This window comes from Corynebacterium sp. NML98-0116 (assembly GCF_001767255.1).
Classification (GTDB): Bacteria; Actinomycetota; Actinomycetes; order Mycobacteriales; family Mycobacteriaceae; genus Corynebacterium; species Corynebacterium pseudogenitalium.
The window spans coordinates 2,008,240-2,123,582 of the sequence record NZ_CP017639.1; the positions used below are offsets into that span (position 1 = coordinate 2,008,240).

Here is a 115,343-nt window from a genome sequence, read left to right on the forward strand (position 1 = left end):
TGGGCACCTCAATAGGCACGACGGCCGCGCTGGTGCCGCTCACCCTGTACATCGCCCCGTTCATCGCAAGGCTCATCGAGCAGTCCCTGCTCGAGGTCAACCCCGGTATCACCGAGGCCGCCGAATCGATGGGCGCGAACATGTGGCAGACCATCCGCCACTTCCTCCTGCCGGAGGCGAAATCCTCCATCATTCTCGCGGTCACGACGGCAACCGTCGGCCTCATCTCCGCGACGGCGATGGCCGGAACGATCGGTGGCGGCGGCGTGGGCGATCTTGCGATTGCCTACGGCTACCAGCAGTTCGACTCCGTGGCAATGCTCACCACCGTGATCATCCTGATTATCGTGGTGCAGGCCATCCAGTCATTGGGTAACACACTCGCCCGCCGAGCACGCGCGTAGCGCCCCAAACCGCTCAAAGCGTGTGATACAGCTCGCGCAGGAGGGCGCACACGCGGGCGTCGATATCGTCGCGTACGAGGCGCATCCGCTCCATGCCTTCGATGCCACGGGTGGACGGCTCGTCGGTGTGCCAGCGTTCCAGGGTGCCGGCGGCGTCGGCTGGCATGCCGAGCTGGGCGGCGTCGCCAATTATTACTACTCGGTCGACTGTGCGCAGCAGTTCTGGGTCGATGGGTTTTGGTGTGCCGCGCGACATGTCGGCACCGAGTTCTGCAATTGCGGCGACGGATTCTTGGTTCAGCGCGGTGCCCGGTTTCGTGCCAGCGGAGAAGACGCTGACCTGGTCGCCTGCGTAGTGTCGCGCAAGCGCCGCCGCCATTTGTGATTTACCGCCGTTGCTGACGCAGACGAACAAGACACTGGGGTTCATGAACGGCTCCTTGCAGCTGGCAGGGTGGGATCGCCTGGGAAGAGTCTCTGCCCGATGCCGCGCATGAGGTAGACAAGTCCGACGAGGACGGGGATTTCGATGAGCGGACCGATCGTACCTGCCAGCGCTTGAGCCGAGGTGGCGCCAAACGTGCCGATCGCCACCGCGATGGCCAACTCGAAGTTGTTGCCCGCGGCGGTAAAGGACACGGAGGCGGATTGGGCGTAGCCCATCCCCGACGCCTTCGACACCACCAGGGCGATCAGGAACATGCCCACGAAGTACCCCAGCAGTGGCAGGGCGACTCGAGCAACGGTCCACGGTTGGGATGTAATCTGATCGCCTTGCAGGGAGAACAGCAGCACGATCGTGTACAGCAACCCCACGAGCGCAAGCGGGGAAACCGCTGGCAGGAAAGTCTCTTCGTACCACGCACGACCCTTCACTCGCTCACCGATGATGCGGGAGAGCACTCCGGCAAGTAGCGGGATACCGAGAAACACCAGTACGGCGGTGACGATGGAGAAGAAGGAGAACTCCACAGAGGTGGTCTCCAGGCCCAGCCAGCTCGGCAGGATCTGCAGGTAGAACCATCCGAGCACGCCGAACATGAGCACCTGGAATACTGAGTTGATGGCGACCAGGACGGCCGTGGCTTCCCGGTCGGCGCAGGACAGGTCGGACCACACCAGCACCATGGCGATGCAGCGCGCCAGTCCGACGATGATGAGGCCTGTGCGTAGCTCTGGCTGGTCCGGCAGAAACAGCCAGGCCAGGGCGAACATGAACGCGGGGCCGACGATCCAGTTCAAGATGATGGAGACGGTCATGAGCCGTTTGTCGGTGGCGATCTCGCGGGTCTTGTCGTAGCGGACTTTGGCCAGCGGCGGGTACATCATCACCAAAAGGCCCAGCGCGATCGGCAGCGAAATACCGCCGACTTCAAAACGCTCAAGCGTGCTGCGGAGTCCTGGAACGGCGCGGCCCAGCAGCAGACCGAATGCCATCGCCAAGATGATCCACACTGGTAGGAATCTGTCGAGGAACGACATTCGAACGGGGGTCGGCTCTGGGTTGGTCATCTAATCAAAGTGCTGGCAGATCCCGCCCGGCTGCGCCTCCTCTCCCGCCTCGCCGCAGAAGGGTGCGAGCCGATGAGCGTGACCGCGCTTACCGAGTATTCCGGGCTCAGCCAACCGACGGTCTCCCACCACCTCAAGAAGCTTGCCGAAGCCGGACTACTCAAAAAGTCCCGAACAGGCCGAACCGTCACGCACGAAATCTGCCCGGCTCCCTTCGCGGAACTGCGCACCGTCCTGCAGATGGACTAGGCGCCAGTTTCACGGGCGCGTAGCCACTACACTCATTCGACATGCTTGACGTTCTGACTGGTTTCGCCATCATCTTCACCGTGATCGCGGCGGGCTGGTGGCTTGCCCAGAAGAAGGTGATCGGCCCGGGCGAGCAGCGGCTGCAGCTCAACCGCATCGCGTTCCATGTGGCAACACCGTCGTTGATTTTTTCATCGGTGGCGGTTTCGGACACGGATGCGTTCTTCTCCCCGGTGATCCTGGTGATCGCAATCGCGACAGTGACCACGATGCTGATCTATTGGGCGATCAGTGCGGTGTGGTTCAAGCAGGATGCTGCGGAGACCATGGCGGGGGCGGCGTCGTCGAGTTATTACAACTCGGTCAATATCGGGTTGCCCATTGCCACGTACGTGCTGGGGGATCCGACGTACGTGATTCCGGCGCTGGTGTTGCAGATGGCGGTGCTCTCCCCCATCGTGATCGCTGGCCTGGACCGTGGGGCGTCGGGGGTGCTGAAGTCAGTGATTGCGGGGTTGAAGGCGCCGGTGGTGGTTGCGGCGTTTGCGGGGTTTGCGGTGTCGGCGTCGTCGTGGACGGTGCCGGAGCCGGTGCTCGCCCCGCTGCAGATTCTGGGTGGCGCGTCCATCCCGATGATCCTCATGAGCTTCGGCGCCTCGCTCACCGGGGAGAAGGTGCTGCAGAGCCAGCGCTTAGCGACGACCACCGCTACCATCCTCAAGCTGATCGGCATGCCGACCGTAGCGTGGGTAGTGGCGTCGCTTCTGGGCCTGACCGGCTCCGATATGTACGCGGCACTCATTCTGTGTGCGCTGCCGACGGCGCAGAACGTGTACAACTACGCGGCGACGTACCGCTCGGGTGAGGTGATCTGCCGGGACACCGTCTTCCTCACCACGTTCCTTTCGTTACCTGCGATGTTATTGATCGCGGGGGTGTTCTAGCCTTGACAAACATGGTGCGGTGGATCACACTCGTACAATGGCTAAGACACGGACTACATTTTTTGCCGCAGCACTGATGGCTGCGGCGCTGCTTGTTGGGTGCTCCTCAACAGGCGGCGCACCCCGCTCCGAGAACACTGAAGGGACCGCTGGTGGCGTCGATACGCCGAGGTACGTGGTGGCCATGGTCACGCACGGTGCGCCGGGCGACACCTACTGGGACCTCGTGCGCAAGGGCGCGGAGGACGCGGCGAAGAAGGACAACATCGAGCTGCGCTACTCCTCCGACCCGCAGGCGCCGAACCAGGCGAACCTGGTGCGCTCGGCGGTGGACGCTGGCGTCGACGGCATCGCCGTGACCATGCCGAACGCCGAGGCAATCGGCCCCGCAGCGCGCAACGCTGTCGACCGTGGTATCCCCGTCGTCGGCCTGAACGCCGGTATGGGCAAGTACCAGGACTACGGGATGACGGGCTTCTTCGGCCAGGACGAGTCGGTGGCGGGCAACGCCGCCGGCGAGCGCCTCAAGGCGGAAGGCAAGTCGAACGTCCTGTGCGTCATCCACGAGCAGGGCAACTCCTCCCAGGAAGCGCGTTGCGACGGTGTGCGCAAGGGCCTCGACGGCAACGTCGAACTGCTCTACGTCAACGGCCAGGATCTGACGTCCGTACAGTCCACCATCACCTCGAAACTGTCACAGGACAAGAGCTTCGACACCGTCTTCGCACTCCAGGCGCCGGTGGCGATGCGCGCGACGGAGTCCGTGAAGCAGTCCGGGTCCAAGGCGCAGGTCGCCACGTTTGACACCAACGCCGAGCTTGTCGACGCCATCGCCGACGGCCGCGTCGCCTTCGCCGTCGACCAGCAGCCGTACCTGCAGGGCTACCTGGCCGTCGACTCACTGTGGATCGCGAAGCGCAACGGCGGCACCCTAGGCGGCGGCCGCCCCGTCTACACCGGCCCGAGCTTCGTCGATAAGGACAACGTGGACAAGGTCGCCGAAGCTGCGAAGGCGGGCATGCGATGAGCGCGGTGGTGAGCGAAGGGGCGTCGACAAGCGATGACCGGCTACGAACACACACTGGGTTGGCCAAGCTGATCCGGCGCCCCGAGTTCGCCTCGATGCTGGGCTTCATCGCGATCTTTGCGTTCTTCCTGACCGTCGCCCCCGCGTTCCGTTCCTTTGAGGCGCTCGCGACCACCCTGTACGCGTCCTCAACGCTGGGCATCGTGGCGCTCGCGGTGGGGCTGCTGATGATCGGTGGCGAGTTCGACCTTTCCTCGGGCGTCGCCGTGACCACGGCCGCGCTGGCCGCGACGATGCTGAACTACAACCTGCACCTCAACTCGTGGGTTGGCGCGTTCATGGCGCTCGGGATCTCGCTGGCGATCGGCGCGCTGAACGGCTACCTGGTGACCCGCACCGGCATCGACAGCTTCCTGATTACCTTGGCCGCGTTCCTGATGCTGCAGGGTCTCAACCTGGCGGTGACCAAGCTGGTGACCGGCCAGGTGGCAACCCCGATCATCTCCGACATGGAGGGCTTCCCGTCGGCGCACGTGGTGTTCGCTGGCACGTTTGACGTCGGCAATGTGACGCTGAACGTGACGGTGCTGTGGTGGCTGCTGCTCGTCGCGATTGCCTCGTTTGTGCTGTTCCGCACGAAGTTCGGCAACTGGATCACGGCGGTCGGCGGGGACCAGAACGCCGCGCGCGCCGTCGGTGTGCCGGTGCGCCGGGTGAAGATCCTGCTGTTCATGGGCGTGGGCTTCGCGGCCTGGGTCGTGGGCATGCACACCCTGTTCGCCTTCGACTCCATCCAGGCAGGCCAGGGCGTGGGCAACGAGTTCCTCTACATCATCGCCGCCGTCATCGGCGGCTGCGCCATGACAGGCGGCCGCGGCACCGCGGTGGGCACCGCGATCGGCGCGCTGATTTTCGGCCTGACGAACCAGGGCATCGTCTACGCCGGCTGGAACCCTGACTGGTTCAAGTTCTTCCTCGGCGCAACGCTGCTGGTCGCCGTGTTTACGAATATGTCCTTCGCTAAGTACACCAAGGGGCGCTAAGTGGCTGTCATTGAACTGAAGAACATCACCAAGTCCTACGGCAGCTTCGACGCGCTGCGCGGGGTGAACCTCTCCGTCAACGAGGGCGAGGTCACGTGCGTACTCGGCGACAACGGCGCCGGCAAGTCCACGTTGATCAAGATCCTCGCTGGCCTGCACCAACCGACCTCGGGCGAAGTGCTTATCGACGGCCAGCCAACCACCTTCACCTCTCCCCGAGACTCGATCGATACCGGCATCGCGACGGTGCACCAGACGCTGGCGATCGTGGATGAGCTCAGCGTGTGGCGTAACTTCTTCCTCGGCCAGGAGCTCACCGGCCGCTTCGGCGTCCTCCGCGACGCCGAGATGAAGCAGATCTGCGCCAAGCAGCTCCTCGAGATGGGCATCGACATCCCCGACGTCGAAGTCGACGCTGGGAATCTCTCTGGTGGCCAGCGCCAGGTCGTGGCCATCGCGCGCGCGGTCTACTTCGGCGCCCGCGTCCTGATCCTGGACGAGCCGACCGCGGCGCTCGGCGTGAAGCAGTCCGGCGTGGTGCTGCGCTTTGTCGCCGCCGCCCGCGACCGCGGCATCGCCGTCGTCCTGGTCACCCACAACCCGCACCACGCGTTCCTGGTCGGTGACCACTTCACCATCCTGAAGCTGGGCCGCCAGGAACTCGACGAGCCCCGGGAGAACGTGACCCTGGAGGAGCTGACCCACCAGATGGCTGGTGGCGGGGAGCTCGAGGCGCTCAGCCACGAGCTGGGAAGGTAGCGGCGCGTTTCAGGTATACCTGAAACTCTCGCCTATTTTGGAGATAGTTTCAGGTATACTCGAAACCCATGAGAGCCCTGCACCCTCGACAGCAGTACCTGGACAACCTGCTGGCAGTCACCGATAGCGACTTCGTTCGCATCATCACCGGCGTGCGCCGCTGCGGGAAATCGACCCTCCTCGAGCTGTACCGCCGCCACCTGCGCGAGCACGGCACCCCAGACGACGCCATCATGGTGATCAACTTCGAGGACCAGGCCAACGCCACCCTGCGGGACCCGGCTGCCTTCCACGACGCCGTCACGCAACGGCTCGCACAAGGGCTGCGCTACCTGCACGTCGATGAGGTACAGGAGCTCAAGGACTGGGCGCGCGTGATCAACTCACTGCGACTCAACGAACAGCTAGAAATCTGCGTGACCGGCTCCAACGCTTCCTTGTTTGTTGGCGAGTCGCTGACCTATCTAGCGGGGCGCTACATCGAGATCCCGATGCTGCCGCTCTCCCTGGCGGAGTTCATAGAGTTCCGCTACCCGGCGGACGCGCGCCCTGGCCTTGACCACGCGTTTCAGGAGTGGGTCACCATCGGCGGCTTCCCCGCCACGGTGCAACTCTCGGACCCGGTCGTGATTCGCCAGGCGAACTCCTCACTCTTCGATTCCATCTTCACCCGCGACATTTCCCTGCGAGGCCAGATCCGCGACACCGACGTTTTCCTGCGCGTGGCCCGCTTCCTCTTCGACAACGCCGGAAACCCGGTGTCCACGCACCGCATCGTGGGCCACCTCAAGCACGAGGGGCTCAAGGCGTCGAGTGAAACGGTGGACCGCTACCTCGGACTGATGGCGGACGCGCACCTTATCTATCAGTGCCGGGATTACGACACGAAGGGCAAGCGGTGGCTGAGTACAAACGGCAAGTTCTACTTCGTCGACCCGGGCCTGCGCACCGCGCTGCTGGGCTCTCGCCCTTTCAACTTCGGCCACGACTTGGAAAACATGGTTTACCTTGAGCTTCGCCGCCGTGGGTACCAGGTTGCCACCGGTAAGGTTCCCGGTGGGGAGATTGATTTCATCGCCAACGACGGCCAGCGCACTCTCTACATTCAGGTGGCGCTCACCGTCGCGGAGCCTGCAACGCTCGCGCGCGAGCTCGCGCCGTTCGACGCCCTTCCCGCCGGGTCCCGCTGCATCCTCTTGACGACGGACCGCTTCGCCCCCGACACCGGCAACGTCACATGGCACGACGCCATCGAGGTCCTCGCGGGCGGGGCGCTAGACTAACGCTTCGTGACGAAGCTCCTGGAACTCCTCCCCGTTGACCCCGCCGACCCGCTGGCGATCCTGCCTGCCCTCGAAGAGGCGTTGACCGGCCAGCACGCCCTGCTGCCGGTGCCGACGAACGACCCGGCGCGCGCCAACCTGCTGCGCAACACGCAGGGCGTGGGCGAACCGATCGCAGACGACGTCGCCCTGGTGGTGGCGACTTCCGGGTCCACGGGCACCCCGAAGGGGGCGCTGCTGACCCCGACGAACCTGATTGCCAGCGCGGACGCCACCCACCAGGCGCTCGGCGGGCCGGGCCAGTGGCTGCTGGCGATGCCCGCCGCGTTCATCGCGGGCATCCAGGTGTTGGTGCGCAGCATGGTCGCCGGCGTGGAGCCGGCCTTTGTGGACCTGACCCGCGGGTTCCACGTGGATGAGTTCGCGGCCCGCACCGCGGAGATCGCGGCGACTGGGGACCGCTGCTACACAGCGCTGACCCCGCTGCAGCTGGACAAGGCGATGTCCACGCTCACCGGCATCGACGCGCTGCGCAGCTTCGACGCGGTGCTCGTCGGCGGGGCGGCCACGAATCCGGCGCTGCTGGACTCGGCGACCAAGCTGCGCATCAACGTGGTCACCACCTACGGTTCCTCGGAAACCTCCGGCGGCTGCGTCTACGACGGGGTGCCCATCGCCGGCGCCAACGTTCGCATCCGCGACGGCCGCATCTGGCTCGGCGGCCCCATGGTCGCGCAGGGCTACCGCAACCAGCCGGAGCACCCCGACTTCGCCGAGCCAGGGTGGTTCCGCACCTCAGACGCAGGCCAGCTTGTCGACGGCCACCTCACGGTCGAAGGGCGCGTCGATAATGTGATTGATTCGGGTGGGCTGAAGCTGCAGCCGGAGGTGCTGGAGCGCTTCCTGCTGGGTGTGCCAGGTGTGACGGATGCGTGCGTGGTGGGCGTGCCCGACGAGCGTTTCGGGCAGCGCATTTGCGCCGCGTATGCGGGTGAGGCGCAGGTGCCGGACGTGATGGACGCCCTGCAGGACCTGCCGCGGTGGCAGGTGCCGAAGGAGCTCAAGCGCGTCGCGGCGCTGCCGTTGCTGGGGCCGGGCAAGGTGGACCGGGCCGCGGTGCGCGACCTGTTCTAGCCTGCGTTGACGACTGCGCTGATGTCCTCTGCGCTGTAGCTTGCGGCGAGCTGGGCGTCGTTGCCACCGCGCAGGTTCTTCCGCACCAGCGCCACCGACTGCGAGCCCGGCACCAGCGGAAACTCCTTCGGTTTGTCAAAGACTTGGCGCACAAAGTGCCCCGAGCGCACCGCGCACATGTTGAGCCAGACGTCGTCGGCGCTGGGGGCGGCGCGCAGGAAGGCGTCGCCCTGGGCGGCCACGTAGTCCACCATCGCGGGCGGGTACGCCACCCCGGATACGCCGGTGGCGAAGTGTCGCGGGCTCGGCGCGGTGGTGCGCACGCTGTGCCACTGCGTATACGGCGCGAACCCCTCACCCACCAGCGCGATCTCGTGGGCACGATACGCCGTCACTGCCAGCGGATCCACCACCAGCTTCTCGATGAACCACCTCGGGTACAACACGTCATCATCCACCGTGATCACGCTCGTCCCCGTACCCGCGAGCTGCCGGAACGTACCGTAGTACTTGGTGTGCGGGCCGTATTGGCCGTCGGAGCAACGCACCTGCAGGCCGCACTCCGCGAGCTCCCGCAGCGGCTCGGGCCAGGGCGCGTGGTAGTCGACGGCGTCGAGCCACAGGATGGTGGGCACGCGGCGGGTCCCCACCAGCAGCGATGCGAGGGTGTGGTGGACCGTCGATAAGCGGGTGCCGTGCGAGGTCAGGCTGACCACGGTATGCCCCGCGGCGGGAAACTCCAGACGCCCGGAGCGCACCGCCAACCGCAACGAGGGCAAACGCGCCACCGCGCCTATCGACGCCACCGCCTGCCGCGCCGCATAATCGACCCACATGGCGCACCACTTTAGCCGACAGGCCCGACACGGGGCATGATGGAAACCATGAACGCACAACCCAACCTGCACGCGTGGTGGGAAGCCTCCCGCCCCCACACCTGGCCAAACGCCTTCGCACCCGTCATCGCCGGCACCGGCGTCGCGGCCTTTACCGCGCACGCCAACCTCGGCCGGGCACTGTTGGCACTGCTCGTGGCGTGGGCCCTCATCATCGGCGTGAACTTCGCCAACGACTACTCCGACGGCATCCGCGGCACCGACGACGACCGCTCCGGCCCCACACGCATCACCGCAAGCGGACTCGCCGAACCCAAAGACGTAAAACTCGCCGCCTTCATCGCGTTCGGCGTTGCAGGGCTATTCGGTATCATCCTGTCCGTGCTGGCCGGGGCGTGGTGGCTGATCCTGATCGGCGCCGTCTGCATCGCCGCCGCCTGGTTCTACACCGGCGGCAACAACCCTTACGGCTACATCGGACTCGGCGAGGTCAGCGTCTTCATCTTCTTCGGCCTCGTCGCAGTGATGGGCACCGAGTTCGTCCAGACCGGCTTCCTGTCCTGGGAGGGCCTGCTCGTCGCCGTGGCGATCGGCGCAATCTCCGCATCCGTGAACCTAGTCAACAACATCCGCGACATCCCCACCGACGCCGCCTCCGGCAAGCAGACCATCGCGGTTCGCCTCGGCGACAGCCGCGCCCGCACCCTGTTCACGGTCCTGACCTGCGTCCCGTTCGTAGTCAGCGTACTGCTGGCTCTGGTGTACGCGCCTGCCCTGGTCGGCCTGGTGGCGCTGCCACTGGCGATCGCCGCCATCATGAAGGTTCGCAGCGGTGCGACCGGTGCAGCCCTCATCCCGGTGCTCGGGCTCAACGGCAAGGCCATGCTGGCCTGGGCCGTGCTCACGACGGTTGCGCTGGCGTTCGGCGGGATGGTCGTCCCCTACGCGTAGGGCTGGTTCTTTGTGGTTTTGCGGGGTCTACGCACCAGATTCCTTTGCGCACCCTGCGTGACCTGGGCTTTTCCAAACCGCCGCGCGAGAATCCTGGAATTTGGTGCTCTCTCCACAGAGTGAGTGCCAAAGGACGCAACCCCTTTTTCACGACCTGGGCTTTTACCGGGGTCGACCGGCAGAATTGCGTCGATTGTCACTCGCCGCTCGCCCAGGACACCAAATTCCCTCACGCGGCCTGCACGACCTGGTCTTTTCCAAGTCGCGCGAGCAACGCAAATCAAGGAATTTGGTGCTTACGCCAATCTATGCACCAAATCCCTGTCTCTCCCCTTGATGCCGGTCATAGTTGTGCTTCACAAGATCCCCCAGTCTTTCATCGTGTTTCAAAGAATACGCTACAGTGAGGTGCGAAAAGGCCCATCAGCATTTCCTGAGGGGTCAAAGAGTGAGGGAGCGTTCCGTAGTTTTCACTACAGGGGTGCTCCCTCTTTAATTGCTTCCACACCAGCAACGTGAGACCGGGGCTTAAGGGACATTTTGTGTGTAAATACGGCTTCGCCGTCGTCAACCAGGTAGCTTTGTGGGCAACATGACCGGTTCCGCTGCCCGCCTCGGTGGGAGTCCAGGGCCGGTCTTCGGTTTTCGGTGAACAGGCGTACTGCCTCCACAGGTTGCGCAGGCGTTGCCGTTCTAAGGACCTAATCTCTCGCCCGGGTGGCATCAGTGGGGCATAATGTTGCGCATGTCGACATTCACCGATGCCATTGAAGAACTCCGCAAGCTGCCGTCGAAATCGGAGCAAGGGTTGGCGTTTGAAAAGTTGATGGTCAACTATTTCAAGACGGACCCGACACTATCGAGTGAGTACTCAGAGGTATACCGCTGGGTGGATTGGCCGTTCAACGGTGGCAAGGCGGATACGGGGATTGATCTCGTCGCGAGGCGGGTGGATGACGGCGAGTGGACGGCTATTCAGTGCAAGTTTTACCTGCCCACGACGCATATTCAGAAGGGCCAACTGGATTCGTTCTTTGAGGCGTCGGGCCGTTCGTTCGAAACTGATCGCGGGGTGGAGCAGTTTGCGAACCGTCTGATTATTTCGACGACGGACCGTTGGTCGTCGAATGCGGAGGCGATGCTGGAGAACCAGTTGATCGCTACGAACCGGATCGGCACGTCGGCGATTGCGGAGTCGCCGATTAACTGGGATATCGCCTACCCAGGCAGTGAGATGTCGGTGAACCTCACCTTGCGGGAGACGTTTGAGCCACGTCCACATCAGGCGACGGCGATTGAAAAGTCGCTGGAGGGGTTCAAGGCTCACGATCGCGGCAAGCTGATTATGGCCTGTGGTACGGGGAAAACGTTTACGGCGCTGCGCTTGGCTGAGCGTGTTGCAAAGGAACAATATGGCAAGGCGCGGGTGCTGTTTTTGGTGCCATCGATTAGTTTGTTGTCGCAGTCGTTGAAGGAGTGGACTGCGCAGGCACGGATGGATCTTCGCAGTTACGCTGTGTGTTCCGATAGCAAGGTGGCGCGCAAGGCGGAAGATATCGCCTCGTATGACCTTGAGGTGCCGGTGTCGACGAATGGCGAGGATATTGCGGAGCGCTTGTCGAAGCGGAAGCGCGCGGCGGGGTTGAGCGTCGTGTTTTCGACGTACCAGTCGCTGCCCGCGATCCACGATGCGCAAGAAGCTGGCCTCGAGGAGTTCGACCTTGTCATTTGCGACGAGGCCCACCGCACCACAGGGGCGACGCTCGCTGGAGAGGATCCGTCGAACTTCTCCCGCATCCATGACAATGACTACATCAAGGCGAAGAAGCGCCTGTACATGACAGCCACTCCCCGCCTTTTCGACGAAACCGTGAAAGGCAAAGCCATCGAGCATTCGGCGGAGCTCTACTCCATGGATGACGAGGCTGTCTATGGCCCTGAGTTTCACCGTTTGGGGTTCGGAGAGGCCGTCGACAAGGGGTTGTTGACGGACTACAAGGTGCTCATCATGACTGTGGATGAGTCACTGGGCGCTGATGCGATGGGCAAGTTCAACGCTGCTGGCGGCAAGGACATCAACTTAACGACGGGCTCCGCCATGATCGGCGTCTGGAATGCGTTGGCGAAGCGCTCGGGGTCGTTGCAGGGCAAGAAGGGCGGCTTTGATGAGGGTGCGGAGCCGATGCGCCGCACGGTAGCGTTTGCGAAAGATATTAAGACGTCGAAAGCGATTACGGAGGCGTTCCCACTGCTGGTGAAGTCGCATCGCGAGCTGCTGCAGGAAAAAGCGGTGCTCAATGACGTTCAGACGCTGAACATGGATCTTGATGTGCAGGCGCAACATGTTGATGGCGCGATGAATGCCCTGGAGCGCAACACGAAACTGACGTGGCTTGAATCCGACATGCCGACGAATGAGACCCGTGTGCTCACAAACGCCAGGTGCCTTTCCGAAGGTGTCGACGTCCCCGCCCTCGACTCGGTGGTGTTTTTCAACCCGCGTAATTCGATGGTGGACGTGGTGCAGTCCGTGGGCCGCGTGATGCGGAAGTCCGAGGGGAAGGACTATGGGTACATCATCTTGCCGGTGGCGGTAGCGCCGGACGCGTCGCCGTCAGAGGCACTGAACGACAACCAGCGTTTCAAGGTCGTATGGCAGATCCTCAACGCGCTGCGCGCGCACGACGACCGCTTCAACGCGAAGGTGAACTCAATTGCGCTCAACGAGAACCTGCAGGATGATTTGCCGATTTCCATCCAGCCAGTCGTTGATCCTGCGCAGGAGGCGAAGAAGAAACTTGCGGAGACCGAGCGGACCGAGGCCCACGAATCCGATCAGGTGACAGCCCAGCAGATCGCGTTGTTCTCGCTTGAGCAGTGGCAGGAAGCGATCTACACCAAGCTGGTAGACAAGGTGGGAACCCGCACGTACTGGGAGGATTGGGCCGACGATGTCGCCGACATTTCCAAGGCGCAGGTCACCCGTATCCGGGCGTTGCTTGACCAGGCGGATGCGAAACTACGCGGTGAGTTCGACACCTTCGTGGAGGGCCTACGCGGTAACCTGAACGACTCGATTTCTGAGGACGAGGCAATCAGCATGCTCTCGCAGCACCTGATTACCGCCCCGGTGTTCGACGCGCTGTTTAGCGAGCATGACTTCGCCGCTCATAACCCTGTCTCCCAGGTCATGCAGCGCATGGTCGACGCGCTCGACGATAGTGACCTGGATGCTGAGACTGATTCGCTGGAGAAGTTCTACGCCTCGGTGCGTGTGCGTGCTTCTGAGGTCACGAGCGCGTCCGGGAAGCAGCAGGTGATTAAGGAGCTTTACGAGCGTTTCTTTCAAAAGGCGTTCAAGCGTGACGCCGACAAGCTGGGCATTGTGTATACCCCGGTGGAGATCGTGGACTTTATCCTGCGTGCCGCCGACGATGTGTCGAAGCAGCATTTCGGCCGGGGCTTGACGGACGAGAGCGTGCATATCCTGGATCCGTTTACGGGCACGGGCACGTTTATGGTTCGACTGTTGCAGTCCGGGTTGATCGACCCGAAGGACCTGGCGCGCAAGTACGCCAACGAGTTGCACGCCACCGAGATCATGCTGCTGGCTTACTACGTCGCGGCCGCCAACATCGAAACGACGTTCAACGCGTTGCAGGCCGAGGCAGCCAAACGCTCGGAAAGCGCACCCCCCCCCCCCCCTCCGTTTCCTTCGAGGGCATCGCGCTTGCAGATACGTTCCAGATCCACGAGGAAGGAGACATCCTCGACCTCACGGTATTCAGGAACAACAACGAACGCATTGTTCGCCAGAAGGAAGCCCCGATCAATGTCATCGTGGGCAACCCGCCGTACTCGGTGGGCCAGGCAAGCGCGAACGATAACAACGCGAACCTGAAGTACCCAACACTCGACGCACGTATCGCAGAGACATACGCGGCGAAGTCAACGGCGACGAATAAGAACTCCCTGTACGATTCGTACCTGCGCGCGTTCCGGTGGGCGACGGACCGGATCGGGGACCAGGGTGTTGTGGCGTTCATCGCGAACGGTGGCTGGCTAGATGGCAACACCAGTGACGGTGTCCGCTTATCGATGGCCGAGGATTTCACGGACCTCTATGTTTTCAACCTGCGTGGTAACTCCCGGATGGCTGGTGAACAAGCCAAGCGTGAGGGAGGCAATGTGTTTGATATCCGGGTCGGCGTCGCGGTGCTCATCGGTGTGAAGGATCCTTCCAAGACAGGCTTCCATCTTCATTACGCGCAGACTCCTGACTATCAGAAGCGTGAAGAGAAGCTGGCGTTTGCCGAGAATGCTTCCGTTGACCGGATTGAGTGGCGTTCAATCACCCCGAATCAGCATGGTGACTGGCTGAATCAGCGCAGTGACGAGTTCGCGACGTGGCCCGTGATCGGCGAGAAGAAAAGCAGCGGAACTACGTTCTTTAGTAATTACTCTTCAGGTCTGAAGACCGGTCGAGACTCCTGGACGTATTCTTCCTCCACCTTTGATTTAGCGGAAAATATCGGCACTCATGTTGCGAACTACAACCAAGCACAGGCTGTGTTGCGGGCCGAGGGGTTTGAAGAAAATAAGCGGGGTGTTGATGCGTTGTTTGCACAGCACCCGGAGCTCATCGACAGTACGCAAGGATCATGGAACCGTAGTCTGAAACAGGAGCTCGCCCGCGGAACCCAAATCGCGGTTGATACTGACCGTGTGTACACCTCGTTGTACCGCCCGTTTTTCAAACAGCGTAATTACTTTGCGAAAGAGCTTAACGACATGGTGTACCAGTTGCCGTCGATGTTCCCGACGCAGCACCACCACAACATTGGGTTCATGCTTACGAGCCCAGCCTCCCATTATCCTTTTGCTTTGATCGCTACTGAATTTGTTCCGAATCTGCATGCCTTGGATACTGGCCAGTTCTTCCCGCGTTTCACTTGGGAGCCCGTGGATGCTGAAGATGGTGGGTTGTTCGGCGAAGGGGCGTCGATAAGCGAGGGTGAGTCCTCGATGTATGGGCAGGTCGGTGAGGTCGTTGCGGGGTATGTGCGCAAGGACAACATCACTGACACGATCAAGGCGGTCTACCGTGACGCGCTGGGTGCGGATGTCACTGGTGACGATATCTTCCACTTTGTTTATGGCAAACTGCACGACCCGAACTATCGGGAGTCGTACGCGGCGGATTTGAAGAAGATGCTGCCGCACATTGAGACACCAGGAACGCGGGAAGAGTTCGACAAGTTCGCGCGCGCTGGCAAGGAACTGATGGACCTGCACGTTGGGTACGAGGGTGTGGAGCCGTACCCACTGGATATCGCGGTCAAGGGCGACGAGTCCGACCCGGATACCTGGCGTGTGCTGAAGATGAAGTGGGCGCGCAAGAAGGACCCTGAGACCGGCAAGAACGTCAACGACGTGACCAAGATGTTTTACAACAAGCGGGTCACCATCGCGAGTATCCCGGCTGAGGCCGACGAATACATGCTGGGGTCGCGCTCTGCGCTGGCGTGGTTGATTGATCGCTACCAGGTGAAGAAGGACAAGGCGTCCGGGATTGTCAACGACCCGAATGATTGGTCCGATGAGGTTGGTAACCCGCGCTACATCGTGGACCTGATTGCTAAGGTCACGCGGGTTGCGGTGGAAACTGTACGGATCGTGGAGGGGCTGCGAGAATAACGCCGTTTGGTTCCTTGCCAGTTGAGGTTCGGGAGCGCGACCCCATCGCGGAGATCGACAAGCGTGCCAGCCATTGCACAAGCGGGCTCGCTCATGCTAGTATTCGTGCCAATCGTTCAGCCCGCCTCCGAGCCAAGCTCAGAGTGTGGGCTGGATTTCTTATTGCAATCGGGGGACGTACTTTGTCAAGCTGCAAGATCAAACCAGCTACAACAGTTTCGGAACAAATCGCACTACTTAAACAGCGCGGTATGCAAGTCAACGACATGATCGCCGAACAATGGCTACCAATAGTCGGGTACTACCGGTTGAGTGGTTATTGGTATCCAGCCCGCATAGTCAACGCAACCTCCACTGCCCGGACCGATCGCTTCCAACCAGGTGTAACGTTCGATGACGTCATTCGCCTCTATGAAGCTGACCGTAAGCTGCGAACCTTGGTTTATGACGGAATGGAACGAATTGAGATTGCGATGCGCGCACTCATAACAGACCTGCTCTCCTTAACGCCTACGAATAACCCGCAGGTCTACCTCCAATCAGAGAGATTTCGTCAGAATTTCAACCATACCGAGTGGTTGTGGACGATTTACGGAAGACTCAACCGAGCATCAAACCGCAGCGCGTCGATTAAGCATTATAAAAACAACTACGGTGGGCAATTTCCTCTGTGGATTATTGCCGAGTCTATGGACTTCAGCGACGTCTCCAAACTATATTCGGGGCTCCCATCTGCGGATCAGTTCAAGATTGCGGAACGCCTCGGGATCTCAATCGACTTAGGAGCACTCAATCGAAACCAAAAGGAAAAAGTGTTTCGAAAGCACCCATGGGCTAACTGGCTCGAACAACTCACAATTATCCGAAACACATGCGCGCATCATGGCAGGCTCTGGAATCAGTCATTTCTGCCGGCATCGACGGTGGCCATGCGAACAAACCACAAGTTCTCCCTGCTTCCAGAAGAACAAAGTGAACGAATTTTCGGTGCGCTCGTCGTCATGTCATCGATAATTCGGGTTGTATCCCCCGGAACGACTTGGCCTAACAAGGTCTTGAAACTAATCAACACAGATTTCCTCAGCAATCCTTTGGTTGAAGGTGCAAGCATCGGCATGCCGCCGTCTCAGGAAACCTTGGTCCTTTGACATCGGATCCTGCAGACATTTGTCTCTCCACCAGAATGACGTAGGAAACCCTCGGGGCGTCGAAAAGCGTGCGAACCGTTGCACACAATAGCGATAGACATTTAAGATAAGGCTAACCTAAGTTAACTAATGAGGGGAGTCTCATCTTGAACGTATCCACACGGCGCCGCGCCGCAACGGGCGCTGCACTATTCGCCCTGCTCAGCCCCAACGTTGCGGTCGCGCACGCCTTCCCAACTATCGACGCCGCCACCGCACCCGGCTGCACCGGCGAACTCGATACGCGGCACCCGAACCTCGGCGTGCAGTTCGACGTCACCGGCCCCGACACCATCGACCCGACCAAGGACATCACGTTCAAGCTGAAGGGGTCGGGGATCAACCCGGCGTCGACGCCTGGGGCGTCCAACGGCGTCTACGTCGTGCTCACGCCGACGCGGGTGTGGCGCCTCAACCGCTGCTCTACCATGACCGGCGACGGCGACGCACTTGTCGCACGCTGGATCCCCGCCGCCGTGATGGAAGAAAACGGCGGAAAGCTGGACCTCGACCTGCTCGTCGAGGCAAACACGCTACAACCGGGGCAAACATACACGGTCGGGATCATGGCGGCGCACGCCCTGGCACTCAGCGAACGCTACTTCGACCGCGGCGTCACGTTCAAGGTGCCGTCGGTAACAACCGACCACGTAGCGACGCCATCCAACGTCCGCGGCGAGATCGACCAGAAGCGCAACGTCACCGTCGCGTGGGACTACCCCGAGTCCGTCCCCGGCACCGCGTGGCGCGCCCAGATCGAGTGCGTCGAACACTGCACCAGTGCCAAAACACTCCGCAGCCTCGACCTTTCCGACCCCAACGCCCGCACCGCCAAGTTCGACGACGCCGACCCCGGCGTCTACCAAGCCTCCGTCAACGCCAGCCGATGGGTCAACGGCAAATTCGTCACCACAGACTTCGGGACGTCGACGCGCTTTGTCGTAGGGGACGTCGATAAACCAATCAGCCAGCGACTGTACGCGGCGGGCATCGCGCACGAGTACGGCGAATACGTGGCGCCCGGCACCGATGTCACCCTGACGAGCCCCCTGAACACGAAGGCGAAATGGTCGGTGACCGGCGTGAAAGACTACGAAGTCGACCCCGCGACGCAGGCGATACGCTTCACTATGCCGACCAACCCCGTGCAGGTCGAAGTTGCAGAGGCCAAGGAGGCGCCGACGACCACCCCGACCACCCCGACTTCGACGACCACTGCGCCTGCAGCGCCTACCGTACCTGCTGAGCCTGCAGAGCCCACTACCCCTGCTGCCCCTACCAAGTTCCCAGCTTGGGGCGCGGTGCTGATCGCGGGCGGGGCAGCCCTGCTCGCCGTCGTCGCAGGCCTAGCTACCCAGTCCCCCGTGATCGCGGCGCTGCTCAAGCGCCTGCAGCGTTAGGCGTTAGATCTTCGGCAGGATGCTCGCCGCGAGCGTATGCAACGCGGCGAACCCACCCAACAGCGTGGCGATGCCCCCCAGCACAATCGCCACAATCGACTCCGGGGCCATGCCCTGCTGCTGCGCCGACGGCATCTCGACCGGCGGCAGCACCGTCCCATCCGTTAGCGTCACAACGAGCTTGCCGTCCTTATCCGTCTTCACCGACGCGATACCGCGACCGTCCTTGCCGTTGTTGCCATTTGTGCCTGGGGCGCCTTCCTTGCCTGGGGCGCCGTCTTTTCCTGCGGCGCCGTCGCGGCCATCCTTGCCGTCCCTACCAGCGGGAGCATCGCGGCCGTCACGACCATCGTGACCGTCCTTACCATCAGCGCCGTTGCGGCCATCCTTGCCGTCCTTCCCCACCACTTTGCCGAGGTCCTTGGTCGCGCCGTTGGTGAAGGTCAGGATCAGGTGGCCGTCACGATTAATCGAGGCGTCGCGGATGCCGCCTTCTGGCTGCTGCCCTGGCGCTGGTGCCGGTTCCGGCTTGGCAGGCTCCTCGGGCTTCTCGCCGAGCTCCAGCGTCACAGCAAACGGCGCCGGCTTCTTCTGGTCCTCCCACCTGCTCCCCGAGTTGTAGAACCACGACCGCACCGAGTCCGTCACGTTGTTCACCAGCTCAGTCGGCCACGCATCCGGGTAGGAAATGTCCTCATCCCGCTTATAGACGACCCCTTCGTACTCCGGCGTCGCCCCCACCGTCACCGTCTTTCCCTCGACGGCAACGTTGGCACCCTTGAACGTCGCGACGGTGACCCGCTTCGCTTCCTTATTATTCACTGCCTGGTTCGGGTCCGCCGAGCTCACGACCGCCGTAATCTTACCGGCGCCCTCCACATCGACCTCGAGCGCGAAGTCCTTGAAAGAGATCGTTTGCGCCCCGTTAATCGTGTAGGTCACCTGACCAGTCCACTGCACCGACAGCGCCTTGGTGTCCTCGTTCACCCAGCCGGTCGCCTTGGTCAGTTTCAGGCTCCCATTGTTCGGCTCGGACTCGTCAACCGGAACGACGGAGACTCCCTCCCCTTCCACGGCGGCGTCCCACAGCAGGGCGCGTTTGCTCAGTTCCCACTCCAGGGTTTGGGATTGGGCGTCAGCAAGCGGTGTTGTCCCAGCTGGCTGAGCTGCTGCGACGGGCGCGACGGCCGTGGTGCCAGCCTCCTGGGCTTGGGCCGGGACGGCCAGCGGTGCGACGGCGAGACTTGCCGCGAGCGCAACCGCGGGCAGCGCTGGCAGCACAGCGTGGATCCGACGTTGGGACTTCTTCATAAGGTTCACCCTCCTCGTAGAATTATTAGGCTTGCCTTACCTTAGTGCAAGATATGGTTTGGAGTAAAGGTTTCCGGGCGGGTTTTGGGGCGTTTCTGGGGCGTTCGTTCCCGTCGCTTCCGTTCCTGTCGACCTCTTCCGGTCGACCAACGCAGGTCACAGCATTTTGGGCCTTTTTGGTGCGATTTTGCCGATTTTGCGCTGACCAGGGTTGGTCGACGCGAGCAGGTCGACGGTAAGAGGTCGACCGGAGCAAGCAGCACGCCCACCATCGGTGGCCGGTTCGTGAACGAACCTGTCGTGGTGGGGGGTTAAGCGACAAAATGTGTGCTTTTTTGGATATGGATTCCAGGTCCTGCCTGGGCCTACGGCGGGACAGTGCTCGTTGAATCGGGATTCCCTGCCGTAGACCGGAAGGTCCACCACTTCAGGCGTTGGATGTGCTATGACAGCAGACTGTTAAACCAGCTGCATGCCAACTCAACACAGAAAGAGAAAACACAACAGGCCCCTATGCACGGCATGCGAGCACACCGCCACAAAAATGGGCACCACATCCAGCGGAAAACAGCGATGGCGCTGCACAGACTGCGGGCACACCTTCACCAACCCCAACACAGCCAAGACCAGCGCATATCGGTTTGCCATCTTCATTGACTGGATCACCAACCAGCATCCGCTCGACGCTGTCGCTGCTGCGCACAACGTCTCCAGACGCACACTCATCCGCTGGTTCACCTACTTTTGGTTCATCATCGTCCCGTGCAAACCGGACCCGTACCGCGTCTACGACCAGCTCTTTATTGACGGCACCTACTTCCACAAAAAATGCCTGCTTGTCGCTGCAACCAGCGAGCACGTCGTCGCCTGGCACTGGTGCACACGAGAAACCGCCTACGACTACGCCAAACTCTTCGACATGATCGCCGAACCCCTCGTCGTGACCACAGACGGCTCCGGTGGCGCTCACAAAGCCATCAAACAATGCTGGCCAAACGCCTCCATTCAACGCTGCCTCGTCCACGTACGCCGCGACACCATCAAAGACACCACACGCCAACCCACAATCACCGCACACAAAGCACTCCTTCGCCTCGGCAACCAGCTGACCCACATCACCACCCGTGACCAGGCAATCACCTGGGTACTTCGCCTCAACCGCTTCCAGGACCTCTACGGTGACTGGCTCAAACAACGCACCTACCGCAACCAAGTCGCCCCAGAAGAGATCCCAAAACGTATCCGCGACAACCAGCAATGGTGGTACACCCATCCCAGAGCCCGCAGAGCCTACCGCCGATTCGAGCGTCTCTACCAACAAGGCCACCTCTTCGTCTGGCTCAACCCACCACACCGCACCACGACCACGCTGAAGACCACCACAAACAGCCTGGAAGGCGGCATAAACGCACAACTAAAACACCTCGCCCGAGCCCACCGCGGCACATTTGACGAACACCAGCGAATCATCATGGACTGGTGGCTCTACCTACACACCCAACACCACGATGACCCGCTGGCGCTAGCAATCGAGCAAGACTTCGGCCACGCAGGCTACGCACACGCCCGCCAGGCACACATGCGTGAACGCGACCAAGCCAACTCACCCGACGGCCGACCGAAAGTCTACGACACCGGCATCGACACCGACTTCAACCCCTCCTGGGCCATCCGACACGGCTGGGCAGGACGCTCATAACCCCAGCACAACACCCCACAACCCACCCATCCCAGCCCCTGAAAAAGCACACATTTTGTCACTTAAGTCGACACGCCGAGAAAAGCACACATTTTGTCGCTTAACCCGTGGTGGGCTACCACCCGACAAGCGTTTCAGAATAATAAACCCCCGGGAACCATAGACATTTAACTATGGTCCGGATCCGGGGGACTACATTGGCTAGCCTATAGCAATGACGTTTCCTACACAACTGCCTTCGACAAATGCTGCCTTGCTTTGGGGTTCCCTCCCACCCGCCCGTTTAGCCAGTTTTCTTAGCGAATCGCCGAACGGCAACATAGACGAAGCCCTCGAGCTCTATATATGGAACATCAAGCTATCTACTGCATTTCTAGCGGATATTGCCATTTTGGAAGTTGCACTACGGGAATCGATCAATAAAGCGGCAGCTGCAAAATGGGGCAGCCACTGGTACCTCGAAATTCCACTGGATGAACGGTCAGAGCAGAATCTTGCGGTGGCTTGGTCGCAACTTTCCAGGAGGGTACGTGAGCGTCCAAACGATGGTGACGTTCCCGGGCATCTTTTCGCTAACTGTACCTTTGGTTTTTGGACGAATCTCTTTGACAAAGGAGGACATACAGGCAAGTCCCCCAGACGGGTCCGCGTCAATTACGAGCACAACTGGGAAGCCGCCCTACGTCATGCTTTCCCTGAAGGAAGAAACGTAGCAAGACAGCAACATGCTGGTTTCACCAGAGATTGGGTGCACGGGATTTGCAAGCGAGTCAATAGCATTCGAAACCGTGTAGCCCACCATGAACCGCTCATCAGAGGTTTCCCGATGCCTGGACAGCCTCACCGTATGACCTGCACGGAGGCACACGAGGAGACCCTGAAGCTTGCCAGGATGCTTGACCCGAAGTTGGCCGCCTGGCTAGCAGAAAACAGCGATGTTCCCAGGCTAATCGCTGCACGCCCCTGCACCACGTAATAGCACCGCGAACCCCCGTTCGAACATCGCCCGTGCAATGTCGGGGCTGCATGCTTCAATGAAGTCAACAAGTGATAGTTGATGCGAAAGGTGCAGGTCATGGCTATTTCTATGCCGCAGGACTTCGAGCATGAGCTCGCGTCGATGCTCAACGGCGAGAGCGTTGTGATCGACGGCGCGCCCGGCACCGGCAAGTCGGCGTTGCTGCGCACGTTCATGGAGGTGAACGACGCACTACCCGATAGCCAGCGCAAACGGGTGCTGCCCGTCGCGCTGCTGGGACGCGCGGCGAGCGGCATCAGCGGGCTGACGATCGACTCTGCATTCAATTTCGATCCCTTCATGACGCTCGGCGACGTCCTGCCGGGCGGTTCCTGGGACATCGACAGTGCAAAGCTGCTGCTCAGCTTGATTGAGACATTAATTATCGACGACGCCCACAACGTCAACACAGAGCTCCTGTTGATGATGAGCGTCGCCCTGCAGCGCGTGCGAAAGAACAACGAACCGTTTGGGGGCGTGCAACTCATCGCTGCGGGAGAATTGGCTGGGCCCGACTCACCGCTGGAGATGATGCTGGAGGAGGCAAGGCAGGATCCCGAGCGTTACGTGTTCCTCTCCTTTGACGGTGTCAGTTTTAATGTGAGCTACCACGTGGTTCGCGTTCACGCGGTGGTTGTGGAGCGTGGCCAGGTCGTTGCGGACTTTGGCACGTGGCTCAACCCGATGTCTGACTTGGGGCAGTTCGGCCTCGACAACGAGGTTCCTCCAGGTGGGCTTGCTCTCGCACCAAGGCTCGAGGACTTTTGGCCGCTGCTGCTACGGCAGGCTGCGGGTGGCATTGTCGTCGGTGATCGGCTCGAGAGGGCCCAGGACGCCGGCCGCTACCAGGCACGAGGCCTCGACATGGAGCTCGGGGACGGTATCGACGCCGAGTCACTCGACATCATTGTTGAGGGCAGTGACGTCGTCGAGCGGGCACATTCAATGGCGCTCGACTTCCTCTCGGGGGGCGTCGAGATCCCCTACGTGCGACCGGTACCCGACGCATCCGATACACAAGAAGGCGCGCTCTTCCAGCCGTTTTGGGCACCCGCTGCCCCGCTCAAGCTCGATCAGACCCGCGCGACCGACTCCGATAACGCCTGGGCAGCCTTCTCTGGCTCCGGCGTGGAAGTCGGCGACCAGCGCATGCTCCAACAGACTGCCCTGCGGCTTTCTTCCTGGGGGATGTCTCGCGGTGTTTGGACGAAGCGGGCCGAAGAGGAGGTGCGCAAACGCGCCATCATGACAGGGCTGACGCAGGTGTCCCTTCCGGAAGGTGAAGAGCAAAACATCGACATTGCTGCGCTGCTCTCCCCAGGCATAAGGGCGGTGTTTACGGGCTGCCGCGAAGCCATCAGCTTCTACGACGGCGAAGCCCAGCTCATCTCCGCCTGCGAGTCGTGCGGGCTCATCTTCGAAGACAGCGTCTCTGCAACCACGTGTGATGTCCTCGTAGCGTGGGACCCGGCATCCATGTCGCGCAAGGCAAGAACCGCCAGGGAGCTGGGCATCCCGATCGTCTCGTTCGCCGATTTTGAGGACTGGCATAGGTACTACACGGGTTCGCCCTACGAGACCTTCCTCGCGGACATCCTCGAGGAAGGCCACCAGGTGGCGTTCCTCGGATCGATCGTTATCAACGGGATCCACATCACCGACGGTGCACGCATGGCGCTCCTGTGCGACGAGCTCGGCCTCGTGTACAGCCCGGAAATCCCCATCTCACTTTGCGACGCCCTCATCACCGACGACCTGACCGCCAGCCAGTACGGCATACCACTCATCCCAGTGGATGCATTCGGCGCGTGGGTGAACAGAGAATTCGCATCCAAGGGTCAGTTCTTCACCGAAGACTTCTTCATTCCCGCCGACATCACCGCGCTGTATGGCCCGGACGAGCTGCTGACCAAGATCGACGAGAGCAAGGCTTGACTCTGACGTAACGTCAGACTGCACAATGGCTGCCATGACCAACAACGAAGCGCTGTACACAGTCGGCGAAGTAGCCAACGCATTCGGGATCACGGTGCGCACCCTGCACCACTGGGAGCAGGCCGGCCTCGTCGAACCTGTGTATCGCAGCTGGTCAAACTACAGGCTGTACACGCCAGATGACCTGGAGCGCATCCAGCACATCCTGGTCTACCGGACCACCGGTATGAAACTGTCTGAAATCAAAGAAGTACTCTCCCACCCCACCTCGAACCGGGAACACCTGCGCAGGCAACACGAACGCCTGCTTGAGGAGCGTTCGCGGATCGATGGGATGGTGGTGGCCGTCGAAAAGTTATTGGAGCAAGCAATGAACAATCACAAGCCAACCCTCGAAGAAATCGGCGAGATCCTCGGCGACCCTAACTACGCCGAACATCAAGCCGAAGCGCAAGAGGCCTACGGCGACACGCCCGGCTGGGCGCAGTACCAGGGTCGCACCGGCAACTGGGGTGCGAGCGACTGGGAGGACAGCAAGCAGCGTTTCGACGCCATCGATACCAAACTCGCCGACGCTGTTCGCCGCGACGTGCCCACCGACAGCGCGGAGGCAGCCGAACTCGTCGAGGAACACCGGAAGGTGATCGGGCAGTTTTTCGACGTCACCCCGGAGATGCAGTTTCAGATCTCGCGCGGCTACATCGCCGATGAACGCTTCAAGCGCTACTACGAAGAACGCCAACCTGGCCTGGCACAGTGGCTCGCCGATGCCATCGCGCACGCCACCGGCCACGGCGACGAGAGCAAGGACTAGCCGGGCCTAGCGCAGCAGACGCTTGCCCAACCGCAGCGCGAGCGCCATCGTGTCCGCGACCTGCTTGCCGCCGCCAGTGCCGACCCCGCCGAGCGGCAAATAGCGCTGCGCCGCCACGGTGCGCGCCTCGGTGTACTTCAGCAGGCCTTCGTCGCCATGGCGCCGCCCCACACCTGATTGTTTCCACCCGCCCATCGGCGCGTCCATCGATGCCCACGCGGCCGCGTAACCCTCGTTGATGTTCACGGTTCCCGCATGCACATGCTCCGCGACCACGCGCGCCTCGTCCTCCGCGCCCCAAATCGAGGCATTGAGCCCGTAGTCGGTGTCATTCATCTTCTCGACGCCCACCTCCGGCCCATCCACCACCTCCACGTAGACGACCGGCCCGAACACTTCCTCACGGTACAGATCGGAGTCCTCCGGGACGTCCACGAGGATGGTCGGTGCGTAGAACGTGTCGCCGAGCTGGGGTAACGCTTCCCCACCCGTCAGGACGGTGGCGCCTTTGGTCACGGCGTCGTGGACGTAGGCGTCGATGCGTGAGAGGTGCTCCGCAGAAATCAACGAGCCGACATCATCACCCCACCCATGCCCGATGCGCAGGCGTTTCGTCAGCGCCACAAAGCGCGCAAGGAACACTTCTGCCACGGCGCGGTCCACGTAGATCCGCTCCACGGAAATGCACAGCTGACCGGTATTGCTGAAGCACGCGTCAACGGCGCCGCGCGCCGCCGTCTCGGGGTCCGCGCTGGCTAAAACCAGCAGTGGATTCTTCCCGCCCAGCTCAGCGGAGAACCCAATCAGACGCTCCCCGGCCTGCGCGGCAAGCTTCCTGCCGGTGGCGGTAGACCCTGTGAACATGAGGAAATCGCATCGCTTCACGATCTCCTGCCCCACCGTCCGCCCGCTTCCCTCCACAACCTGGAACAGATCGGCTGGCAACCCAGCCTGCACCAACAGCTGGTGGGCGCGCTGCGCGGTGCGCGGGGTTTGCGTATCCGGCTTCAGTACCACGGCGTTGCCCGCAATCAGTGCCGCCACCGCATCCGACACCGCCAACGAGAGCGGGTAGTTCCAAGGTGCAATCACTCCCACCACGCCTTTCGGTGCCCGGTGCACCTCGGTCCGTGTCACCACCGGCATAGCGCCCCGCACTCGGGCTGGCGTCAGCAGCGCCTTCGCACGGTACGCGTAGTGGCGGGCGGTAATCGCAACGTCCATGACCTCGTCGAACGCGTTGTGTTTCGCCTTACCTGTCTCCTGCTGGATCAGGTCCACCAATTCGTCGCGGTGCGCCAACACCAGGTCGTGGTAGCGGAGAAAGATGCGGCTGCGCTGGCGAAGAGGTGTCGTCGCCCAGGTGCGCTGTGCCGCGCGTGCAGTGTCGAAAGCGTGCTGTACTGACATGCAGCCCAGGTTAGCGTCGCCGCGCCGCCATGCGGCTGAACTTTTCCACCCGGCGCGAATCCCCATAGATCTGCACCTGCTCGCCAGCCTCCAAAGCCATGTGTCCAAGCACCGGCTGCCAGCGGTCCTCCCGGCGCACGGCAATCACCTTCACGCCGTGGCTCTGCCACAACGCCTGCTCGTCGAGCGGGCCCGCCACGTGCGTCGGCACCACCGTGTGCACAATCGCCGTGCCCGAGGACAACTCCACATAGTCGAGGTTCGCGCCACGCACCAAGTGCGCCACACGCCGCCCCATCGCCTCCTCCGGGTGCACCGCATGCGGCACACCGATCTGGTCCAGGATGCGCCCGTGCGCATTACCGGAGGACTTCGCCCACAAATTCTCGACGCCCACATCCACCAACAGCGAACACGTCAAAATCGACGCCTCCACGTGCGCCCCGCCAATCGCCACGACGACGCCGTCGAACTCCGAAATGCCCAGCTCATCAATCGTGGCCACGTCCGTGCAGTCAGCCTGCACCACCTTCGACAGCAGCCCGTTGTTGCGCTTCACGGCAGCCTCTTCCAGATCGACGCCGACGACGGTGGCGTCGTCAAACATGAGCTCCCGGCCCACCGCCGAGCCAAACCTCCCGAGCCCAAGCACCGCGTACGTGGGCGTTGCAAACTTAACCAATGATCGGCCTTTCATAAGGAAGCAAAATTTTCGACGCCGGCTCCGCAAACGCGAACGCCGTCGCCACAGTAATCGGACCCAACCTGCCAACAATCATCATAAAAATAATGACCAACAACGAAGGCGCATCCAGGTGCGGCGTAATGCCCGTGGACAACCCCACCGTGCCAAACGCCGACAGCACCTCAAACAACACCTCCGACAGGTGAAACGGCGTCAGCGCCAACAACGCGAACGTCGCCACCACCACCAGCGCGCCACTGAGCATCACCACCGTGATCGCCTGGTGCACCACCTCCACCGGGACACCTTTGCCCAGCATGACCGGCTGCGTGCGACCCCGCACCACCGCCGACACCGCCGACACCAACACCAACACCGTCGTGATCTTCACGCCACCCGCCGTGCCAGCCGGGCCCGCCCCCACAAACATGAACAGGTCCATCGCAAACAGCGTCGGCTCGTGCATCCCGCCAATATCGACAGAGTTGAACCCGCTCGTGCGGGTCTGCACCGCCTGAAACAGCCCCGCCAACACCGCATCCGACGCCGGCAACCCACCCAGCGTGCGCGGGTTGTTCCACTCCATGACGAGGATGGTGGCCGTCGAAAAGCAAAGAAGGAAGAGCGTACCGGCAACCACCATGCGCGTATTCAACGTCCAGCGGTGCAGGCGCAACACGTCCCGCCGAAACTGAAACAGCACCGGAAACCCCAAACCACCAATAATGATCGCCGCCATGATGGGCGCGCAGACCCACCAGTCCCCCACAAAGCCGGTCATGTTGTCCGAATAGAGGGCGAACCCCGCGTTGTTAAACGCCGACACCGCATGAAACACCCCATGCCCCAACGCGCGCGGCAATGGGTAGCCCAACGCCACGAACCGCGCCGTCAACGCCAGCGCGACCAACGCCTCCACCACGATGCTCACCAGCAAGACCCGCCTCAACAGCGGCGCGATCCCGCCCACCGCCGTACGACGCTCCACCGCCGAAATCACATTCGCACTCAAATTCGCTTTGCGGACCACCGCCTGACCCAGAATCGTCGCGAAGCTCATCACCCCGAACCCGCCAACCTGGATCAACACGGCAATGACCACCTTGCCGAACGTAGTCCAATACGTCGCCGTATCCACAATGGCTAGGCCGGTTACACACAGCGCGGACGTCGCCGTAAACAACGCCGGCAACAGCGGCAACCCACCCGGATTCACAGTGGAAGCCGGAAGCATCAGCAACACGGTGCCCACGAACAGGGCTACCAGGAAGCCGAACAAGATCACCGCCGCGCTATTGAGCTGGCGGTGCCGAATGTCAGCAGGCACCAGCGGAACATTACGCCAGCGGGGTGCGGGTGGCAAGGGTTTTGAACTTTTCGAGTGTAAAGTGTGAGGGGTATTCCCCTCTTGCCTGAAGTCACCCGTTCAGCGGACTGGCTGCGGAGGGGTTTTCTTGTCGCTGAGTAGCTATGGAGTGGGCGCCAGTGCCAAATCTGACATCGTTTGTTGTCTAGCACATTTTCTGCCAGCAACTTTGAAGCGATAGACCTTATTCGATTGCGTCTTTTGGCACTCGAACCGACCTGCCTGACACCAAATTCCCTCACACAGAACAGGCGACCTGGGCTTTGCGAACCCACGACGCCAAATGCAGGAATGTGGTGCACACCGTCCCACGAGAGAACTAACGCTCGGCCAGCTCGGCCTCGATCCACGCCTTGCGGGCCTGACGCTGCTCCTTCCAATGCGCAAGCGCCTGGACGGCCTCAATGCGTTGCTTCTTGAACACCAGCATGGACAGCGGGAACGCCACGATGAGGGCTAAAAGGGCCGACATGATCAGCGGCACGGGCGCCCCAACCGCGACGGCCAGCAGCTGGATCACCACGGTGAGGACGATGAAGAGGAGGAGCCGGTACAGCCCGTAGATGGCGGCGGCTTTGTTGGCGCGACGCTTCGCGCTTGGGTCAACCTCGGGAGCTTCCTGTGGTGCTTCACTCATGGAGATTTAGCCTAACGCAAAGGTGGACCAGTATGTTAGAGGGCATGGGAAGGCTTCTACTCATCGCTCTGATCATTCTGGCTGTGTACTTGATGTGGCGCGCGTTCGGCCCGGGGTCGAATGCACGGTATGGATGGTACGGGGTGCAGCAGCAGGAACAACCGCCGGCTATTAAGGGGCCGGATGATGATGAGGAGTTCCTGTGGGAGATCGAGAAGAATAGGTTTAAAGAACGCCGGGCCCGCGAGGAGGCGGAGCGCCGGCGTCGTGAAGAGGAGGAGCGTCGGAGGAAGCGTGGCGAAGACTAGCTGCGCGTTGCTTCCTCGGCGAGGACCTCGGGCAGCTTCTCTGCCCAGGCTAGGGAGTCGCGGACGCCCTGCTCGATGGTGAGCTCTGGGGACCAGCCGAGTACCTCGCGCGCCTTGTCGATGCGCGGTGCGCAACCGGCGACGTCGCCCTCACGCGGCGGCGCGGTGGTGACCTCCATGTCGGAGCCGCTGGCGGCCTTGAACGCCTCGGCGAGCTCGAAGACGGTGGTGCCGGTGCCGGTGCCTAGGTTGATGACCTCGTATGGGGCGAGGTCGGCCTTGAGGGCGGCGACGTGGGCGCGGGCCAGGTCCCAAACGTGGACGTAGTCGCGCAGGCCGGAGCCGTCGCGGGTTGGCCAGTCGACGCCGGTGACCGTGAACGCCTCACCCCTCTGGTGGGCGGTGATCATCTTGCCCAGCGCGTGGGACGGCAGCGGGTTCTGCAGGCCGGTGCGCAGCTGTGGGTCGGCGCCGATCGGGTTGAAGTAGCGCAGGGCCACAGCCTGGATCTGGCCGGCGGCAGCGGCGTCAGCCATGACGCGCTCCAGCATCCACTTCGACGCGGCGTACGGGCTGGTTGGCGCCACAACGGAGGACTCGTTGACGGTGAAGTCCTCGTCCGCCTGGTACATTGCGGCGGTCGAGCTGAGCATGACGCGCTTGACGCCGCGGTCGCGAAGGACCTGCAGCATCTTGGTTGCGCGGCCGACGTTGACGTCGTAGTACTCGAGCGGCTGCGCGACGGACTCCGGCACGATGATCTTGGCCGCGCAGTGGATGACGGCTTCGATGTCGGGGTGGTCGTCGAAAATTTTGTTGAGCAGCTCGGTGTCGGCGATGTCGCCCTCGTAGTGGTCGAAGCGCTCTGCGAAGACGCGCAGGCCAGTGGAGTAGTCATCCAAGATGACCGGGGTGATGCCTGCGTCGGAGCAGCACGATGCAATTGTGGAGCCGATGTAGCCGGCCCCTCCTGTAATCAGTGTTTTCATTAGTTCAATCCTGCGTACGAGTGAAGTCCAGCAATGACAGTATTTACATAGGTCATGTTAAAGATGGTCATGGCCAAGGCAAAAACGTTGATCCACGCGGCCTTCGAGTTCTTCCAGCCGGCGGTGGCGCGCGCGTGGAGGTAGGCGGCGTACAGAATCCACGTGATCATGGACACGGTTTCCTTCGCGTCCCAGCCCCACGGGCGACCCCAGGCGACCTCAGCCCAGATCGCGCCAAACACAATGCCGATTCCGAACAGCGGCAGCGTAATAATCGCCGTCTTGTAGGTGATCTGGTCGAGCGTCTTCGCGCTCGGCAGTGGCTTCGCAATCGCGCCGAAAAACCCATGCTCCTCGCCGCGCGGCTGCCACATGCGCAGCAAGTACAGCAGCGCAAAGATGCCCGACACAATACCTATCGACGCCCCCACCGACACCGACGAAACGTGCACCGGCAGCCAGTAGGACTGCAGCGCCGGCACCACCGGCGCCACGTGCATGTGGAACACCGTGGAGTTCAAGAACATCGCGATCGCCATCGGGGCGAGCAGCCACGGCCAGATGGTGTGCCAGTTCTTGCGCTGCACCACGATCGCGGCTGCGACCATCACGACGGCCGTCATGGCCAGGATGTACTCGTACAGGTTGCCGAGCGGGAAGCGCTTCGCCGCCAGCCCGCGCGTAATGAAGGACGCCACGTGCAGCACGATGCCGAACCAGATCAGCGCCTGCGTCATGTTCGCCCACTTGCGGGCGCCGGCGACGCGGCGGTCGTATTCTGCCTGGTCGAAGGAGTCGGAGGGGACGTCGATAAGCTCGGAGCCGCCCCCGGCCCCCACGGCGACTTTTTGATCCATGCGGGCGCGCTCGCGGCGCATGTCGAGCACGCCGAACATGCGCCCGTAGTAGATACAGGACATGATCAGCGCAGCCAGGTACAGGATGAACGCGGTGCGGAACGTGAGGTCTGAGAGGTCCGCCATCGTGGAATCGACAAGCATGGGGAACAATCTACCGCGTCATCGCAGGTTAGCCAAGGTCATCAACCTCGAAGGAGGGGTTCTCCTCCTCCGAAACGCCCAGGATTTCCTCCACGATTTCATCGAACTCGGCGCCCCACCCGGCGCGGTCCGTGCGCGCCAGGCCGGCGAGCTCCACGTGGGTGCCGGTGGCCGTCGGGGTCAGGCGGATCCACAGGCGGCGGCGCTTGATGGTCAGCGAGCCAGCCAGCGCGGCCAGCATGAGCACCGAGGTTGCCAGCATCCAGCCCTGGGTCGGGTCGTGGGAGATTTGGTAGTTGGCGTATTCGGCGGCGCCGTCGAAGCGCACGCGGATGCCACCCTCAAGGGTGGTTTCCTCCCCCGGCACCAGGTTGACGCGCTCCACCTTCTGCAGGCGCCCCTCGGCGATCAGGTTCTGGTCCAGCACGAAGATGTTCTGCGGGCGGCCGGTGTCCAGGCCGGCGTCTCCGACGTAGATGTCTACGGCCATCGCTGGGTCCTGCATCGCAGGGAAGCCGGACTGCAGCATGTCGCCGTTCACGCCGGTCCACTGGGCGGTCGGTGCGAAGTTGCCCTCGATGGCGATCTGGTGCTCGCGGCGATCGGTGAGGTCCGGGTACATGCCGGCCGGCGGGTCGAAACGCATTACGCCGGCGGACAGGAAGTTCTGCACGTCCGTGGGCCTAAACTGCACCATCTGGGTGCGCGACTCCCCATTCGGCCAGGTGATGGTTACCTGCGGGGCGAAGCCGTGCCCCTGCAGGTAGACGCGGTTGCCGTCCACGCGCAGCGGGTGGTTGACCTGCAGCGTGAAGTCCTGCCATTGCTCGCGCGGGGCGGCCACGTCCGGGGTGTAGGCCACGTCCGACCAGAACCCGTTCGCTTGGCCAGTGTTGAGGTACTCGGCGCGGAAGTTCTTCGACTCGATGCAGAACGGGTGCAGGCCGGTGCCGTCGAAAAGCGGGCCGGCGCGGAAGACGTCGAAGTTCGCAGGCGACGTATTACAGAACTGGCGCGGCTGCTCCACCGGCACCGCGTACTGCGACTCGGACTCGGTCACCATGATGACCTGGCCCTCGTAGAAGACCATGCGGCCCGCCGCGAACGCCACGATCATGCCCACCAGCCCGATGTGGAACAGCAGGTTCATCAGCTCGCGGGAGTAGCCGCGCTCCGCCGAAATGGAGAACACTCCGGCGCGGTCCTCCTCCGGCTGGTAGGAAGCCACGTGCCACCTGCGCAGCACTGCGCGCGCCTTCGCCTCCAACTCGTCCTTCGGCGTATCGACGTCCCCCTCCGCATGCAGCGGCATCCTGGACAGGTACTTCGGCGCCCTGGTCGGCGTGGCCCGGTACGCGCGCCAGTGGTCAATCGAGCGCGGGATGATGCACCCGACCAGCGAGACCATCAGCAGCGTGACGATAGCGACGAACCAGGTGGAATCGAAGACGTCGAACAGCTGGAGCTTGTCGTAGATGGGCCCCATGGTTGGGTTGGCGCGCAGGTAGTCGTCCACCAGCGTCGCGGAGACCGTGCGCTGTGGCAACAGCGCGCCCGGGATGGAGGCGAGCGAAAGTAAGAACAGGAGCAGCAGCGCGGTGCGCATACTGGTCAGCCAGTGCCACGACCTGCGTAGCCACGTGAGTGCAGTGCTCATTTAAATCACCGTTGCTCCATATCCGACGACGAGCTGGCGCGTCCAGCCGATAAACACGTTCCAGGCCCCTGTCAGCAGCAGCAGGCCGACGATGACCATCGCTACCCCGCCGATCACCTGGATGGTACGCGAGTGTTTCCGCAGCACCTCGATACTACGCACCGCCTTCGCCGAGCCGAGCGCCACCAGCAGGAACGGCAGCCCCAACCCGAGGCAGTACGCGATGACCAGCAGCACGCCGCGCGCCGCCGTCATGCCCGCCGTGCCCACAGAGACGGAGACGATGGCGCCGAGCGTCGGCCCCAAGCACGGGGTCCACCCGAGCGCGAACACCCCGCCGAGCAGCGGCGCGCCCAGCAGCGTGGTCCACTTCTTCGGCCGCAGCCGCGTGTCGTTTTGCAGCGCGGGCACCCAACCGGCGAACACCAGGCCCATCACAATCGTGACCACCCCACCCGCACGCATGAGGGTCTCCGCGTTGAGCGCCACCGCGCTCACCGCACCGAAGACAGTCACGGTGGCCAGCAGGAACACCACGGTGAACCCGAGGATGAACAGGCCCGCCGCGCCGGCGACGGCCCAGCGGCGCCGCGTCACCGACACCCCGCGCTCATCCACGTTAAGCTCGCCGCCCACGATGCCCGTCAGGTACGACATGTAGCCCGGCACCAGCGGCACCACGCACGGCGAGGCGAAGGACGCCAACCCGGCCAGCGCAGCCGCCAGCATTCCCAGCAGCAGCGGCCCCTGGGAGACCAGCTCCGATAACGCCTCCCCCACTTAGGCCTCCGCCTCCTGGTGCAGCGTATTCGCCAGGTCAATGATCTCCTGGGCGTTGACCTCCCGCAGGAACACCGCCGCCGGGCGGTGCTGGGTGTCCAGCACGATCGTCGTCGGGATCACGGAGCTGGGCACGCCGCCCAAGAACGCGGCGGTCTTAAACGGCGGGTCGTAGATGGATGGGTAGGTCACCCCGTTGTCCTTCATGAAGTCGCGCGCAATGTCCGCGTTGTGGTCACGCACGTTAATGCCCAGCACGGTGCCGAAGCCCTCGATGGACTCCTGCACCTCCTGGAGGTCGTCGACCTCCGCACGGCACGGCGCGCACCACTGGCCCCACGCGTTGAGCACCACGACCTCGCCGTCGAAGTCGCTGAGCGAAATCTCGCTGCCCGGCTCCATCAGGGACTCGCCGGAAAAGTCCGGCAGCGGCTTACGCTCCTCCTGCGGGTAGAACAGCTCCACCTGCCCGCCCGGCGAGTGGAACGCGAAGGACCCGCCGTTGTCGCTGGCGCTCGAGCACCCGCTCAGCAGCACGGCTGCGGCAACGAATGGGACAAGGCTGCGGCGCACGGTCATAGGGTCCTTCCAGGTTAGATCGCGGATGCGGGGGTTGAGTATGACCAGTCAACAACAACGTCATCATCGAACACAAGTGACGTCACACTGGCCAGCTCGCAGCGACGGCTCGCGTGCGCGAAGGGCTTGCCCTGCACGTAGCGCTGCACCGTCACGATCGGCAGCTGGTGGCTCACCAGCACGGCCTCGTGGCCCTCGGCGCGCTGGCGGGCGTCCTCAATCGCGACGTCCATGCGGGCGAAGATGTCCTCGTAGGACTCGCCCCAGCTCGGCTCCCAGGGCTTGAGCATGTGGCGCCACCGGATCGGGTTCCACAGCTGGGAGCGCCACCCCTTGGTGCGCAGCCCCTCAAAGGTGTTGCCGGCCTCCAGGATCTCCTCCCGGGTATCAATCTCCAGGCCAGTGACCTCCGCAATCGGCTGCGCGGTCTCCTGCGCGCGCAGCAGCGGGCTGGCCGCCAGGTAGGTAACATCGCGGCCCTCGAAAAACTTCGAGGTCGCAGCGGCCATCGAGTAGCCGCGGGAGCTCAAGTGGTAGCCCGGCAGGCGCCCGTAGAGGATCTTCTTCGGGTTGAACACTTCACCGTGGCGCACCAGGTGGACAACAGTTCGCGTCATTTACTGGCCCTCCGGGGTCGCGGCGGCCGCGGCCTTCGCAGCCGGGACGAGCGCGGCCTCGATGGTGGCGAAGTCGTCGTCAGTCAGCGCCGTGGAGACGAACCAGGTCTCGAACGGGCTCGGGGACGCGTGCACGCCGTGGTCCAGCAGCGCGTGGAAGAACGGCGCGTAGCGGAACGTCTCCGCCGCCTTCATGTCGTCGAAGTTGTGGCCCTCGCTCTCCGCGAAGCGCACCGACAGCATCGTCGACGCGCGCTGGATGTGGTGCGCCACGCCCTCACGCGTCAGCGCCGAGCTGACCAAATCTTCCAGCCTGTCCGCGTTGCGGTGCAGCGCCGGGTAAATATCCTCGCTGGCCAGGCGCAACGACGCCATGCCAGCCGCCATCGCCACCGGGTTTCCGGACAGGGTGCCCGCCTGGTACACCGGCCCGTTCGGCGCCAGCTTCTCCATCACTTCTCGACGCCCACCAAAGGCCGCCGCCGGCAACCCACCCGAGATGACCTTGCCGAAGGTCGTCAGATCACCCGCAACACCGTCAACCCCGTACCAGCCGGAGTAGGAGGTGCGGAAGCCCGTCATCACCTCGTCCAGGATGAGCAGCGCACCGTTGGCGTGGCAGACCTCCTTCAGCTTCGCGTTGAAGTTGTCCTGCGGCGCCACCGTGCCCATATTGCCGGCGGCCGCCTCCGCGATCACGGCGGCAATCTGGCCCTCGTTTTCCGCGAACGCGCGCTTCACAGCCTCAATGTCGTTGTACGGCACCACGATCGTGTCCGCCGCCTGCGCGCCGGTGACCCCCGGGGAATCCGGCAACGAGAACGTCGCGATCCCAGAGCCTGCCGACGCCAACAGGGCGTCCACATGGCCGTGGTAGCAGCCATCAAACTTAATAATCTTCGGGCGCTGCGTATACCCGCGCGCCAGGCGCACCGCCGACATCGTCGCCTCAGTACCCGAGTTGACCATGCGCACCTCCTCCACGGACGTACGCTGCGTAATCATCTCCGCGATCTCCACCTCGGCCTCCGTCGGCGCGCCGAAGCTCAACCCGTTCACCAACGCCTTCTCGACGGCCTCCAGGATCGCCGGGTGCGCATTCCCGTGGATCATCGGACCCCACGAATCCACCAGGTCGACGTAGGAGTTGCCGTCGACATCTACAAGCGTGCTGCCGAACGCCTTCTCAATAAAGCGCGTCTGCCCACCCACCGAGCCAAACGCGCGCACCGGCGAGTTCACCCCGCCCGGCGTGACCCGCTGAGCGCGCGCAAACAACTCAGCAGAACGAGCAGTATTTTCTGAAGTCAGGTTCGTCTTCGTCATAGTTGCCTATCCTAGGCGATATGAAGATTGCATTTTTAGGCCTCGGCCGTATGGGTACCGAATTAGCACTCAAGCTTGTCAGTGACCACGACCTTGTGGTCTGGAACCGCACCGCAGCGAAAACCGCCCCGCTCGTCGAGCGCGGCGCCACCGCCGCCGACACCCCTGCAGACGCCGTGAAAGGCTCCGACCTCGTAATCACCTCCCTGTTCGGCCCCGACACCGTCCGCGACATCGTCATCGAACCCGGCCTCATCCCCGACGGCGTCACCTGGGCCGACGCCACCACCATCTCCCCCGCCGACGCCGACTCCTTCGCCGCCGCCGTCCCCACCCTCGTCCACACCCCCGTAGTCGGCTCGCTCATCCCGGCGCGCGCCGGCAAGCTCGGCGTCTACGTCGGCGGCGCCACCGAGCAGCGCCGCAAGGAAGTCGCTGACGTCGTCGCGCCGTGGGCCGCCGCGAACCCGGAGCGCCTCAAGGTCGTCGACACTGCCGCCCAGGCCGCGACAGGCAAGCTCATCGCCAACCTCGCGTTGGCCGTCACCATGCAGGGGTTCAAGGAGGCACTGCATATCGGCAACGCCCAAGGACTTGACGACGCCACCATCGTCGACATGCTCGGCTCCACTGGCCTCGAGTTCATCGTGAACATGAAGTCCCCATTCCTGCTCGGGGAGCGCGACACCAACCCCGGCGACTTCTCCACCGACGCCATCGAGAAGGACGCGCGTTTGATGCTCGCCACCGCCGAAGCTGCCGGCAAGGAGCTGCCGGCCGTGGCAGCCGCGGTTGCCTCCCTGCAGGAGCAGCAGAAGAAGGGCCACGGGGACGAGGACTTCTCCTCAGTGGTGGTGTACCGCTAATTTTCTGGGGAGCGAGTGCCAAAGGACGCAATTCTTGTTCGGGGAGGACGAAAAAGCCCAGGTCGTGAAAAGGGGGTTGCGTCCTTTGGCACTGGCACGGTTGAGAGGGCACCAAATTCCTGGATTTTCGCGCGGCGATTTGGAAAAGCCCAGGTCGAGCAAACTGCGTGAGGGAATTTGGTGCGCGCACCCGCCTACGCTTTCTTCGCCTGCCTCCTAAACGCGCCGAACATGATCACCACGATCAGGCCGATGGCGATCCAGTTGGCCACCTTCGCGTACTGCTCCAGCACGTACACCACGGGCTCCCCGATCCACCATCCGAGGGCGAAGTACCCAAGTGACCACAGGGTTTTCGAGATGAAGTCCAGCACCATGAACTTCCACAGCGGCATGCCGGTCATGCCCATCAGGACGAAGACGACGAAGGCGATGGGAAGTGGGATCGGTACGTAGGCGAGGAAGATTCCCAGCCAGCCGAGTTTGAGGGCCCACTTTTCCACGCGTTCGATGTTGCGGGCGCTGCGCTTGGAGTTCTGCGCCTGCACGTCAAGGATTCCGCGCCCCCACAGTTTGCCGGCCCACCAATAGATCCAGTCGAACTTGATGGCCATCAGCGTGCCGATGAGCAGGTAGCCCAGCCAGTGCTGCACCTCGCCGACGGCGGCGAGCGCGCCCGTCGACGCCGCTCCAATCCGGGAACCGGTAATGGCCAGCATGATGGGCGGGTGCAGCCCAAGCAGCCAGGCGCGAAGTGGGATCATCGCAAGGCCGAAGAGGCCTACGAAGCCGAACCAGCCAAGGCACCAGTAGTCGGCCTTGGTTGGTTTGCTGTTCCAGGGCATGCCTGGTTGTTCCCACCATTCTGGTTCGGGTGTGGTCTGCTCCTCACTTTGCATAAGCAGAGAGTGTACCTAGCTAGAACATATTTAAGATTCCCGGGTTGGTGGCCACCACGATTCCGATGAGTGCCAGCAGCCCGAGTACCACACCGGCGATGATGCCGCCGGTGGAGGAGCCTTCCTTGTCGGCGCCGGTCAGTGCGTCGCAGTTGGCTTTGACGGGTTGGTATTCGGCTTCGGCGCGTTCGGTGGCTGCGCGGGCCTCGGCTGCGGCTGCCTTGGCGGTCGCAGCGGCAGCAGCCGCATCCTCCTGCGTCTGCTTCGCAGCCTTCAGCGCTTCCTCGGCGGCGGCCTGTCGGGCAGGCTGCGCCTCCTTGGCGGCGGAAAGCTCCTGCTCACGCTTTGCCACGAGCTCCTCCGCGGCCTGCAGCGCGCGTGCGGCTTCCAGGGTCCGCTCCGCCTTGTCGACGTCCTCTTCGCGCTCCTCGAGCGTTTGACGCTTGGTGGCGTCGCCAAACTCGATGGCGTGCTTGAGGCCGTCGTAGTAGGTGTTGAAGCGCTCGGTGTACTCGTCGACGGTGAACAGTGGAGTGCCCTGCTTCATCCAATGGGTGGCGAAGGTCTGCGCGTGGGCAATACGCCACGGGTACCCCTGGTACCGGAAGGCTTTGGTGTTCACAGCGAAGCCGGTGGCGCGCATGTCCGGGTTGACGATCGCCATGTAGTGGCCAGCGCCCGCCTCGAATGGTTTCTCGCCCTTCTCGAGTGCCTCGAAGTACGCGACGCGCTCCTCGTGGAACCAGCCCTTGAACGGGTTGTCGTAGTTCCAGGACAGGTTGTCCCAGCCGTTCTTCGAGTGCCCGCGCGGCAGCTGGTGCGACCAGTTCACGTTTACCTGGGCCTGCGCCATCAGGAAGTCGGAGACGGGCAGGGCGGGCTGGCCGTCGCTTTCGCGGAGCTCGTTGGCCTCGGGCAGCCAGCCAATGGCTGCCTTCATGTTGTCCAGGTGGGTGGCGTCGTCGGCCTCACCGATGTGGGTGTCGTCCGCGATGCGGTAGCCCGTCTGCCCAGCCACCGGGTCTTCTTCTTTGAAGCGGAAGTCGGTGTTCAGTTCGGCGACGGCGTCGGTTGCGCCCATGGCTTCGAAGAAGCCGAGGGAGCCGCGGTCGAACTGCTGTTGCGCCTCGGCCTTGCTGGCTTCGAGGGCGGCGGCTGCTTCGGCGGCCCGCGCCTTCGCGTCCTCGAGCGCCTGCTGTGCAGATTCCGCCGTCACGCCGGCGGGCACTGCGGACTGTTTCGCGGTGCGGTCGGTGGTGGCGTCGTCAAGAAGGCGTTGGGCGGCGGCGACCATGCCCTTTGCTGCCTTGAGTTCTTCCTGGGCGGCGGCGACGTCGCGCTGCGCCGCATCGAGCGTCTGCTGTGTGGCGCGCTCGCGGTCCTGCGCATCGCGCTGCTTCGCGGTGGCGTCCTTGACCGCGTCGACAAGCGCCACGCAGCGAGCCTCCGTGAGCTGGGCGGTGTCCTCCGCCATGGCCTGCGGGGCCACCAACATGGCCGCTGAGCAGGTGGTAACGAGCATGAGTCCGAGCTGCTTCTTCATACCGGCAGATTAGCAGGAAACTTTCGTAATTTTCCCAAATAAAAGCCAGAATTGTTCTAAGGTTTTGCCCATGAAAACAGCACTGACCCGCACGCAGCGCCTCGATAGGCTGCCGGTTACCCCGAAACACAAGAAGCTCCTCGTCGGATCGGGGGTGGGGTGGGCGCTCGACGCGATGGACGTCGGGCTGGTTTCCTTCGTCATCGCGGCGCTGGCCATGCACTGGGATCTGGAGAAAACCACCACGAGCTGGATCGCGTCCGTGGGGTTCATCGGGATGGCGGTCGGCGCCTCCCTCGGCGGGCTGCTCGCGGACAAGCTGGGGCGCCGCCAGGTCTTCGCCCTCACTCTGCTGGTCTACGGCGTGGCAACGGGCGCCTCGGCGCTTGCCGGGTCGGTTGCTGTCCTGCTCGTGTTCCGTTTCCTCACCGGCCTTGGCCTCGGCGCGGAGTTGCCCGTCGCGTCCACGCTGGTCAGCGAGTTCGCGCCGCTGAAGGTGCGCGGGCGGATGGTGGTCTGGCTCGAGGCGTTTTGGGCGGCGGGCTGGATTCTGGCGGCGGTCATCGGCACGTTCGTCGTCGCCGAGGGCGAAAACGGCTGGCGTTGGGGGCTTGCGCTCGGCGCCGTGCCTGCGCTCTACGCGCTGTATGTGCGCATGCAGCTGCCGGAATCGGTCCGCTTCCTGGAGTCGCGCGGCCGCGCCGAGGAAGCAGAGGCAGTGGTCCGCAGCTTCGAGGAGCAAGTCCCACCCGAACTACTTATCGACGCCCCCATCGCCACCACCGCCGATCCCGATGCAAGTGCTGGCAAAGGCACCCACATCTGGGGCCCCGAACTGCGCGCCCGCACCGCCGCCTTCTGGACCGTCTGGTTCTGCGTTTCCCTCGCCTACTACGGCGCGTTCACCTGGATCCCTTCCCTGCTTGTGGACCAAGGCTTCAGCCTCGTGCGCTCCTTCAGCTTCACGCTGATCATCACGCTGGCCCAGCTGCCCGGGTACGCCCTGGCCGGCTGGCTCATTGAGGTCTGGGGGCGCCGCACCACCCTCGCCGTCTTCCTGGCCGGGTCGGCGGTGTCGGCTGGGCTCTACGGGTTCGCCACCGCGCCCTGGCAGATCATCGCCGCAGGCTGCCTGCTCTCCCTGTTCAACCTGGGCGCGTGGGGTGCCCTCTACGCCATCGGTCCTGAGCTCTACCCCACCCAGATCCGCGCGACCGGCACGGGCGCCGCTGCGGCCTTCGGGCGCGTCGGTTCGATCCTGGCGCCGCTGATCGTCCCGCCAGTCCTGGCCTTCGGCGGCCACGCCAGCGTATTCGTGGTCTTCGCGGTGGCGTTCACCGTGGCAGCCGTGGCAGCGTTCGTCCTGCCGGAGCAGAAGGGCAAAACCCTCCTTTAACTGGACACGCGCACCAAATTCCTTTCCCCACCAAGGGGCGCGACCTGGGGAAACGCGACGTCGCCGTCCCAAAACCAAGGAATATGGTGCGTGTCCCGCTGCACCAGTGACAAAAGACGCACCCCTTTTTGGCTAGCCCTTTTGTGACCTGCGGTTATGCCGATCCTACTTTTTCGAGTTGCGTCCTTTGTCACTCGCCTCTTTTCCCAAGCACCACATTCCCTCACGCGAGGGGCGCGACCTGGGGAAACGCAAAACCCACCCGCCGAAATACTGGAATTTGGTGCGCGTTTCCGCCTAGAGTCCGCTTAAAGCAGGTCTTTCGCCGCCTGACGCGCGTTGCCGATCACGGCCGGGACCCCAACCCCGGCAACCCAGGCGCCTGTCACACCAACGCCGTCGATACCGGCGAGGGCGTCCTGGACCTTGGCCACGGTGGCCAGGTGGGTGGCGTCGTAACGCGGAAGGCCACCGAGCCAGCGCTGGACGAAGATCTCCTCGACGCCGGCGGCGCGGCCGTCGAAGCCGGTGATGGTCTGCAGGTCGTCGAGGGCCCAGTCCACGAGGTCATCCTCGTTGGCGGTCAGGGCGACGTTGTCGCCGTAGCGGCCGAAGCTGGCGCGTACAAGGGCGCCGCCGCGCTCGGCGAGGTGCGGCCACTTACGCGACGAAAGCGTGAACGCCTTGGCGTGCACGTCCTTCGCATCGGTGCTGACCAGCACGCCGGAGTTCTCCGGCAGGCCCTCGTCGGTGGCGAAGCGCAGGCCCACCACGGCGGAGTTCGCCAACTCGACGGAGCGAAGCGCCTCGGAGGCCTCAGGGGCGATGTCGCGAAGCAGCAGCGCGGTCGTCGGCGCCGGGGTGGCCAACAGCACGCGGTCGTAGACGGTGTCTTCGCCACCCTTGAGGCGGAACCCCTCGCCCTCACGGCTGATGGACGGTATGAAGGCATCGACGTAGATGTTCGCGCCGGACTGCTCGGCGAGCGCCTCGTAGAGCTCCTGGTAGCCCTCGCGGAAGGTAGCGAAAATGGGCGCAGGCTTCGAGGGCTTCGAGGCCTCAGAAGACCCAGCCGCGGCGACGGCCTTCTTCCGGGCGGCCTCCAGGTTGGCGACCGCGGTGGACAGGTGCACCGGGCCGTCGGCGGCCAAGCGGTCGAACTCGGCGGCGAGCTGCGGCACGGTAGCGCGAACGCCCAGGTCATCGGCGGTGCAGGAGTACACCCCGCCAAGCAGGGAGGAAACGATGTTGTCCACGACGTCGTCGCCGTAGCGCTCGCGGACCAGGGCGCCGACGCTCATGTCGCCGCCGATGGTCCACTCGAAGCCCTCGCGCTCCGCCTCGGTGTCGATGCGCCGCGCGGTTTCCTCGCTGACCAGGTGCGCGACCGGTTCGGAGGTAGATGGGATCCCCATCATGCCGCCTGCCGGCATAGCGCGGGTTTCGCCGTCGACGTACAGCAGGGAGCGCATCCCCGATGGGGAGACCAGCGAGTCTTGCAGGCCCAGCTCTTCGACGAGCTGCTTTGCTTCCGGGCGGCGCGCAATGAAGGCTTCTGCTCCCATATCGGTGGGGCCGCCGTCGAACGCAACGGTGTACAGCTTGCCGCCGATGCGGTCGTTGCCTTCGTAGACGTCGACGGTGTGGCCGGAGTTGCGCAGCTCAAACGCTGCGGTCAGCCCGGCAAGCCCTGCACCGACAATGGCGATATTCAATGGGGATCTCCTTAATTTATTGAATTTATGCTTCGTGGATCATTGCGACGGCGTCGGTGATGGCGCCTGCATCGGTGGTCGGCAAGACGCCGTGCCCGAGGTTGAAGATGTGGCCGGTGGCGGTGCCGGCGTCGATAGCTCGGGCGGCCTCCGCCTTGATGCGGCGCACTTCTTCCTGCACCACGGCGGGGCCGGCGAAGAGCATGGCCGGGTCGAGGTTGCCCTGCAGCACGCGCGGGGACGCAAAGCGCGTGGCGGCGACGTCGAGCGGCACGCGCCAGTCGACGCCCATCACCTCGGAACCGGCCTCGGACATCGCGCCGAGCAGCTCACCCGTGGCCACACCGAAGTGGATGCGCGGGATCACGCCCTCGACCTCCTTCAGGATCTCGGCGGAGTACGGCAGGACGTGCTCGCGGTAGTCGGCCTCTGTGAGGAAGCCCTCCCAGGAGTCGAAGAGCTGCATGGCGTCGATGCCGGCGTCGACCTGCGTGCGCAGGAACGCGCTGATGGTCGGCACGAGGCGGCGCATCAGGGCGTGCCACGTGTCCGGGTCGCCGTGCATCATGGCCTTCGTCTTCTCGTGGTTCTTGCTCGGCCCGCCCTCGATGAGGTAGCTGGCCAGCGTAAACGGTGCGCCGACAAAGCCGATCAGGGCCTGGGTGTCGGTGAGCTCGTCGAGAATCATCTCGATGCCCTTGGCCACTTCCTCAACGTTGTGGTCCAGCACCGGCAAATTATCGACGTCCTCTTTCGTCGTAATCGCCTTCTCCATCACTGGGCCGCGGCCCGGCACGATCTCCACGCCGATACCCGCCGCTTTCAGCGGCACGACGATATCGGAAAAGAGAATCGCCGCATCCATGTCGTGGCGGCGCACCGGCTGCATCGTGATCTCGGCGAGGAGCTCCGGCATGAAGCAGGAGTCCAGCATGGAGATGCCTTCACGGACTTTGCGGTATTCCGGCAGCGAGCGCCCGGCCTGGCGCATAAACCACACCGGGGTGCGTGAGGGCGTGCGGCCGTTGGCGGCCTCAATGAGCGGGGCAGAAGAAAGGTCGCGTCTGGTCATAGTCTCCCACCCTACCGCCGTTGCGGTTTAGGTGGGAAAATGATTTGCCCGCGAGGAGTGCGCCTCAATCACGAGCGAGCTGCCGAGCATGAGCAGCGTGGCCCCCACCGGGGGCAGCACGCCGATCGCGGCAAGCACGATCGCGGTGGAGTTGTACGCCCAGGCGAAGATCATGTTGTAGTCGATGATGTGGCACACGCGGCGCGCGTGCGCGATGAGCTGCGGGACGGCGGAGACGTCGTCGCGGATCAGCACGGCGTTGCAGGCGCGGGCGATGGTGGAGGACTGGGCGTCGATAATGTCGTCGGTGGCGTAGAGCAGGCCGACGTCCGCCACCTTGATAGTGGGAAGCGCGGTGGCGTCGCCGATCATGGCAACCGTGGCGCCCTTCGTGTGGATGGCGCGAACCGCCCCCGGCTTGTCCGGCGCGGTAATGCCGGCGAGCACGTTGGACATACCCAAAAAGTCGGCAAAGCGGCGGGCAACCGGGTAGGTATCGCGGGTGAGCATCACCGTCTCTACGCCCATCTGTTCCAGGCGGTTGATGGCCTCGTGGGCGTCGTCCTTCGCGGGGTCGTAGAGGGTGATCACGCCGCGGTCCTTGCCGCGCCAACGCACCACTACAGGGGTGCCTCCGGCGGTCGCGGCCATCGCGAGGCGGCCGTGCAGCTGGGACAAGTTCGTGGGGCGCCACAGGCAGGCGTCGAAGGACTCGGTGCGGTCCTCGTCCTCGTCGCCGTAGGTCAAGGTGAGGCGGCCGCGGAACTCGCCGCCGGGCGTGATTTCCTCGTTGCTCATCTCGATCCACGACGGCACATCGGCGCTCTTCGTGCGCCCATCGCGCGCCTCACGCGCCGCCTTCACCATCGCGCGTGCCGACGGGTGGTTGGACTCCACCGACAGCGCACCCGCCACGCGCATCACCATCTCCGGGCTTTCGCCGCGCTCCGCGGTGACGGTCTCCACCGTCATCTGCGGCTTGACTAGGGTGCCCACGCGGTTGAACACAGCCGTGTCCGTCGACTCCAGCGCGCGGAAGGTTTCGCCGTCGCGGATCAGGATGCCGTTTCGCACCGCCGACTCGATGCCGAGGCGGATCGCCAGCGACGGCGAAATCGCCAGCGCCACCGGCGCCACCACCACCAGGATGGCCAACGCCGTGGAAAAGCCAGCATTGTAGTTGCCGGTCAGCAGCACCCACAGCCCAAAATCTAAGATAGCCAGCACATAGGCCGCCGGGATGAGCAGGCCCGCCGCGCGCGTGGACATCAACGTGGCCTCGTTCTGGTGGCGCAGCACCGCGTCCACCCAGCGCTCCACCGCACCCAGGCGGGTGGTGTGTCCGACGCGCTCCACGCGCATCTTGATCTTGCCGCTGCGCAGCACCGACCCGGCGCGCACCGTTGAGCCGACTTTCACCTCGGAGGGCTCGCGGGCGTCGATAATCTGCGGGTTCAACACGCCAGAGCCGCCGACCACCTCGCCGTCGGCAGGGATGATCTCGCCCGCGTGGACGTAGACGTCATCCCCCTTGTTCAGCTCGACTGCCGGGAAGTCTTCCTCCGTCACGTTGCCCGCCCGCGAACGACGCACCACCTTGTACACCGCGTCCGGATCAGGGTTGCGGGCCTGCAAATCCTCCATGAGGCGGGGGCGAGCGCGCATGGTGAAGTAGCGTCCCACCAGCAACAACGTGGTCACGGCGCAGGAGACCTCGAAGAAGATCTCAACGTCGTGGCCCATCTGGTGCGGCACCCAGCCACTACTGGTAGTCCAGCCGATCTGCCCAGCGGACGTCAGCACCACCGCGACCAGCGACCACAGCCAAGCGGCCAAAATCGCGATCGAGCTCGCGCCGTCCAGCGCGGAAATCCCGCGGCGCACGCCACCGAGCATCGCGCGGTGGAACGGGAACGCGCACCACAGTGCGACCGGGGTGGACAACGCCAACGAACACCACTGCCAGCCCGGAAACTGGAACTGCGGCACGTACGCCATCAGGACGACCGGGATGCTCAGCACAATAGCGATCCACATGCGAAGCGGCGTGACCAAGTCGCGGGCGGTAAACAGCACGTCCTGGCCACGCATCATGCCGCGGCGCCGTCGGGCAGTGCGCACGAACCCGCTCGCGCGCGCCGTGCGCAGGGAGCGCTGCTCGTGTTCCTTCATCCGGCGCATCCGGCCGGACATGCCGCGCGTGCCACGCCGCGGCAGCGTGTGATCCACCACCGAATGCCCCTGGGCGCGGCGGCGCAGCGTCGAATCCGTCAGCTGCACCTCCACCCCGAAGCGCTGCATCACCTCGGCGATCGTGTGCGGTGCCGTGGTGTCCGGCGCGGTCACCCACGCCATCTTCGTCGGGTACACCAGGCGCGCCTGCACGCCCGGTAGCTCCTCGAGGGCTTCTTCGATGTCGCGCAGCTGCGCGCCGTCCTCCAGACCTTCGAGTTCGAACGCGTAGGAAGCGTGGGGGCGCAACGGGTTGCCGTTGCTGTCCTCGGAGTGGCGCGAGTCCGGGTCGAACCCGGCGTCCTTGGCCGCCAGGCGGGCGTCGTCAATTGAGCGCGTCACATTATCAGCCATGCGCCGTTACTCCACTTCTTCCCTACTGCTGCTACTGCTCAGCCGGACGCAGGTAGTCCTGCGATTCCTTCCGGGAAGCATAGAACAGCCCCAATGCTCCCGCCACACCGACCACGATCTGCACCGCACCGTCGACGGCGAACAGCGCAACCGGCACTTTAGTCGCAGCGGGCGTCATCAAGAAGAGCGTGAGCACGCGCACCGCGAAGAAGACCGAGAAGACCTGCAGCACCCGCGTGGCGTTGAGCATCCACTTTCCGCGGCGCTGCACTGAGCGCAGCGCCAGGACAAACACCACGATGATGCCCAGCTGCAGCAGCGCCAGCAGCACAACCGTGGCGTACATGCTCGCCTGCATCATGTTCTCCGGGATCGCCTCCGACTGGTTCTTCGCGGCCTGGTTCGCCGCCTCGCGCAGCGCAGCCGGGTCAAGCACCGTCACCACCACGGCGAGGATCTGGTGCAGGAGCTCACCGAGGATCATCACTGCCCACGCGCCGAGGAGATAGCGCACCGCCTCGGGCTGTTGCTGCGTCGGCTCGTCCTTCCGGTGTCTCGGTGGCAGGGCCGGGGCCTGCGCCGCGGGAGGTGTGTTAGCCATGAAGCTCCTTCAGCGCACGCGCGCCCTCGATTGCGTAGTACGTCAAAATCTGGTCCGCGCCAGCACGCTTGATAGAGGTCAGCGACTCCATCATGGTCGCCTCGAAGTCGATCCAACCGTTTTGACCAGCGGCCACCATCATCGCGTACTCGCCCGAAACCTGGTACGCCGCCACCGGCACCGGCGACATGTCCGCCACGCGGCTGAGCACATCCAGGTACGGCAGCGCAGGCTTGACCATGACGAAGTCCGCGCCTTCCTCAATATCGAGCTCGGTCTCGAGCAGGGACTCGCGCACGTTCGCCGGGTCCTGCTGGTACGTGCGGCGGTCGCCCTTCAGGGAGGAGCCGACCGCGTCGCGGAACGGCCCGAAGAACTTCGACGCGTACTTCGCCGAGTACGCCATGATGGCCACGTCCTGGTAGCCCTCGGCGTCGAGTGCCTCGCGGATCACACCGATCTGCCCGTCCATCATCCCCGACGGGCTCACGATGTGCGCGCCCGCGGCAGCCTGCGACAGCGCCATATCGCGGTAGAGGTCCAAGGTGGCATCGTTATCCACCACCTGGTTGCCATACTTATCGACGCCCACTACGCCACAGTGCCCGTGGTCCGTGAACTCATCCAGGCAGGTGTCGGCCATAATCAGCAGATCCTCGCCGAACTCCTCGCGCAGTGCGCGCACGTTCCGGTTCAGGATGCCCTCCGGGTCCCACGCGACGGAACCCGTGGCGTCCTTATCCTCGTCGAGTGGCACGCCGAAGAGGTCAACGCAGCGGACGCCTTCCTCGAGTGCCTCGTGGCAGATCGCCTTCAGGGTGTCCGTGGTGTGCTGGTACACCCCCGGCATGGAGGCAATCTCTCGGCGTTCGGTGATGCCATCAGCCACGAACAACGGCAAAATAAAATCGGCCGGAGCCAGTCGCGTCTCCGCGGTGAGCTGCCGAATCGCAGGATTCTGGCGGAGGCGACGTGGACGGCGTGGAAGATGATATGTAGTCATGTGCTACATCATAACGCCGGTTTCCGACGCGCCCTCCGCTTCTTCCGCGGCGGCGGCAGCTCCCCAGCTGCCCGCAGGGCAGCGACGTGCTCGGCAAGCGCGTCCACCAGCGACGGCACGTCCGCAACCTCTGGTACGACGTCGACACGCAGCCCCTGCTCGCGCGCTGCCTCAGCCGCCATTGGGCCGATGCACGCGATGATCGTGCGCTGATGCGGCTTGCCGGCGATGCCGACGAGGTTGCGCACCGTCGAGCCGGACGTGAAGCAGACTGCGTCAAACCCGCCGGTCTTGATCATGTCGCGCACCTCAGGAGCTGGCGGGGCCGCGCGCACCGTGCGGTAGGCCACGACGTCCTCGACGTCCCAGCCCTTCTCAATCAGACCATCCACCAGCACGTTCGTTCCGATGTCCGCCCGCGGCAGCAGCACCCGCGAAACCGGGTCGATGTCCTCGACGTACTCGGGGAACACCTCCACCAGTCCAGCAGCGTTCTGTTTCGTGCGGTGCGGCAACAGCTCCGGGCTCATCCCCAGCGCACGCAGCGCCTCAGCCGTCTTGCGGCCGACCGCCGCCAGGTGCACACCCGCGAAGGCGCGGGCGTCCAAGCCAAGCTGCTCGAACTTCTTCCACACCGCGTGCACAGCGTTCGTCGAGGTGAACACCACCCACTGGTAGCGACCCTCCACGATGCCCTTAATCGCGCGGTCCATCTGCGCCGGGTTACGCGGTGGCTCCAGGGAAATCGTCGGCACCGACTGCGGGATCGCCCCGTACGACGCCAGGCGGCTGCTCATCGCCTCCGCCTGCTCCTTCGCACGCGGCACCAGCACGCGCCACCCGTACAAAGGACGGTTTTCCCACCACGAAAACTTCGATCGATCATCATTCACAGTACCGAGCGTCACCACCAAAGAACCAGGCAGATCCGCCGTCACCGAGTCCATGGTTGCCAGGGTCTCCAGGGTCGCATCGACCGTGCGCTGCAGCCGCGTCGTTCCGTTGGCCGTGACGCTGCACGCCAGCTCACCCGGGAACCCGCGCTGCATCAACTGCGACGCCATCTCCGGCAGCTGCTCGCGCACCGCCTGCAACACCAACGGCTGCGGCGCCTGCGACAACTGGTCCCAGTCCACCGGCCCGTTCGCCAGATCTGCTTCCGTATACGTTGAACCAAGCGCGATACCCGCAAAGGACGGCACCGTCGACGGCAGCGACATCCCCGGCACAATCTGGAACTCCAGGCCGGCGGCCGCCACCGCGGCGATCTCCTCCCGCACGGCATCGCGCGTCAGCGGGTTCCCGCTGACCAGACGGATCACATCCCCGTCACCGTCATCCCCCTTGCGGATCACCTCGGCCGCCGCCTGCAGCGCCGAGCGCAACCGCGCAACAATATCGTCCGTGCCAAGCGGCACCTCTTCAACCTCAGCCGCGGTTGGGTCCGCAGGCTTCGGCGGGCGGCGCCGCGCCCCCGAGGCCTTCGCCTCCGCACACATCGCCTCGTACTGCGCCTCAGCAGCGTCGATCTTCTCCTGCGGCACCGCGCACGCTGCGGCAAGAACATTTCGGACACCCTCAAGAACATCCGGTTCCACCAACGCGATAGAATTGCGTTCCATCACCTGGCGAGCGCGAATCGTCAGCAAATCGGGATTGCCAGGTCCGGCACCGACGAAGATCACCTTCCCCGGCTGGGGCGTGATTGAGGGCAGTGTCATCAAAATGGTCTTTTCTGGTCTTGTATAAGGCGTAAAGAAGTGTCCCGGCGTACAGCGAGCCCCAAAGGGACCCCTATACACCGAGACGATTGGACGTATGGTAGTTACACCTTAATTTGCATACGCCGTGTTTCAAAACCTGTTTCAAAACCAGTCTGAAAACTTACTGCATAATTTCTGCCGCCCCGCGCCCAATCAGCGTCTGTGCAAGCTGTGTTCCCAGCTCACGGGCGTCCTTACCAGAAGCTTCCTCAATCAGCTGCTTGGAGCCATCCAGGGCGAACACCCCCGCCCGCAAGGTAATGGTGCCGTCAGCGATGGTCGCGTGCGCCGCAACCGGGGCCGTGCAGCCTGCCTCCAAAGTCGCCAGCACCTGGCGCTCCGCCGCCGCGCACGCAAAGGAATCCGCGTGCAGCAGCTTGTCCAGGCCCTCGCGCAGCGCGGTGTCATCGACGCGGCACTCCACCGCCAGCGCACCCTGCGCCGGGGCGGGCATGAACACCTCAGCATCGAAGACTTGGGTGGCGCGGTCCGCGAACCCACCACGGACCAAGCCCGCGTACGCCAGGACAATCGCGTCCATCTCGCCGCTTTCCACCCGGCCCATGCGCGTCTCAATGTTGCCTCGCAGCGGGAGGATCTCAAGGTCAGGGCGCAGCGCGCGCAGCTGGGAAACACGGCGCGGCGCCGAGGTGCCCACCTTCGCGCCTTTCGGCAGCGTGTCCAGCGTCAGGCCGTCGCGGGCGATGAGCGCCTCGCGGTGGTCTTCGCGCTCCGGAACGATCAGGTAGGTGCGGGGCTCTGGGGCCGTCGGCAAGTCCTTGAAGGAGTGCACGGCGACGTCCACCTCGCCGTCGAAGAGGGCGTCGCGAAGCGCAGACGTAAACACACCGACGCCGATGCGCTCCACCGGCGCGTGGGAGACATCCCCGGCAGTTTTCACAATGTGCAGCTCAGACGGGTAACCGTGCGCGATCAGGGCATCACGCATGTGCCCCGCCTGCGTCGTGGCCAAGTGCGAACCCCGCGTACCAATTTTCAGCATGTAAATTACGACTCCTTCAACTTCAATTCGTCGGGACTCGGCAACCGGTCCATATCAGTAGCAGCCGACACGGGGCGCACCCCAAACAGCTCCTCAACGGCGGTCTCCAGGCTAATCGAGTCCGAGCTCGCCGCCAGCTCCTTAATCTTCACCGTCGGCTTATGCAGCAGCTTATCCACCACACGCTTCACCGACCGCGCGACCTGCTGGAAGTCCTCTTCGCCCAGGTCAGGAAGACGCTTGCGCAGCCGCGCCAGCTCCTCCTCCGAGATCTCCGCGCCAATCCGGCGCAGCTGCGCCACCGCCGGCGCCACCTCGCGCACCCGCTGCTCGGAGCTAAACGCCTGCACCTCCTCGGCCACGATCGCCTCCGCGGCCTGCAGCGCCTTCGAGTCCTCCGAGTCCGCGTTGTGCAGCTGCTCGTGCAGGTACTCGATGTTGATCAAGTGCACGCCTTCGTGTTCCAGCACCGAATTGTCAATATCACGCGGCAGCGACAAATCAATCAGCATCGTCGGCCCCGAGATATCCTCGCCCGAAATGGTGAACCCATCCGACGCCGTCGCCGACACCGTAATATCCACACGCCCCAACGCCCCCGCGCGCGCATTAAAGTCCACGACCTCCGCAGCCACCCCGGCCTCCCGGGCGTGCTCCGCCAACCGCTCCGCACGCGAGCGAGTGCGGTTCGCAATAATCAACTTATCGACGCCCCTCTTGCCCAAATGCGTCGCCGCCAACGAGCTCATCGCACCAGCCCCCAACACCAGCGCAGTCTGGCCCTCCAGCGTGTCCACCCCCATCGTCTCCATCGCCGTATCCAGCGCGAAGGTCACCATCGAGCCGCCCGCATCATCAATCGACGTCTCCGTATGCACACGCTTGCCCGTATGCAACGCCGACTGCGCCAACGAATGCAACGCCGGGCCCACCGTGCCCTGCTCCGCCGCGTGCGTATACGCGGTACGCACCTGCCCGATGATCTGCTGCTCCCCCACCACCATGGAATCCAGGCCGGACGCGACCGTCAACAAGTGCTCCGCAGCCGCGTCCGAATACCGCACGTACAGGTAGCCGCGCAGCTCCGCCTCACTCACCCCGGAGACCTCGGCCAGCACCGCCAACACATCCTGCACACCCGCATGGAACGCGTTGGCAACCGTGTACACCTCCAGCCGGTTACACGTCGAAATGATCATCGCCTCAGACAACGACGGGCGCTCCACCAGCGCCGACGCCGCCGAATGCTGCACCGCATCATCCATACTCAAGCGTTCCAACAACGCAACGGGCGCCGAGCGGTGCGACATCCCTACAACGAGAACACTCACTCAATCCCTCCAGTCAGCCGTGAATCAAACCAAAGGATAGCGCGTCACTCTGACAGCGCCTCGGCCAGGTCCGCGTTATCCACTTCCCAACACGCGAACTCGTCCCCATCAATCACCACAACTGGGACGCGATCCCCGAACTCGGCGTTGAGTGACGGAGAGGCGTCGACATCAACAAGCGTGAGCTGCGCGCCGCACTGCTCGACCACCGGGGCGATCTGCGCAGCCACCCGCTCGCATGACCCGCAGGTCGCGCGCACCATCAGTTCAACCTGTTTCATCTCTCCGCCAATCTTGTTTACGATACAAGCTATCACGTCTGCCACACGGTGAAAGGCTCGCTGGCAATGTCCGACCACAAAGAACTCCTGGCCCAATGGTCACTCACCCAAGGCAACCTTCGCCGCTTCCTCGAAGAAGTTGCCCTCCCACCTCTTGACGCCGAATCCCAGCGCACCGCTGGTAACGCCGCCGCAGCCGCCGCCATCGAAGAAACCTTCGGCATCAGCATCGAAGAATTCGCCACCGGCGTCGACTCCGTCGGCGGCGCCTTCAAAACCGTCGGCCGGGAGAAAATCACCCAGCCCGACCCCGACGTCCCCCAAGACACCGAGGCGGCCGCGTTCTTCGACATCGACAACACCCTCATCCAGGGCTCCTCGCTCATCCTGCTGGCCAAAGGCTTGGCCAAGCAGCGCTTCATCACCCTTCGCGAGCTCCTGCCCGCCCTGACCAAGCAAATCCGCTACCGCGTCTCCGGCTCCGAAAGCGCCAAAGACATCGCCAAAGGCCGCGAGCAGGCCCTCCAAGTAGTCAAAGGCAAGAACGTCGAGCAGCTCAAAGAGCTCTGCGCCGAAATCGTCGACCGCCAAATGCTCGACAAGACCTACCAATCAACTATCGACGCCGCGTCCCGCCACATCGCCCAAGGCCAACAAGTCTGGCTGGTCTCCGCCACCCCGGTCCAAATCGGCCAGGCGCTCGCGGAACGCCTCGGCTTCACCGGTGCCCTCGGCACCGTCGCCGAAGAGGAAGACGGCAAGTTCACCGGCCGCCTCGTCGGCGACATCCTCCACGGCCCCGGCAAGCAACACGCCGTCGCCGCACTGGCTGCCATCCAGAAGCTCGACCTGGCAAAGTGCACCGCCTACTCCGACAGCATCAACGACCTGCCGATGCTCTCCATGGTCGGCAACCCCGTCGCCATCAACCCGGACCGCGCACTTCGCCGCTACGCGACAGGCCAAGGCTGGACCATCGAGGACTACCGATCCCTTCGTCGCTACATGCTCCCGGCCCTCGGCGCTCTGGCGGGCGGCGCGCTCGCTGCCGGTGTCGCGGCTGGCATGGTGGCGCTGCGTCGACGGTAGTTTTTTGGTGCGGGCATCACCGCTCAAGCCACTCCGAACGCAGCAATCCGTGGCGGGAGCATGCCGCCGACCACGCCATCGGCGAAATCTTCACCACCATCCGCCGCTGACACAGCGGGCAGATACGTGGCGCGTCGTAGGGGCGGGCCGGGTCGAGGGGCCAGGCGATGTCGCCAGAGAGGATGGCGTCGGCAAGATCGGTGTTGTCTGGAATGCGCATCAGAGTGACTTGATCGTGTCGTAGAGGATGCCGTGGCCGGAGTTCACCTTCTGGCCGACGGGTGTAATACCCAGGTTGATGCGCGGCCGGGAGCTCCCGTCGAGGACGCGGTCCACGGCGTCGCGGTCCTTCTCGATCGGACGGCCAAACGTGGTCAGGTAATTACCGCCGATGATGGCGTTCGCGCCGCCCATCAGGCCGGCTTCGGTGCCGTCGTCGCCAAGGGCGAGCTCGGTGCCACCGGCGAAGCGCAGCTGGGTTGTGGGCATAGCCAAGCGGAACGCGGCGACGGCCCGAAGCGCCTCCCCCTGCGGGACGAGTGGCCGGTCGGCGAACGGGGTGCCAGGGCGAGGGTCGAGGAAGTTCATCGGCACTTCGTGTGGTTGGATCTCGGCGAGCTGGGTGGCGAACTCAGCCCGCTGCTCAATCGTCTCCCCCAGACCAATGATCCCGCCACAGCAGGTCTCCATCCCCTCAGCGAGCACGTGCTCGAGAGTGTCTTTGCGCTCCTGCCAAGTGTGGGTGGTGACCACGTTCGGGAAGAAGGATTCAGCGGTTTCGAAGTTGTGGTTATAGCGGGACACGCCCATCTGCGCGAGTTGGCGCGCTTGTTCACGGGTCAGAATGCCAAGCGAGGCAGAAATAGAGATGTCCACCTCCTCCCGAATGGCAGTCACCGCCGCCGCGACCTGGTCCAGCAGGTCCTGCGTCGGGCCTTTCACGGCGGCGACAATACAAAACTCGGAGGCGCCCATCTTCTCGGACTGCTTCGCGGCCTCCACGAGCTCGTCGATATTCAGGGTGACGGCACGGACCGGGGACTCAAACAGGCCGGACTGGGAGCAGAAGTGGCAGTCCTCGGGGCAGCCGCCAGTCTTCAGGGAGATGATGCCCTCAAGGGAGACGTCGACACCACAGTGCTTGATGCGAACCTGATGGGCAAGGTCGAGCAGTTCCGTCAGGCGATCGTCCTCGATGGTGAGGATCTGCAGGAGCTCTTCCTTGTTCAGGCCTTCGCCCCGCTCAAGGGCTTTTTCGCGTGCGATGTCGAGGATGTCGGTCATGGTAATGCGCTCCGTTCAGTGCGGGGACGTGTTGTAAGTACGCATCAGTGTAGACCGCAATTGAACACCGTTCAGGTGTTTCGTGCCCCAACCTCCACCCACATCAAAAAGTTCCCGCGATCACAGAAATCCGAGGAACTTTTCGCAATTTCGGGGTACTCCACCCGCCCGAACACCCGCCTGACCTGCAAAGTGTAGTAACAGGAATGTAGTAATCCCCGAAATTGGAGCCAAAAAGCGGATTACTACAATCCTGTTACTACCATTTGGGTTTTAGCCACGCCCACAACCGCATTTCCCCAGGCTAATTCGCTCGCTCACCGGTATGGAGCGCGAGCCACACGCATGAAAAAACGCCCGCTCCAACCATGTGGTGCGGGCGCTGCAAAAGCTTACTTGCCAAGCTTACGACGCTGAACACGCGTGCGACGAAGCATCTTGCGGTGCTTCTTCTTGGACATACGCTTGCGGCGCTTCTTAATCACTGAACCCATAAGGTTTCCTCGTTTCTTCGTAGTACGTTCTTGACGTGCCAGCATCCACTCGTGGTGTACGCAATGGGTGTAAGCATACAACCAAGGTGTTTGGCACTCAAAAAGGTTCGGGCAAGGTGAGTGCTAGTTATCCGACGTCGTACACGGAGGACTCGAGGTACTCACTGACCGCCGTTTCGTTGACGCGGAAGGAGCGGCCGACGCGTACTGCCGGCAGCTCACCCGAGTGCAACAAGCGGTAGACCGTCATCTTGGAGACGCGCATAATTTCGGCGACTTCAGCGACGGTTAAGAACTTGCCTTTATCTTCATTTGCCATTAATTCATAAACCCTTCAGCACGGTCGCGCTGCAGGCTTCCCCTCCTGCAGGACGAAACACGCACGTGCTTCAAACAACCTTATCGTGAACACTGGGCCTAATGCGACTCATGTGCCGATAATTTTTCAAAGTGCCTGGAGAAACACCCCGTATCTGGTGTGAAAGCGGTGACTGCTGTGGCACAACCGGCACAACCGGCACAATCAACGCAACCGGCTCAGTAGGCTTCGGAGCGGGTTGCGCAGGCGTCGGTGGCGCGGTAGATCGCGGCGCGTAGGCCGGACTCCTCGAGTTCCCGGATTGCGGCGACGGTGGTGCCGCCCGGTGAGGAGACGGCGGCACGCAGGCCAACGGGGTCGGGGTGCTGGTCCAGGAGCGCTCCGGCGCCGGCGCAGGTTTGGGTGGCCAGTTCCGTGGCGAGGTCCCGGGGCAGTCCGAGGGCAACGCCGGCGTCGATAAGTGCTTCGGTGAGCAGGAAGTAGTAGGCGGGCCCCGAGCCCGAGAGCGCGGTGACGGCGTGCATTGCCTTTTCGGGGACGGCGACGACGCGGCCCGCGGACGTCAACAGCTTTTCGACGGCCTCCCGCTGCTCGTCTTCCACGTAGCGGCCGGCGGAGACGGCGAGCACACCCTTGCCCACGAGCATCGGGGTGTTCGGCATCACGCGCATGATGGGGGTGCCCGCGGACGAGATGGCCTCTTCCATGTCGGCGATGTCAACGCCGGCTGCCATCGAGACGAGCACGGTGGGCACCGAGTTGCTCGCGACGGTCTCCGCGATCTCCCCAATCACGTCGATGACCTGGTTGGGTTTGACGCACAGGAAGACAACGTCGGCGTCGGCGGCGGCCTCGACGTTGTCCGTCGTGGCCTGGATGGCGTAGCGCTCGGCGAGCGCCGCCACGCGCTCTTCGGAGCGGCAGGTGGCAATGATGTGGTGCGGTTCGACCTTTGAGGCGATCAGCCCCTGCAACAGGGCCTCGCCGATATTGCCAACGCCAATGATTGCGATTTTTTCCATGCACCACACACTAGCGCCACGGGGGCACTGTGGTGGAAAACGCCCTTAGAGCAGGGCCGGACCGAACGCCATGACCAGGGCGGCGACGCCCGCGAGCGTCATGGTCAGACCATCGCGGCCAGTGTGCATCGCGCGCACACCGAAGACGACGCCCGCAACAGCGGCGGCGCCCAGGATGGCTGCGAGTGCGGTTGCCAGGTTCGCCCAGATCCAGCTGAACAGCATGAACCCGAGCACGCCCAGAACCACGCCGATGAACACGAAGAGCACCAGCATGATGGGGTTGACGGCGCCGTCGTCGGCTTCAGGCTCCACCTTTTCGACGTCCACATCCTCTACATGGTCGTCGTCGAAGAGGTCGAGGCTGTCTTCCTCGGCGGGTTTCTCAGCAGGCTCAGCCTTGGTGCGCTGCGCTGGCTCCTTGGTGTCCTCCACGACGCGGATCTGCGTCGTTTCGTCCTCGGAAGGGCTGGCCTTCTGCGCGGCAGGCGCAGGCGCGGGCGGGTCAACCGGCTTCTCGGCCGCAGGCTTTGCAGCCGCAGGTTTCTCGGCAGCAGGCTTCTCTGCAGCAGGCTCAGGCTTCGCCGGTGCGGGTTCGGCTGGTGCGTCGAGTGGCACGCTGGAGTGCTTCGCTTCGGCCGGGCGGGCGTCGACAGCCTTGAAGGAGCCGGTCAGCTCCGCGACCGAGACGCCGCCTTCCTCCAAGCTGCGGCGTCGGCGGGGACGCTTACCCACGTCCGGGTTGGTTTTCTGGGCCCGGGCGAGGAGCTCCGCAACCGTCAGCTGCTTGTCCTCAGACATCAGTCGTTGTCTCCTTCGTCATCTCCTAAGTCATGCCCTTGGTCGATCCAACGGAGGATCACGCCTTCTCGTAGCGCCCATGGACAGATCTCTAACTTATCAAGCTTAAGCGCTCGCATGGCAGCCTCTGCAACTAGGGCACCCGCAACGATCTGGTGGGAGCGGTCGGCGCTGATGCCTTCGAGCTCCGCACGGTCGGCTGCGGTCATGCGGGAGATGAACGCGATGAGCTGGCGCAGGCCCGGCGCGGTGAGGGTTCGCTTCACGAAAGGCCCAGCTGAGGAGGGTGCAGCACCGGTTAGCCGAGCGAGGGAGCGGAACGTCTTCGAGGTGCCGACGGCCAGCCCCGCCTCCCCCAGCGCGTGGAACTCGCGGGCGGGCCCGGCGAGTTCAGCGTCGATGTAGTCGCGCAAAAGGTTGATCTTTTTGCGCTCGGGCGGGTCGGATTCGAACCACTCGTGGGTGAGCCGCCCGGCGCCCAGGTCGAGGGACACGGCCAGGTCGGGGCTTTCTTCGGTGCCGGTGGACATTTCCAGGGAGCCGCCGCCGATGTCCAGGTTGGTGATGCGCCCGGCGGACCAGCCGTACCAGCGGCGCACCGCGAGGAACGTCAGCCGCGCCTCTTCCTCGCCGGAGAGGACTTCGAGGCGCACGCTGGTTTTCTTCTCGACCTTCTTTAGCACTTCCTCGGAATTCGTCGCCGAGCGAACGGCGGACGTCGCAAAGGCGAGGAACTCCTCGCACTTCAGCTTGCTGCTTAGGCCTGCGGCTTCCCCCACGGCGTCGACAAGCTTGTCGACGCCCCGAGGCTCAATATTGCCCTCGTCGTCGAGGAGTTCGACGAGCCGGAGCGGCTGCTTCCAGTCACTCATCGGGGTGGGGCGGCCACCGCTGCGGGCATCTACCCCCACGAGATGCACCGTATTACTGCCTACGTCTAATACACCTAATCGCACACCCTCAGCGTAGTGCGTCTACGGTGTGTTGGTGTGAATCAACCAGTTTTTCTCGGATTCCCCGCCGAATCCCCCGCCGGCCGCTCGATCCTCGCGGGACGCGAAGTGCCCACCGACTTCCCCCGCGAATGGTTCGTGTTCATGCACCCGGAGGACCCGCTGCACTACTTCAGCATCGACCTGACGTGGGTGGAATCCACCTGGTCGTGCCGGTTTGGCACGCCGCAGTGCCACGGGATTGATGAGGACTTCTCCGTTGTCGGCTGCTGCATCCACGGCGCGTACCTCTCCGACGAAACGGACCGCGACGACCTCTATAATGCGGTCGCCGAGATGCCTGCGAAGTACTGGCAGCTGCGCCCCCGCGACGTCGATTCCTACATCGCGGCCGCCGACCCCACCATCCTGGAGCCCTGGCTGGAATGGGACGACACCGAAGAAGAGGACGACGGCCCACACATCAAGACGCGCGTGGTGGATGGCGCCTGCATCTTCGCCAACCGCAACGGCGCCGAGACCGGCCCGGGCTGCTCCCTGCACCAGTGGGCGATGGCGGAGGGCCGCAACATCATCGGCTCCAAGCCGGAAGTGTGCTGGCAGGTCCCGTTTTCCCGAGAGGACTCCTGGGAGGAACGCGCCGACGGCCAAGAGATCCTGCGCACCACCATCGGCGAGTACGACCGTCGCCAGTGGGGTGGCGGCGGCGAAGACTTCGACTGGTGGTGCACCGACGCGCCCGCCTGCCACACCGGCGGTACACCCGTGTGGCAGTCGATGAAGCAGGAGCTACAGCAGCTCATCGGCGAGAAACCCTACGAGGTCCTCGCCGCGCACTGCGCCGCCCGCGCGAAACTCCCCCGTGAGGCGAAGACCACGCACCCGGCCAGCGATCAGGCCTCGAACTTGTAGCCCAGGCCGCGCACCGTCACCAGCTGCTTCGGCTTCGACGGCTCCTCCTCAATCTTCGAACGCAGCCGTTTGACGTGCACATCCAGGGTCTTGGTGTCGCCGACGTAGTCAGCGCCCCAGATCATGTCGATGAGCTGGGAACGCGTGAGCACCCGGCCGGCGTTGCGCATCAGGTACTCCAGGAGGTCGAACTCCTTGAGCGGCATGCGGACTGGTTGGCCGTCGACAAGCACGCTGTGGCGCTCGACGTCCATGGTGACGCGGCCGCCGATGAGTACGTCGCGGCTCGGCTCGTCCTTTTCCTCCGCCGCCGACTCCCCGCCGCGGCGCAGCACCGCCCGGATGCGCGCAATGAGCTCGCGGGTCGAGTACGGCTTGGTCACGTAGTCATCCGCGCCGAGCTCGAGGCCCACCACCTTATCGATCTCCGAATCGCGCGCCGTGACCATAATGATCGGCACGGACGAACTCGCGCGCAGCTTCCGGCACACATCCGTGCCGCTCATGCCCGGCAGCATCAGGTCCAACAGGACAAGATCGACCTCGTTGGCCTCGAACGCCTCGAGCGCCGCCGGGCCGTCGGCCGCCCACACCGTGGAAAAGCCCTCCTTTTCCAGCAGATAAGAAAGCGGATCCGCCAGGGACTCTTCATCTTCAACGATCAGGATCTTCGTAGACACGGTTAGGGAAACCCTCCTGCAAAAGCTACATCGGCAACTCGAGCGTGAAAGTCGACCCGGTCCCCGGGCGCGACCACACTCTGATAGTACCCCCGTGGTTTTGCGCCACATGCTTCACGATGGCCAAACCCAAGCCAGTCCCCCCAGTCGAGCGAGACCTCGCCTTATCGACGCGGTAAAAACGCTCAAACACGCGCTTCTGATCCTCCAGCGCAATTCCGATCCCCCGGTCAGTGACGCGCACAAGCGCCACCTTCTGCTTCCCGGACATACGCACCTGCTGCGTAATACTCACCGGCTGGCCGTCCGGCGAGTAGTTAATGGCGTTCGACACCAGGTTGCTCACCGCGGACGTCAGCAGCGACTGGTCCCCCATCACCGTAATCCCGGTGGGTTCCCCACGGATCAGGTCGATGTTGCGGCCCTCGGCGGTGACGTGATTGCGAGTGATGGCGTCGTCAATCACCTCGTCGAGGCTCACCGGCGACATCTCCGGCAACGCCTCCGCACCCTGCAGCTTCGACAGCGAAATCAGGTCCGTGATCATGTCGCCCATCCGGTGGGCCTCCTTCAGCACCTTCGTGCCGAAGTAGTCCACCATCTCCGGGTCATCCGGGTCCTGCAGCAGCGCCTCCGCGAGTAGCGCCATCCCGCCGACCGGCGTCTTCAGCTCGTGCGAGACGTTCGCCACGAAGTCGCGGCGCGCGTGCTCCATCCGCACGTTCTCGGATTCGTCCGTGCTGTAAGCAATCACGTAGGAGTTCTCCGTCAGCGTCAGCGGTTTGACCACCACGCGTACATTCCGAATGCGGGACCCCGTCGCGCGAATCGGCAGGTCAAGGTCAAGGACGTGCGTCTCCTGATCCTCAAAGACCTGCTGAGCGGTGTCCCACACCTCCGGCTGCACCGTGCGGTCATACACCAGCGACATATCGTGCGCCCTCGCGTTCGAGAGCAGCACCTTGCCCTCCTGGTTCATCACCGCAATCCCCGTCGGCGAGCCCTGCACCGCCAGCTGCAGCACCTCACTAATCGTGGCCGCCCTGCGGGAATCCGAACCACCATCAACCCGGTTGCGTAAACGCCAACGCAGCGCCCGCCGCACCAACGGTGCAGCAAGCGCTGCGAGAACTACGCCCCCTAAAAACGCCAGTAGCGGGGACAATGCGACTACTTACTTCTGGCCCTGGTTAGCAACCGCAGCAGCACCTGCCGCAGCCGCCTCCGGATCAAGGTACGTCCCGCCTGGGTTGAGCACCTTGCCCTTGCTGTCAATCTCGTAGACCAGCGGCATGCCGGTCGGGATGTTCAGGGCAGCGATGTCATCGTCGGAGATGTTGTCCAGGTACTTCACCAGCGCGCGCAGCGAGTTACCGTGCGCAGCCAGCATGACCGTCTTGCCGTCGAGAACCTCAGGCAGGATGACGTCGATGTAGTACGGCAGGAAGCGCTCCACAACGTCCTTCAGGCACTCCGTGCGTGGCACCTCTGGGAGGAACGCGTAACGCACGTCGTCGGTCTGGGAGTACTCGTTGTCGGCGTCGATTTCTGGTGGCGGAGTGTCGTAGGAACGGCGCCAGCTCATGAACTGGTCCTCGCCGTACTTTTCACGGATCTCTGCCTTGTTCAGGCCCTGCAGTTTGCCGTAGTGACGCTCGTTGAGGCGCCAGTTACGCACAACTGGGATCCAGTGACGGTCCGCAGCGTTCAGCGCGATGTTCGCGGTGCGGATCGCACGACGCAGCAGCGACGTGAACACGATGTCCGGCAGCACGCCCTTTTCTGCCATCAACTTACCGGCGTTGACGGCTTCCTGCTCACCCTGCTCAGTCAGATTGACATCGACCCAGCCGGTGAACTGGTTGGACTTGTTCCATTCACTTTGTCCGTGACGGACAAGAATCAACTTTCCATTCGTCATGGCACCAATCATGCCACGAATCGTATGATTTTTCTTTAAGGTTGGGTCTCATGATCCACACCAACGCCGTCGCCGCCGCGCTCACTGCCGCACTTCTCGCACCTGGAGCGCCATTTCGCGTCCTCCCGGAGCAGCCGCCGACCACAATGCGAGTGGGCTATCACACAATTTCCATCCCCGAACACGCCAGCGCCGCGTCCTGCTCCCAAGGCTTCAGCGGCACCATCAACGGCCAGCTCGTCATGCTCACCGCCGGCCACTGCTTCGACCTCTCCGAGGGTGTCGACAACGAGCCCACCGACGTCATGCGCACCCACCGCGTCGAAGTGCCTATCGACGCCAGCTACCGCCCCATCGGCACCCCAACCAACCTCAAACCCTCCACCGACTACGCCGACGTCTACCTCCCCTCACAGTTCTTCTGGGACACCGTCAACACCCCGGATTGGGGCGTCGTCACCGCCGCCCCCGACACCCCAGCCACCCGCATGTCCTTTTCCCGCGACGCCAACGGCCACGCCCACGGCGCACCCCGCGAACTGCGCTACATCCAGGACACCCGCAACCTGCCCTACAACTATTTCGACACCTCCAACTTCGGCCAGCCCATCTGCAAAGACGGCGCCACCACCGGCCGCACCTGCGGCCACCAACTCGCGCGTTCCCGCAACAGCATCTACTCCTGGGGCCTGCGCTACGAACACGGCGACTCCGGCGGCATCAACTACGACCCCCGCGACGGCGCCGTCCTCGGCGTCAGCTCCATGGGCATAGGACCCCTCGGCAAAGCCCAGCGTGCCGACCGCATCATCGAAGACGCCTTCAACGTCCCCGACGGCAAAGTCAACGAAGCCTTCGCACTCCCCGATTCCACCGCGCCCCACGGCAACTTCACCCCACTCAACCAGGAGCAGGGCGCTCTCATGCACCAGATCATGCAGGACAACCCCGAACTGAAACCGCGTAAGACCGGCAAGCAGGGCTTCGACGAGGCCATTACCGCCGCCCAACGTGACGCCGAAGTTGCCGCCCAGCGCGCCGGCCAGGTCCGCACCGTTGAGCAGGCGCAACGCCTCGCCGCCGACGTCTCCGGTGCCATCGACCACCACGCGCAGCAGCTCGGCAAATGGGGCGCCATCACAGCGGTGGAGACGCTTGGGACGGCTTCACTCAATTGATGGACAAACCCTAGCCATCCCTTGGCAAACCCCGTCCGACAACCTTTTGGTTTTACAGCCTCACAGCCAGGGGACCGGCACACCCCAAGCCGCCAGCTGAGGGCCAGCCGCGTACACAGCACCACCAAGCGCGGCCAAGACCGCGACAGCTATCCGCAAGGCCAAAATCGGCGACCCTTTGGCAAACGTGGAGGCATACTTCGCTAGGGCCACGTCTGCCGACGTATATGCCTGAGATGGACAAATTGGCTCACCAATTGCAGGCTGGACCGGAGACTTCCGCAGCTCACGACACTTCGCTGCTTTTTCTTCTGATGTCACTCCCCAGACAATCGCCTCATACATCTCTCCAGAGAGCTCGCGATGTTTGAATACATACCCCATCGTATCGGCGAAATCGAACACGTTGTCTGTTTTGCTTGACTCCGCTACGTTGCTTGCTGCTTGGGGCTCCGTGACTTCGACAGAAGCGCTATGGGTAGCCCCAGATGCCGCCACAGCCACTGTGACCAATCCGGGTACAAGAAATCTAAATTTCATCATATTCACTTTCCGCACGACGAACCCCCGCAAGAACTACCAGGAAGCTTCGAGTGCTCATGGACGCCAAGGGATTTGCGGTTAAATTTAGCTGTAACCCCGCCCCGCCAAGCTCGGTGCTTCTGAGCTTGAGTCAAGCTTTGGTTTTGTACCGTTTTTTGTATCCACCCCAATTCAGAGTCGATTTTTGCAGCGGATCCAGACCCAATGCACTGCTTCCGCCCAGAGCTATCATTCTGGATTTCAGTAGTCGAAGCAACCCCAACTATCTCATTCCCGGCAAAAACCGCTGCACCAGAGTCGCCGTGACACAAATTGGCGTCGCCGGTTGGGTCCAAACGCACTTGGTCAGAGTAAACGTCGCCCTTTGTGGTATGAACCAGGTAATCAACTACTCCCACACGAAAGTCTGCTGCCGACGAAAAATTATTGGGCTGCCCAACCTGCCCCGAATAGCCAATTACTCGAACACCGTCACCCACTCGTGGCGACCTCGCACTCAACTCAAATTTTCTAGCATTAATTCCAGTTCCCACACGTATGAGCGCAAGATCGTGCTCTGGGTTGGGAGCCATTTGAATTAACTCAATCCCGGCAAATTCACCATCAGACTGCTGGATAAATCCAATTGAATTCAAGTCATCCTCAACACAGTGCCGAGCCGTCAGCCAGTAATAATCTCCAACATAGTTGGCCGTACATGTTCGCTTCGAAACTAATCCGTCAGAGAAATATAAGGCACCGATCCTATTGTCATATGTAGGAGTTTTATTGGTAGTGAACCAGTCCAACCCCTCATCGTACGGTTCATTTCCATCAGACTCATCCTCCCAATGTTGTTCCTCACCACCTTCATATAACTCATTGGCCTGCTCTCCAGCCTCTTGAGCCTGCACAACACTCACCGGCGCCCCTACGACGCCAAAAGCGAAGGCAAGCAGAAGACCCTCAATCAAAACTCGATACCGCACAGCAACTCCTTAACGAAAGATTAACGGTCCGATCCTTTTCGGCTTTACAGTAGCACAGCGCCACTAGGATTTACGCCTTATTGGCCCTACATACTCCGAATACATTTCACCCGACCCCGCGGCAATTTTGAATGACCACCAGCATCACACGCTTCCAATACCTCGACCGGAACGGTTCTAACGCGTCTTGGCCGCCAGCGCGAACCGGGCTGGGCACCAAATTCCCGCCCGAGCCGGAGCCGGAGCGGATAGAGGAGCGACCTGGGAGAAACGCAACGGCGCCCTCCTAAAAGCAGAAATTTGGCGCATAAATTTGGGAGCCAGTGACAAAGGACGCACCCCAAAACCTCTAGCACTTTTACCACCAGCGGGCATGAATGGCTAGTCCAAATTTGGTTGCACCTTTTGTCACTCAGGCCTGCTGGGATGACACCAAATCCCCTCCCGCGAGCCTCCGGCCTGGGAAAATATAAAAGGTGTTCCCCAAACATGCAGTTAGCTCCCGATGGCCTTCCGGTCGCAGAGGCCGCGGTCGAAGTGGTCGAGAGTGTCCTGGTAGATACCGGTGAGGTCGTGGGCGCTTTCGCGCCAGCTGAACTTGCTGGCTTGGGCGACGGCGGCTTGGCCCATGGCGATGCGGGTGTCGTCGTCGCGGAGGAGGGTGCCGATGGCGTTGGCCCAGTCGACGGGGTCGTGGCTGGGGACGAGAGTGCCGGTTTCGCCGTCGGCGACGACGATCGGTAGGCCGCCGACGGCGGCGGCGACAACGGGCGTGCCGGTGGCCTGGGCTTCAACGGCGACGAGGCCAAAGGACTCGTTGTAGCTGGGGACGGCGACGATGTCGGCGGCCTGGTAGACGTTCACGAGTTCCTGCGGCGGTCGCGGCCCGAGGAAGCGCACGATGTGGCCCACGCCCTCCTCCTCGGCGAGTCGCTGATACGTATCGACGCTCACCCCGCCGCCGGAGGCGCCGCCGCAGATGAGGACGCGCAGGGGGTAGTCGACGCCGTCGCGAACGAGTTGGCCGATGGCCCGGATGAGCACCTGCGGACCTTTGAATTCTTGGAGGCGGCCGACGAAGGCGACCACTTTGGCGTGGACGGGGATGCCGAGGTGGCGGCGTGACATTTCGGTGTTGCGGTTGGTGCCGGGGGTGTAGAGCTCGGTGTCGGCGCCGGGGGTGACCACGGCAATTTTGGCGGGGTCGACGTCGTAGTGGCGGGACAGTTCGGTGATTTCGTCTTCGGTGTTGACCACGAGACGGTCGGCGTTGTCCACGAGTTGTTGTTCGCAGATGCGGCGGGCTTCGCTTTCGGAGCTTTCGGCGCCAGACGCGTAGGCGTTTTTGACGGCGGCCCAGGTGTGGCCGGTGTAGATGAGGGGGACGTCGCTCAGTTCGGCAAGCAGCCAGCCGACCTGGCCGGAGAGCCAGTAGTGGGCGTGGATGATGTCGTAGTGGGCGTCGTAAATTCGGCAGAACTGTACGATGCCGCCGGCGAACGTGGCGAGCTGCGTGGGCAGTTCCTCTTTGGGCAGGCCTTCGTAGGGGCCGGCGACGATGTGGATGACCCGGAAGCCGGGCTCGACCTCGGCGATTTGTGGCTGGCTGGGGCGCGTGGCGCGGGTGAACACGTCGACTTCGATGCCCTGGCGCGCGAGCTGCTGGGCGATATTGAGGATGTACACGTTCATCCCCCCGGCATCCCCGATGCCGGGCTGCTCGAGGGGCGAGGTGTGCATTGAAATCATGGCGACGCGCATGCCCGCCAGCGTATTACATCACCGCGTGGCGGTGCCACGACCCAAAGTCCGCTGCGACGGTCGCGGCGAGCTGCTGGTAGGCGCGCAGGGTGTCGGGTGCGAGGCGGTCCATATCGACGACGGCACCTTCGGCGAGGTGGCGGTCGTATGGGATGGCGTGGACGGCGCGGGTACGGGCGGCGAAGTGCTCGGTAAGGCGCTCCATGTCGATGGTGGGTTTGCCCGGCGCGCCCGCGCTAATGACGACGACCGCATTGGAGGCGAGCTGGTCGTAGCCGTGGAGGCTGAGCCAGTCGAGGGTAGCTGCGGCGGACTGGGCGCCGTCGAGGGCTGGCGAGGTGACCAGGACGAGCGCGTTGGCCAGGTCGAGGACGCCGGCCATGGCGGAGTGCATGAGGCCGGTGCCGCAGTCGGTGAGGATGACGTTGTAGTGGTGTTGCAGGATGTCGATGGCCTTGCGGTAATCAAGTTCGGAGAAGGCTTCGCTAACGGCCGGGTCGCGTTCGGAGCCGATGACTTCGAGGCGTGAGCTGGCCTGGTTGGTAAATGCCCGGACCTGCGGGTACCGCGAGGTGTCCTGCGCGAGCAGGAGGTCACGGATGGTGGCGGGTGAGTTGGCGGTGGCGCGTTGCGCGAGCGTGCCGAGGTCCGGGTTGGCGTCGATGGCGATGACGCGGTCGCCACGGGTTTCGGCGAAGACGCCGCCGAGAGCAATGGTTGTTGTTGTCTTGCCGACGCCCCCTTTCAGCGACATGACGGCAATCCGGTAGTCGCCGCGCAGGGGTGCACGGATGGCGTCGATGAGTTCGTCGCGTTCGGCTTGGGCGCGGGAGCGCCCCGGGTTGATGCGGCCGCGGCTGGCGCTGTGGACAAGTTTGCGCCAGCCCTGTTTCGGCGGTGCTTTCACGGGATCGACCAGGTTGCTTTGGTCGAGGCCGGTTGGCGGTGTGAGGTCAGTGGTGGCGTCGAAAAATGTGGTCAATGGAATCCCCCCTTGTGTTTCCCCAATGGCTCACGAGCGTACCTGATGTGGAAAACTAGCAAAACCTACCAACCCGTAGGTTATACTTTCCCTCACCTACTTTCGACTAGCTAACAAAGGAGTGTTCATGGGCGCCTACGAAACCAAAGCCTGGCTCGCACACTACCCCGAATGGACCGACCCGAACCCGATCGTCGGCAGCGACACCCTCGTCAGCCTGTTCAATACCGCCGCAACCACCCACCCGGGCCGCACCGCCACCTGGTTCATGGGCAAAACACTCACCTACCAAGCCCTCAACGAGCAGGTCAACCGCCTCGCTGCCGCCCTGCAGCGACTCGGCGTGGCACCCGGCGACCGCGTTGTTATCGCACTGCCGAACTGCCCGCAGCACGTCATCGCCATCACCGCGATCCTGCGCATCGGGGCCGTCGCCATCGAGCACAACCCGCTCTACACCGCCTACGAGCTGGAGAAACAGTTCCTGGACCACGGCGCGCGCGTGGCCATCGTGTTCGACCGGGAGGCCGAGACCTTCCACACGCTGCAGGAAACGACGGCGCTCGAGACCGTCATCGCCGTCAACCTTATCGACGCCATGCCCCGCCACCTGCAGCTCGCCCTGCAGGTGCCGCTCGGGTCGGTGCGCAGCCAGCGCGAGGAACTGCACAAGCCCGCACCGAAGGCGATCGCGTGGGAATCCCTCGTGGCGAAGCCCGCCACACCGACGAACCTGCCGACCATCGCGCAATCCGACACCGCGTTCATCCTGTACACCTCCGGCACCACCGGCACCCCCAAGGGCGTGCCGCTGACACACGCCAACGTGCTCTCCGTCCTGGTCGCCGGCGCACAGTGGGTCAAGGACTGGGGCGCCGTCAACGAGAAGGTGCTCGCCATCCTGCCAATGTTCCACATCTACGGCCTGGCCCTGAACTACGGGTTCCCCCTGACCGTCGCCGGCCAGATGGTGCTCGTCCCGGCACCGAAGCCGAAGCTCTACCAGCAGGCCATCTTGAAGACTCGCCCCACCCTCCTGCCTGGCGTGCCACTGCTGTACGAGCGGATTGCGCAGTGGGCCGTCGAAAAGCATGTGGACCTCTCCTCCTTCCACAGCGCGATCTCCGGCGCCGCAACGCTGCCGCAAAGCACCATTGAGCTGTGGGAACGCGTGACCGGCGGGCAGCTCATCGAAGGCTACGGGCTCACCGAAACCTCCCCGATCCTGTGCGGCAACCCCCTCGACGGCAACCGGCGCCCCGGCTACATCGGTGTACCATTCCCGAACACCGAGATCCGCATCGCGAACCCGGACAACCCCAGCGAGACCATGCCCGACGGCGAACCCGGCGAGCTGCTCGCGCGCGGCCCGCAGGTGTTCTCCGGCTACCTCAACAACCCAGAGGCCACCCAGAAGTCCTTCCACGACGGCTGGTTCCGAACCGGCGACATGGCCGTCATGGAGCCCGACGGCTTCATCCGCCTGGTGGCGCGCATCAAGGAAATCATCATCACCGGCGGATTCAACGTCTACCCGGACGAGGTCGAGGAGGCGGTGCGCACGCACCCAGACGTCGAGGACGTCGCCGTCGTCGGCCGCCCGCGCGAGGACGGCTCCGAGGACGTCGTTGCGTGCGTCACACTTCGCGACGGCGCCCCGCTCGACCCGGAAGGGTTGAAGGAGCACGCTCGCCAGCGCCTGACCCGCTACAAAGTGCCGCGCACCTTCTACCATTTCGAGGACTTGAACCGGGACCAGACCGGCAAGATCCGACGCCGCGCGGTCCAGCAGGAACTGGTGGCCATGCTGCAGTCCACACAATAGGTTACGGTAGCGTAGGGTAGGGCCATGACCTTGGACGCAAACACCACAAAGCCATGGCTGCAGTACTACCCGGAGTGGACCGCGCACTCGCTCGAGTACGGGTTCACCACGCTGCCAGGCATCTACGACGACAACCTGGAACGCAACGCCGACAAGCCAGCGACCAGGTTCTTCGGCCGCTCCATGACCTATGCCGAGCTGGACAAAGAAGTCCGCCGCGCTGCCGCGGGGCTCAAGGCCTTCGGCGTGCGCAAGGGTGACCGCGTGGCCATCCTGCTGCCGAACTGCCCGCAGCACGTCATCGCGTTCTTCGCGGTGCAGAAGCTTGGGGGCGTCGTCGTCGAGCACAACCCGCTCTACACCGCGAACGAGCTTCGCCCACAGTTCCAGAACCACGGTGCCCGCGTGGCCATCGCCTGGGACAAGGCGGCCGACACCCTCGAAACGCTGCGCGCCACCACAGACCTGGAGACGGTCATCTCCGTCGACATGACCAAGGCGATGCCGAAGCTGCAGCAGCTCGCGCTGCGCATCCCGATTGCGAAGATCCGCAACGCCCGCGAGCAGCTCACCGTGCAAAGCTCCAACACCGTACTCAAGACGGTGCCGTGGGAGACGCTGCTCGGCTCCGCCATCGGCGGCGAGGGCGACGATCTGGCCACCGAGGCCGACATCGCCCCCGACGACCCAGCGCTCATCCTCTACACCTCCGGCACCACTGGAGAGCCCAAGGGCGCGGTGCTCACGCACAAGAATCTGCACGCCAACGCGTGGCAGGGCGTCGCCTGGGTCAAGGACCTGCAGTCCACGCAGCAGCAGCGCATGCTGGCCACCCTCCCGTTCTTCCACGCCTACGGCCTGACCTTCTCGCTCACGCTCACGGTGCTCATCGGCTCCGAAGTGGACCTGCTCCCGGCGCCAAAGATGGACCTTGTCATGAGCTCCATCAAGAAGTTCAAGCCCACCTTCATCCCCGGCGTGCCCACCGTGTTCGAGCGAATTATCGACGCCGCCAACAACGAAGGCCTCAACATCGAGGGCGTCAACACCGGCTTTTCCGGCGCGGCCTCCCTGCCTGTGGAAACCATCGAGGCGTGGGAACGCGTCACCGGCGGACACCTCGTCGAAGGCTACGGCCTGACCGAGACCTCCCCGATCCTGATCGGCAACCCAGGCACCGCGGACCGCCGCGCGGGCTACATCGGTATCCCCTTCCCAGACACCGAGATCCGCATCGTCAACCCCGACAACCTGGACGAGGACATGCCCTACGGCGAGCCCGGCGAGATCCTCGCCCGCGGCCCGCAGGTCTTCTCCGGCTACCTCAACAACAAGGAAGCCACCGAGCAGGCCTTCCACGACGGCTGGTTCTGCACCGGCGACCTCGGCGTCATGGAGGAGGACGGCTTCATCAAGCTCGTCTCCCGCCTCAAGGAGCTCATCATCACCGGCGGCTTCAACGTCTACCCCGCCGAGGTGGAAACCGTCATGCGCACCCACCCCGATGTTGTCGACGTCGCCGTCGTCGGCCGCCCACGCGAGGACGGCTCAGAGGACGTCGTCGCCTGCGTCACGCTTCGCGACGGCGCCCCACTCGACCCGGAGGGCCTGAAGGACTTCGCGCGCAAGAACCTCACCCGCTACAAGGTGCCGCGTACCTTCTACCACTTCGAGGAACTGCCGAAGGACCAGCTGGGCAAGCTGTCGCGCCGCAAGGTGCAGGAGGAGCTACTGTCCCGCTTGTAGGTGACTAAATCGACATCCCGACCCACACCGGCTCCGGCACCAGCCGGACGCCGAAGGCGCGTTCCACGCCGGCCTGCACGTCGCGGGCGAGCGCCACGATGTCGTCGGCCTTCGCGTTGCCCCGGTTGGTGAGCGCCAGGGTGTGCTTGGTGGACAGGCGGGCCGGGGCGTGCTCGCCGGGGTAGCCGCGGGGGAACCCGGCGCGCTCGATGAGCCAGGCGGCGGAGAGCTTCACACGGCCGTCCTCCTGCGGGTAGCGCGGCATCCCCTCAACACCGATCGCATCTGCGACCGAGGCGTCCACCACCGGGTTGGTAAAGAAGGAACCCGCGGACCAGGTGTCGTGGTCGGCAGGGTCGAGCACCATGCCCTTCGTGCGGCGCGTCTCCAGGACTGACTCGCGTGCCTCCGCGAGCGTGACCCGCTTGCCGCCGAGGTGGCGCAGCGGCGCCGACAGGTCTGACTTGGTCAGCTTCAGCTCGATCTCGAGGACCACGGCGCGGTGGGTGAACTTCAGGTTGGAATAGCGGTACGCCAGCTCCAGGGACTCCGGGGTGACCCACTCGTCCACGCCGGTCTCCCGGTTCCACAGGCGGACGCGGTGCAGTACGTCGGCGATCTCGGCGCCGTAGGCCCCCACGTTCTGCACCGGGGTGGCCCCCGCGGAGCCGGGGATGCCGGACAGGGCCTCAATGCCGGCCAGGCCGTGCTCCACGGCGTAGGCAACCACGTCGTCCCACACGGTGCCGGCACCGATGCGGAGCAGGGTGTCGTCGAGAAGTTCGATGCCTTCGTTGCGCACGAGTACCGCCGTGACTCCTTGCGGGCCGTCGGCGACGACAAGGTTGGAGCCGCCGCCCACGACGAGCAGCGGCGCGCCCGCGGCGTCGAGGCGCGCAACCGTCGCCGCGAGGTCCTCGGCGGTGTCGCAGCGGATCACATCGGCGGGGGTGCCGCCGACGCGCAGAGTTGTCATTGAGGCAAAAGATGTATCAGACACCCCATCAACGGTAGTCTGTTCACTATGACTGCACGTAGTGAAATCACCGTAACCATCAACCACCCTGCGCAGAAGGTGCGCGACGCCTTCGCGAGCAAGGAATACTGGGCGTTCATCGCGGAGAAGCTGTCGCCGGAACCAGGCCAGCTTCACGAGTTCGACGGCTCCACCGCCGTCCTCTTTGAGATTCTGCCCAAGTCCATCCTGCCTGAGGCTGCGCAGGCCATGATTTCGCAGGACCTGAAGCTGAAGCGCACCGTCAACACCGGCGAAGACCCGATCACCTTCACCGGTGACGTCAAGGGCACCCCGGTCGACTTCGGCGGCGAGATCACGCTGACGGACAACGGCGACACCACCTCCCTGGCCTACGACAACGAGGCCAAGGTAGACATCCCGTTCATGGGCGCTGCGCTGGAGCCGAAGGTTGCTGAGGCACTCGAGGAGATCGTCGAAAATGAGGCGAAGCTCACCGAGGAATGGATCACCAACAATCTCTAAGCACCACCACAATCTGCGCTCGCAGGCGGGCCACGGGCAGCCCTACGGGGTGATCACCCGGGGCACGACCGGCATCAACCGGCTGCGACGCTGCGATCGATGGACCCGCCACAACGCGCGGGTCATTTCGCTTTTGCGCGAAGGAACCCCACTAGCACTCGACGTCGGCTACGGCGCGTCCCACACCACCACCTGCGAGTGGGCGGGCTGGCTGCGGCGCATCAACCCCGACGTCGAGGTCGTCGGCTTGGAGATCAACCCCGAGCGGGTCCTCCCGCCGCGCGACGGCGTCCGCTTCGAGCTCGGCGGCTTCGAGCTCGCCGGCTACCAGCCGCAGCTTGTGCGCGCGTTCAACGTGCTGCGCCAGTACGACGTCGCGGAAGTCCCCGACGTGTGGCGCACCGTCACCTCCAAGCTCGCCCCCGGAGGTCTCTTCATCGAGGGCACCTGCGACGAGCTCGGCCGCCGCAGCACCTGGGTACTTCTCGACGCCACCGGCCCCCAAACCCTCACCCTGTCCTGGGACCCATTCGACGTCACCACCCCCAGCGACCTCGCCGAACGCCTACCCAAGGCGCTCATCCACCGCAACGTCCCCGGCGAGCCCATCCACGACTTTCTTCGCGACGCCGACTCCGCCTGGGAACACGCCGCCGGCTGGGAGCCGCACGGCCCCCGGGTGCGGTGGCGCCACGCCCGCGAGGCCCTTGCCCGCGACTGGCCGATCACCCCGGTGCGCCGTCGGCTCAGCGACAACACCGTCACCGTCGATTGGGCGGCTGTGGCGCCAAAAGGTGAGTCGCTACACTAGTGCGCATGAAAACCGTCTGGAAAGTCCTGATCGGCATCCTCGCCGCCATCCTGGTCCTGTTCATCGCCGCCGAAGCCGGCTCACGCGCCTACATCGGCAGCCAGATGCGCGACCAAGCCCCGGAGGGCACCGAGGTTTCCTTCGGCGCTTCCCCCCTGACGCTGGGTATGCTGCGCGGCACCATCCCGCACGTCACGGTGACCACGCCATCCACGCTGGTGGTCAACGGCGATGAGACCACCGGCCAGCCGGCCTCCACCGTGGAGATGGACTCCATCAAGGTTGACGCCAGCGGCAAGTCCGTCGCGGACACCCTGACCGCAACTACCGAGGTCCCGAGTGAGTTCGTGCGCGCGATGCTGAACACGCAGCTGCAGCAGAACATCGGCAGCGATTTCCTCTCCGCGCTCATCAACGTGTCCGAGGTGACCACCTCCCCCGAGGACGGCACCTTCACCGTCGAGTTCAGCGGTGGTGCCGCTGCAGTTTCGCTTCGCCCCGAAATCGACGACGCCGGAGGGTTCTCCGTCCAGGCCGTCGACACCTCGCTGTTCGGCAACACGCTGCCGGATGAGATCTCCTCCGCGATTACCGAGGCCCTCACCAACGGCGTGGCCGAGTACACCGACCAGACGATGCGCATCACCGGCTTCGACGTCGTCCCCGGCGGCCTCCGCGTTACCATGCAGGGCCACGACGTGGACTTCGCCGAACTCCAGGCCTACCAGCAGTAGGCTTGCTTACCAACCGTAATTCCCCCGCAAAATGTTGTTGATCTGCGGCCGCACATCGAAGTAGTACACACCGATGGCGACCGCGCCGATCCACGCCACGAACGGCAACGACAGCATGCAGGCGAACGCGGAACCGGCCAGAATGGCCACCCACGTGCCCTTCGACTGACGCCCCGCCGCCTCAAACGCGTCCGGGCGCGTTGACGCCGCCATCACCGCCGCCACAATGCCCGCGATGGCCAGCACCCAAAACAACAGCGCGTTCGCCATCACGGGCAGCGACATGATCAGCTGCTCAGCAGTTAGCGACATTACTTCTTGCCGCCCAGGTCAGCGACGCGCTCCTGCACACGCGCAACCACGGACTCGATGCGCTGCTTCGCGTCATCAGCGTCAATGTTGCCGAACGCGTCGCGGATCTCCTCAGCGACCAGCTTGAACGCATCCTTCGCCTCGCCGGCCTCGGCGGAGTCGCCGATGTTGCGCACGATGGACTCGGCGTCGCTCGCAAAGGAGGACACAGCGTCCTTCAGCTCCTTGTCGTCGCCCGCACCGTCAAACGTGCTACGAGCGTTGTCCACAGCCTGCTTCAGCTGCTCAGTCACATCGCCACCAAGCTTGCCGACGGCCTCCCCGACCGACTGCCCAGCAACCAGCAACGCATCCGCAATATCGCGCAAACCAGAATTGTTCTCAGACATCATCATTCTCCTTTTAGAAAAACAGCAACTGTGACACAGCGTATATAACAAGTCCGGCCAATGCACCCACGATCGTGCCGTTCACGCGGATGTACTGCAGGTCCTTGCCCACCATCAGCTCGATCTTGTCGGCGGCTTCCTGCCCGTCCCACTTCTGAATAGTCTCCGAAATAATGCCGACGATCTGCCCCGCACCGTTCTCCGCAGCGAAGTGCGTCCACTTCTGCAGGTTGCGCTCGGCCGCCTCACGCGTCGCCGGCTCGTTGACTAGCTTCTCGCCCCACTCGTGCACCGTCAGGGCTATCTTTCGACGCACCAAACTCTCCGGATCCGACGCCGACTCAATAATCGCCGCCGACACCTGCCCCCACAGCCCCGCGGCCGCGTTCTGCACCGCATTCGACGCCATCACATCCGCCTTCAGCTCCTCCACTCGCGTAATCATGGCACCGTCGAACTGCAGGTCCTGCGCGAACTGGTTGATTTGGCGTCGAATAGCTCGGCGAGCCTCGTGGTCCTTGTCCTTATCGACGTCCGCCATGAACGCCACCAGCTCGTTATAGACCTTCGCACCGACCAGGTCCTTGGCGAACTTCGGGGCCCAAGCGGGCATGCGCTCATCGATGGTGCGGACGATGGCGTCCTCCATGCCGGCGAGGCGCTCGTTGCCCCAGGCGACGATGTCGTCGACCACCGGCTCGATCTTGCCGTCCGCGATGAAGCCCTCCAGCGCGCGCCCGATCGGCGGGCCCCAGATCGGCTCCGCGAACCGGTCAATGACCTGCGAGTTGAGGAACTCCTCAGCCTCCGCAGGGTCGACCGCCTCGACGGCTTTGACCGTAAACTTGCCGACCTCCTCCGACACCCGCTTCGCGTTCTTCTCAAGCGACAACCACCTTCCGGCACGCTCCGGGATGCCCGCCGCCATCACCTTCTCGGTGATGGTCTCCGCGTTGAGGAAGTTCTCACTCACGAAGTCACTCAGCGCGTCAGCCACCTGGTCCTTCTTGTTCGGCACCAGCGCCGTGTGCGGGATAGGCAGCCCCATCGGGTGCTTAAAGATCGCCGCGACCGCGAACCAGTCCGCCAGCCCGCCAACCATCCCGGCCTCCGCCGCCGCGCGCACGTACCCCACCCACAACGGCGCGGTGCCCTGCGACTGCCACCACGAACACGTCAGGAAGATCACGGCCATCAGCCCCAGCAGGGCCGTCACCCCGATCTTGTACTTCCGCAGTGTCCTGCGGCGCTGTTCGTCCGCCTCGGTGAGCTCCATTAACGCGTGTGTAGCCATGCACTTGATTAAAGCAAAAATCTCCCCGCCACCATATTGAGCGTGGTGACGGGGAGACCTGGAGGTAGCCGCTAGTTGACGCGACCGGTTTGCTCGCGGTACTGACGGTAGGCCGCGCGACCCTTCACGATAAGGAACGCGCCGAGCACTAACGTCACAACCGCCTCTACGAGGCCGTACAGGATGAGCTGGCTGCTGACCTCAGCAGACGCACCATACCCGTACGTGCCAACAGTTGCGCCCCAGATGGCAAGCCCCATACCGAACAGTGACGCCAAGATCAGGCCCATCGCTACCCACGTGGAGTAGCGCAGCAGCGAAGAGTGCGGCGCGGAGTACGACACCGGGTCGTAGCCTTCGACGTACAGGTCCTGAATCTTGCCCTCGTACTCAGGGAACGATTCACTGCGGATATCAGCTACAGCATGTTGGGACGCCATCGTTGTTTCCTTCCTCGTTTTATTCTCTGTTTAGTCGTCGCCGCCACGGACTGCCGCGCGGACACGCTCGGCGTTAATCGCGCCGACTGCATCCAGCGGAATGCCTGCAGGGCAGACGTCTGCGCACTCGCCGTACAGGGAGCAAGGACCGAAGTTGGTTTCCAACTCATCGATCATCTTGCGTGCACGACGGCTACGCTCCAGCTTGCCCAGTGGCAGCAGCTTCAAGTGCTTCAGCTTAGCACCAGTGAACAGGTGCGCGGCGCCATTCGGGCACGCAGCCACACAAGCACCACAGCCGATGCAGGCTGCGTAGTCGAGTGCAAGCTCGGAGTCGTGGTGGTTGACGGACAGGGTGTCTGCGTCTGGGGCGGTGCCCGGGAAGACGGAGACGTAGCCGCCCTGCTGCATCACGCGGTCGAGCGCGGAGCGGTCAACCACGAGGTCCTTGATGACCGGGAACACAGCGGAACGGAACGGCTCGATCTTGAGGGTGTCGCCGTCGTTGTAGTTCACCAGGCGCTGCAGGCATGCAGGGACGTTCTGGTCCGCACCGTGCGGGCGACCGTTGATGGTCAGGCCACAGGTACCGCAGATGCCCTCGCGGCAGTCAGAAGCGTAGGTGAAAGGCTCCTTGCCTTCCTCAACAAATTGGTTGTTGACGTGGTCAAGCAGCTCCAGGATAGACATCTGCTCAACTGCGTCCGGCACCTCGACGGTTTCGAAGTGGCCTTCAGTTTCGGGTCCGGCCTGACGCCAGATCTCAAGTGTCAGTTTCATTACTTGTAGTTCCTCGTCATCAGTGGGATCGAATCGAAGTACAGTGGCTCGGCGTGACGCACGAACTGGTCGTTGCCCACGGTCTCCCATGCGGAGACGAAGCACCAGTTCTCGTCGTCACGGCGGGCCTCGCCGTCTTCGGTGAGGTGGTCCATGCGGTAGTGAGCGCCACAGGACTCGTCGCGGTCAAGTGCGTCAATGCACATCAGCTCGCCGAGGTTGATGTAGTCAACCAGTCGAAGCGCAGCCTCGAGCACCTGGTTCATCTCATCAGCGCGGCCTGGGATGTGGAGGTTCGCCCAGAAGTCATCACGCAGGGCACGGATCTTGTCGATGCCCTCGCGCAGGCTGTCGGCGGTACGTGCCACGCCACAGTGCAGGTAGAGGATCTCGCCAAGCTTGATGTGGAAGTACTCCGGGCCGTGCGGGTCGGAGCCCTTGATGTTCATCAGGCTGTCGATGCGCTGCTGCGCACGCTGTACAGCCTCAACGGATGCAGGTGCATCCTCTGCGTACACCGGCTCGTTCAGGTGGTCTGCCAGGTAGTTCGGCACCGTGAACGGAATGGTGAACCAGCCGTCAACCGATGCGGACAGCAGCGAGTTCGCGCCCAGGCGGTTCGCACCGTGGTAGGTCCAGGAGCACTCGCCGGCTGCGAAGAGGCCGTCGATAGACGTCATCTCGTTGAAGTCGGTCCACAGGCCACCCATGGAGAAGTGCACCGTCGGCGCAATACGCATCGGGGCCTTGTATGGGTTCTCGCCGGTGGAGTCTTCGTACATCTCGAAGAGGTTGCCGTAACGCTCGCGGATAGTGTCCTCACCAAGGCGCTCGATGGAATCCTTGAAGTCCAGGTACGCCGAGTTGTGCAGCGGGCCAACGCCAAAGCCAGCGTTGAGCTGCTGCGAAATAGCACGGGACGCAACGTCACGTGGCACGAGGTTACCGAACGCCGGGTAGCGACGCTCCAGGAAGTAATCGCGCTCGTCCTCTGGGATGGTGTTCGGGTCGCGGTCGTCGCCCTTTTCCTTCGGGGTCCAAATGCGGCCGTCGTTACGCAGGGACTCGGACATCAGCGTCGTCTTCGACTGCCAGCTCGCGTTCAGCGGCAGGCCGGTCGGGTGGAACTGAATGAACGCCGGCGACGCCAGGTACGCACCAAGCTCGTGCGCACGCATCATCGCGGAGGAGTTCGAGTTCTTCGCCAACGTGGTCTTGTGGTACACGTTGCCGTAACCACCGGTACCCAGCACAACAGCATGGCCAGTGAACGGGGTCAGGGAGCCGTCAATCAGGTTGCGGGTAACAATACCGCGGCAACGCTTCTTGCCGTCTTCCTCAGTAATGATCAGATCGATCAGGTCGTTGTGCGTAAAGATCTCAACGTTGCCCAGGTGGATCTGACGCTGCAGCGCCGAAGCGGTGGACAGCTGCAGCTGCTGGCCCGTTTGGCCACGGGTGTAGTAGGTACGGGAGACCTGCACACCACCGAAGGAACGGGTAGCCAGGGAGCCACCGTACTCACGCGCGAACGGAGCACCAATCGCGTTCATGTGGTCAATCACGCGGACCGACTCGACGGCCAGGCGCCAGCAGTCAGCCTCACGGCAGCGGTAGTCGCCACCCTTGACAGTGTCCTTCACGTGGCGGTACGCGCCGTCGTTATCAACCTTCTTGCCGCGAGCAGCGTTGACGCCACCCTGCGCTGCAATGGAGTGTGCACGACGAGGAGCGTCATGGTACGTGAAGACCTGTACCTGGTAGCCCAGCTCGCCCAATGCGGCGGCAGAAGCACCGGCAGCCAAGCCCGTGCCCACAACGAGCACCTTGAACTTGCGACGGTTCAGTGGGGACACCAGCTGCATGTGGTCCTTCTGGTACTCCCACATGTCCTTCATCCGGACCTTGTGGCGGTCCGGCATTGCATTATCAAGAATGCGGCCAATGGTGACGCCAGGAGCCGAGGACTCCGGCTGGCGGAACACCTCGTCCTGCGTCTGGTTCAAAGAGGTAGTCATTAAAGTTTCTCCTAATCAGCCGTTAGCGGGTGTACCCCGGGATAAGCCCAGCCATAATGGCCAGTGGCATGATGACGTTTCCAAGAACAACGATGAACGGCAGTACGTACCCCAACACGACCATTACGCCGCGTCCACGCTCGCCGAGCCATCCAAGGTCAGAAACTGCCAAGTACACACCGTGCGTCAGGTGCAGCAGCAGCGCCAGCATGGCAACCAGGTAGAACAGGGTCACGTACCAACGCTCAGGAGCGAAGGTTGCAATCAGGTTGTCACGAACATTGCCATGAACGAACTGCTCAGAAGCAACAACCGTGCCCGCGGTCAGATCCAGGATGTGGAAGATGATGAACAGCAGCAGGATGACGCCGGTCACCAGCATCCAACGCGTAGCGGTGGACTGCCAGCCTCCCATCAGGTTCGTGCGCTTGAACGTACCGCGCGACTCGGCGGAACGCTTCTTCAGAGTGAACGCACCATACACGTGCAGGATCAGGCAGGTCAGCAGGACGATACGGAGAATCCACAGGAATCCTCCGCGCGGGAACAGTGGTTCACCAAACGTGCGGAACCACTCGCCGTAGTCATCAATGTGTGCGCCGCCATCAGCCTTAAGCGGCATGAAAATCTTCAGGTTGCCCACCATGTGAACAAGAAGGAAGAGCGAGAAGATGAGGCCAGTGATGGCCATCTCGAGCTTTACTGCCCATGTTGGGAACCCTGGCCGCTCTCGTAGCGGCTTCTCAGTAATTTTTCCGTGACGAATTGCTTCACGGTCTGTTTTTTGTACAGTCATGGCACCTCCAGTGTCACAACCACTTTAGGCACCAATCTTCACTATTGCCTAGTCAGAGCATGTTTCTTTCGCCTGATTTTCACCCAAAATTCACCGCCCGGACGCGCTTGGCAAATTTTCGAAATTTTAAGCATGGCGACACCCTGCACATATTCAGTATGAGAACAAACCAAGGTAAACCTAATTTGTGATGTTACTCACGACCTGCGCGTAACGTCTATAAAATCTTCGAACTACCCCCAAAGGTCGGTAGTCAAGAGTCTGCTTCAAACATCGGGAAATGGGAGGGTGAGCGGTCCTTTTACTACCCCGTCAGCGCGCCCCCAAAACGTTCGAAGCGTGGGCTTAGGAGCGTGCGATGCAGGTCGGTAAAAATCGGATAGGGTCGGCCAAAAGAGGCAACCAGCATCGCACTCCTTGAACACCTCGACCGGAGCAATGCATGAAGGCGCGAAGGCAGGGCAACTGAGCGAGAACCCCACCCACACAGCGCAAAACCCGGCCCCACCAACAGGCGGGACCGGGCGTCGAGAAGAAAAAGGCTACAGGTTGATCATGTGGCCTTCGATGCCGTGGGCCGCTTCCTTCAGCACCTCAGACAGGGTTGGGTGAATGTGGATAGAGCGGGCGATTTCGCCGGCGGTGAGGTCAAAGCGCTGTGCGAGGACGACCTCCGGCAGCAGCTCGGCAACGTTGGCGCCAACCAGGTGAGCGCCGAGGATCTCGCCGTATTCGGCGTCGGCGACGATCTTGCCGAAGCCCGCGGTCTCAGCCAGGCCGACTGCCTTGCCGTTCGCGGAGAACGGGAAGGTCGCGACCTTGATTTCGCGGTCTGGCCACTTCTCCTTCGCTTGCTCCTCGGTGTAGCCCATGGAGGCGACCTGAGGGTTGCAGAAGGTGGCGCGCGGCGTCATCATGTAGTCCTCGATTTCGAGGGTTTCGGCACCCGCGATGGTCTCGGCGGCGATGATGCCCTGCGCCTCCGCAACATGCGCGAGCTGCAGCTTCGCGGTGACGTCGCCGATGGCGTAAATGCCGTCTACGTTGGTGCGCATGCGGTCGTCGATAGCGATGGCGCCACGCTCGGTGAGCTCGACACCAGCCTTGTCCAGGCCGTAGCCCTCGACGCGCGGGGCGAAGCCGACAGAGATCATGACGCGCTCAACGGTGAGCGTTTCAGTCTTGTCGGTGCCATTCTTCTTGACGTCCACCTCGACCGAGTCACCGTTGTCCCGCACCGCGGTGGTTGCGTGGCCGGTCATGAGCTTGACGCCGAGCTTCTTGTACGCCTTCGCGATCTCCTTGGACACGTCCTTGTCCTCGTTCGGCAGGACGCGATCCATGTACTCGATAACGGTGACATCCACGCCGTAGTTGGACAGCACGTACGCAAACTCCATGCCGATAGCACCCGCACCCACGATGACCATGGACTTCGGTGCATCCTCGTTGAGGATCTGCTCCTCGAAGGAGACAACGTTCTTGCTCAGCTCGATGCCTGGCAGAGTGCGCACGACGGAGCCGGTCGCGATGATGCAGTTGTCGAAGGTGACGGTCTTCCCCTTGTCGTCACCTTCGGTGATCTCGATCGTGTTGGAATCGGTGAAGGAGCCAAGACCGTGGATCTCCTGGATCTTGTTCTTCTTCATCAAGTAATGCACGCCACCAACGATCTTCTCGGAGACCTTGCGGGAGCGCTTGTGGGCGTCTTCGTAATCAAACTCGACATCACCCTTGATGCCGAACGTCTTCGCCTCATGGTTGAAGATGTGGGCGATCTCCGCGTTCTTAATCAACGACTTCGACGGGATACACCCAACGTTGAGGCACACACCTCCCCAGTACTGCTTCTCAATGACCGCAACCTTCAGGCCCAGCTGCGCTGCTCGGATGGCGGCGACATAGCCACCAGGGCCAGCGCCGAGGACAACAACGTCATAATGCTCTTTAGTCACGCCCCATAGAATACGTTGCTTGTAACGTTTTCGCTTCAATATCGGACACTTTAATAGAATGCTTGAAGGACACCCTTCACCACCTACAAAAAGTTGAGGAGCACCCCGTGAATATTGCGCGTCCAGCTATCGCCGGAGCCGCTGCCGTCGCGATCGCTGCAGGAGGCTGGTATGCCGTTGCACCATCCGAACAGGCAACGACTATTTCTGCCGCCCAGAGCGTAGAGGAGACGTCGATAAGTGAGGCGACGACGACCTCTTCCTCGAAGACCACCACGACCACAACCAAGGTTGAGGAAACGACGGTCGTCGAAGTCGTAGAGGAAGACAGCACCGAACCCACGCTTGATGACGCCGACATCCCCACAGCAGAGGGTGCCGAAACCACAAACGCTGCCATCGCGCGCGTAAAGAAGCTGGAAACCGCACCGCAAAAACCCAGCGGCGGCGATCAGTACTGGTTCACCAACATCGACGGCATCAAAGGCTCCGAGAAGCTCAGCGTCTACTCCCCCGCTATGGAGCGCGACATCCCCGTCGGTGTGATCCGCGCTGGCGTACCGAACGCACCGACCATCTACCTCCTCAACGGCGCCGGTGGCTCCGAGCAGGATACTGACTGGATCGCGCAAGCGGGCACCGTGGTGAAGAAGGTCTTCGAAGACGAGCCGGTCAACGTCGTCATCCCGATGGCGGGTGCGTTCTCCTACTACATCGACTGGCTCTACGAGCCGAACTCCCGCTACCTGCAAGGCAAACAGCTGTGGTCCACGTTCCTGGGCTCCGAGCTTCCTGACGCCATCGAGCCCTACCTCGAGGCCAACGACAAGCGCGCCGTGGTCGGGTTCTCCATGTCCGCCACCTCAGCTCTCCTCCTCGCTGAGCACAACCCTGGCCGCTACGCCGCCGTCGGCTCCTTCTCCGGCTGCGCCGCTACCTCGACCGGCATCCCGAACGGCTGGGTCAACCTCACCGTCAACCGCGGCGGCGCCAAGCCCGAGGAGATGTGGGGCCGCGCCGGCAGCGAGTACAACCGACACAACGACGCCCTCGTCAACGCCGAGAAGCTCAAGGGCACCAAGCTGTACATCTCCAGCGCAACGGGCCTTTTCGCCGAAAGTGACACCGTCGGCTTCCTCCGCAAGACCCGCGACATGGACTTCGTCCAGGCCTCCGCGAACGCCCAAACCCTCATCGTCGAGGGCGGCGTGATCGAAGCCGCCATGAACGCCTGCACCCACGACCTGCTGGTCAAGCTCAAGGCCAACGACATTCCATACAACGCCAACCTGCGCGCCACCGGCACCCACTCATGGCGCATCTGGAAGGAAGACCTGGAGCTGTCCTGGAAGCAGACCATCAAGCCGGCGCTTGGACTGTAGCCCCCACCCCAGACACCAAATTCCCTCCCACACTAGGAATTTGGTGCGCCCCCTGGTCGACCAGTGCCAAAGGACGCAACCCTTAACATCTAGCACTTTTCTCACCTGCAGGTTTGAATGTCTATCCTAAATAAGGTTGCGCCTTTTGGCACTCCAGCGTTTCCACAAGACACCAAATTCCCTCACGCCCACTCGGCGACCTGGGGAAACACAAACCTGCCCCCAAAAAATTAAGGAATTTGGTGCGCAGCGCCCTGCACGAACCACAAAAACCCGCCGCCCACCCAACAACAGGTGGCGCGACGGGTTCAATCGGGCCAAATCGGGCCGAGCCCCTAGAACAGGCCCATGCCGTATGCGATGGTGGAAGACGTCGAGGAGCCGAAGTGGATCAGCTCGCCGAGGACGTTATTGATGGCGACCTGCATGGACTCGATCGGGTTCATTGCAACTACCTTCTTTCAAAGAGAAATTCTGTAAGAACGAAATACTTCCCACATTCTTGCACGAAACGCCGAACAAAGTGACACCAGAAGCCCCAATTGCCACATCTGTAAAGTAGGATGGCTTCCATGTTGAAGCGCATCACTCGTTCGGTTGTGGCTACAGCGATGGCTGTGGCCATTCCTTTGTCGGCACTCCAGGCGATCCCAGCAGTTACGCCAACAGCATCGGCCCAGCCCGTGGGTACGGTGAAGCCCTGGAACGCAATTGCGAATCCACCGTTGGCGAAGACGGACGGGAAGCCGCAGAAGTGGGTCGAGAAGGTTGACCATAAGCAGGTGTTGAGCTTCTTGGTGTATTCGCCGTCGATGCGCCGGGATATCCCGGTGGCGGTGTTGCCTGCGACGAATACTGCGGGGCAGCGCGTACAGAACGCGCCGACGATCTACCTGCTCAACGGCGCTGGTGGTGCGGAGCAGCACCAGGACTGGTTGAGCATGAGTGATGCTCGCGAGTTCTTCGCAGGCAAGGGCGTCAATGTTGTGATTCCGCAGGAGGGCGCGTTTTCGTACTACACGGACTGGGTGAGTGACAATGTGCGCTCGCGCTACATTAACGGCCCACAGAAGTGGGAGACGTTCCTGGTCAAGGAGTTGCCGGGGCCGATTGAGGGGCTGCTGGGGGCGGACAAGAATCGCCGTTCGATTGTGGGATTCTCGATGTCGGGGACCACGTCTCTGGTGTTGCCGACGCACTACCCCGGGTTCTATAAGTCTGCGGCGTCCTTCTCGGGGTGTGCGGCGACGTCGACGCCTGAGGCGTACCAGTTTGGCCGGATTACGGTGAACCGGGCGTCGGGAACGTTGGATTACCGGACGGTGACGCCGGAGATGATGTGGGGGCCGATGGGTAGCCCGAATAACCGCTATAACGATGCGCTTGTGAATGCGGAGAAGCTGCGCGGGACCCGCTTGTATATTTCGACGGGCACGGGCCTGGCGGGCCGCCAGGATCAGGTGAGTTACTTGGTTGGCCAGGGGCTTCCGCAGCCTGCGGCGAGTGTCGGTTCGGCGATTCTGCAGGTTGAGGGCGGCGTGATTGAGGCTGCGATTAATAAGTGTTCGCATGATTTGCGCGCGAAGCTTGAGGGTCTGAATATTCCGGCGCATTATGAGTTCCGGAATGCGGGGACGCACTCGTGGCCGTACTGGCGCGAGGATCTGCACAAGGCGTGGTTTACGACGATCGCGCCGTCGTTCGGAATGTAAGGCGATGTAACGCCAGGTGAAGCACCTTTCTTTTGCCACGCTGTTCGCGGCGGTCAGTGGCTTTGTGGTGTTGTGGGTGGCGTCGAAAGCACTCGACGCCGACTCGGCCTACCGCTACTTCGCTGCGTACTGGGGGTTGTTCTTCGCGTCCACCGGGCTTATCGACGGCCTCACCCACGAGACCACGCGTGCCGTCGCGGCGGCGCGCGAGGATGGCCGACGGGGTTCGGCGAATCCGTGGCGGTTGGGGGCGTGGACGGCGCTGGTGGTGGTCGTTGTGGCGGCGGTGGCGGGCGCGCTGTTCATCGGCACTGTTGTTCCCGGAAGTACTCTGACGGCCACTGCCCTGCTGCAGGTTGGCCTGGTGATGTACGTGTTCCAGGCGGTGTTGGGCGGGGTGCTATCGGGGGCGCAGTTGTGGGAGCGCTACGCGGCGCTGGTGGCGCTGGATTCGGGTGTGCGGCTGGTGTTGGCGCTTCTAGCGTGGGCGCTAGGGTGGGGCCTGCCTGCGTTTTTGGTGATTACGGTGGTCGGCGCGTTGAGCTGGCTGGTGATGTTGCGTCGGGAGCATTTGCGGGTGCCGCTGGACGTGCATCGTGGGGTGTTTGTGCGTCGGGTGTTGACGGCGATGGTGGCGTCGGGGGCGTCGGCGGCGTTGATTACGGGCTTCCCGACGGCGGTCAACGTGGCGTTCCCGCAGGCGTCGGTGGCGGCGATTATGAACGCAGTGATTTTGACGCGGGCGCCGGTGTTGGTGCCGTTGCAGCGTTTCCAGTCGGCGCTGGTGGTGAGGTTTGTGGAGCGTCGAGAAGCGTTGTTTGCGGCGTTGGTGCAGCCGGTTGCTGCCGTGCTGGGCCTAGGTGTTGTGGGCTTCGCCGCGGCGTGGGCGGTGGGCCCCTGGATTCTAAAACTGGCGTTTGACCCGGAGTTTTACGTCGATGGGTTGACGCTTGGGGTGCTCACGTTCGCGTCGGCGTTTATGGGCGCGCTGATTATTACGGGGGTGGCGGTGCTGTCGCTGGAGCGGCACGGCTGGTACGTCGCGGGGTGGCTGACGGCGACGGCGGTGGCGTTCGCGGTACTGGGGGTGATGCCGCGGCTCGTGGGTGTCGACGTCCACTCCGTCGTGGTCACGGCCTTGTTCGCGGGCCCGTTGGCGGGGGCGGCGGTACATTTGGTGGCGCTCCGGCTAAGGTAGAAGCCCATGGGAACAATGCTGGTCACTGGTGGTGCGGGCTTCATCGGCGCGAATTTCGTGCGGATGGTTACCGAGCGCACTGACTACAAGGTCACGGTCCTGGACAAGCTGACGTACGCGGGCAACCCGGCGAATCTGCGGGGGTTGGACGTGGAGTTGGTGGAGGGGGACGTCGCTAATGAGGCGCTGGTGGGTGACTTGGTGGGGGCGTCGGATGTGGTGGTGCATTTCGCGGCGGAGTCGCATAACGATAATTCGTTGGAGGACCCGTCGCCGTTTATTCACTCGAATTTGATCGGCACGTATGTGTTGTTGGAGGCGGTGCGGGAGCACGGGGCGCGGCTGCACCACATTTCCACGGACGAGGTGTTCGGAGACCTGCCGCTGACGGGCAACGAGAAGTTCACGGAGGCGACGCCGTATAAGCCGTCGAGTCCGTATTCGGCGACGAAGGCCGGCTCGGATCATTTGGTGCGGGCCTGGATCCGCAGTTTTGGTATTCAGGCGACGATTTCGAACTGCTCCAACAACTATGGGCCGTACCAGCACGTGGAGAAGTTCATCCCGCGCCAGATCACGAACATCCTGTGCGGGCAGCCCGCGAAGCTGTACGGCACGGGCGCGCAGGTGCGTGACTGGATCCACGTCGACGACCACAACGACGCCGTGCTGACCATCGTGGAGCGCGGGAAGCTGGGCGAGACGTACAACATCGGCGCGGATAATGACCACACCACGAACAAGCAGGTCATCGAGATGATCTGCGAGCTGATGGGCGGCGAGTACGAGCACGTCAACGACCGCCCAGGCCACGACCAGCGCTACGCGATGGACTCCACGAAGCTCACCACCGAGCTGGGGTGGCGGCCGCGTTACACGAAGGATCTGCGCGACGGGCTGCAGCAAACCATCGAGTGGTATCGCGAGAACCGCTGGTGGTGGGAAGGGACGAAGGGGGACATCGAGAAGCGATACGAGGCGAGAGGACAGTAATGATTGCTGGGTTGGAAGTCCACGAGCTTGCGGTGCACCGCGATAACCGCGGCTGGTTCAAGGAAAACTGGGCTGGACAGAAGCTGGTGCCGGTGCAACAGAATGTGAGCTTCAACGCGCGGCGCGGGGCGACTCGCGGCATGCACGCGGAGCCGTGGGATAAGTGGGTGTCGGTGGCGTCGGGCCGCGTGTTTGGGGCGTGGGTGGACATGCGCGAGGGCTCAGCGACGTTCGGGGAGACGTTCAGCTGCGAGATCGGCCCGGAGACGGCGGTGTTCGTGCCGCGCGGGGTGGCCAACGGCTTCCAGGCGCTCGAGGACGACACGACGTACATTTACCTGGTCAACGAGCGCTACCAGCCCGGCGCGCGCTACGCCTACTGCTCCTACAAAGAGGTCGAGTGGCCGCTGGAGCCCACGGAGCTTTCGGAGGCCGACCTCACTCACCCCATGCTTGTCGACGCCACCCCAGTCCCCCAGCGCAAAATCCTTGTGACGGGCGCGAACGGGCAGCTGGGCCGGGCGCTGCAGGAACTGTACGGGCCGGATGAGGCGGAGTTCTGCAGGCGGGACCAGCTGGACATCACGAACCTGGAGGGCGTGGACTGGTCGAAGTATTGGGCGGTGATCAACTGCGCGGCGTACAACGACGTCAATGGCGCAGAGGATGACCCGGCGGGCGCGTGGCGTGTGAACGCGGAGGCCCCGGCGCAGCTGGCGCGGGTGGCCAATGAGCACGACTTGGTGTTGGTGCACGTGTCCAGCGACTACATCTTCGACGGCACGCACGAGGTGCACACGGAAGACGAGCTGCCGAGCCCGCTGAGCCGCTACGGGGCGTCGAAGGCTGCCGGGGAGACGGCGGCGCAGGTGGCGCGCAGGCACTACGTGGTTCGGACGTCCTGGGTGTTCGGGGACGGCGCGAACTTCATGGCGACGATGCGCTCCCTCGCGGAGGCCGGCGCAAAGCCGCGGGTGGTGAAGGACCAGCGCGGGCGGCCGACGTCGGCGGAGGACCTGGCGAAGGGCATCCGCCACCTGCTGGCCAACGAGGCTGCGTACGGGGTGTACAACATCACTTCGGATGGGGATTCGGTGGGCCGCGACGAGATCGCGATGGCGGTATTCATCGGGATGGGCAAGGACCCCGCGCAGGTACACCCGGTAACTTCGGAGGAGTACGGGGACAAGGCGCCACGGCCTGCGGAATCGACGCTGGCGCTGGACAAGATCAAGGCGACGGGCTTTGCCCCCATGAACTGGAGAGCTGCGTTGGCGCTCTATCTTGGGTAGGTTGTACTGCATGAATCGCACTTCTCTTGCAGCTCTCGCGGTGGCGGGGGCACTGGTGGTGGCAACCCCGGCGTTCGCTTCCACCCAAACTTCTACCCCTTCGGCCCCGGCAACCACCACGGTCACCGTCACCCCGACGGTGACGGCGACGGTCACCCCGACGGTTGCACCAACGACGACGAACACCGCCCCGACGGACCCTGCGATGGCGCTGTCCGCGGGCGACACGTCGAACGTGTCCACCCCGGCGCTCGTCCTGTTCATCATGGGCATTCTGACCACGGTGCTGACCGTGATTGAGAAGCTGCCGCTGGACCAGATCCTGCCGAAGCGCTAAGTCGATGAAGGGCATCATTCTGGCCGGCGGGTCCGGCACCCGGCTCTACCCGATTACGAAGGGTATTTCGAAGCAGTTGATGCCGATTTATGACAAGCCCATGATCTATTACCCGCTGACCACGCTGATCAGCGCTGGTATCCGGGAGATCATGGTGATCACCACGCCGGAGGACGCGCCCGCGTTCCGGCGTCTCCTCGGTGATGGTTCCGACTGGGGCATCATGCTCCACTACGGCATCCAACCCTCCCCCGATGGGCTTGCCCAGGCGTTCCTGATCGCCGAGGACTTCATCGGGGATGACTCGGTGGCGCTCGTGCTGGGTGACAACATTTTCGACGGCGCCCTGGACTTAAGCCATGACGGCACCGGCGGCACCATCTTCGCCTACGAGGTCTCCGACCCGCACCGCTACGGCGTGGTGGACTTCGACGCGAATGGCGTGGCCACCTCGATTGAGGAGAAACCGAAGCACCCGAAGTCCAACTTCGCCGTCGTCGGCCTGTACTTTTACGACAACCAGGTCGTGGACATCGCGAAGACGATCACCCCGAGCGCCCGCGGCGAGCTGGAGATCACCAGCGTGAACGAGGCGTACCTGAAGGCGAACCAGCTGCGGGTCCACCGTCTGAACAGGGGTGACGTGTGGCTGGACACCGGCACGATCGACTCGATGGCGGAGGCCTCCGCCTACGTGGAGGTGCTGCAGAAGCGCACCGGCCTGGTGATCGGCTCGCCGGAGGTCGCCGCCTACGAGCAGGGGTTCATCTCTGTGGACAGGCTGGTCAGCCTGGGTGAGTCCATGGTGAAGTCGGGCTACGGCACATTTCTTCTCGACGCCGCACGCAACTAGTATCGGTAGTCATGTCCACCGTTACTGCGCTCCTGTCTGCCTACCACGGCACTGTTCCTGACCAGCTCGCCGAGGCGCTGCAATCCCTCGCTGAGCAGACCCGCCCCGCGGACGAGGTCGTGGTCGTCTTTGATGGGCTGGTGGCGGATGGGGTCGAGGGGGTCGTCGAGAAGTATGGGGCGCGCGTGGTGCGCTGTGGCGAAAACCGCGGTGCTGGCCCTGCGCTGCAGGCGGCACTGGAGACGATCGACAGCGAGTTCGTGGCGCAGCTCGACTCCGACGACAAGGCGTTCCCCCAGCGCATTGAGCGGCAACTCGAGTTTTTGCAGCAGCACCCCGAGGTGTCCGTGGTGGGTACTGCGGTGCAGGAGTTCGACGGCGAGCGCACCGGCGGCATCCGGCGCCTGCCCGAGCACCCCGCACACTACGCCAAGATGAACTCGCCGATGAACCACCCTTCCGTGATGTACCGCACCGCGGACGTCAAGGCGGTCGGCGGCTACCAGGACGTACACCTCATGGAGGACTACGACCTCTTCGCGCGCCTCATCGCCGAGGGATACACGCTCTACAACATGCAGGAGCCGCTCACCTACTTCCGCGTCACCGACGAGCAGTTCGACCGTCGCACCGGCAGCGACATGTTCACTTCGGAGGTAGACATGCAGATCCGGCTAGTGCGCTACGGCCTGATCGGCCGCACCCGCGCGATGGTGAACGTCGCGGTGCGCACCCTCTACCGCCTGCTGCCGAAGCCTCTGCTGAAGCGCGTTTATGCGCGGCTTTTCCACCGCGACGGGTAACATCTGCGTCAACATGAACGACGACACTTGGCTCATCATCCCCTGCTATAACGAAGGCCCCGTTATCCAGCAGGTCATTGAGCATGCGCGGGAAACGTTCCCGAACATCGTGGCCGTCAACGACGGCTCCCGCGACAATTCTGCCGACGCCATCCGCGCCGCTGGGGCCCACTTGGTCAACCACCCGGTGAACCTGGGGCAGGGCGCCGCGATCCAGACCGGGGTGGAGTACGCGCGCGCCCAGCCGGGTGCGAAGTACTTCGTCACCTTCGATGCCGACGGCCAGCACCAGGTCAAGGACGTGCTGCGCATGGTGCAGCGCCTGCGCACGGAGCCGCTCGACATCGTGGTGGGCACCCGCTTCGCCGGCCAGGACTCCTCGCAGGTCCCGTGGATCAAGCGCGTGGTGCTGCGCACGGTGGTGTTGCTCTCGCCGCGCACTCGTCGCCTCGGGCTTAGCGACGCCCACAACGGCCTACGCGCCTTCAACCTCAAAGTGGCCAACGAGATGAACCTGCGGATGAACGGGATGTCGCACGCCTCCGAGATTGTCACCCTGATTGACCAGCACAAGTGGCGCGTCGCCGAGGAACCCGTGGAGATCCTGTACACCGAGTACTCGATGAGCAAGGGCCAGTCGCTTATCAACGGCGTCAACATTCTGGCCGACACCATCGTGGCAGGGAGGCTCCCATGATCCAATTCGCACTGATCTGCGCCACCGTCCTGTTGGCGCTCTACTTTTTTGCTAACCGCCGCAAGGCGAACGCGAAGGCGTGGGTCAAGATCGGCTTCGGCGTGATGTTCGTCGCCGCCATCTGGGCGATCCTGCGCCCCGATGACGTCACCATCCTTGCCAACTGGTTGGGTGTTGCCCGCGGCACGGACCTGATGCTGTACGTGCTGATCATCGCGTTCTTCTTCACCACCATCTCGACCTGGACCAGGTTCCGTGAACAGGAGCTGCGCTACGCCAGGTTGGCGCGGGCGGTAGCATTACAAAACGCAGAACAACCAAAGGAGCACAATGAGTGATACCAAGATCCCACCACTGATGTGGGCGTTTACGGCAGTACTGGCAATCGGCACCGGAGTGGGCGGCTACGTCATCGGCGCGAACTCCGCGACACCCGCCACGGAGACCGCCCAGACTGCACCGTCTCAGGCCGCCGAAGAGCCTGCCGCCGAACCGACTATGAACGAGGCCGCCGCCGACATCGAGCGCCGCGACGCTAACGACCCAATGGCCCTCGGCGACGTCGACGCCCCCGTCGTCCTCTCCGAGTTCTCCGACTGGGACTGCCCATTCTGCATCAAGGCAAACGTTGAGATCATGCCGCAGATCATCAAGAACTACGTCGATGAGGGCAAGGTGCGCATCGAGTTCAACGACTTCGTAGTCAACGGCCAGGCCGCCGTCGAAGCAGCCCGCGCCGGCCGCGCTGCCGCCGACCAAGGCAAATTCTTCGAGTACCAGGACGCCTACATGGCAGAGGCCATCAAGGCCAAAGGCCACCCCGACTTCGACATGGAGGACTTCGTCCGCTTCGCTGAAGCCGCAGGCATGCCGGACATGGAGAAGTTCAAGGCCGACGCCGCCAGCGACAAGTACGACGCCGCCCTGCAGGACGCCAACAACCTAGCGCAGCGTGCAGGCTTTAACTCCACCCCGTCCTTCCTGGTCAATGGCCAGGAAATCATCGGCGCGCAGCCTTACGAGGCCTTCGAGCAGGCCATCGAGGACGCGCTGGCCAAGTAGCTAGTTTCTAGGAATGCGCGATGACGTCCGCGACGTGGGCGTGGCCGCGCTGGTTCACGTGCAGCGGCATGTTGCGTGGCGAAGGGCCGAAATCGACCAGCCCGGCCCACATCCGGATGTGGTCCGGGGCACACATGTTGTTGTTCCACGTGGACGGCTTCAGGTCCAAAAATTCGACACCCGCTGCGCGCGCCAGGTCCACCTGCATCCACTGCGCGGTGTCCTCCCACGCTTGCACGAAGGGCATCGGGGTGGCGTCGTGCATGTTGTTGCCCAGCTGAAACAGGCACACGCGGTCGCCCTGCGTGATCTTCGGGTAGCCGACAATCTGGATGCGCGCGTTCGGCGCCGCCGCCCGGATACGGTTCACCTGCGGCACCATCGCGTCGACGAAGGCGCGACGCACCTGCTCCGGGGACCGGCCGCCGGTCGAATAGGTGTCATTGAAGCCGGTCGAGATGATGACGCGGGCCGTTGCCGGGTTCAGGGCGCGGTCGCGCAACGCGCGGTCAACCTGCAGGGAGAAATAGGGGCCAACGCGAGTTGAAACGGTGCCGGCACAGGAGTAGTCCATTGCCCGCAACCCGAGGCGCGCAGCCGCCTGCTTGCCCCAATTCCTCGCACCGGTTGGGCACCAGACCTTCGCATCCGAGGAGCCTTGTGGCGTGGCGCCGATTTTTCCTGCCGCCCAGTCGTGGACTGTTGGGTCGGCAATGACTGAATCGCCGAAAACCACCATGTTACGCGGCTGCGCGGTGGCCTGCGCTGGCACAATGGCCAGCGCGGTCGCGACGATCGCCGCCGTCAACTTACGAAACACAAGTGCACTTCTTTCACATCTACAACAAGAACTACGCCTACTTTGCCAGATGTCATAGAATAGAGCAATGTTTCTCCGCTTTCTCAGGGCCACCCACCGCGCCGGAATGATCAGCCTCGGCAACAGCCCGAAAGCAGCGCTAGGGGTTATACCAAATCTGCTCCGCTTCCGTTTCACCACCGCCCGCGCCATCGAACAGGGCTACCTCGCCGCCCCCGAGCGCACCGCCCTTATCGACGACGCCGGCCTCCTCACCTACCGCGACCTCCGCACCCAAGCGCGCAACGTGGCCCGCTGGATCCTCAGCGTCACCGACCAGCCGCGCATCGGCGTCATCGCCCGCAATGGCCGCGGCATCATCCTGCCACTCGGCGCTAAAGGCTACACCGGCGGCTCCATCTTCCTCCTCAACGTCGGCTCCTCCACCGAACAGCTCCGCGGGTGTATCGAGGAAAACGACATCAACGTCCTCTTCACCGACGACGAGTTCCTGCCCCGCATCCCGAAGGTCACCGGCATGGTAGTGGTTGATGGGGCGAAGTTGGCGTCGATAAGTATGGGTGGCGGCGACGCCGCGCTGCCGCTGTTTCCGAAACATGGCGACATCGTGCTCATGAGCTCGGGCACCTCCGGCATCCCCAAGGGCATCCTGCGCGCCGAGCCCGCCCTCCCCTTCGTGGTCACCGGCTACCTCGAGGCGATCCCCTTCCGCGCCGGCGACACCGTCCAGACGACCGCCTCCATGTTCCATACCTGGGGCTGGTCCGCGCTCAACATCACGCTTGGGGTCGGCGGTACCATCGTTACGCAGCGTGTCTTCGACCCCGACAAGGTTTTTCGGCAGCTCGAACACTTCCGTTGCGACGGCCTCATCTCCTCCCCCATCTTCCTCAAACACATGCTTGACCTCGAGGGAGAGTACGACACATCGCGCCTGCGCTTCATAGGCACCGCCGGCAACGCCCTGACCCCACTCCTCGCCGAGCGCCTCATCGACCGTTTCGGACCCATCGTGGCCAATATCTACGGCTCCACCGAACTCGCCCTCGCCGCAGCCGCCGACGCCACCACCGTCGCCAACGACCCGACCTGCGTCGGCCGCGTCCCACCCGGCACCACCCTGCGCATCTACGACGACGCAGGCCGCGAAGTCCCCACCGGCACCGTCGGGCGCATCTTCCTCAACAACGAAACCGCCCTGCGCGGCTACACCAACCCCGACACGCCCATGGTCACTATCGACGGCCTCATCGAAATGGGCGACCTCGGGTACTTCGACAACCAGGGCCTCCTGCACGTCGTGTCCCGCAGCGACGACATGATCATCGTCGGCGGCGAAAACGTCCACCCCCAATCCGTCGCAGCAGTCCTCGAGCGCATGCCAGGTATCGACGACCTCTACGTCGGCAGCGTCGACGACCCCGATACCTTCAAACGCGTCGCCACCTGGATCGTCCGCACTGACGATCGCGCCGGCCAGGCGTTGACGGCTGCCAGCGTCCAGGATTGGGTTCGCGACCACCTCGCCGAGCATTCCATCCCCCGCGACGTCCACTTCGTCGACGCGCTGCCACGCAACGCCACCGGCAAAGTGGTGCCGCGGGAGTTGTAGCGGGCATTCGGCGCGCGGGTTAGCACGTAGCAGCCTCACATGAGACGCTCCAAATCGTTCCGGTCGAGGTCTTAGAAGCGTGCGATGCTGGTCGCCGGAAATCAGTCGGGCTGGGAGAAAATGGGCGACCTGCGTCGCACTCCTTGAACACCTCGACCGGAGCGAGTACCGCCCGGAGACCAGCCGCAAACCACCCCCACCTACCCCCGAATTCCCACGTTAACGCTGTCGCAACATGCGGTGTCGGAAACTAATCGCGTACACCTGGTACACCCACTCGACCTCAAGGAGGACACCATGAAACGTATTGTTACCTGCGCTGCTGCCACTGCGATCGCGCTCGGCACCATTGCCGCACCCGCCCACGCCGCGACGGTGAACGTGAAGGACAAGGACGGCATGTGCACTGTGCAGCTCTCGGCCGACGAGCAGCGCTTCGTCGTCTCCTGGTTCGAAGCGTCGAAGGCGATTGGGCTGCATGAGCAGGCACGCGACTTCGTGGCCGCCGTGGATACTGCTTACCCGGACGCCACGAAGCGCCCAACCAAGCTCGCCGAGAAGTACGCCGAGGCACAGAAGACGGTGAAGGAGACGAAGCCGACGAAGGAGCGCACGCTCGAGGGCATCGACCCGGCCAAGCGCCAGGTCGGTCCGGAGATGAAGCGCGCTGAGGTGCCGTTTGGCGTCGAGAAGAGTGATGAGGCGCTGTATAAGGCGTGGGCCGCCACGCCAGCTGGGAAGGTCGCCGAGAAGCAGGCAATGCTTGACGACGCCGACTCCGCCGCGGCCGCTGCCTGCGCGAAGGGCGCCCAGGCGGATGTTGCGTACCCGACGGCGGAGCCGGAGCTGAACGTGGCGGCGATTGTTGGTGGCGTGATCGCGGCGGTGCTCGCGATCATTGGCCTGATTGCCGCGCTGCCGAAGCTCGGCGTGAAGTTGCCGATGCTTCCTATGTAGACAGGTAGTAGCTGCTAGAACTTAGGCAGCTGCGTGCGCAGGTTGTCCACCAGGGATGGTGCTGCCTGTGCGATCACAGCCAGTAGACCGGCGACTCCGAGGATGGACAGGATGGCGATGAGCCACGGGGAGTCGGCGGAGGAGCCGTCGGCAGGCTTCTTGTTGTCTGCTGGCTTTTCGCCGTTCCACCACTTGTCCAGGGTGAGGCGGGCGACGGTGGTGTTGTCGATGTAGGAGCCGCGGATCTTGTCGGTGTGCTTGGTGGATGCTTCGTAGATGTCGTCGGCACCTGCGCCCTTGTACCAGAAGCCGACGAGCTGGTTGGTGTGGTTGTCGGAGTTGTAGGTGTGCTCCGGCTTGGCGCCCTTTTCGCCGCTGAGCTCGCTGTACTTGTCGGTGTCCTGCGGGCCGGCGAGGTAGCCGGTTTCGTGGTCGGCGGTGACGATGAGCAGGGTGTCCTCCCAGGAGGAGTTCGCCTCGACCCACTTTTCGACGGCCTCTACCGCGTCAAAGAAGTCGATGGTCTCTTCGATGGAGCGGCCGATGGTGTTGGCGTGGCCGGTCCAGTCGATGGCGCCGCCTTCAATCATGAGGTGGAAGCCGTCTTCGTCCTGGTTGAGGGTGTTCAGGGCGCCGAGCGACATGGTGGCCAGGGTTGGCACGCCCTTGTTGAACTCGGTCAGGTACGGGCCGACGTTCGCCTTGTCTTCGCCGTCGGAGCCTGCGCGGCCCTGCTGCAGCGTGTTGGCCACGGGGGCGAGGCCGAAGACCTTCTTGGCGTCCTTGTTGGCTGCCTTGGCGAGGGACTCGAAGTCCGCCTGGTCGGTGACGAGGCTCCAGTCGGTTTCGCCGTTGGCGACCTTGTTGTAGGTCTCCTCGGTGATGTACTTGGGGTTGAACTTGCCGGTTTTTTGGGCGTTGTCGTCGTAGAGCGGGTGGCCGGCGCCCATGATGACGGACAGTGGGCTGTCGGGCCCGAGCATTTCGTCGGCGAGCTGGGTGTAGTTGCTGCGGTTCTCGTTGTGGCCGCCCCAGCCTGCCGGGGTGGCGTGGTTGAACGGCACAGTGGACACGACGCCGGCGGCCTTGCCCTGCTTCACGGCGCGCTGGGAGGTGTTCTCCAGTTTCTCACCCTTGTGGTCGACGCCGATCTTGCCGTTGTCCGTCTTGACGCCGGTGCCCATGGCGGTGGCAGCTGCGGCGGAGTCGGTGAAGTTCTTGTTGATCCAGTCGCGGTCGCTCCACGCCTTGATTTCGTCGTACTCGTTGCCGTACTGGAAGGTGGTCATGGAGGTGTGCTTCCAGCCCTTGTCCTCCTGCTCGAAGGTCTGGACTGGTTTGCCGTCGACGTTGGAGATGCTGTTGATGCTGTTTTCGCCGTTGAGCATCCACTTGGACTGGCCAGTCTGCCACAGGTTGGCTGCTGCGACGTGGTTGTAGCCCATGCCGTCGCCGACCATGTAGATGATGTTCTTCGGCGCCTTCGGTTCAGCGGCGTGCGCAGGCGTTGCGACGACAGCGAGCGCCACCACTGCGGACGTTGCTGCAGCGGCGACACGTGGGTTGGTAAAAGCCATGAGTTTCCTTCACAGAATCAGTACTTGGTTTTAAGCCGCCGGGTTGGCGACACAACGATTCTGCGAAAGCAATGTGAGTTTCCGGAGACATTCCGGTTATGTTTGGCGCAATTTTGGGTGAACGCTGAGCGAACCCTTTCAGTGTCCGGAACGCCAAAAGGCGCCACCCGGTGTGGGTGGCGCCTTTCATTCGACTCTGCGCGGTTTACTTCTGCTCAGAAGAACCAGCCTTGGCCTTGTCGGCAGGCGTGTCGCCCTTCGACGAGCCGAGGATGGTCAAGCCGTTATTGAACCCGTCCTCCTCACAGGCCTGGGCGATCAGAACACCCAGCATGCTGACCGCGGCAATCGCGCCAAGCGCGATACCCAGCGGGCGCAGCTGCTCGCCGTAGCCAGCGAACTGACGGTTCACGGCGTCTGCCTTCGCACGCAACTCACGGACCCACTCCGGGTCTTCGTGACGGCGACCCTGCTGACCGTGGCCCCAGTCATGCTTTGGCATGGACTCCTGGAAACGGGCGTTCAGCTCAGCACCAGCCTGCTGCAGCTGCGGACCGAACGCTTCGTTCACGCCGTAGCCGATACCAGCAAGGAGGCCGATTGGCAGCAGCCACAGCAGCGGGCTGTTGACCGCGAACGCGTTCGCGGCACAGCGCTTCGCCTTCTCGGACGAGGCGTTGGCGCCTGGCTCTGCAGGAGTCGAAGGCTCGGTTGGCTTCGACGGGTCGGTCGGGTCGGTTGGGCTCTTCTTCGTGCCGACCTTGATGATCAGCTTCTGCGGAGCAACCTCGACGACACTGCCGTCTTCCTTATGGATGCGCTGACCAGGCTTACCCGGCTGCACAACCTCGTGCTTGCCCGATTCGAGCTCGGAGTCCTCAACGACCTCGTAGTCGTAGGCGACCTCCTCAGTCCAGCCGGTGCCCGCCGGTGGCTTGGTGCCAACGCGAACAACGCGCTCAACTGGCTTCTCCACCATCTCGGCGACGGGGCTGCCGTCGACAACCTTGATGGTGTAACGGCCGTCCTTACCCGCAACGTCTTCGACTTCCTCGCCTGGCTTCAGGTTCGGGTCGTAGACAATCCGGGTGGTGTAGCGGACCTTGATCTCCAGGTCGCCACCAGGCGTCGGCTGCTCAGGCTGATCCGGGTTCTCCGGATCGTTGCCCGGCTTCTTGGTGCCGATGAGGATAACGTGGTCCTGCTTCTCCACGACGGTCTCTTCGGTGCCGTCAGACTTGTGGTGGACCAGGCCTGGCTTGCCTTCCTGCTCGACCTTGTGCTTGCCAGCCTCGATGGTTGGGTCAAGTTTGACTTTCACCTCGAACGGGATTCGCTCATTCCACTCGATATCCGCAGGTGGCTTGGTGCCAACACGGATGATCTTCTCGACTGGCTCCTTCACGACCTTCACCGAAGGCTGACCCTTTTCGACGGTCACCTCAACCTTGCCGTTTGCGCCTTCCTGGTCCACGATTTCCTGACCAGGCTCGAGCGTCTCGTCGTAGATGATCTTCGTGGTGAACGGAAGCTCGACTTCCTTCGGATCGATCGACGGCCCTGGTTCATCGGTCGGAGGCGTCGGTTGCTCCGGTTCATCGGTCGGTGGTGTTGGGTTCGCAGGCTTCTTGGTGCCGACGCGGATGATCGCCTTCTTCGGCTCCTTCGTACGCTCGGTCTTCACCACAGGCTCGCCGGATGGTTTGCCGTCGACAAGCTTCTGCGTGGAGGTGACGACCTCCTCGCCGAACTCGCCCTGCTCGATGACCTGCTTGCCTTCTTCAAGGTTCGGGTCTTCGACGATCTCGGTTTCGAACTCGACCAGGCGGGTGGTCTTGGAGACGACGCTGTCGTCCTCAAGGCCTGGGCCGAACTCGACGATCCGCGGAGTCGGCTCGGTGCGAGCTGTCTCCTCCGTCTTGGCGGCCTCACCGTTGGTGCCGGTGAATGTCGCGGTAAAGGTTGCCTCGCCGTCCTTACCTTGCTGGACGACTCGCACCTCACCCGGGGCAAGGTTCAAGTTCGGGCGCAGCTCCGTCGGGTACGGAATTGGCTCCTTCCACTCCACCTTGTCGGATGCAGTTGCCTGCTTGGTACCGACCTTGATGACCTCGGTGACCGGCTCAGAGTTGGTCGTCTCGCCGCGCTTGGCATCAACAACCTTGCTGTTCTCGATCGTCTGGGTGATCTTGGTGGTCTTCTCACCAGGCTGGCCCTTGGTGACGATCTTGTACTCGCCAGCCGGAATCTCTGGGTCGTACTCAACGACGGTGTCGAACGGGATCGGCAGCTTCTCTTCCAGCTCGTACGTGCCATTGGTCATGGAACCGACACGGACGATCTTCTTCTTCGGTGCCTTGGTCTGCTCGACGGTGATGTTCGGCTCGCCGTCTGGCTTGCCATCCTTGATCTTCTGGGTCGAGGTGATCAGCTCCTCGCCCTTCTCGCCTTCCTGCTCGACCTTGGTCTGGCCGACCGGCACCGTGTTGTCCACGATGAACTCGGTCTCGTAGTTGACCTCGCGTGTCTTTGTCGACGTCAGCGTCTGGTCAGGAGTGGTCGGACCGTACTCGATGATCTCCTTGACCGGGTCCTTGGTCTGCTTCTCCTCAGGCTTCACGGAAGAATCGTCGCCCTTGGAGGTGAAGTCAGCCGTGAAAGTCTTCTCGCCAGGGACGCCCTTCTGGACGACCTTGATCTCACCCGGCTTCAGATCCTTGTTCGGACGCGTCTCAACCTCGAACGGAACTGGCGCCTTCCACTCGACCTTCTCAGAGGTCTCGGACGGCTTGGTGCCGACCTTGATCACCTGATCGACAGGCTGCTCGGTGACCTTCTCCTCGACGGTAGCTTCGCTATCCGGCTGGGAGTTGGTGACCTTCTGGGTCACTGTGGTGGTCTTCTTACCCGGCTTACCTTCGGTGACTACCTCGGACTTGCCAGCAGGCATGTTCGGGTCGTATTCGATTTTCACACCGAATGGAACCTCAGACTCAACGGTCTTCTTGGTCTCACCGGCGGTCTTGGTACCGACGCGGATGATCTGCTTCGTGGGCTCCGCGGTGCGCTCAGTCTTCACGACCGGGTCGCCGGAAGGCTTACCGTCAACAAGCTTCTGCGTGGAGGTCACGGTGTCCTCACCGAGCTTGCCCGCCTGATCCACCTTTTGCTCACCTGCCGCGAGCGTGTCGTCGAAGACAACTTCGGTCTCAAACGGCACTGGCTTCTTCACAGTGGTCACGAGCTCGCTCGGAGCAACGCCAGGACCGTATTCAATGATCTGCTTGACCGGAGTCTTGGTCTCCTTCTCCTCCGGGGTAACCGTGGCCTCATCACCCTTGGAAGTGAATTTGGCCGTGTAGGTCTTCTCTCCCGGAACACCTTCCTGGACAACCTTGACCTCGCCCGGCTTCAGCTCCGGGTTCTCTCGCAATTCAGTTTCGAACGGAGTAGGTGCCGTCCAAGTCACGTCCTTGGCACTCTCGGCAGGCTTGGTGCCGATGACGACGACCTCGTTCGTCGGCTCCGTGGTGCGCTCCCAGGTGCCGTCCTTGTGCATCTTTTCTGCGCCCGGCTTGCCCTTGGTTTCAACCTTGTACTCGCCGGCAGGGATGGAGTCGTCGTACTTGTACTCGACATTGAACGGTACTTCACGCGTCGGAAGGCCGAGGACGTTGACGACGGCGTATGCAATATCCGTAGAACCGTCTTCGTAAGTCACGGTGACCGGAATCTTGACTTGCGTGCCCGGCTTTGCATCCGCAGGTGCGGTTGCAGTGATCTGGCCATTGTCGTCAATGCTGACATTCCAACCAGCCGGAACATCGCCCAGCTTGTAGGGGTTTTCCTTCGCGACGTTGACGTCCTCCGGCTTTTGAAGATCAACTGGCAACGTTGCAGCTTCACCCGGGTAGACGGTTTCCACGGGGTATACCGGCTCAGCTTCCCAGCTGTTGGTGTGCTTCACCACAGTGGTGACGGGGACCTCTGGGCGGGAACCGTCCGGAGTCTGGACCGTAACCGTGATGGTCTTCTTGTCACCCGGCTTAGCGGTTGCCGGCGGGGTGGAAGACACAACACCGGTCTTCGGGTCGATGGTGTACTTCCAGCCGTCGACTTCCTGCTCCGTTACCGGATTGCCGTCCTCGTCGTTACCGAAGGAGTACGTCGAGTCTTGCGGCGCACCCGTTACCTGGTGGTCAACAGCCTGGTTCGGGCCGGTGACCTGCACGTTGTACTGCGGGGCGACGTCGCCCTTGATCACAACGACGGTGCCCTTCACCTTCTGCGGGTCAGCGCCATCGTAGTAGGCGAGAACCGGTACATCCAGGATGTCGCCTTCCGGCGCATCCTTTGGGATGGTCGTGGTGATCTTGCCGGTGTTTTCGTCAATCTTAACGGTCCACGTCTTGCCCTCTTTACTTGTGAGGGTAATCGTGGTTTGACCGTTCTCGAAGGTGTAGCGCTTCGGAACCTCGTCAGAGGTGTTACCGCTGAGGCCACGCTCAGGAACGTTCGGGATCAGGCTGACCTTGGCGTTCGGCTTGTTGGTCACCGTATCGTACTCAGGGACCTTGATGTCCACGATCGCCTGGAACTGGGTCTCAATCTCATCGTCGGTGCCATCCGGGTAGGTGGCCTTCACCTTCGGGGTGATGACGGTGCCCGGCGCAACAGAATCGTCTGCCTTCGCGGTGACCTTGCCGGTCGCATCGACCGTGACGGTCCAGCCGGACGGTACGGTGTCCGGGTCAACCTCAAACTTTGCTGGGTGGACTGGCTTGTGGCCCTTCATGATGGACTTGGTGCCCACCTGCGCGGTGAGGTCCTCACCGATTTTGCCCTTGGTCAGCCCCGGGCGTACCAGGTCGGTGACCTGGGTGTTGTTCGGGTCAACGACCACCAAGAGCTGGAGAACATCGGTGGAGCCGTTGGAGTACTCCAGCGTGATCTTGGGCTGCGCGAAGGTGCCTGGCTTCGGGTTTTCCGGTGCGGTGACGGTGACGTTGTAGTCCTCGTCCATCTCGACGGTCCAGCCCTCGTAGACGTACGTTTTATCCAGGGCGACCTTCGCCTCGAAACCGCCGTCGCCCTTTTTCTTCGCCAGCTCCTTGATCAGGTCAGGGGTCTGGGTGAAGGTGACCCTCTGCGGCTCGGTAGCCAGCGGTCCGGTAGCGCTATCGACGCCGGAAATGATCGTGGCGTCAACCTTGTCATACCGAGGGTTATGTTCATCCGTGTTATCCAGGGAAAACGCCTGGGAGCCGATGACGTTCGCCTTGTTGTAGCGTGTCAGCGAGTTGGAGCTGTCGAAGACTTGAGTGGTGCCAAACTCATTGTTGTTCTCACCAGCGGCCTGGAGCTGGTCCACGTTACGCGGCTTCGCCAGAACGGAGAAGTTCACGTTCTTGTCAGTTGCCAGGTCGGTACCGCGGTACTCGGGCCAGGTGAAGTAGATATCGCCGGTCTTGCTGTCGATACGCAGGAGCTGCTCGCCGCCGGATGCTGCCGGGTCCGTGGTGCCGATGAACTTGCCGTTGCCGTCGTAGGCTTCCACGACCATGCGGGACATGGAGTCATCCGTGCCACCGCCGGTCACAGCAGGAACGTTGATCTTACCGACCTTGGATACTTCTCCAGGGACAATCACGTGGTTCTCGGATACATCGGGAGTATCCCACGACACCGTGATCGGGTTACATTCAATGTTCTCGCTCGGCCACGGGTTTACGACGGCCGTGAAGAGCACGCTGCCTCCCTGGGTTGCCCTTGGTCCTTTAGGGTTTTCCTGCTTATAGTCACCCTGCCAGGCGTAACGTACCGGGTTCGCGGCAGTGGCCTCAGCGAACTGCTTGACTTTCGCATCGGTCAGTTTCGCGACAAGGTTGAGGTTTCGCTGTCGCCCAGAGCCATCAATCACGAGGGTTTCGTCGGCTTTGTGTGTGACTACCTTGTCGACGAGGGTCAGACCCGCATCCATGGCGGGAATTTGAGCCGCATCGAGGTACCCGCCCATAAGGCCTGAATTGGTAAAGCTCCAATCAGCGAACGTGCGGTCCTTCGAGTTATCGAAGGAGACACTCAAGCCCCACCGGGTTTTCGAGGGGCTGCTCCCGCTTGGTTCCAGGGTGTTCCAGCTGAAACCAGCCTGACTGCCATCCGGCTCGACACTTTCGATAACACACGAGCCGGCCGGCAGGTCAGAGGCCTTCTGGGCGTCCTTCTCCACCGCGCCGGACTTCTCGCGGATACCGCCGGACATGGTGGCGGCCACAGCGTGCGGCGCCAGCGGGCCAGGGGCGACGACGCTCAAGCCTCCGAGTGCGAGCGCGATCGCGGATGTCGCCGCGATGCCAGTAGACGTTGACTTACGTAAACGCCGAGATGATTCGGCCATTAATTTACTCCTCATAATTGCTTCAGAAGAAACTGATAAAAACAACCAGCTTCCTGAATCTGGTGTAAAAGTGCCACTGACATGGTATTTCCAGCAGTAGATAGCTATCTATTCTAGTGAATAGGTATAACGGATGTCGATATAGAATTCACAGCACCCCCACCGCGAACGTCCATGAAACCAGAAAAACACCCCGCGTATTCGCATTTTCCGTACGGGCGGGGGTGCGTTTATTTTTCTCGCCAGACTGGCATCTGCAGTGGTGGAAACAGGGAGTGAGCAAAGAGGGCGGCGATACATGGGCGAGACCTACCACACACCAGAAAGCACGCTAAATGTGCCCTATACCTATGAATATAAGTCACGCTAAGGTTTCGTAGCAGGGCACGCTGTCGCTGACCGGTTCGACTGCAAAAGGTTCCCGGTTCCGCGAACTATTTTGGTCCCGGCCCAGGCTTTCTGCGCTTTCTCGTAACGTTTTACCAAGTCGTCGAAGTGGTCATCTGAAATAATTCCAACGAACGCGCTGGTACGGGAGACGATGGGCTTTGACACCCGCGCATAACAAAACCCCAGCTAAAACCGTGTTCTAGCTGGGGTTTTCCCTGAGCCACCTGCGAGAATCGAACTCGCGACCTTCTCATTACGAGTGAGACGCTCTGCCGACTGAGCTAAGGTGGCAACGCTGCACAATATTACAGCACCGCCAAGAATCCACGAAACTACCAGGTCAGCGGGCTTCGCAGGCGAGGCGGATGTGGCCGAGCATCCCGTTGAACGCCACGACGGGGCTCACTTGCTGTTGGAGGCGCAGTCGGCATTGGGCGATGGCGTCGAGGCACGCCACGAGCCCCTCGGGGCGGACCTTCTCGGCGAGTTCGGCGGCCAGCGGCTGGAAGTCGGGGTGGGTCAGTGAGACCTGGGCGTCGGACTGGACGGCGAGGGCGTCGCGGTAGATACCGGCGAGGTCCACGAGGATGAGGTCGAAGACGTCGCGCTTGCGGCGGGTGCCGCGCGCTTTCTGGCTCGCCTCGAGCGCTTTGACGGAGGCGGACGCCCCACGCAGCGCCTTCGCCGCTCCCCTGCCCTTCGCGCCGACGCCGAGGGCCTGCTCAAGTTTGGCGCGCTCCTCGGCGTCCTCCTCGGCGTAGTCCTCGACGGCAGTTTTCTCCGTGGCCTTCACCAGGGAGGCGACGGCCTGGAAGGCCTGGGCGCCGTGGAAGACAAGCTCGGCAAGGTTGATGGCTTGGGCGCGGCGGATCTGCACGGACTTGTCGTTGACCATTCGTCGCGCTCGGCCCACGTGGCGCAGGGTGGTGGCGGCGGCAAGCCGAGCGTCGGACTCCGTGGCGCCCTCCTCCTGCATCAGGATGCGCACCACCTCGTCCTCGGAGGGCGCGGGGATATAGAGGTGTCGGCAGCGGGAGCGCAGCGTCTGGGAGAAGTCCTCCGGGTCCGTCGACGGCGCGCACAGAATAATGACGGTGTGGGCTGGGGGCTCCTCCACCGTTTTCAGCAGCGCGTCGGAGGCGTCCTGGCCGAGGCGGTCGGCGTTCTCGATGATGAGGACGCGCCAGGGGGCGACCGTCGGCATGCGGGCGGCCTGCGCGATGTACTCGCGGGTCTCCTTCACCTTAATCGTGAGTTCCTTGGGCACCACGTGCATGACGTCGGTGTGCTGGGAGGACAGCGCGTCGCGGCAGCCTTTGCAGCGCCCGCAGCCGATCTCGTCTGGGTCCGTGCACACCAGCGCAGCCGCGAACGCGAGCGCCGCGTTGGAACGCCCCGAACCGGGAGGCCCCGTGAACAGCCAGGAGTGCGTCATCGCGCGCGCGTCGCCGATTCCCCGGGCGGCCGCGGCAGCGTTCATGATGACCTGCTGGACGGAGGGGGCGTCGGCAAGTAATTGACTCACGGTAGGCACAAGCCCCAAGCGTACAGCAGGGCGAAAACCCGCTAAAGTGTTACAGCATGGAACGATTCTGGCGCAGTTTCAAATGGCTGTGGGGCACCTCGTGGCCCCTCTACGCCGCAACTGTGCTCGGAACCAACGTCGTCGGCGCCGTGCTGATCATGCTGTTCGTGCGCTTCCTCATCCCCATGCGGGAGGTGCAGCAGCTCAACATTCACGACGAAAGCCTCGGTTTCCTCGGCGCGGCCTACTTCTGCTTTGCCATCTTCGTAGGCATCGTGGTCACGTTCTTCCTGTTCCGGCCGGTGCTGGAGTGGCAGCTCAGTCCCGATGACCACGACCCAAACATGGTGCGCAACCTGGTCATGCGCATCCCGGTGCTGCAGACCGTGATCGTGGTCGGGGTGTGGGCCATCGGCATCATGATCATCACTGTGGCCGCCTGGCGCATCGACCACCAGCTGGCAATCGTGACCTTAGGGTCTACGTCGCTGGCGTGCTTCGTCACTGCCGTGATGACATATCTGCAGGCAGAGCGCCTGGTGCGGCCGGTGGCGGCGTCGGCACTCGCGCGGCGCTTCGAGGACTCCACCCTGGAGCCGCCGATCAAGCACCGCCTATACCTGACGTGGTTCACCACCTCCGCCGTGCCAATGTTCGGAGTGCTCGCCCTGTTCTTCGCGCAGCGCCACGGCTTCTTCTACAACCGCCCCGGCGAGCTCATGCCTGCCGTGCTCGCGCTGACGCTCACCGCACTGGCCACCGGCTTCATCGGCACTGCGTTCGCCATCATGAGCGTGGTGGACCCCATCAAGGAGCTGCAGGAAGCCATCAATAAGGTGCGCCGCGGGGAGCGTAACACCCAGGTCGACATTTACGACGGCTCCGAAATCGGCGTACTACAAGCCGGGTTCAACGAGATGATGCGCGGCCTCAACGAGCGCCAGCGCGTCCGAGACATCTTCGGCCGCTACGTCGGCACCGAGGTCGCCCAGAAGGCGCTCGAGGAGAAGCCGGAGCTCGGCGGGGAGGACCGCCGCGTGGCCGTCGTATTCATCGACGTGATCGGCTCCACCACCTTCGCCGTCAACCACACCCCGGAGCAGGTCGTGGCCGCGCTGAACAACTTCTTCGAGATCGTCGTTGAGGTGGTGCACCGCAACAAGGGCGTGATCAACAAGTTCCAGGGCGACGCCGCGCTGGCCGTGTTCGGTGCGCCCGTCTCCATCCACGACGCCGCCTCCCACGCCCTCCAGGCCGCCCGCGAACTCCGCCGCGAACTGGCGGGCCTGGAACTGCAGGCAGGCATCGGGGTGGCCTCCGGGCACGTGGTCGCCGGCCACATCGGCGGCTCCGACCGCTTCGAATACACCGTGATCGGCGACGCCGTCAACGCCGCCGCCCGCCTCACCGAGCTGGCCAAGGACACCCCGGGCTGCGTGCTCACCAACGCCGCAACCCTGCGCGCCGCCAACGAGGTCGAGCAGCAGCGCTGGACGCTCATGAAGTCCGTGGAGCTGCGCGGGCGCAACCGCATGACGCAGCTGGCCCGCCCGGTGCGCTCCACTCTGGCGGACCGCTACTAGCCGCCCCGCTTACGAGCGCTTCGCGGCCTTCTTCGTCGCCTTCTTGCGCGTCGTCTTCTTCGTTGCCTTCTTCCGCGTGGTCTTGCGCGCGGCCTTCTTGGCTGGCTTCGGGTTCTCCGCCTCGCGGGCCCGGCGCGCGGACAGCAGCTCGTTCGCGCGCTCGTCCGTCATGGTCTCCGGGGTATCGCCACGCTGGAGGGACGCGTTGGTAGTGCCGTCGGTGACGTACGGTCCGAAGCGGCCGTCCTTAATGGACATCGGCTTGCCGGACACGTCGTTGTCGCCGAGCAGCTTCAGCGGCGCCTTCGCCGCCCCGCGCCCGCGGCGCTTCGGCTCCGCGTAGATGCGGCGTGCCTCGTCCAGCGTGATGCTGAAGATTTGCTCCTCGCTGGCCAGGGAGCGCGAGTCGGAACCCTTCTTCAGGTACGGGCCGTAGCGGCCGTTCTGCGCCGTGATCACTTCCCCATCGTCGACGCCCACCTCGCGCGGCAGGCTCAGCAGCTGCAGCGCCTGCTCAAGCGTGACAGAGGCCGGGTCCATCGACTGGAACAGAGACGCCGTCGCGGGCTTGAGCTGCTCGTCGACGAGCTCGGTCATGCGCTTTTCTTTCTGCTTCGCGGCAGTCTTGGTGTCCCAGTTCTTCTTCCGCTTGCCTTCTTCAGCGCGCTGCTTGTCCTCGGCGGCACGCTCCTCGGCGATGATTTCCTCGGCGTGGGCTTGCGCCTTCTCCAGCTCGTCGTCGCCGAGCTGCTCCGTGACGTACGGGCCGAAGCGGCCCTCCTTGGCCACCACCGTGCGCCCGTTGGCCGGGTTCACGCCCAGCTCACGGCCCGACTGCGGGGTGGCGAACAGTTTCTCCGCCAGCTCCAGGGTGACCTCATCAGGCGTGGTCGCCTCCGGGATGTTGGCGCGCTGGTACTCCGGCTCGCCCTCGGCGGTGACACCCACCTGGCGTTCCATGTACGGCCCGTAGCGGCCCACGCGCACGTTGACGGCGCGGCCCTCCGCGTCGTCGAAGAGTTTCAGCGAGTTGACCTGGCGGGCGTCGATACGCTCGAGGTTGTCCTCAATGATGTGCTTGAGACCACCGCGACGCGCAATCGCCTCAGCGGTGTTGTCGCTGGCGTCGGCGTCGCCGAAGTAGAAGCTAGTCAGCCAGCGGGTGCGGTCCTCGTTGCCGTGCGCGATCTCATCAAGCTCGTCTTCCATCGAGGACGTGAAGTCGTAGTCCACCAGGGCGTCGAAGTTGTTCTCCAACAGCCCAACCACAGAAAACGCCACCCAGCTAGGCACCAGCGCGTTGCCGCGGGAGAAGACGTAGCCGCGGTCCTGGATCGTCTTAATAATCGACGCATACGTCGACGGACGCCCAATCCCCAAGTCCTCCATCTTCTTCACCAGGCTCGCCTCCGTGTAGCGCGCCGGCGGGTTCGTGGAGTGTCCATCCGCCGAAATCGCGGTGGTCGGCAGTTCGTCGCCAGCGGTGAGCTGCGGCAAGTGCGTCTCACTGTCGCGGGTGTCCGAGTAGGCGCGCAGCCAACCCGGGAACGTAATCGTGCGGCCGGTCGCAGCAAACTCGGTATCGAAGTCGCCCGCGACCGTCACCTTCGTCGAGTTCCCGCGGGCGTTCTCCATCTGGGAGGCCACCGTGCGCTGCCAAATCAGCTCATAGAGCTTGAACTCCTCTGCGTCCAGCACCTTCGACAGCTGCCCCGGCGTAGCAAAACGCTCACCAGCAGGGCGGATCGCCTCGTGCGCTTCCTGCGAGTTTTTCACCTTCCGGTCGTAGATACGCGGCTTGTCCGCCACGTACTCCGCGCCGTACAGCTCCGTCGCCGCAGCTCGCGCCGCCGACAAGCCCTGCTGGGACAGCGACGTCGAGTCCGTACGCATATACGTAATGTGGCCGTTCTCGTACAGGCGCTGCGCAATACGCATCGTACGGGCCGACGTAAAGCGCAACTTCCGCCCGGCCTCCTGCTGCAGAGTGGACGTCATAAAGGGTGCGTACGGCTTGCGGCTGTACGGCTTGTCCTCCACGCTGCTCACCGTCATCGAGGTGCCCTTCAGCGCCCCAGCAAGCTCCTCCGCCACCTGCTTATCGACGACCACAATCCCCTCAGCCGACCCCTTCAGCCGACCGCGATCATCAAAGTCCTTCCCCTGCGCAATCCGCGAACCGTTAATCGCTACAAGCTTCGCATCAAACGCGGTGCCCCCGCCGTACGTCGCGGTCACATCCCAGTACTCCGCCGGGATAAACGCCATGCGCTCACGCTCACGCTCCACAATCACGCGCGTCGCCACCGACTGCACACGACCCGCCGACAACCTCGGCATGACCTTCTTCCACAACACCGGAGAGACCTCGTAGCCATACAACCGGTCCAGGATGCGACGGGTCTCCTGGGCGTCGACAAGATCCATATCCAGCTCACGGGTATTCTCCGCAGCCTCCCGAATCGCCGACTCCGTAATCTCGTTGAACACCATGCGCTCCACCGGCACCTTCGGCTTCAACGTCTCAAGCAAGTGCCACGCGATCGCCTCACCCTCACGGTCCGGGTCTGTCGCCAGCAGCAGCCTGTCCGCCTGCTTCAACTTCGCCTTCAGGTCGGTGACCTTCTTCTTCTTGTCAGGACTGACAACATATATAGGTGCAAACCCAGACTCCGGATTCACACCCAACTTCGCCCACGGTTCCTTCTTGTACTTCGCAGGGATGTCAGCAGCACGGCCCGGAAGATCACGAATGTGCCCCACGGAAGCTTCCACAATGTAGTCACTTCCCAGATACTTCTGGATCTTCTTCGCCTTCGTCGCGGACTCCACGATGACGAGGGTCTTGCCGTCTTCAGCCACGCTTCGTGACACCTCACTTCAAGAACTATGTTCGTTAACTCACATAAGTTGTATCAGACAATTAAATAGCAACCTTACAACTCCTCGTTTTCACCCCCACCAACTACACTGAACCCCCATGAGCACCATCGGGCACCCAAGGAGGTAAAACCCCAGATGATCGACTCCCTCATCGGCTTCCTCCACACCCTGATGGGCACACCCCTCTTCTACCCACTCGTCGTACTCCTCATCCTCGGCGACGCGCTGATCCCCCTCATCCCCTCCGAAACCGTCCTCAACCTCTCCGGCGCCTTCTCCGCATCCCAAGGCGTCCCCAACGCGTGGGGCATCATCGCCGCCGCCATCATCGGCGGCATCATCGGCGACAACATCTGCTTCCTCCTCGGCGGACGCCTCATCCACGTCGTCGACCGCCTCGACCCCAACTCCAAAGCCGGCCAAGCCATCGACTGGGTGCGCCGCAACATGAACCGCGGCGCCGGCATCACCGTCCTCGTCGCCAGGTTCCTACCCTGGGCACGCTGGGTTGCCACGATCGTGCTGGGCAGCGTGCGCTACAACTGGTTCGCCTTCTTCCTCTACGACACCATCGGCGTCATCATCTGGGCTTGCCTCTCCGTCGGCCTCGGCTACGCCGGCGGCTCCCTCCTTTCCGACTTCCCCCTCCTCGGCATGATCGTCGGCATCGCCCTCGGCGCCCTCGTTGGCTGGATCATGCAGCGCATTCAGTCCTACATCTTCGAACTTTTCGACGTCCGGCGCGGCGTCTCCGCCGTGTAGGTCTTGGCTGTGCGCCTGCTGCCTTGCCCTGCTGCCCTACCCTGCCCTGCGCTGCGCACCAAATTCCTTGTTTTGCACTGGGGCCTCAGCGTTTCCCCAGGCCACGGATGCTGAGTGTAGGAATTTGGTGTCTACTACCCCAAGCCTGACACCAGATTCCCGCTTTTCAACAAGGCCCCTCGACGTTTCCCCAGGTCGCGTACCCTGCCGGAATTTGGTGCAGGCATGCAAACGCCCCGGCCGAAACCGGGGCTGCTTGCTCAGCAAAACGTCCTACTCGACGCCCACCATCACATCGGACGCCTTGATCACGGCATATGCCTCCTGGCCTACCTTGAGACCAAGGTTTTCAACAGACGCCTTGGTGATATCGGAAGTAATGGTCAAACCGCCTGCAACCTCGATATGCACAATCGCGTTGACTGCGCCTTCTTCGATAGCGGTGATAGTTCCCTTGATCTGATTACGTGCGCTAAGTTTCATACGTGCAAGTATAACGCCGAATTCTGGGGTGCATCATGGGCCACGTGCACCAAATTCCCGCTTTTCACCAAGGGCCCTCGGCGTTTCCCCAGGTCACGGATGCTGAGTGCAGGAATGTGGTGTCTACTGCCCCGAGCCTGACACCAAATTCCCTCTTTCGAGAGAAACCGGCAACGTTTCCCCAGGTCGCAACCCTCGCGTAAGGGAATTTGGTGCGCGGGCAACACCCGCAAAGCAAAAACCCCGGCCGAAGCCGGGGCATGCACCTATATAGATTAGAGAGCGGTGACCTGCTGGGCCTGTGGGCCCTTGGCGCCCTCGCCGATTTCGAACTCGACCTTCTGGTTCTCCTCGAGGGTGCGGAAGCCGCTGCCCTGGATCTCGGAGTAGTGGACGAAGACGTCGGCGGAGCCGTCGTCGGGAGCGATGAAGCCGAAGCCCTTTTCTGCGTTAAACCACTTCACGATGCCTGTAGCCATTGGTGTGTTCCCTTTCAAAAGATGGATAAATGAAGCCGTCCACCAGGGCTGATGTCCTGGCGCCCGCGTAAACAATCCCTCGCGAGCACCGTTGAAGGCGCGCACAAAATTTGTTACTGCCAACCAGTGTGCCACAAACTGGCATACTTTGCTGTGTCATGAAGCAGGATTTTTGTTCTTTTGGGGGCGAGCTCGTTCGCGGGCTTCGCGAGCAGTTCCCCCACTCCACGATCACGCACGTGGAGGAGATTCCGGCGCGCCCGGCGGAGTACGGCGAGTGGCCCGAGTGGGTGCATCCGGCGCTGCGTCACGCGCTGGAGGAGCGCGGTGTGCAGCGGTTGTTTCGCCATCAGCAGCAGTGCGCCGAGGCGGCCTGGCGGGGTGAGGACGTTGTGGTGGCGACGGGGACGTCGTCAGGTAAGTCGTTGGGGTATCAGCTGCCGGTGCTGTCTGCGTTGGCGGCGGACGAGCGGGCGTGTGCGCTCTACATCACGCCGACGAAAGCGTTGGGGTCGGATCAGTTGCAGGCGACACTTGCCTTGACGAAGGATCTGCCTGGGATTACGCCGGCGCCGTATGACGGGGATACGCCGGTTGATGCGCGGCGCGCGATTCGGGATCAGTCGCGGTTTGTGTTCACGAATCCTGACATGCTGCACGCGAGCATCCTTGGTTCGCATGAGCGGTGGGCGCGCCTGTTGCGCCACCTGCGCTTCATCGTGGTGGATGAGTCGCACACCTATCGAGGGGTGTTCGGCGCCAATGTGTCCCTCGTTTTTCGACGCCTGCTTCGCCTCGCCCGCGCGTACGGTTCGGAGCCGACGTTGGTGTTTGCGTCGGCGACGTCGGCGGCCCCGGCGGAGCACGCGGAGCTGTTGTGCGGCAGGCCGGTTCGGGCGGTGGATGTGGACACGGCGCCGACGGGCGAGCGCACCGTGGTGTTGTGGGAGCCGGGTTTCATCGAGGGCGCGGAGGGTGAGCACGGCGCCCCGGTGAGGTACGCGGCGACGACGGAGGCGGCGTCGATAATGGGCTGGTTGGTGCGTGAGGGGGCGCGGACCTTGACGTTTGTGCGCTCGCGGCCGGCGGCGGAGATTGTGGCGATGCGCGCGCAGGAGGACTTGAGTGCTGCGGGGCGGCCGGATTTCGCGCGGCGGATCGCGGCGTATCGGGCGGGCTATCTGGCGGAGGACCGTCGTGCGCTGGAGCGCGCCCTGGACGAGGGCGACATCCTGGGCATGGCCACGACGAACGCGCTCGAGCTGGGAATCGACGTCGGCGGGCTCGACGCCGTGGTGATGGCGGGCTATCCGGGTACGGTGGCGTCGTTTCGGCAGCAGGCGGGCCGGGCGGGACGCCGCGGGCAGGGCTCACTGGTGGTGCTCGTTGCCCGCGACGAGCCGATGGATGCCTTCCTGGTGCACCACCCCGCGGCGCTGCTGGGACGCCCGGTGGAGCGCAGCGTGTTCAACCCGTCGAACCCGTACATCCTGCGCGGCCACCTCTACCACGCAGCACACGAGCGCCCGCTGACCTCGAAGGACGTCGACGACTTCGGCGCCCACGACGTGGTGGAGCAAATGTGCGAGGAGGGCCTGCTGCGCAAGCGCCCTCGCGGCTGGTTCCCCGCACCTGACGCGGAGGTGACCGTCTCTATCCGCGGCGGTGCTGGCGCCGAGGTGATGATCGTGGACGTCAGCGACGGTCGCCTTTTGGGCACCATCGATGCCGCCCGCGCCCTCACCCAGGTCCACGAGGGCGCCGTGTATGTGCACCAGGGTGAGCACTTCGTGGTGCAGGAACTCAACCTGGACGACTACGTTGCGCTCGTGGAGCCCGCGCAGCCCGACTACACCACCCGCGCCCGCTCCACGACGGACATCCGCATCCTGGGCGAGGCCCACGAGACCCACCAGCTGGCGAAGGGCGTGTGGGTGGCCAGCGTGGACGTCGAGGTCACCGACCGCGTCACCGGCTACGTTGTCCGCCTGGCGGACGGCTCAGTCAGCGAGCACATCCCACTGGACCTGCCCGCGCAGCACCTGGAGACCCGAGCGGTGGCCTACACGATCGACCCCCTGGTGCTGGACTCGCTAGGCATCAGCGCGGGCGAGGTGCCCGGCGCGCTGCACGCCGCGGAGCACGCGGCGATCGGGCTGCTGCCGCTCATCGCCACGTGTGACCGCTGGGACATCGGCGGCGTATCGACGGCCCTCCACCAAGACACACTGCTGCCCACAGTGTTCGTGTACGACGGCCACCCCGGCGGCGCCGGCATGAGCGACGAAGGCTTCGCCCGCTTCCACACGTGGATCACCGCCACCTACGGCGCAGTGGAGTCCTGCCCGTGCGAGCACGGCTGCCCGTCCTGCATCCAGTCTCCAAAGTGCGGCAACGGGAATCAGCCGCTGGATAAGCAGGCGGCGCTGAAGGTGTTGGGGCTCCTGAGCAAGGCGTCATCCGTGGACGCAGAAAACCGGGAATTTGGTGCATAGATCGGGGAGCGAGTGACAAAGGACGCAATCCGGTCGGCCGAATCCGGCAAAAGCCCAGGTCGCAAAAAGTGGGTTGCGTCCTTTGTCACTCGGTTCTGCTGGGGTGACACCAAATCCCTTTGCGCAGGGGTCGCGACCTGGGGAAACGCCACGGCGCCATCCCGAAAAGCGGGATTTTGGTGCACACCTTGGCGCAGCACGCACCAAAATCCATCACAGCCCCTAGCGAGCGGAAATGCTATCCTTTACCTCGAAAGCCCCGGAACGATCCCTGCACTACGAAAGTAGGAGTAAATCGCCGGGGTTACTGGTTTTCAGCTTAATCATAGTCCTTTTGATTGATACACTGCGGGGCATGGATAAACGCACACTCCGCATGTGGATCCCAAACCAGCACGGCGCGTGGGCAATGGCGCTCACCCCCGCCATTGTGGGGACCCTCGGCGTCGCGTTCGGCACCGAGCGCTTCCCGGCCGCGATCGTGTGGTTGTTGATTGCGTGGTTTATCGGATACTGCGCGTTCTTCACGTTCGGCCAGGCGGCCCGGGCACGCACTGTGGAGCGGCGCCGCCAGTACATGCCGCCAGTACTCACCTACGGAGCGATCTCCCTGGTCGCGGTAGCGATCGTGGTCATGCAGGATCCGTCGGTGCTCAGGTGGGCGTGGTGCTACGCCCCACTGGTCGGCATCGCTGTGTGGGAAACACTGCAACGCAGACCGCGCTCGCTGGCCAGTGGCGCAGCGACGACGGTCGCCTCCGCACTACTGGTCGCGGTGATCGCGCACCTAGCCGGGTTGCCGACTGATTGGTCCAGCCCGGCGATCGTCGCGACGACGTTTTTGGCGCTCTACTTCACCGGGACGGTGCCGCTGGTCAAGACAATGGTGCGTGACCGCGGCAGCAGCGCCATGTTGGCGTTCAGTA

At 63.2% G+C, this 115,343-nt stretch carries 99 protein-coding genes, 1 tRNA gene and 1 pseudogene (2 of these 101 only partly in view); 44 read left to right on the forward strand and 57 right to left on the reverse strand.

Annotation, left to right across the window (positions count from 1 at the left end):
• Positions 1-404: the 3' portion of a methionine ABC transporter permease gene (locus tag BJP05_RS09300; RefSeq protein ID WP_070363165.1), read on the forward strand. It extends 283 nt beyond the left edge of the window; the window shows 404 of its 687 coding nt (coding positions 284-687); its start codon lies beyond the left edge, outside the window; its stop codon occupies positions 402-404.
• Between the two features lie 13 nt (positions 405-417).
• Here BJP05_RS09300 and BJP05_RS09305 read toward each other — a convergent pair whose 3' ends face one another.
• Positions 418-834, reverse strand: coding sequence for a low molecular weight phosphatase family protein (locus BJP05_RS09305; RefSeq protein ID WP_070363166.1), 417 nt, complete (start codon positions 832-834; stop codon positions 418-420).
• Entirely contained in the window at positions 831-1,916 is a 1,086-nt protein-coding gene (gene arsB / locus BJP05_RS09310; protein ID WP_070363167.1) for an ACR3 family arsenite efflux transporter, read from the reverse strand. Before arsB ends, BJP05_RS09305 begins: the two co-directional genes overlap by 4 nt.
• A gap of 3 nt (positions 1,917-1,919) precedes the next feature.
• Here arsB and BJP05_RS09315 point away from each other — a divergent pair, with 3 nt between their 5' ends.
• From BJP05_RS09315 to menE, 7 genes are all read left to right on the forward strand, one after another.
• Positions 1,920-2,165, forward strand: coding sequence for a helix-turn-helix transcriptional regulator (locus BJP05_RS09315; RefSeq protein WP_070363168.1), 246 nt, complete (start codon positions 1,920-1,922; stop codon positions 2,163-2,165).
• A gap of 41 nt (positions 2,166-2,206) precedes the next feature.
• Positions 2,207-3,109: an AEC family transporter gene (locus BJP05_RS09320; RefSeq protein WP_070363169.1), complete on the forward strand. Its 903-nt coding sequence runs from the start codon at positions 2,207-2,209 to the stop codon at positions 3,107-3,109.
• 37 nt (positions 3,110-3,146) lie between these two features.
• Complete coding sequence (locus BJP05_RS09325; protein ID WP_070363170.1) at positions 3,147-4,136, forward strand: substrate-binding domain-containing protein; 990 nt, start codon at positions 3,147-3,149, stop codon at positions 4,134-4,136.
• On the forward strand, positions 4,133-5,179 hold the full coding sequence (locus BJP05_RS09330) for an ABC transporter permease (protein ID WP_070363171.1): 1,047 nt from the start codon (positions 4,133-4,135) through the stop codon (positions 5,177-5,179). Before BJP05_RS09325 ends, BJP05_RS09330 begins: the two co-directional genes overlap by 4 nt.
• On the forward strand, positions 5,180-5,938 hold the full coding sequence (locus BJP05_RS09335) for an ATP-binding cassette domain-containing protein (RefSeq protein WP_070363172.1): 759 nt from the start codon (positions 5,180-5,182) through the stop codon (positions 5,936-5,938). It begins immediately after the preceding gene.
• 68 nt (positions 5,939-6,006) lie between these two features.
• Positions 6,007-7,221 (forward strand): ATP-binding protein, encoded by a 1,215-nt coding sequence (locus tag BJP05_RS09340; protein WP_084028619.1) that lies wholly within the window; start codon positions 6,007-6,009, stop codon positions 7,219-7,221.
• Between the two features lie 6 nt (positions 7,222-7,227).
• Entirely contained in the window at positions 7,228-8,355 is a 1,128-nt protein-coding gene (gene menE / locus BJP05_RS09345) for an o-succinylbenzoate--CoA ligase (RefSeq protein WP_070363173.1), read from the forward strand.
• Here the strand turns inward: menE and BJP05_RS09350 are convergent.
• Positions 8,352-9,191 (reverse strand): glycosyltransferase, encoded by an 840-nt coding sequence (locus tag BJP05_RS09350; protein ID WP_070363174.1) that lies wholly within the window; start codon positions 9,189-9,191, stop codon positions 8,352-8,354. The genes menE and BJP05_RS09350 overlap by 4 nt on opposite strands.
• 48 nt (positions 9,192-9,239) lie before the next feature.
• Here BJP05_RS09350 and BJP05_RS09355 point away from each other — a divergent pair, with 48 nt between their 5' ends.
• The 4 genes and pseudogenes from BJP05_RS09355 (at position 9,240) to BJP05_RS09370 (ending at position 18,426) form a co-directional block, all read left to right on the forward strand.
• The gene (locus BJP05_RS09355; RefSeq protein WP_145945271.1) at positions 9,240-10,142 is read left to right on the forward strand and encodes a 1,4-dihydroxy-2-naphthoate polyprenyltransferase; all 903 of its coding nucleotides are present in this window, start codon (positions 9,240-9,242) and stop codon (positions 10,140-10,142) included.
• Between the two features lie 745 nt (positions 10,143-10,887).
• A pseudogene (locus BJP05_RS09360) lies at positions 10,888-15,839 on the forward strand (DEAD/DEAH box helicase).
• Positions 15,840-16,090: 251 nt separating this feature from the next.
• The gene (locus tag BJP05_RS09365; RefSeq protein WP_084028620.1) at positions 16,091-16,987 is read left to right on the forward strand and encodes an Abi family protein; all 897 of its coding nucleotides are present in this window, start codon (positions 16,091-16,093) and stop codon (positions 16,985-16,987) included.
• 146 nt (positions 16,988-17,133) lie between these two features.
• Positions 17,134-18,426: a hypothetical protein gene (locus BJP05_RS09370; RefSeq protein ID WP_070363176.1), complete on the forward strand. Its 1,293-nt coding sequence runs from the start codon at positions 17,134-17,136 to the stop codon at positions 18,424-18,426.
• Positions 18,427-18,429: 3 nt separating this feature from the next.
• Here BJP05_RS09370 and BJP05_RS11485 read toward each other — a convergent pair whose 3' ends face one another.
• Positions 18,430-19,737: an HtaA domain-containing protein gene (locus BJP05_RS11485; protein WP_070363177.1), complete on the reverse strand. Its 1,308-nt coding sequence runs from the start codon at positions 19,735-19,737 to the stop codon at positions 18,430-18,432.
• A 472-nt stretch (positions 19,738-20,209) separates the two neighbouring features.
• On the opposite strand from BJP05_RS11485, the gene BJP05_RS09380 reads away from it, so the two are divergent.
• The 4 genes from BJP05_RS09380 (at position 20,210) to BJP05_RS09390 (ending at position 25,203) form a co-directional block, all read left to right on the forward strand.
• A complete protein-coding gene (locus BJP05_RS09380; RefSeq protein WP_084028535.1) occupies positions 20,210-21,436 on the forward strand; it encodes an IS1249 family transposase in 1,227 nt (408 codons plus the stop codon).
• A 214-nt stretch (positions 21,437-21,650) separates the two neighbouring features.
• Positions 21,651-22,412, forward strand: coding sequence for an Abi family protein (locus tag BJP05_RS11015; protein WP_084028621.1), 762 nt, complete (start codon positions 21,651-21,653; stop codon positions 22,410-22,412).
• A 99-nt stretch (positions 22,413-22,511) separates the two neighbouring features.
• Positions 22,512-24,389: an AAA family ATPase gene (locus BJP05_RS09385; RefSeq protein ID WP_168156201.1), complete on the forward strand. Its 1,878-nt coding sequence runs from the start codon at positions 22,512-22,514 to the stop codon at positions 24,387-24,389.
• A gap of 34 nt (positions 24,390-24,423) precedes the next feature.
• Positions 24,424-25,203: a MerR family transcriptional regulator gene (locus BJP05_RS09390; protein ID WP_070363597.1), complete on the forward strand. Its 780-nt coding sequence runs from the start codon at positions 24,424-24,426 to the stop codon at positions 25,201-25,203.
• A gap of 6 nt (positions 25,204-25,209) precedes the next feature.
• Here BJP05_RS09390 and BJP05_RS09395 read toward each other — a convergent pair whose 3' ends face one another.
• From BJP05_RS09395 to BJP05_RS09410, 4 genes are all read right to left on the reverse strand, one after another.
• The gene (locus tag BJP05_RS09395) at positions 25,210-26,613 is read right to left on the reverse strand and encodes a succinic semialdehyde dehydrogenase (RefSeq protein WP_070363179.1); all 1,404 of its coding nucleotides are present in this window, start codon (positions 26,611-26,613) and stop codon (positions 25,210-25,212) included.
• Positions 26,614-26,623: 10 nt separating this feature from the next.
• Positions 26,624-27,295, reverse strand: a complete 672-nt coding sequence (locus BJP05_RS09400) for a TrkA family potassium uptake protein (protein WP_168156202.1) — start codon at positions 27,293-27,295, stop codon at positions 26,624-26,626.
• The gene (locus BJP05_RS09405) at positions 27,288-28,625 is read right to left on the reverse strand and encodes a TrkH family potassium uptake protein (protein WP_240492748.1); all 1,338 of its coding nucleotides are present in this window, start codon (positions 28,623-28,625) and stop codon (positions 27,288-27,290) included. Before BJP05_RS09405 ends, BJP05_RS09400 begins: the two co-directional genes overlap by 8 nt.
• Positions 28,626-28,983: 358 nt before the next feature.
• Complete coding sequence (locus BJP05_RS09410) at positions 28,984-29,301, reverse strand: DUF4229 domain-containing protein (protein ID WP_070363181.1); 318 nt, start codon at positions 29,299-29,301, stop codon at positions 28,984-28,986.
• Positions 29,302-29,345: 44 nt separating this feature from the next.
• Here BJP05_RS09410 and BJP05_RS09415 point away from each other — a divergent pair, with 44 nt between their 5' ends.
• On the forward strand, positions 29,346-29,609 hold the full coding sequence (locus BJP05_RS09415) for a hypothetical protein (protein WP_070363599.1): 264 nt from the start codon (positions 29,346-29,348) through the stop codon (positions 29,607-29,609).
• Here BJP05_RS09415 and galE read toward each other — a convergent pair.
• The 7 genes from galE to hemL are packed head-to-tail and all read right to left on the reverse strand — an operon-like array spanning position 29,606 to position 36,558.
• On the reverse strand, positions 29,606-30,598 hold the full coding sequence (gene galE, locus BJP05_RS09420) for a UDP-glucose 4-epimerase GalE (RefSeq protein ID WP_070363182.1): 993 nt from the start codon (positions 30,596-30,598) through the stop codon (positions 29,606-29,608). The two genes, BJP05_RS09415 and galE, sit on opposite strands and share 4 nt — an antisense overlap.
• Positions 30,598-31,599, reverse strand: a complete 1,002-nt coding sequence (ccsB, locus tag BJP05_RS09425; protein ID WP_070363183.1) for a c-type cytochrome biogenesis protein CcsB — start codon at positions 31,597-31,599, stop codon at positions 30,598-30,600. Before ccsB ends, galE begins: the two co-directional genes overlap by 1 nt.
• Positions 31,600-31,627: 28 nt before the next feature.
• A complete protein-coding gene (locus tag BJP05_RS09430) occupies positions 31,628-33,256 on the reverse strand; it encodes a cytochrome c biogenesis protein ResB (protein WP_070363184.1) in 1,629 nt (542 codons plus the stop codon).
• Positions 33,257-33,985, reverse strand: a complete 729-nt coding sequence (locus BJP05_RS11405; protein ID WP_145945305.1) for a cytochrome c biogenesis CcdA family protein — start codon at positions 33,983-33,985, stop codon at positions 33,257-33,259.
• 51 nt (positions 33,986-34,036) lie between these two features.
• Positions 34,037-34,615 (reverse strand): TlpA disulfide reductase family protein, encoded by a 579-nt coding sequence (locus tag BJP05_RS11410; RefSeq protein ID WP_070363186.1) that lies wholly within the window; start codon positions 34,613-34,615, stop codon positions 34,037-34,039.
• Positions 34,616-34,629: 14 nt separating this feature from the next.
• The gene (locus BJP05_RS09445) at positions 34,630-35,232 is read right to left on the reverse strand and encodes a histidine phosphatase family protein (protein WP_070363187.1); all 603 of its coding nucleotides are present in this window, start codon (positions 35,230-35,232) and stop codon (positions 34,630-34,632) included.
• The gene (gene hemL / locus BJP05_RS09450; RefSeq protein WP_070363188.1) at positions 35,233-36,558 is read right to left on the reverse strand and encodes a glutamate-1-semialdehyde 2,1-aminomutase; all 1,326 of its coding nucleotides are present in this window, start codon (positions 36,556-36,558) and stop codon (positions 35,233-35,235) included.
• A 20-nt stretch (positions 36,559-36,578) separates the two neighbouring features.
• Here hemL and BJP05_RS09455 point away from each other — a divergent pair, with 20 nt between their 5' ends.
• Positions 36,579-37,424, forward strand: coding sequence for an NAD(P)-dependent oxidoreductase (locus BJP05_RS09455; protein WP_070363189.1), 846 nt, complete (start codon positions 36,579-36,581; stop codon positions 37,422-37,424).
• Positions 37,425-37,618: 194 nt separating this feature from the next.
• On the opposite strand, the gene BJP05_RS09460 is transcribed toward BJP05_RS09455, so the two are convergent.
• Both BJP05_RS09460 and BJP05_RS09465 read right to left on the reverse strand, forming a co-directional pair.
• Positions 37,619-38,323, reverse strand: coding sequence for a DedA family protein (locus BJP05_RS09460; RefSeq protein WP_070363190.1), 705 nt, complete (start codon positions 38,321-38,323; stop codon positions 37,619-37,621).
• A 19-nt stretch (positions 38,324-38,342) separates the two neighbouring features.
• The gene (locus tag BJP05_RS09465; RefSeq protein ID WP_070363191.1) at positions 38,343-39,866 is read right to left on the reverse strand and encodes a CAP domain-containing protein; all 1,524 of its coding nucleotides are present in this window, start codon (positions 39,864-39,866) and stop codon (positions 38,343-38,345) included.
• A 70-nt stretch (positions 39,867-39,936) separates the two neighbouring features.
• Here BJP05_RS09465 and BJP05_RS09470 point away from each other — a divergent pair, with 70 nt between their 5' ends.
• Entirely contained in the window at positions 39,937-41,262 is a 1,326-nt protein-coding gene (locus tag BJP05_RS09470; protein WP_070363192.1) for an MFS transporter, read from the forward strand.
• Positions 41,263-41,570: 308 nt separating this feature from the next.
• On the opposite strand, the gene BJP05_RS09475 is transcribed toward BJP05_RS09470, so the two are convergent.
• The 9 genes from BJP05_RS09475 to BJP05_RS09515 all read right to left on the reverse strand — a co-directional run bounded on the left by BJP05_RS09475 (position 41,571) and on the right by BJP05_RS09515 (position 52,617).
• Positions 41,571-42,977: a protoporphyrinogen oxidase gene (locus BJP05_RS09475; protein WP_070363193.1), complete on the reverse strand. Its 1,407-nt coding sequence runs from the start codon at positions 42,975-42,977 to the stop codon at positions 41,571-41,573.
• 25 nt (positions 42,978-43,002) lie between these two features.
• Entirely contained in the window at positions 43,003-44,049 is a 1,047-nt protein-coding gene (gene hemE / locus BJP05_RS09480) for a uroporphyrinogen decarboxylase (RefSeq protein ID WP_070363194.1), read from the reverse strand.
• A 27-nt stretch (positions 44,050-44,076) separates the two neighbouring features.
• The gene (locus BJP05_RS09485; RefSeq protein WP_070363195.1) at positions 44,077-46,635 is read right to left on the reverse strand and encodes a cation-translocating P-type ATPase; all 2,559 of its coding nucleotides are present in this window, start codon (positions 46,633-46,635) and stop codon (positions 44,077-44,079) included.
• A gap of 31 nt (positions 46,636-46,666) precedes the next feature.
• Positions 46,667-47,236 (reverse strand): hypothetical protein, encoded by a 570-nt coding sequence (locus tag BJP05_RS09490; RefSeq protein WP_084028624.1) that lies wholly within the window; start codon positions 47,234-47,236, stop codon positions 46,667-46,669.
• Positions 47,229-48,239, reverse strand: coding sequence for a porphobilinogen synthase (hemB, locus tag BJP05_RS09495; protein ID WP_070363196.1), 1,011 nt, complete (start codon positions 48,237-48,239; stop codon positions 47,229-47,231). The genes BJP05_RS09490 and hemB overlap by 8 nt, the downstream gene beginning before the upstream one ends.
• A gap of 8 nt (positions 48,240-48,247) precedes the next feature.
• Complete coding sequence (locus tag BJP05_RS09500; protein WP_070363197.1) at positions 48,248-49,960, reverse strand: uroporphyrinogen-III synthase; 1,713 nt, start codon at positions 49,958-49,960, stop codon at positions 48,248-48,250.
• Positions 49,961-50,123: 163 nt separating this feature from the next.
• Positions 50,124-51,005 (reverse strand): hydroxymethylbilane synthase, encoded by an 882-nt coding sequence (gene hemC, locus BJP05_RS09505; protein ID WP_070363198.1) that lies wholly within the window; start codon positions 51,003-51,005, stop codon positions 50,124-50,126.
• Between the two features lie 5 nt (positions 51,006-51,010).
• Positions 51,011-52,336 (reverse strand): glutamyl-tRNA reductase, encoded by a 1,326-nt coding sequence (locus BJP05_RS09510; RefSeq protein ID WP_084028625.1) that lies wholly within the window; start codon positions 52,334-52,336, stop codon positions 51,011-51,013.
• A gap of 44 nt (positions 52,337-52,380) precedes the next feature.
• Positions 52,381-52,617, reverse strand: coding sequence for a glutaredoxin family protein (locus tag BJP05_RS09515; protein WP_070363200.1), 237 nt, complete (start codon positions 52,615-52,617; stop codon positions 52,381-52,383).
• A 66-nt stretch (positions 52,618-52,683) separates the two neighbouring features.
• Here BJP05_RS09515 and BJP05_RS09520 point away from each other — a divergent pair, with 66 nt between their 5' ends.
• Positions 52,684-53,706: an HAD-IB family hydrolase gene (locus BJP05_RS09520; protein ID WP_070363201.1), complete on the forward strand. Its 1,023-nt coding sequence runs from the start codon at positions 52,684-52,686 to the stop codon at positions 53,704-53,706.
• A gap of 16 nt (positions 53,707-53,722) precedes the next feature.
• Here the strand turns inward: BJP05_RS09520 and BJP05_RS09525 are convergent, their stop codons facing one another.
• From BJP05_RS09525 to BJP05_RS09550, 7 genes are all read right to left on the reverse strand, one after another.
• Entirely contained in the window at positions 53,723-53,926 is a 204-nt protein-coding gene (locus tag BJP05_RS09525) for a hypothetical protein (RefSeq protein ID WP_070363202.1), read from the reverse strand.
• Positions 53,926-54,990: a biotin synthase BioB gene (gene bioB, locus BJP05_RS09530; RefSeq protein ID WP_070363203.1), complete on the reverse strand. Its 1,065-nt coding sequence runs from the start codon at positions 54,988-54,990 to the stop codon at positions 53,926-53,928. The genes BJP05_RS09525 and bioB overlap by 1 nt, the downstream gene beginning before the upstream one ends.
• Before the next feature lie 392 nt (positions 54,991-55,382).
• A complete protein-coding gene (locus BJP05_RS11025) occupies positions 55,383-55,484 on the reverse strand; it encodes a 30S ribosomal protein bS22 (protein ID WP_003855542.1) in 102 nt (33 codons plus the stop codon).
• A gap of 127 nt (positions 55,485-55,611) precedes the next feature.
• Positions 55,612-55,803 carry a helix-turn-helix domain-containing protein gene (locus BJP05_RS09535; RefSeq protein WP_070363204.1) on the reverse strand — a complete coding sequence of 64 codons (192 nt, stop codon included), beginning with the start codon at positions 55,801-55,803 and terminating at the stop codon, positions 55,612-55,614.
• A 218-nt stretch (positions 55,804-56,021) separates the two neighbouring features.
• Entirely contained in the window at positions 56,022-56,825 is an 804-nt protein-coding gene (gene proC, locus BJP05_RS09540) for a pyrroline-5-carboxylate reductase (RefSeq protein WP_070363601.1), read from the reverse strand.
• 45 nt (positions 56,826-56,870) lie between these two features.
• Positions 56,871-57,626, reverse strand: a complete 756-nt coding sequence (locus BJP05_RS09545) for a hypothetical protein (RefSeq protein ID WP_070363205.1) — start codon at positions 57,624-57,626, stop codon at positions 56,871-56,873.
• Complete coding sequence (locus BJP05_RS09550; RefSeq protein WP_070363206.1) at positions 57,626-58,582, reverse strand: Ppx/GppA phosphatase family protein; 957 nt, start codon at positions 58,580-58,582, stop codon at positions 57,626-57,628. Before BJP05_RS09550 ends, BJP05_RS09545 begins: the two co-directional genes overlap by 1 nt.
• A 33-nt stretch (positions 58,583-58,615) precedes the next feature.
• Here BJP05_RS09550 and BJP05_RS09555 point away from each other — a divergent pair, with 33 nt between their 5' ends.
• On the forward strand, positions 58,616-59,491 hold the full coding sequence (locus BJP05_RS09555) for a hypothetical protein (protein ID WP_070363207.1): 876 nt from the start codon (positions 58,616-58,618) through the stop codon (positions 59,489-59,491).
• On the opposite strand, the gene BJP05_RS09560 is transcribed toward BJP05_RS09555, so the two are convergent.
• Genes BJP05_RS09560 through BJP05_RS09570 form a run of 3 tightly spaced genes read right to left on the reverse strand, consistent with a single transcriptional unit; the run spans position 59,473 to position 62,092 of the window.
• On the reverse strand, positions 59,473-60,171 hold the full coding sequence (locus BJP05_RS09560; protein ID WP_070363208.1) for a response regulator transcription factor: 699 nt from the start codon (positions 60,169-60,171) through the stop codon (positions 59,473-59,475). The genes BJP05_RS09555 and BJP05_RS09560 overlap by 19 nt on opposite strands.
• A gap of 25 nt (positions 60,172-60,196) precedes the next feature.
• On the reverse strand, positions 60,197-61,336 hold the full coding sequence (locus BJP05_RS09565; RefSeq protein WP_083290798.1) for a cell wall metabolism sensor histidine kinase WalK: 1,140 nt from the start codon (positions 61,334-61,336) through the stop codon (positions 60,197-60,199).
• Positions 61,337-61,345: 9 nt separating this feature from the next.
• The gene (locus BJP05_RS09570; RefSeq protein ID WP_070363602.1) at positions 61,346-62,092 is read right to left on the reverse strand and encodes a phosphoglyceromutase; all 747 of its coding nucleotides are present in this window, start codon (positions 62,090-62,092) and stop codon (positions 61,346-61,348) included.
• Positions 62,093-62,142: 50 nt separating this feature from the next.
• On the opposite strand from BJP05_RS09570, the gene BJP05_RS09575 reads away from it, so the two are divergent.
• Positions 62,143-63,270 carry a hypothetical protein gene (locus tag BJP05_RS09575; protein WP_070363210.1) on the forward strand — a complete coding sequence of 376 codons (1,128 nt, stop codon included), beginning with the start codon at positions 62,143-62,145 and terminating at the stop codon, positions 63,268-63,270.
• Positions 63,271-63,330: 60 nt separating this feature from the next.
• Here BJP05_RS09575 and BJP05_RS09580 read toward each other — a convergent pair whose 3' ends face one another.
• The 4 genes from BJP05_RS09580 to BJP05_RS09595 all read right to left on the reverse strand — a co-directional run bounded on the left by BJP05_RS09580 (position 63,331) and on the right by BJP05_RS09595 (position 67,524).
• Positions 63,331-63,675: a hypothetical protein gene (locus tag BJP05_RS09580; RefSeq protein WP_145945272.1), complete on the reverse strand. Its 345-nt coding sequence runs from the start codon at positions 63,673-63,675 to the stop codon at positions 63,331-63,333.
• Between the two features lie 140 nt (positions 63,676-63,815).
• On the reverse strand, positions 63,816-64,781 hold the full coding sequence (locus tag BJP05_RS09585; protein ID WP_070363212.1) for a serine protease: 966 nt from the start codon (positions 64,779-64,781) through the stop codon (positions 63,816-63,818).
• Positions 64,782-65,276: 495 nt separating this feature from the next.
• On the reverse strand, positions 65,277-66,542 hold the full coding sequence (gene mshA / locus BJP05_RS09590; RefSeq protein ID WP_070363213.1) for a D-inositol-3-phosphate glycosyltransferase: 1,266 nt from the start codon (positions 66,540-66,542) through the stop codon (positions 65,277-65,279).
• Positions 66,543-66,555: 13 nt separating this feature from the next.
• On the reverse strand, positions 66,556-67,524 hold the full coding sequence (locus BJP05_RS09595) for a MinD/ParA family protein (RefSeq protein ID WP_070363214.1): 969 nt from the start codon (positions 67,522-67,524) through the stop codon (positions 66,556-66,558).
• A 127-nt stretch (positions 67,525-67,651) separates the two neighbouring features.
• Between BJP05_RS09595 and BJP05_RS09600 the strand changes: the two genes are divergently transcribed.
• Positions 67,652-69,349: a long-chain-fatty-acid--CoA ligase gene (locus BJP05_RS09600; RefSeq protein ID WP_070363215.1), complete on the forward strand. Its 1,698-nt coding sequence runs from the start codon at positions 67,652-67,654 to the stop codon at positions 69,347-69,349.
• A gap of 30 nt (positions 69,350-69,379) precedes the next feature.
• Positions 69,380-71,095 (forward strand): long-chain-fatty-acid--CoA ligase, encoded by a 1,716-nt coding sequence (locus tag BJP05_RS09605; protein ID WP_370687326.1) that lies wholly within the window; start codon positions 69,380-69,382, stop codon positions 71,093-71,095.
• Positions 71,096-71,099: 4 nt separating this feature from the next.
• Here BJP05_RS09605 and BJP05_RS09610 read toward each other — a convergent pair whose 3' ends face one another.
• Positions 71,100-72,071 (reverse strand): UDP-N-acetylmuramate dehydrogenase, encoded by a 972-nt coding sequence (locus BJP05_RS09610; RefSeq protein WP_240492830.1) that lies wholly within the window; start codon positions 72,069-72,071, stop codon positions 71,100-71,102.
• Positions 72,072-72,119: 48 nt separating this feature from the next.
• Between BJP05_RS09610 and BJP05_RS09615 the strand changes: the two genes are divergently transcribed.
• Genes BJP05_RS09615 through BJP05_RS09625 form a run of 3 tightly spaced genes read left to right on the forward strand, consistent with a single transcriptional unit; the run spans position 72,120 to position 74,141 of the window.
• Complete coding sequence (locus BJP05_RS09615) at positions 72,120-72,596, forward strand: DUF2505 domain-containing protein (protein WP_070363603.1); 477 nt, start codon at positions 72,120-72,122, stop codon at positions 72,594-72,596.
• A complete protein-coding gene (locus BJP05_RS09620; protein ID WP_070363604.1) occupies positions 72,589-73,407 on the forward strand; it encodes a methylase in 819 nt (272 codons plus the stop codon). Before BJP05_RS09615 ends, BJP05_RS09620 begins: the two co-directional genes overlap by 8 nt.
• A 5-nt stretch (positions 73,408-73,412) precedes the next feature.
• Positions 73,413-74,141 (forward strand): DUF2993 domain-containing protein, encoded by a 729-nt coding sequence (locus BJP05_RS09625; protein ID WP_145945273.1) that lies wholly within the window; start codon positions 73,413-73,415, stop codon positions 74,139-74,141.
• A 6-nt stretch (positions 74,142-74,147) separates the two neighbouring features.
• Here BJP05_RS09625 and BJP05_RS09630 read toward each other — a convergent pair whose 3' ends face one another.
• The 8 genes from BJP05_RS09630 to lpdA all read right to left on the reverse strand — a co-directional run bounded on the left by BJP05_RS09630 (position 74,148) and on the right by lpdA (position 82,125).
• Positions 74,148-74,453, reverse strand: a complete 306-nt coding sequence (locus BJP05_RS09630; protein ID WP_256472911.1) for a DUF2516 family protein — start codon at positions 74,451-74,453, stop codon at positions 74,148-74,150.
• Positions 74,453-74,842 carry a CGLAU_01105 family protein gene (locus BJP05_RS09635; protein ID WP_145945274.1) on the reverse strand — a complete coding sequence of 130 codons (390 nt, stop codon included), beginning with the start codon at positions 74,840-74,842 and terminating at the stop codon, positions 74,453-74,455. The genes BJP05_RS09630 and BJP05_RS09635 overlap by 1 nt, the downstream gene beginning before the upstream one ends.
• Before the next feature lie 13 nt (positions 74,843-74,855).
• The gene (locus tag BJP05_RS09640) at positions 74,856-76,136 is read right to left on the reverse strand and encodes a DUF445 domain-containing protein (protein ID WP_070363219.1); all 1,281 of its coding nucleotides are present in this window, start codon (positions 76,134-76,136) and stop codon (positions 74,856-74,858) included.
• Between the two features lie 71 nt (positions 76,137-76,207).
• Positions 76,208-76,576 (reverse strand): hypothetical protein, encoded by a 369-nt coding sequence (locus BJP05_RS09645; RefSeq protein WP_070363220.1) that lies wholly within the window; start codon positions 76,574-76,576, stop codon positions 76,208-76,210.
• A gap of 30 nt (positions 76,577-76,606) precedes the next feature.
• Positions 76,607-77,356, reverse strand: a complete 750-nt coding sequence (locus BJP05_RS09650) for a succinate dehydrogenase/fumarate reductase iron-sulfur subunit (RefSeq protein WP_070363221.1) — start codon at positions 77,354-77,356, stop codon at positions 76,607-76,609.
• Positions 77,356-79,374, reverse strand: coding sequence for a fumarate reductase/succinate dehydrogenase flavoprotein subunit (locus tag BJP05_RS09655; protein ID WP_070363222.1), 2,019 nt, complete (start codon positions 79,372-79,374; stop codon positions 77,356-77,358). The genes BJP05_RS09650 and BJP05_RS09655 overlap by 1 nt, the downstream gene beginning before the upstream one ends.
• A 22-nt stretch (positions 79,375-79,396) precedes the next feature.
• Positions 79,397-80,170, reverse strand: a complete 774-nt coding sequence (locus tag BJP05_RS09660) for a succinate dehydrogenase cytochrome b subunit (RefSeq protein WP_070363223.1) — start codon at positions 80,168-80,170, stop codon at positions 79,397-79,399.
• Positions 80,171-80,712: 542 nt separating this feature from the next.
• Positions 80,713-82,125 carry a dihydrolipoyl dehydrogenase gene (lpdA, locus tag BJP05_RS09665; RefSeq protein ID WP_205634835.1) on the reverse strand — a complete coding sequence of 471 codons (1,413 nt, stop codon included), beginning with the start codon at positions 82,123-82,125 and terminating at the stop codon, positions 80,713-80,715.
• 107 nt (positions 82,126-82,232) lie between these two features.
• Between lpdA and BJP05_RS09670 the strand changes: the two genes are divergently transcribed.
• The 11 genes from BJP05_RS09670 to BJP05_RS09720 all read left to right on the forward strand — a co-directional run bounded on the left by BJP05_RS09670 (position 82,233) and on the right by BJP05_RS09720 (position 92,454).
• Positions 82,233-83,507, forward strand: coding sequence for an alpha/beta hydrolase family protein (locus BJP05_RS09670; protein ID WP_240492749.1), 1,275 nt, complete (start codon positions 82,233-82,235; stop codon positions 83,505-83,507).
• A gap of 572 nt (positions 83,508-84,079) precedes the next feature.
• Positions 84,080-85,219 carry an alpha/beta hydrolase family protein gene (locus BJP05_RS09675; RefSeq protein WP_240492750.1) on the forward strand — a complete coding sequence of 380 codons (1,140 nt, stop codon included), beginning with the start codon at positions 84,080-84,082 and terminating at the stop codon, positions 85,217-85,219.
• 16 nt (positions 85,220-85,235) lie between these two features.
• Positions 85,236-86,417: a hypothetical protein gene (locus tag BJP05_RS09680; protein ID WP_070363224.1), complete on the forward strand. Its 1,182-nt coding sequence runs from the start codon at positions 85,236-85,238 to the stop codon at positions 86,415-86,417.
• A 6-nt stretch (positions 86,418-86,423) separates the two neighbouring features.
• Positions 86,424-87,410 carry a dTDP-glucose 4,6-dehydratase gene (gene rfbB / locus BJP05_RS09685; RefSeq protein WP_070363225.1) on the forward strand — a complete coding sequence of 329 codons (987 nt, stop codon included), beginning with the start codon at positions 86,424-86,426 and terminating at the stop codon, positions 87,408-87,410.
• Positions 87,410-88,702: a dTDP-4-dehydrorhamnose reductase gene (gene rfbD / locus BJP05_RS09690; RefSeq protein WP_070363226.1), complete on the forward strand. Its 1,293-nt coding sequence runs from the start codon at positions 87,410-87,412 to the stop codon at positions 88,700-88,702. Before rfbB ends, rfbD begins: the two co-directional genes overlap by 1 nt.
• A gap of 10 nt (positions 88,703-88,712) precedes the next feature.
• Positions 88,713-89,039 (forward strand): hypothetical protein, encoded by a 327-nt coding sequence (locus BJP05_RS09695; protein ID WP_070363227.1) that lies wholly within the window; start codon positions 88,713-88,715, stop codon positions 89,037-89,039.
• Positions 89,040-89,043: 4 nt separating this feature from the next.
• Positions 89,044-89,892, forward strand: a complete 849-nt coding sequence (rfbA, locus tag BJP05_RS09700) for a glucose-1-phosphate thymidylyltransferase RfbA (RefSeq protein ID WP_070363228.1) — start codon at positions 89,044-89,046, stop codon at positions 89,890-89,892.
• An 11-nt stretch (positions 89,893-89,903) separates the two neighbouring features.
• Complete coding sequence (locus BJP05_RS09705) at positions 89,904-90,695, forward strand: glycosyltransferase (RefSeq protein ID WP_070363229.1); 792 nt, start codon at positions 89,904-89,906, stop codon at positions 90,693-90,695.
• Between the two features lie 13 nt (positions 90,696-90,708).
• Positions 90,709-91,392, forward strand: a complete 684-nt coding sequence (locus tag BJP05_RS09710) for a glycosyltransferase family 2 protein (protein WP_070363610.1) — start codon at positions 90,709-90,711, stop codon at positions 91,390-91,392.
• Positions 91,389-91,730 carry a DUF2304 domain-containing protein gene (locus BJP05_RS09715; protein ID WP_070363230.1) on the forward strand — a complete coding sequence of 114 codons (342 nt, stop codon included), beginning with the start codon at positions 91,389-91,391 and terminating at the stop codon, positions 91,728-91,730. Before BJP05_RS09710 ends, BJP05_RS09715 begins: the two co-directional genes overlap by 4 nt.
• Entirely contained in the window at positions 91,723-92,454 is a 732-nt protein-coding gene (locus BJP05_RS09720) for a thioredoxin domain-containing protein (RefSeq protein WP_240492751.1), read from the forward strand. Before BJP05_RS09715 ends, BJP05_RS09720 begins: the two co-directional genes overlap by 8 nt.
• A gap of 7 nt (positions 92,455-92,461) precedes the next feature.
• Here the strand turns inward: BJP05_RS09720 and BJP05_RS09725 are convergent, their stop codons facing one another.
• A complete protein-coding gene (locus BJP05_RS09725) occupies positions 92,462-93,274 on the reverse strand; it encodes a GDSL-type esterase/lipase family protein (RefSeq protein WP_070363231.1) in 813 nt (270 codons plus the stop codon).
• A 67-nt stretch (positions 93,275-93,341) separates the two neighbouring features.
• On the opposite strand from BJP05_RS09725, the gene BJP05_RS09730 reads away from it, so the two are divergent.
• Together BJP05_RS09730 and BJP05_RS09735 are read left to right on the forward strand one after the other, a co-directional pair.
• Positions 93,342-94,886 (forward strand): AMP-binding protein, encoded by a 1,545-nt coding sequence (locus BJP05_RS09730; protein WP_070363232.1) that lies wholly within the window; start codon positions 93,342-93,344, stop codon positions 94,884-94,886.
• Between the two features lie 297 nt (positions 94,887-95,183).
• Positions 95,184-95,843 (forward strand): hypothetical protein, encoded by a 660-nt coding sequence (locus BJP05_RS09735; RefSeq protein ID WP_070477328.1) that lies wholly within the window; start codon positions 95,184-95,186, stop codon positions 95,841-95,843.
• A 14-nt stretch (positions 95,844-95,857) separates the two neighbouring features.
• Here BJP05_RS09735 and BJP05_RS09740 read toward each other — a convergent pair whose 3' ends face one another.
• From BJP05_RS09740 to BJP05_RS09755, 4 genes are all read right to left on the reverse strand, one after another.
• Positions 95,858-97,420, reverse strand: coding sequence for an alkaline phosphatase (locus BJP05_RS09740; RefSeq protein WP_084028626.1), 1,563 nt, complete (start codon positions 97,418-97,420; stop codon positions 95,858-95,860).
• Between the two features lie 205 nt (positions 97,421-97,625).
• Positions 97,626-103,817: a G5 domain-containing protein gene (locus BJP05_RS09745; protein ID WP_070363234.1), complete on the reverse strand. Its 6,192-nt coding sequence runs from the start codon at positions 103,815-103,817 to the stop codon at positions 97,626-97,628.
• Between the two features lie 608 nt (positions 103,818-104,425).
• Positions 104,426-104,498 (reverse strand) — tRNA-Thr (locus tag BJP05_RS09750).
• A gap of 49 nt (positions 104,499-104,547) precedes the next feature.
• The gene (locus BJP05_RS09755) at positions 104,548-105,741 is read right to left on the reverse strand and encodes a DNA polymerase III subunit delta' (RefSeq protein WP_256365690.1); all 1,194 of its coding nucleotides are present in this window, start codon (positions 105,739-105,741) and stop codon (positions 104,548-104,550) included.
• A 47-nt stretch (positions 105,742-105,788) separates the two neighbouring features.
• Between BJP05_RS09755 and BJP05_RS09760 the strand changes: the two genes are divergently transcribed.
• Complete coding sequence (locus BJP05_RS09760; protein WP_070363236.1) at positions 105,789-107,315, forward strand: adenylate/guanylate cyclase domain-containing protein; 1,527 nt, start codon at positions 105,789-105,791, stop codon at positions 107,313-107,315.
• A gap of 9 nt (positions 107,316-107,324) precedes the next feature.
• Here the strand turns inward: BJP05_RS09760 and topA are convergent, their stop codons facing one another.
• Positions 107,325-110,177, reverse strand: a complete 2,853-nt coding sequence (gene topA, locus BJP05_RS09765; RefSeq protein ID WP_070363237.1) for a type I DNA topoisomerase — start codon at positions 110,175-110,177, stop codon at positions 107,325-107,327.
• A 156-nt stretch (positions 110,178-110,333) separates the two neighbouring features.
• On the opposite strand from topA, the gene BJP05_RS09770 reads away from it, so the two are divergent.
• Entirely contained in the window at positions 110,334-110,960 is a 627-nt protein-coding gene (locus tag BJP05_RS09770; RefSeq protein WP_070363238.1) for a DedA family protein, read from the forward strand.
• Positions 110,961-111,233: 273 nt separating this feature from the next.
• On the opposite strand, the gene BJP05_RS09775 is transcribed toward BJP05_RS09770, so the two are convergent.
• Together BJP05_RS09775 and BJP05_RS09780 are read right to left on the reverse strand one after the other, a co-directional pair.
• Positions 111,234-111,443 carry a molybdopterin-binding protein gene (locus BJP05_RS09775; RefSeq protein ID WP_070363239.1) on the reverse strand — a complete coding sequence of 70 codons (210 nt, stop codon included), beginning with the start codon at positions 111,441-111,443 and terminating at the stop codon, positions 111,234-111,236.
• A 275-nt stretch (positions 111,444-111,718) separates the two neighbouring features.
• A complete protein-coding gene (locus BJP05_RS09780) occupies positions 111,719-111,922 on the reverse strand; it encodes a cold-shock protein (RefSeq protein ID WP_070363240.1) in 204 nt (67 codons plus the stop codon).
• A 158-nt stretch (positions 111,923-112,080) separates the two neighbouring features.
• Here BJP05_RS09780 and BJP05_RS09785 point away from each other — a divergent pair, with 158 nt between their 5' ends.
• A complete protein-coding gene (locus tag BJP05_RS09785; protein ID WP_070363241.1) occupies positions 112,081-114,417 on the forward strand; it encodes a DEAD/DEAH box helicase in 2,337 nt (778 codons plus the stop codon).
• Positions 114,418-114,772: 355 nt separating this feature from the next.
• Positions 114,773-115,343: the 5' portion of a YwiC-like family protein gene (locus BJP05_RS09790; protein ID WP_070363242.1), read on the forward strand. 227 nt of this gene lie beyond the right edge of the window; only the first 571 of its 798 coding nucleotides appear in the window; the start codon lies at positions 114,773-114,775; its stop codon lies off the right edge, out of view.

Bases quoted from the DNA above. Each gene is read 5' to 3' on its own strand.
- BJP05_RS09305 (WP_070363166.1), bottom strand. From the start codon at position 834: ATGAACCCCAGTGTCTTGTTCGTCTGCGTCAGCAACGGCGGTAAATCA.
- arsB (WP_070363167.1), bottom strand. From the start codon at position 1,916: ATGACCAACCCAGAGCCGACCCCCGTTCGAATGTCGTTCCTCGACAGA.
- BJP05_RS09320 (WP_070363169.1), top strand. From the start codon at position 2,207: ATGCTTGACGTTCTGACTGGTTTCGCCATCATCTTCACCGTGATCGCG.
- BJP05_RS09325 (WP_070363170.1), top strand. From the start codon at position 3,147: ATGGCTAAGACACGGACTACATTTTTTGCCGCAGCACTGATGGCTGCG.
- BJP05_RS09330 (WP_070363171.1), top strand. From the start codon at position 4,133: ATGAGCGCGGTGGTGAGCGAAGGGGCGTCGACAAGCGATGACCGGCTA.
- BJP05_RS09340 (WP_084028619.1), top strand. From the start codon at position 6,007: ATGAGAGCCCTGCACCCTCGACAGCAGTACCTGGACAACCTGCTGGCA.
- BJP05_RS09350 (WP_070363174.1), bottom strand. From the start codon at position 9,191: ATGTGGGTCGATTATGCGGCGCGGCAGGCGGTGGCGTCGATAGGCGCG.
- BJP05_RS09355 (WP_145945271.1), top strand. From the start codon at position 9,240: ATGAACGCACAACCCAACCTGCACGCGTGGTGGGAAGCCTCCCGCCCC.
- BJP05_RS09365 (WP_084028620.1), top strand. From the start codon at position 16,091: ATGCAAGTCAACGACATGATCGCCGAACAATGGCTACCAATAGTCGGG.
- BJP05_RS11485 (WP_070363177.1), bottom strand. From the start codon at position 19,737: ATGAAGAAGTCCCAACGTCGGATCCACGCTGTGCTGCCAGCGCTGCCC.
- BJP05_RS09380 (WP_084028535.1), top strand. From the start codon at position 20,210: ATGCCAACTCAACACAGAAAGAGAAAACACAACAGGCCCCTATGCACG.
- BJP05_RS11015 (WP_084028621.1), top strand. From the start codon at position 21,651: ATGACGTTTCCTACACAACTGCCTTCGACAAATGCTGCCTTGCTTTGG.
- BJP05_RS09385 (WP_168156201.1), top strand. From the start codon at position 22,512: ATGGCTATTTCTATGCCGCAGGACTTCGAGCATGAGCTCGCGTCGATG.
- BJP05_RS09390 (WP_070363597.1), top strand. From the start codon at position 24,424: ATGACCAACAACGAAGCGCTGTACACAGTCGGCGAAGTAGCCAACGCA.
- BJP05_RS09395 (WP_070363179.1), bottom strand. From the start codon at position 26,613: ATGTCAGTACAGCACGCTTTCGACACTGCACGCGCGGCACAGCGCACC.
- BJP05_RS09410 (WP_070363181.1), bottom strand. From the start codon at position 29,301: ATGAGTGAAGCACCACAGGAAGCTCCCGAGGTTGACCCAAGCGCGAAG.
- BJP05_RS09415 (WP_070363599.1), top strand. From the start codon at position 29,346: ATGGGAAGGCTTCTACTCATCGCTCTGATCATTCTGGCTGTGTACTTG.
- galE (WP_070363182.1), bottom strand. From the start codon at position 30,598: ATGAAAACACTGATTACAGGAGGGGCCGGCTACATCGGCTCCACAATT.
- ccsB (WP_070363183.1), bottom strand. From the start codon at position 31,599: ATGCTTGTCGATTCCACGATGGCGGACCTCTCAGACCTCACGTTCCGC.
- BJP05_RS09430 (WP_070363184.1), bottom strand. From the start codon at position 33,256: ATGAGCACTGCACTCACGTGGCTACGCAGGTCGTGGCACTGGCTGACC.
- BJP05_RS11405 (WP_145945305.1), bottom strand. From the start codon at position 33,985: ATGCTGGCGGCTGCGCTGGCCGGGTTGGCGTCCTTCGCCTCGCCGTGC.
- BJP05_RS11410 (WP_070363186.1), bottom strand. From the start codon at position 34,615: ATGACCGTGCGCCGCAGCCTTGTCCCATTCGTTGCCGCAGCCGTGCTG.
- BJP05_RS09445 (WP_070363187.1), bottom strand. From the start codon at position 35,232: ATGACGCGAACTGTTGTCCACCTGGTGCGCCACGGTGAAGTGTTCAAC.
- hemL (WP_070363188.1), bottom strand. From the start codon at position 36,558: ATGACGAAGACGAACCTGACTTCAGAAAATACTGCTCGTTCTGCTGAG.
- BJP05_RS09455 (WP_070363189.1), top strand. From the start codon at position 36,579: ATGAAGATTGCATTTTTAGGCCTCGGCCGTATGGGTACCGAATTAGCA.
- BJP05_RS09460 (WP_070363190.1), bottom strand. From the start codon at position 38,323: ATGCAAAGTGAGGAGCAGACCACACCCGAACCAGAATGGTGGGAACAA.
- BJP05_RS09465 (WP_070363191.1), bottom strand. From the start codon at position 39,866: ATGAAGAAGCAGCTCGGACTCATGCTCGTTACCACCTGCTCAGCGGCC.
- BJP05_RS09470 (WP_070363192.1), top strand. From the start codon at position 39,937: ATGAAAACAGCACTGACCCGCACGCAGCGCCTCGATAGGCTGCCGGTT.
- hemE (WP_070363194.1), bottom strand. From the start codon at position 44,049: ATGACCAGACGCGACCTTTCTTCTGCCCCGCTCATTGAGGCCGCCAAC.
- BJP05_RS09485 (WP_070363195.1), bottom strand. From the start codon at position 46,635: ATGGCTGATAATGTGACGCGCTCAATTGACGACGCCCGCCTGGCGGCC.
- BJP05_RS09490 (WP_084028624.1), bottom strand. From the start codon at position 47,236: ATGGCTAACACACCTCCCGCGGCGCAGGCCCCGGCCCTGCCACCGAGA.
- hemB (WP_070363196.1), bottom strand. From the start codon at position 48,239: ATGACTACATATCATCTTCCACGCCGTCCACGTCGCCTCCGCCAGAAT.
- BJP05_RS09500 (WP_070363197.1), bottom strand. From the start codon at position 49,960: ATGACACTGCCCTCAATCACGCCCCAGCCGGGGAAGGTGATCTTCGTC.
- hemC (WP_070363198.1), bottom strand. From the start codon at position 51,005: ATGCTGAAAATTGGTACGCGGGGTTCGCACTTGGCCACGACGCAGGCG.
- BJP05_RS09515 (WP_070363200.1), bottom strand. From the start codon at position 52,617: ATGAAACAGGTTGAACTGATGGTGCGCGCGACCTGCGGGTCATGCGAG.
- BJP05_RS09520 (WP_070363201.1), top strand. From the start codon at position 52,684: ATGTCCGACCACAAAGAACTCCTGGCCCAATGGTCACTCACCCAAGGC.
- BJP05_RS09525 (WP_070363202.1), bottom strand. From the start codon at position 53,926: ATGCGCATTCCAGACAACACCGATCTTGCCGACGCCATCCTCTCTGGC.
- bioB (WP_070363203.1), bottom strand. From the start codon at position 54,990: ATGACCGACATCCTCGACATCGCACGCGAAAAAGCCCTTGAGCGGGGC.
- BJP05_RS11025 (WP_003855542.1), bottom strand. From the start codon at position 55,484: ATGGGTTCAGTGATTAAGAAGCGCCGCAAGCGTATGTCCAAGAAGAAG.
- BJP05_RS09535 (WP_070363204.1), bottom strand. From the start codon at position 55,803: ATGGCAAATGAAGATAAAGGCAAGTTCTTAACCGTCGCTGAAGTCGCC.
- proC (WP_070363601.1), bottom strand. From the start codon at position 56,825: ATGGAAAAAATCGCAATCATTGGCGTTGGCAATATCGGCGAGGCCCTG.
- BJP05_RS09545 (WP_070363205.1), bottom strand. From the start codon at position 57,626: ATGTCTGAGGACAAGCAGCTGACGGTTGCGGAGCTCCTCGCCCGGGCC.
- BJP05_RS09570 (WP_070363602.1), bottom strand. From the start codon at position 62,092: ATGACGAATGGAAAGTTGATTCTTGTCCGTCACGGACAAAGTGAATGG.
- BJP05_RS09575 (WP_070363210.1), top strand. From the start codon at position 62,143: ATGATCCACACCAACGCCGTCGCCGCCGCGCTCACTGCCGCACTTCTC.
- mshA (WP_070363213.1), bottom strand. From the start codon at position 66,542: ATGCGCGTCGCCATGATTTCAATGCACACCTCGCCCCTCGAGCAGCCC.
- BJP05_RS09600 (WP_070363215.1), top strand. From the start codon at position 67,652: ATGGGCGCCTACGAAACCAAAGCCTGGCTCGCACACTACCCCGAATGG.
- BJP05_RS09610 (WP_240492830.1), bottom strand. From the start codon at position 72,071: ATGACAACTCTGCGCGTCGGCGGCACCCCCGCCGATGTGATCCGCTGC.
- BJP05_RS09615 (WP_070363603.1), top strand. From the start codon at position 72,120: ATGACTGCACGTAGTGAAATCACCGTAACCATCAACCACCCTGCGCAG.
- BJP05_RS09625 (WP_145945273.1), top strand. From the start codon at position 73,413: ATGAAAACCGTCTGGAAAGTCCTGATCGGCATCCTCGCCGCCATCCTG.
- BJP05_RS09630 (WP_256472911.1), bottom strand. From the start codon at position 74,453: ATGTCGCTAACTGCTGAGCAGCTGATCATGTCGCTGCCCGTGATGGCG.
- BJP05_RS09635 (WP_145945274.1), bottom strand. From the start codon at position 74,842: ATGTCTGAGAACAATTCTGGTTTGCGCGATATTGCGGATGCGTTGCTG.
- BJP05_RS09640 (WP_070363219.1), bottom strand. From the start codon at position 76,136: ATGGCTACACACGCGTTAATGGAGCTCACCGAGGCGGACGAACAGCGC.
- BJP05_RS09645 (WP_070363220.1), bottom strand. From the start codon at position 76,576: ATGGCGTCCCAACATGCTGTAGCTGATATCCGCAGTGAATCGTTCCCT.
- BJP05_RS09650 (WP_070363221.1), bottom strand. From the start codon at position 77,356: ATGAAACTGACACTTGAGATCTGGCGTCAGGCCGGACCCGAAACTGAA.
- BJP05_RS09655 (WP_070363222.1), bottom strand. From the start codon at position 79,374: ATGACTACCTCTTTGAACCAGACGCAGGACGAGGTGTTCCGCCAGCCG.
- BJP05_RS09660 (WP_070363223.1), bottom strand. From the start codon at position 80,170: ATGACTGTACAAAAAACAGACCGTGAAGCAATTCGTCACGGAAAAATT.
- BJP05_RS09675 (WP_240492750.1), top strand. From the start codon at position 84,080: ATGTTGAAGCGCATCACTCGTTCGGTTGTGGCTACAGCGATGGCTGTG.
- rfbB (WP_070363225.1), top strand. From the start codon at position 86,424: ATGGGAACAATGCTGGTCACTGGTGGTGCGGGCTTCATCGGCGCGAAT.
- rfbD (WP_070363226.1), top strand. From the start codon at position 87,410: ATGATTGCTGGGTTGGAAGTCCACGAGCTTGCGGTGCACCGCGATAAC.
- BJP05_RS09695 (WP_070363227.1), top strand. From the start codon at position 88,713: ATGAATCGCACTTCTCTTGCAGCTCTCGCGGTGGCGGGGGCACTGGTG.
- rfbA (WP_070363228.1), top strand. From the start codon at position 89,044: ATGAAGGGCATCATTCTGGCCGGCGGGTCCGGCACCCGGCTCTACCCG.
- BJP05_RS09705 (WP_070363229.1), top strand. From the start codon at position 89,904: ATGTCCACCGTTACTGCGCTCCTGTCTGCCTACCACGGCACTGTTCCT.
- BJP05_RS09710 (WP_070363610.1), top strand. From the start codon at position 90,709: ATGAACGACGACACTTGGCTCATCATCCCCTGCTATAACGAAGGCCCC.
- BJP05_RS09715 (WP_070363230.1), top strand. From the start codon at position 91,389: ATGATCCAATTCGCACTGATCTGCGCCACCGTCCTGTTGGCGCTCTAC.
- BJP05_RS09720 (WP_240492751.1), top strand. From the start codon at position 91,723: ATGAGTGATACCAAGATCCCACCACTGATGTGGGCGTTTACGGCAGTA.
- BJP05_RS09730 (WP_070363232.1), top strand. From the start codon at position 93,342: ATGTTTCTCCGCTTTCTCAGGGCCACCCACCGCGCCGGAATGATCAGC.
- BJP05_RS09735 (WP_070477328.1), top strand. From the start codon at position 95,184: ATGAAACGTATTGTTACCTGCGCTGCTGCCACTGCGATCGCGCTCGGC.
- BJP05_RS09740 (WP_084028626.1), bottom strand. From the start codon at position 97,420: ATGGCTTTTACCAACCCACGTGTCGCCGCTGCAGCAACGTCCGCAGTG.
- BJP05_RS09745 (WP_070363234.1), bottom strand. From the start codon at position 103,817: ATGGCCGAATCATCTCGGCGTTTACGTAAGTCAACGTCTACTGGCATC.
- BJP05_RS09760 (WP_070363236.1), top strand. From the start codon at position 105,789: ATGGAACGATTCTGGCGCAGTTTCAAATGGCTGTGGGGCACCTCGTGG.
- BJP05_RS09770 (WP_070363238.1), top strand. From the start codon at position 110,334: ATGATCGACTCCCTCATCGGCTTCCTCCACACCCTGATGGGCACACCC.
- BJP05_RS09775 (WP_070363239.1), bottom strand. From the start codon at position 111,443: ATGAAACTTAGCGCACGTAATCAGATCAAGGGAACTATCACCGCTATC.
- BJP05_RS09780 (WP_070363240.1), bottom strand. From the start codon at position 111,922: ATGGCTACAGGCATCGTGAAGTGGTTTAACGCAGAAAAGGGCTTCGGC.
- BJP05_RS09785 (WP_070363241.1), top strand. From the start codon at position 112,081: ATGAAGCAGGATTTTTGTTCTTTTGGGGGCGAGCTCGTTCGCGGGCTT.